Raw genomic sequence first — 111,288 nt, forward strand, 5'->3', positions numbered from 1 at the left:
CCGGCCTGTTCGTGCTGTTCCTGTCGGGCATGAGCTGGAAATTGATCGCCGTCGCCGCCGTCGCACTGGCGGCCTTTATCCCGGTGCTGTGGTTCTTCCTGATGCACGGCTATCAGCGCGACCGCGTCATGATGCTGCTCGATCCGGAGAGCGACCCACTCGGCGCCGGCTATCACATCATTCAATCCAAGATCGCCATCGGCTCCGGCGGCCTGTCCGGCAAGGGCTGGCTGCACGGCACCCAGTCGCAGCTGGAGTTTCTGCCGGAGCGCCATACCGACTTTATCTTCGCCGTGTTGGCCGAAGAGCTGGGGCTGATCGGGGTATTGGTGCTGCTGGCGCTCTACCTGCTGGTGATCATTCGCGGGCTGATGATCGCCGCCAAGGCGCAAACCACCTTTGGCCGCGTGATGGTCGGCGGCTTGATGCTGATTTTGTTCGTTTATGTCTTTGTTAACATCGGTATGGTCAGTGGCATTTTGCCGGTAGTTGGCGTACCTTTGCCTCTGGTCAGTTACGGGGGTTCGGCGCTGATAGTATTGATGGCCGGTTTCGGCATCATCATGTCGATCCACACGCATCGGAAAATGCTGTCTAAAAGTTTATAAGAGGTGAGTAATGCGTAAGGAATGGCTTTGGATCGGCGTCGCGGCGGTGTTGCTCTCCGCCTGTACCGCCCCGACCACGGAACAGCAGGCACCACAGCAGCCGTACAACGGCCCGGTGGTGGAGATCGGTGGCGTCGAGCCTCAATATGAACCCTATAACCCTAATAACATGCAGGATTATAAGGTTAATGGCGATACTTACCGCATCGTAAAAGATCCGCAGAACTTCTCGCAGACCGGCCTGGCGGCCTGGTATGGCGAAGAAGCCAACGGCAACACCACGGCGCTGGGCGAGCAGTTCGACCCCAACGGTCTGACTGCGGCGCACCCGACCTTACCGATCCCAAGCTATGTGCGCGTCACTAACCTGGCCAACGGCCGTCAGCTGGTGGTGCGCGTCAACGATCGCGGGCCTTACACCAAGGGCCGTATTATCGATCTGTCGAAAGCCGCCGCCGATCGCCTCAACCTGTCGAACAACACCAAGGTCAAAGTCGATTTCATCAACGTGGCGCCGGACGGCACGCTGAGCGGCCCAGGCACCATCGGTACCATCGTGGCGAAGCAGAGCTATGCCCTGCCGTCGCGCCCGGATCTCGGCGCCAGCGGCATGGGCACCCCCATCCAACAGGACGTGCCGGTCGCCAGCGGCGCGGCGGTACGCCCGATCGATAACAGCACCCTGCGCACCGACGACGACAACGCCCCAGCAACTGGCGGCAACGCCGGTAGCGGCCGCAGCGGTTTCCTCGGCGCGCCAAGCGCATTGCCGGCCGGCGTGCTGGAAGGTTCGGAGCCTGAAGCCGCCGCCGTGGCTGCACCGGTCGCGGCCGGCGCCGCAGCTGCCGGCATGGCTGCCGCTTCCTCCTCCGGCGGTTACGTGGTACAGGTCGGTGCGCTGAGCAGCGCCGAGCGTGCCCAGAGCTGGCAGCAAAGCCTGAGCCAACAGTTTGGCGTCCCGGGCAAAGTGGCGGCCAACGGCAACGTTTATCGCGTCCAGCTCGGCCCGTTCAGCAGCCGTCAGCAGGCGGCCCAGCTGCAGCAACGCCTGGCGAGCGAAGCGCAACAACAGTCTTTCGTTACTGCTGCACCCTGAGCATTAAGCCCGGTGGGCATTCACGGCCGATAAGCGGTTATTTAGCTGAAACATTTTCTTGCAGCTAAAAGGGCACTAACCGCAATTAGTCAGATGAATGGGTAATGCCTGCCGGGATCGCATCTGCTATAGTGTGGCTCGTTTTTTAACTTTACTTTCACGGATGTTGTAGTCCCGATCATGAAACAAGTAACTTCTTTTCGCTTAATCAAAAGCATCGCCCTCGGCACCGTTATCGCAATGAGCGCAGCCTCCGTTGCGCACGCCGATGACGTTAACATCAAAACCATGATCCCAGGTGTCCCGCAGATCGATGCGGAAGCGTACATCCTGATTGATTACAACTCCGGCAAGGTGCTGGCCGAGATGAACGCCGATGCGCGTCGCGATCCGGCCAGCCTGACCAAAATGATGACCAGCTACGTCATCGGCCAGGCGCTGAAAGCGGGTAAAATCGGCCAGGACGATCTGGTGACCGTCGGCCAGGACGCCTGGGCGACCGGCAACCCGGTGTTCAAAGGCTCCTCGCTGATGTTCCTGAAGCCGGGCGATCGCGTGCCGGTCTCCAAACTGACCCGCGGCATCAACCTGCAGTCCGGTAACGACGCCTGCGTGGCGATGGCCGACTACGTCGCCGGCAGCCAGGACGCGTTCGTTAACCTGATGAACACCTACGTCAGCAAGCTGGGCCTGCAGAACACTCACTTCCAGACGGTACACGGCCTGGATGCCCAGGGCCAGTACAGTTCGGCGCGCGACATGGCGCTGATCGGCCAGGCGCTGATCCGCGACGTGCCGGAAGAGTACGCGATTTACAAAGAAAAAGAGTTCACCTTCAACAATATCCGCCAGATGAACCGCAACGGCCTGCTGTGGGATAACAGCCTGAACGTCGACGGCATCAAAACCGGCCATACCGACGCGGCGGGTTACAACCTGGTGGCTTCGGCGACCGAAGGCCAAATGCGCCTGATCTCCGCCGTGATGGGCGGCCGCACCTACAAAGGCCGTGAAGCCGAAAGCAAGAAACTGCTGACCTGGGGCTTCCGCTTCTTCGAAACCGTGGCGCCGCTGAAAGTCGGTAAAGAGTTCGCCTCCGAGCCTGTCTGGTTCGGCGATGCCGACCGCGTTGAGCTCGGCGTGGACAAAGACGTCTACCTGACCATTCCGCGCGGCCGCATGAAAGATCTGAAGGCCAGCTACGTGCTGAACACGCCGGAAATTCACGCGCCGCTGGCGAAAAACCAGGTGGTGGGCAGCATCAACTTCCAGCTGGACGGCAAAACCATCGATCAGCGCCCGCTGGTGGTGATGAACGAAGTGAAAGAAGGCGGTTTCTTCAGCCGCATCGTGGACTACATCAAACTGATGTTCCACCACTGGTTCGGTTAACGGTTGAAACGGGCGAAATTGCCCCCATATACTGAATAACATTAACTCCCGCCCCGGCGGGAGTTATAATTTATAGATTAGCTAGCACTCTGGAGCGCACGCACATGCAAAAAACTAAACTGAACGAACTGCTCGAATTCCCTTGCTCGTTTACCTACAAGGTGATGGGCCTGGCGCAGCCTGAGCTGGTTGACCAGGTAGTTGAAGTGGTGCAGCGCCATGCGCCGGGCGATTACAACCCGCAGGTCAAGCCAAGCAGCAAAGGCAACTACCACTCCGTCTCCATCACCATCAATGCCACTCACATCGAGCAGGTCGAAACCCTGTACGAAGAGTTAGGCAACATTGAAATTGTTCGCATGGTGCTGTAATTCCAGCATAAACCCCTGCTTAACAACCCGGGATGGCGCAGCGTCTTCCCGGGTTGCGCATTTTTGGTCAGCGAAAGGCTGGCCGCAAGCCGGAGCGCCCGGTATAATGGCTTTACAACTTCTGTAACCTGACGATGACTCTTTTGCAACCAGACAAGATCATTTTGCGTCAGCTGGGGTTGCAGCCCTACGCGCCTGTATCCCAAGCCATGCATAACTTCACCGACAGTCGTACCGAGACTACGCCGGACGAGCTGTGGCTGGTACAGCATCACCCGGTGTTCACCCAAGGCCAGGCCGGCAAAGCCGAGCATGTGCTGATGCCCGGTGATATCCCGGTGGTCCAGAGCGATCGCGGCGGCCAGGTGACCTACCACGGCCCGGGTCAGCAGGTGATGTACGTGATGGTCGATCTGAAACGCAACAAGGTCGGCGTGCGTCAATTGGTCACGGCGATAGAAGATACGGTTATCAACACCCTCGCCCACTTTCGCCTCGCATCGCGCGCCCGTCCGGATGCGCCTGGCGTGTATGTGGGGGAGCAGAAAATCTGTTCGTTGGGTTTGCGGATCCGCAAAGGCAGCTCATTCCACGGCCTGGCCCTGAATGTGGCGATGGATCTCAGCCCCTTCCAACGCATCAACCCTTGCGGTTACGCCGGCATGCAGATGACGCAGGTCAGCGCGCTGGCGCCCGGCGTTGGCATTGAAGACATACACCCAATCCTGGTACAGGAATTTGTTCATTTACTCGGCTACCAGACGGTCGAGCTTCGTAACTGGAACCTGCACGATTATGAGTAAACCAATTCAGATGGAACGCGGCGTCAAATACCGCGATGCTGACAAAATGGCGCTGATCCCGGTCAAAACGGTGGTCACCGAACGGCAGGAGCTGTTGCGTAAACCCGAGTGGATGAAGATCAAACTGCCTGCCGACTCAACGCGCATTCAGGGCATCAAAGCCGCGATGCGTAAAAACGGCCTGCACTCCGTCTGTGAGGAAGCCTCGTGCCCTAACCTGTCCGAGTGTTTCAACCACGGTACCGCCACCTTTATGATCCTCGGCGCTATCTGCACCCGTCGCTGCCCGTTCTGCGACGTGGCCCACGGCCGCCCGATCGCGCCAGACGCTAACGAGCCGGAAAAGCTGGCGCAAACCATCGCCGACATGGCGCTGCGTTACGTGGTGATCACCTCGGTTGACCGCGACGACCTGCGCGACGGCGGTGCTCAGCACTTTGCCGACTGCATCTCGGCCATCCGCGCCAAGAGTCCGAACATCAAAATTGAAACGCTGGTGCCGGACTTCCGCGGCCGTATGGATCGCGCTCTGGAGATCCTCACCGCCACGCCGCCGGACGTGTTTAACCACAACCTGGAAAACGTGCCGCGCGTCTACCGCCAGGTGCGCCCGGGCGCCAACTATGAGTGGTCGCTGAAGCTGCTGGAGCGCTTTAAAGAAGCTCACCCGGATATCCCGACCAAATCCGGCCTGATGGTCGGCCTGGGCGAAACCAACGCGGAAATCGTTGAAGTGATGCGCGATCTGCGTCGCCACGGCGTGACCATGCTGACGCTGGGCCAGTACCTGCAGCCGAGCCGTCACCACCTGCCGGTGCAGCGCTACGTCAGCCCGGCCGAGTTTGACGAGATGAAAGAAGAAGCGATGGCGATGGGCTTCACCCACGCCGCCTGCGGCCCGTTCGTGCGTTCGTCTTACCACGCCGATCTGCAGGCCAAAGGGATGGAAGTGAAATAACGCGTAATAGTTTGTTACGCTAAAGACGGCGGAAACGCCAAAAAACGGATGTCCGCAAGGCATCCGTTTTTTATTGTGCGCAGTCAGACGGAATTAAACGTCTTTCTTTTCGACGCTCTGCTGAGCGGACTGGCTCTCGGCGGTGCTGTTGCCGGCGGCCGGCGGCGTGCTGTCGTCGCCCACCGCTTTTTTAAAGCCTTTCAGCGCCGCGCCAAGATCGGCGCCGAGCGTGCGCAGTTTGCTGGTGCCGAACAGTAAAATCACCAACACCGCAATCACCAGAAGTTTGGTAATGCTGATACCTTCCATACTCACCTTCTTATCATAGAGCGCTGTGTGAACAGCGAGAAAAACTGACCTTGCCTGCGAATATTTAGCGACTTTCCTTCGGCTCACACAACCGCAACATGTAACAGAGTGAGATCCGTTGCAGGAATGTCACGTAACCTCGCGGCGTGAATCCCAGACTATTCTTAGTTTATCACCCGCATGATACGCTGCCGTGATACTCATCAGGGAGATGCCGGATGTATATTGCCCCATCCATTTTCGATGCCCGAAAATCCGGCCTCAGCTTCGCCAAACGCACCTATCTGCCCCGCGTCGCCGGTCTGGGGCTCGGGTTTATCTGCGTTTGCGCCGCGCTCTATCCCTTGGCTCCGCCCGCGGCGGTCTGGCTATTGCTGGCCTTTCACGGCTTTCTCTGGCCGCATCTGGCCTATCGCCTGGCCTACCGCGCCAAAGATCCGTTCAAAGCCGAGATCCGCAACCTCTTGATCGACTCCGCCTTCGGCGGCTTCTGGGCAGCGATGATGGCATTCAATGCCCTGCCGGCGATCGTCATCCTGTCGATGATGAGCATGAACAACATCGCTTCGGCCGGCAAAGCGCTGTTTGTCAAAGGATTGGCGATTCAATTGGCCACGGCGATGCTCACCGGCACGCTGCTCGGCTTCCCGTTTCATCCATACAGCACGCCGCTGCAAGTCTATCTGTGCCTGCCGATGACCTACCTTTATCCGACGTTGCTGGGGCTGGTGACCTACCGCACCGCCAAACGGCTGGCGGAAAAAAAACAGGAGCTGCAACGCATCAGCACCCGCGATGGGCTGACCGGCTTATATAACCGTCGCCACTGGGAACATCTTCTGCATCGCCAGTTCGACAGCTGTCGTCGCTACCAGGACAACGCCACGCTGATCCTGATGGACATCGACCGCTTCAAAACCATCAACGACACCTTCGGCCATGCGCTGGGGGATGAAGCCCTGGCGGTATTGGCGGAAGAGCTGCTGATCGGTTTGCGCAACGTGGATATCGTCGGGCGCTACGGCGGCGACGAGTTTGGCGCGGTGCTGCCGAACACTAACGCCGAACAGGCGGAAATCGTCCTGCACCGCATCCAGCAGCGGCTGGACGCGGTCAGTTTCAAGGAGGCGCCGCAGCTGCGGCTGCAGATCAGCGCAGGCATCGCTAACTACCACCCCGCGCTGAGCGGCTATCTTGACTGGCTGAAAGCGGCCGACGGTGCGCTCTATCGGGCGAAGCATAATGGCCGCAACCGGCTGGAAACGGCAGTGCCGCCAGGAGAGTAACTTACTGACTTAATAACTTGGCAAAATACTTCGGCGCTTCGACAAAGCCTTCGCGCCGGTAAAACGCATGCGCCCGCTCGCGGCGACTGTGGCAATGGACCTCTAACCGATCGCAGCCGCGACGGTGCGCCAGCGCCTCGCCCTCTGCCAGCAACCGCCGGCCTACGCCCGCGCCGCGCGCTCGGTCATCGACGCAAAAATAGCTGATGCGGCCAATGTCGCCGGCCAACGCCAGCTGCGGCAGGAAATGCAGCGACAACACGCCCAACACCTGCTCCCCGTCCGTCGCCACCAGCAGCGCCTCATCCGGATGCGCCAACAGTTGCTGCATGCGCTGCGTCAGAAACGCCTCGGTGCCGGGATAATCCAACGCCGTCATTAATTCGGCGATAGCATGGCGATCGCTCAGGCGCGCCGTTCTGATTTGCATAGGGTGACCTCGCAGAGTGTCGATACTACAAAATAGATGGCGTTAGGTGTAACATCCACCGGGTACGGCAAAAAAGGCCGTGCGGCACGCTGGAGATGACATTCCTCCCTAACCGCCTTCACAGGCTGATGATGTCTACGTAACCTCTCGGAGAGAGGCGCGTAGCGTTACGCCTGTCCCTTTCCGAGTCCCGTGAATTTCTCTGATTGAAAGGTAGTTGCCCCATGTTGAGTTCTTTACTGGCCGTATTTATCGGCGGCGGCGTCGGCAGCGTTTTGCGCTGGGCGGTAAGCATGAAAATGAATCCGCTGAATGCCCACATTCCGCTCGGTACGCTGATGGTCAATCTGATCGGTGGTTTTATCATCGGTCTGGCGATGGCGATTTTCACCCGCATGACGCATCTGGATCCCACCTGGAAATTACTGATTACCACCGGATTCTGCGGCGGCCTGACTACCTTCTCCACCTTTTCGCTGGAGGTGGTATACCTGATGCAAGATGGCCGCTTCGGCTGGGCGCTGGCCAACATGCTGCTCAACCTGGCCGGCTCGCTGGCGATGACGCTGCTGGCCTTTATGCTGGTGATGTGGCTCAACGGGCGCTAAGCCCTTAATGTTTCCTTAATCTTGCATGCGCATAATCTCATCCAGTACTCCTGACTGGATGAGAAACCGCTATGTTTAGCCTGCCGAAAACCGCCGCCGAAGCGATTGCCATTGCGCTGTGCGTCCTGATCGTCGCCGCCTTTATCAAATCCTACCTGTTCGCTTAAGCGCCCTTACCCGCAGCACGCGTTCATCTTGCGTCTTTCCGGCCGTTTACACTACAATTGAGAATGAACGTTCACACCCAAAAATGTGAACCCGGCTCACGCGTAGCAAAGGATCGGGCAGATGCTCTCCCCCAACGACAGTAAACAGGCCAAGGTGCAGGCGCGCCGCGATCAGATCGTCGAAGCGGCGAAAATCAGTTTCCGCCGCCACGGCTTCCACGCCGCCAGCATGGCGGAGATCGCCCAAGGCTCGCAGCTCAGCGTCGGTCAAATCTATCGTTATTTCGCCAATAAAGACGCGATTATCGAAGAGATCGTCAACCGCATCATCACTAACAAGATGCAGCGGCTGGAAAACCTTGGCGATCACATCAACCTGATCGCCGGTACGTTGGCGGCGCGCACGCTGTTTCAGCAGCCGGGCGAGAGCGAAACCGATCACATGCTGATGCTGGAAGTGACCGCCGAGGCCACGCGCAACCCGGTGGTGGCCAAACTGCTCAGCGATGCGGAAGCGCGGCTGTTTCGCCACGTGTGCCACAATCTGCAGCGGCTGTATCCCCATTTCAGCGCGGAAGAGATCGCCGCGCGGGTGGAATTTATCGCCGTCATGAGCGAAGGCACCGGTTACCGTATCCTTACCACGCAAAAAGCCGATGCGTCCCTGCTGCGCGATCTGTATCAGCAGGCCATTTCTCACCTGTTCAGGAAACTCTAATCTCCCATGACCAAACACTTAACCAGACAGCGTCTGGTGTACGCCGTCGTGCTTGGCCTGCTGGCCGCGCTGGGGCCGCTGTGCACCGATCTCTACCTGCCCGCCCTGCCGGAAATGGCGGGTGAGCTGAATACCTCCACCGCCGCCGCGCAGCTCAGCCTGACCACCGGGCTGCTCGGTCTGGGCGTCGGCCAGCTGATTTTCGGCCCTTACAGCGACAAATTGGGCCGTATGCGCCCGCTGCTGCTGTCGCTGATCCTGCTGCTGGGCGCTTCGCTGTGGTGTGCGCTGGCGCCCACCATCGACCAACTGCTGATCGCCCGCCTGCTGCAAGGCATCGCCGGTGCCGGCGGCGCGGTGATTTCCCGCGCCATTGCTCGCGATCTGTACGCCGGCCATGAGCTGACCCGTTTCTTCGCCTTGCTGATGCTGGTTAACGGCCTGGCGCCGATCGTCGCACCGGTGCTGGGCGGCGTGATGCTGCAGGTAATGAATTGGCGCGGTATCTTCGGCGTGCTGGCGGCCATCGCCGTGCTGCTGTTCAGCCTGTCGGCGCTGAAGCTGCGCGAATCCCTGCCGGTCGAGCGCCGCAGCCAGGGCGGTATCCTGGCGATGCTGATGTCGCTCGGCGGGTTGCTGACCCAGCGCTATTTCATGGGCCTGTGCCTGACACAGGGCTTCGTGATGGCCGGCATGTTCGCCTATATCGGCGCCTCGCCTTTCGTCTTGCAGCAGATCTACGGCCTCAGCCCGCAGATGTTCAGCCTATGCTTCGCCATTAACGGCGTCGGCTTGATCATTGCGGCACAGCTGGCCAGCCGTCTCAGTTCGCGTTGGGGGGAACGCCGGGTATTGAGGGGCGGGTTAACGCTGGCGGCCGTCGCGTCGCTGTTGCTGCTGTTGGCCGCCGCGCTGCATGCGCCGCTGGTCGTGTTGCTGGTGCCGCTGTTCTTCTCGGTAGCGGTGATCGGCATCGTCGGCCCGACCGCCTCTTCGCTGGCGATGCAAAGCCAGGGAGACAAAGCGGGCAGCGCCTCGGCCTTGATCGGCGTGTGCATGTTCGCCCTCGGCGCCTGCGCCGTGCCGCTCACCGGGCTGGGCGGCACCTCGGGCCTGTCGATGGCGCTGACCATCGTCGGCTGTTACGCCATCGCCATCCTGCTGTTCGGCCTGTTGGCCCGCCGCAACGACGCATAACGCGCCCAATAAAAAACCCGCTCAATGAGCGGGTTTTAAGAAATTCAGCTACGCAGCTTAGATAGCAGTAACGTTAGCGGCAGATGGGCCCTTGGCACCGTTCGTGATTTCAAATTCTACACGCTGGCCTTCAGCAAGCGTTTTGAAACCGTTGCTAACGATGGCAGAGAAGTGGACGAAAACGTCCTTGCTACCATCTTCCGGAGTAATGAAACCGAAGCCTTTGGATTCATTAAACCACTTAACGCTACCTTTAATCTTAGACATCAAACTTACCTTTAACGTGAATGAAAGACACAAAACCTGTGTCGATTACAGTACAGCAAGCAGGCAGGATTTTGTCCACCACCGCGATCACAGAAATCCGATAAAGAGTGAAAAAATCCGTGTTGTCCGGTGTAAATGGATTGCACCGGTTGCGATACGTTACCGTTCCAGGCCAAACCTCTCCCTGCGCCGGCGAACAACGAGCGAACGCCCAAACTCGCCCGCTTCCCCCTGTGTTGACGCCCCCATGCAGACGCAATCGCTATGAAATATAACCAGATGGTCTTTTTGCTTCGGCGGTCCCTGCACTAGGGTTAGGGTTTATTTCCCACTGTGAGCCAAGCCTATGACCAGCCAATTGGCAGACAAAATCATCGCCTATCGGCGTGAGCTGCACCAAAACCCGGAACTTTCCAATCACGAATTCGCCACCACCGCCCGGCTGACCCGCTGGCTGGAAGAGGCAGGCATCCGTCTGCTGCCGCTGGCGCTGAAAACCGGCGTCGTGGCGGAGATCGGCAGCGGCAAGGGGCCGATTATCGCGCTGCGCGGCGACATTGATGCCCTGCCGATCGACGAAATCGCCGACGTGCCCTTCAGCTCGCAAAACAGCGGCGTAATGCACGCCTGCGGCCACGACTTTCACACCTCGGTGATGCTCGGCGCCGCGCACCTGCTCAAAGCGCGTGAGGCCGAGCTGCCCGGCACGGTGCGCATCTTCTTCCAGCCGGCGGAAGAGACCTTCAACGGCGCCCGGCACCTGATCGACGCCGGCGCGCTGGATAACGTTGCGGCGGTATTTGGCCTGCATAACGCGCCGGAGCTGCCCACCGGCACCTTCGCCACCCGCGCCGGGTCGTTCTACGCCAACGTCGATCGTTTCCAGATCCTCATCACCGGCAAAGGCGCCCACGCCGCCAAACCGGAACAGGGCGTCGATACCATCGTCACCGCCAGCCAGATCGTCGGCGCGCTGCAGACGCTGCCCAGCCGCAGCTTCAGCTCGCTGGAATCGCTGGTGGTGAGCGTGACGCGCATCGAAGGCGGCAATACCTGGAACGTGCTGCCGCAAACCGTGGAGCTGGAAGGCACGGTGCGCACCCACAGCGACGCGGTGCGCCGCCAGGTGCCTGATAAAATTCGCCAGGTGATCGACGGCGTTGCCGCCGCGCTCGGCGCGCAGGCCGAACTCCACTGGCAGCCGGGGCCGCCGGCGGTGATCAACGACGCCCATTGGGCGGCGTTCAGCAAAACCGTCGCCGCCGAGGCCGGCTACCGGGTCGAAGAGGCGGAGCTGCAAATGGGGGGTGAAGATTTCGCGCTGTATCTGCATCACGTGCCGGGCGTCTTCGTCAGTATCGGCTCCGCCAGCGAGTTCGGCCTGCATCATCCGCGTTTCAATCCCGATGAACGCGCCCTGTTCCCCGCGGCACAATATTTTACGCTGCTGGCGGAACGCACGCTGCAACAGCTCACTACCGCGCCAGAAAAAGCCCTCAGCAACGCCTGAATAACGTGAAATAGTATTTCCCCGACGCCGCAGATACCGCGCCGGGGATTATTATTTTCGCTCGCCGTGATATTTGCAGTTTTCAACATTTGAATATGCTGTTTTGTTGTTTTACATCCCGTTGCCGCTCATCAATAGTGGACACATCAGACACCGCGCGCCTTTGCGGCGCATGACAGGATAATCACGATGAGCGACAACGCGAATAATCAACGGCAATTACGGCTGGGCGCCATTCTGCACGGCGCATCGGGAAATATGTCCGCCTGGCGCCACCCGGATGCCACCGCCGACGCCAGCATCAACCTCGAATTTAATATCGCCTCGGCGAAAAAAGCCGAACAGGGGAAATTCGATTTCGTGTTTGTCGCCGATGGGTTATATATCAACGAAAAATCCATTCCGCATTTTCTTAATCGTTTCGAACCGCTCACCCTGCTGGCCGCGCTCGCCGCCGCCACCGATAAAATCGGCCTGGTAGGCACCCTTTCCACCTCTTACAGCGATCCGTTCACCGTCGCCCGCCAGTTCGCCAGCCTCGACCACCTGAGCAACGGCCGCGCCGGCTGGAACGTGGTGACGTCGCCGCTGGAAGGCTCGGCCAAAAACTTCTCGCGCGCCGAACACCCGGAACACAGCCTGCGTTACCGTATCGCCGGCGAATTTCTCGACGTCGCCAAAGGGCTGTGGGATTCCTGGGAAGACGATGCCTTTGTGCGCAACAAGGCTAGCGGCGAATTCTTCCGCACCGGCAAGCTACACACCCTCAATCACCAGGGAGAGTTCTTCTCGGTGCAGGGGCCGCTGAACATTGGCCGCACGCCGCAGGGGCGCCCGATCCTGTTCCAGGCCGGCGCCTCCGAAGACGGCAAACGGCTGGCGGCTCAACACGCCGATGCGATCTTCACCCATCACGACACGCTGGAACAAGCGCAGGATTTTTATCAGGACGTGAAGCGGCAGCTGGTGGAACAGGGGCGCGAGCCGGACGACCTGCGCATCTTCCAGGGCGTCAGCGTGATCGTCGGCGACGACGACGCGGACGTCGAGCGCCAGTACCAGGAGACCGCCCGCCTGGTCAGCATTGAGAACGCCCTCAACTATCTTGGCCGCTACTTCGAGCATTACGACTTTTCCCGCCATCCGCTGGACGCCCCCTTCCCGGACATCGGCGATCTGGGGCAAAACAGCTTCCGCAGCACTACCGACGCCATCAAGCTCAGCGCCCGCGAACGTAACCTCACGCTGCGCCAGGTGGCGCTGGAAGCCGCCTCGCCGCGCCCGGTGTTCAGCGGCACGCCGGAAGCGGTGGCGGACGGTCTGCAACGCTGGTTCGACGGTGAAGCCGCCGACGGTTTCATCATCAGCGGCGGTACGCCCAGCGCCTTCGGCCACTTCGTCGATCGGGTGGTACCCATCCTGCAACAGCGTGGCCTGTTCCGTCAGGCGTACCATGGCGATACGCTGCGCGAGCACCTGGGCCTGAAGCGCCCGTTGAACAGATTCACCCAATAATAAGATCGTTTTCAGGGATATCCGCTATGCAGAAAACCGTTACCGCCGCCCTCGTGGCGGCCTTGCTGAGCCTGACCGGTGCCGCGCAGGCGGGCACCGGCATCGATTTACAGGCCAATGAAACCCCGATCCACGCGCCGAAAAACCCGCAGGCGATCGCCAAACTGCCGGCCGATTTCCACTTCGTGAAGCCGGGCCAATTCACCGTTGCAATCGCCGCGCTCAACACGCCGCCGCTGGCGCTGTTCGCCGCCGATAACCGGCGGCTGATCGGCAGCGAAGTGGATATCGCGCAGCTGGTGGCCGACAGCCTGGGGCTTGAATTAAACGTGGTGCAAACCTCGTGGGAAGACTGGCCGCTGGGGGTGGTTTCCGGCAAATATGACGCAGCCATCACCAACGTCACCGTCACCAAAGAGCGCAAAACCCGCTTCGACTTTGCCACCTACCGCATCGATTCGCTCGGCTTTTACGTCAAAACCGGCGGCAAGATCGCGACGATCAAACAGCCTGCCGATATCGCCGGATTAAAGATCATCGTTGGCTCCGGCACCAATCAGGAAGCAATTTTGCTGGCGTGGGACAAACAGAACCGGCAGCAGGGGCTCAAACCCTTCCAGCCGATCTACGTGACCGACGATGCGGCCGCCACGCTGGCGATCCAGTCCGGCCGCGCCGACGCCTACTTCGGGCCGAACGTGCTGGGCGCCTATAAAGCGGCGCTGAACGGCCGCACCCGGCTGGCGGGCACGGTGGAAGGCGGTTGGCCCAAGGCGGCACACATCGCCGTCACCACCCGTAAAGGCAACGGCCTGGTGCAGGCGGTGAACGAAGCGCTGAACGGCACGATCCGCGGCGGGCAGTACGATCGGGTGCTCAACCGCTGGGGCGAGAGCGTCGAACGCCTTGCGCAGTCGGAAATCAACCCGCCCGGCCTGGGCGATTAGGAGCGCGCGATGACGCAAGACACTTTCATTCAGACGCTGCCGACCGACCCGCTGATCGCCCCGGTGATCGAGGGGCTGTTCGGCGAATATCGCCAGCGTTACGGCGACTATTTTGGTGACCAGGAACCGGAAGCGCTGGATCTGTACGCGCCGCCGCAAGGGGCCTTCATCGTGCTGCTGCGCGCCGGTGCGCCGATCGCCATGGGCGCCTTCAAACGCTATGACGCACAGACCGCCGAGCTGAAGCGCATCTGGACGCGAGGCGATCTGCGCCGCCAGGGCCTGGCGCAGCGAGTGTTGCAGCAGTTGGAAACGCTGGCGCTGGCGCAGGGATATCGCCGGCTCTATCTGACCACCGGCTTTCGCCAGCCCGAAGCGGTGGGCCTGTATCTGAACAACGGGTATCAGCCGCAGTTCGATCCCACCGTCGACAGCGAGGTTTACAGCCGGCCGCCCTACGATGGCCGCCTGCCGTTCCGCAAAAGCCTGATTGCAGAGGACGCGTGTTGTTGCGCGTCGGAAAGGAAAATCGCCTAAGACCCCTTTATCTGTATCGGGAGACATGACATGTCCAAACAAGAAGTCTTGAAAGTGGTGCCCGCCCGCTATCCGCTGCGGCTGATCGGCGCGCTGTTTTCGCTGTTTATTCTGGCCGCCATCGTGCAATCGGTGGCGGGTAACGCGCGCTGGGAATGGGGCGTGTTCGCCGAGTGGTTCTTCGCGCCGGCGGTACTGGCGGGGCTGGGGCAAACCCTGCTGCTGACGCTGCTCGGTACGCTGTTCAGCATCCTGTTCGGCACCCTGTTGGCGCTGGCGCGCCTGTCGCGCTCCTACCTGCTGGCGTCGCTGGCCTGGGGCTATATCTGGCTGTTTCGCTCTCTGCCGCTGATCCTGGTGCTGATCATTCTGTACAACTTCTCCTATCTGTATGACGCCATCTCGCTGGGCATTCCCTTCACCTCCGTGGTGTTCGCCAGCTTTCCCACCATCGACATTCTCGGCCAGTTCGCCGTGGCGGTGCTGGGCCTGACGCTGGTGCAGTCCGCCTACACCGCCGAGATCATCCGCGGCGGCATCCTGGGCGTGGATTACGGCCAGCACGAGGCGGCGGCGGCGCTAGGCCTGCCGGGCTATCGTCGCACCTTCCGTATCATTCTGCCGCAGGCACTGCGCTCCATTATTCCGACCGGCTTCAACGAGATCATCAGCCTGGCGAAAGGCACCTCTATCGTTTACGTGCTGGCGCTGCCGGAGCTGTTTTACACCATTCAGGTTATCTATAACCGCACCCAGCAGGTGATACCGCTGCTGATGGTCGCCACCGTCTGGTACCTGTTCATCACCACCGCGCTGTCGGTGATCCAATACTATATCGAGCGCTATTTCGCCCGGGGCGCGGTGCGCGAATTGCCGCCGACGCCCTGGCAGAAACTGGCCGGCTGGCTAAAACGTTAGGAGACCCACATGTCTGAAGCCATTGATTATTACGCCTTGCCCGAGCAGCCGGTACGCAATCTCACCCCGGTGCCGGCACGCGGCCTGATCGAAATCAGCAACGTCAGCAAGTTCTTCGGCAAACACAAGGCGCTGGACGACGTCAGCCTGACGCTGCAGCCGGGCACCGTGACCGTGATCCTCGGCCCTTCCGGCTCCGGCAAATCGACGCTGCTGCGGGCGATCAACCACCTGGAGCGCGTCGACGAGGGCTTTATCCGCATCGACGGCGACTACGTCGGCTACCGCCGCAAGGGCAACCGGCTGTACGAGCTGAAGGAAAAGGCCATCCTCCGGCAGCGCATCAACGTCGGCTATGTGTTCCAAAATTTCAACCTGTTCCCGCACCTGACGGTGCTGGAAAACATCATCGAAGCGCCGGTGGTGCACAAAATTCACTCCCGCGAGCGGGCGAAGGCGGTCGCCTATGAGCTGCTGGATACCGTCGGGCTGCGCCACAAGGCGGATGCCTACCCGCGCCACCTCTCCGGCGGCCAACAACAACGCATCGCCATCGCGCGCGCGCTGGCGCTGAACCCGAAGGTGATCCTGTTCGATGAACCGACCTCCGCGCTCGATCCCGAGCTGGTCGGCGAAGTGCTGGACGTGATTAAAGGGTTGGCGGATCTGGGTGTCACGCTGGTGGTGGTCACGCATGAAATCGGCTTTGCGCGCGAAGCGGCGGATCGGGTGGTGTTTATGGTCGACGGGCAGATCGTCGAACAGGGCGACGCCAGGCAGGTGCTGTCCCAACCGCAGCATCCGCGCACCGTTAACTTCCTCAACAAAGTGCTGTGATCGTCGGGGCGCCGCGGCGCCCCGCACCTGAGCCGCTTATAGGCCGGCGAAACGCCGCTTCTCGGCGGCGAAATCCAGCGGGCGGATCCCCTGCTGGTTTTTATCCTCGTCGGTCAGCAACGCCGGCGGAATAAACCAGGTCACCTCGAACAGCAGCCCGTCCGGATCGTGACCATAAATGCTTTTGTGCACGCCATGATCCTCTTCCAGCCCGAGAATACCGCGTTCGGCCAACTGGTGACGAATGCGCTCCAGCTCTTCCAGACTGTCCACTTCCCAGGCCAGATGGTACAGCCCGGCCGGTGGCTCATGCTCCGCCGGCGGCTCGTTGTTGGCGCGAAACACCCCGGCGCGCTGCTGGCCCAGATTCTTGCTGAACAGCGCCAAATCGTGATCGTTTTCCGAATCGGCGGCCTGGGTAAATACCGCGCGATCGGGGCTGTCGGACGGCTTCAGCTTGAAGCCCAAGACCTGATGATAAAAGTCGGCGCTCTGCCGCACATCGCTGACATACAGCACGGCGTGATTGAGACGTTTGATGCCCATCGATATTCCTTTTTCGCATTGAATGAAGTCAGCATGAACATAGCATGTGGCCAGGAAGCCGCTAAATGCCGTTATCGCATGACTAAATGCCGCCCGCGCAATCTGTCGCTGCAAGGCATTCCGCGCTATCATAAGCGCTGTATTGAACCCTTTTGTGAGAATAGCGATGAACGGCAAGATAACGACTTTTTTTGAAGACAAAGGCTTCGGCTTTATTACCGACGAGAACGGAGAAAATCGTTATTTTCACGTGATTAAAGTGCAGAACCCGGAGCTGATTAAGAAAAACGCGGCGGTCACCTTCGAGCCAACCAACAACACCAAAGGCCCGTCGGCTTATGCGGTAAAAGTGTTGGCGCCCAGCAAATACATCATCATCGCCAATGAAAGAATCAAGATCACCAGCATCAAGTCTTTTAATACCTTCACCAAGGAAGTGCCGGTCAAAGCCGACGTGGATAAAGAGAACACCGTGCTGTCGGTCGGCCTGCTGATGAACCGCATTCGCCCACAGTCCGAAGATCAGGCGCAGACCATGCAAACGCTGCGCATGCTGACCATTACCACCTTCCAGAACACCACCCATACCTTCTCCGAGCACGAGATCGATATGGATGAAACCATCAAGGCGCTGAAAAGCCTGTAAGTATCTGCGTACGGAAAATAACCAACGAAATTTGTCGTTGCCTGTGTTAGCGTGAGTTTTCACCTTACACAGGCCATTGATATGTCCGATTCCAGCAGCGTCAAAGGTTTTATCAACCGCTCCACCCAAATCGTCTGCCCTAAATGCGGCTATGTTACCCGGCAAAAATGCGCAGCAATGCTGCAAGATGTGATACTGATTTGCCCTAATTGCGAAACCCGCTTCGAGCCCAGGCAAGGCTGAAAACGGTTAACGGAACAGGATATGCTCGACGCTGTTGCCGTTGATCACGTTGAACGACTCCACCCGATTACGCCCCTGCGATTTGGCGCGATACAGCGCGATATCCGCCATATTCATCAGCTGTTCCAACGATTTCACCTCATTCATCGCCAGGCTGGCGACGCCGACGCTGATGGTGATTTTCAACGTCTGCTTGCCTTCCGCCTGCAGCTCCGTCTGCTCCACCAGCCGGCGCAAATGTTCCCCCAGCGCCACGCCCTGCGCCGCCAGCGCGCGCGGCAGCATGATAGCAAACTCTTCCCCTCCCAAGCGGCCGAACAGCTGATCGTGACGCAGCTCGCGCCGCACGATGTGCGCGAACGACGCCAAAACCTGATCGCCGGCGCTGTGGCCGTGCGTATCGTTGATCTGCTTGAAATGATCGATGTCGATCAGCAGCAGCGACACCGCCTCTTTGGAACGGTGTTTATGCTCCAGCAACTCGCCCGCTTTGCGGGTCATCGCGCTGCGCGCCAGCACCCCGGTCAGAAAATCGTGGTTGGCACTGTGCTCCAAACGCCGCATCAGCTTGCGGTTGGCGGCGATGGAGCTGGCGAGGATCAGCGGCCCCATCACCAGCATGGCGATGCCCAATCGGGCGGACATCAGGGTATCGAGGAAGGCGTTGTGGTTGTTCGGCGTTTCATAAAGCACCAGGTTGGCAGAAATGCTGCTGATCTCGGTCATGCCGGTCAACAACGTCAGCAACGTCACGGGGAACAGCGGGTAGCGTACCGCGCACCACAGCAGCGCCGGGATCGGGAAGGCGATGGCGCCCGGCCCGCCGATATAGACGCTAAACGCCAGCGACAGCAGCAACGCCAGCAACGGCAGGCAGCCTTTCAGGCGCCAACGTACCTGCATGCGCAGCAGTTGCTTCAGCCGCGGCGCCGCCATCAGCACCGGCAACAGCAGCAAGGTCGTCGAGAATTGCTCACTGAACCAAGCCAGCCAGGCGATCACCACCGTGTTGTTATAGAGGCTATCATTACGCAGCACCGACAGCGTCGACGCCACCGCCGCGCCGGCCAAACTGGCGCTGAACATATAGAGTATCGCCTGGGGCTTGCCCATGCGCCGTTGAGATTGTGGCAGCATCAGCATGATGCCGTAACCGACGGCGATCAGCGACATGTTGCAGGCGTTCAGCCACAGCGCCAGAGACCAGCCTTCGCCGGTGCTGAGATCGGCGGCGACCATGCCCAGATAGGTGGTAAGCCAGCCGAGCGGCGTGCCGTAAACGGGTTTGCGCAGCAGCAGACCGAGCAGAATCGCATTCACCGGCCAAAATAAGGAAAGCGAGCCAATCGGCCGGCTAAGAATACCCACCAGGGAAAGTAAAAAGGCCAGCATGAAAAGATTGATCAGCTGAACCGTTAGCGGCAGGCCATGCCTGGCGTTTATTCTGGCGTTCATCGCCTTGCCCATATTTTGCTAATAACCAGAATAATAATGTGCATACTCTCTCGCCCGGCCAGTGAGGGATAGTCAACCCGGATTTCAACCAAAAAAGCCAGACAAATCAATAATAAAAAACGTTAACATTTAATTAACAGACTTTTCTTAGCCCCGTTCGGCTGCGGCGGGCACACCCGCGTAGCGTCAGCAAATAATGGCTACTCTGCTGTCAGCATAGCGCATAGCGTAATAGGTCGCCGACGGCGTCAATTACATTAATAAGCTTGTGGTTATTGGTCGTTGAATGATGTTTGAATAACTGCGCGATTATTTTCCTGCAACTGGGCCGCCCGTGCAATAACAACCCAAAAAAAGCCCGCATGAAGCGGGCTTGCTTGAACAACAGCAAATCGACAGTTACAACACGGCCATGCCTTGCATGCCCGTGTTGCCACGCAGTATAGCGGTGAAAGCTTAAGCGGACCTTAGCAACAAAAAACCCGGCCTAGGAACCGGGAATATTTGTACGAAATGCAGTGTTAGCCCAAGCAGGCTAATAACATTTCGCAGCCTACACGCCAATTGTGCAGAGAAAATGAACGCGGCATCCGTTCAACCGCACCGCCACCCCATCTACACGGTAAGGCCTTACGCCAGTTTGGCGGCAAAGCCCGCTACGCGCTGGCCATAGAGCTTGGCGGTCGCCAGATCGCCCGACAGCATCTCATCCACGCCGGCATCCGCCGGGGTCTGCACCAGCAGCCCCACCGAACCGCCCAGGTTATTGACGTCGGTACGCTGCGCCGATTTGGTGTTGGCCGGCAGCAGCCCCAGACTGACCCACAGGCCGCCATGTTGCGAAGCCAGCGTCTGCAGCGCGATCAACGTGACCTGCTTGTCGCCGTTCAGGCTGGCGCTGTTGGTAAAGCCGCCGAACACTTTGTCCTGCCACTTGCGGCCGAACCAGGCTTTGGAGCTCGCGTCGGCGAATTTCTTGAACTGCCAGGATGGGCCGCCCATATAGGTCGGCGAGCCAAAGATGATGGCGTCCGCCTCATCCAACGTCTGCCAGGCTTCGTCGCTGATGTCACCGTTCTGATCGATGGCGATCAGTTCCGCCCCCGCACCTTCCGCCACGACTTTCGCCAAACGCTCGGTATGGCCGTAGCCGGAATGAAACACCACTACTGTCTTCGCCATAGAAATTCTCCACTCATTGCACAAAGGCACCGACGGCGCCCCCTCTCGCGTTCAATCTAATCAAGCGCGCAGCGGCTGAATACCGAATAAAACTGACGGTGTTATTCAAAAAAATCGCGTTACGCACCGCCGGGTATGCGCAGATAAAAAAAATCCCGCACAAGGCGGGATAAACTTAACAGGGATGGGGTAATACACTACAGGGAATGGATAACACACAACATCATCGGGTAGAGCTACAGTACCAATCCCAATGTATAGAACTGTCATCCCCGCGTAAGTTTGCTCGGCCAGATGTAACGCCGAATGGGAAATATGACATTTTGCTCAACGCACCACGAACAGGCGCGATTCGAAACCGCCGCTTTTGAAGGTGCCGGTATTGACCCATCCCGGCGGCGAACGGCCGAAGTCCTGATTGAAATCGCCGCCGCTGACCAGCCAGACCCGGCGATGGCCTTTCGCTAACGCGCTGAGATTATCGACGTAAGTCTGCGCCGCCCGATCGTGGAAAAAGGTGCCGAAACCATAGGCATTGGGCTTGCCCGAAATGCCGTTGGGCCTGGCCGGGGTATACAACAGGGCGCGATAGCCCTGCTTGTTGTAATACACATAGCTCAGATAGTTGAACATGTTGCTGACCACCACTGCATCGTTAGGCTGATAGAGACTGTTGATGTAGTGCACCATCACTTTGAACTCATCTTTCTCGACCGGGTAATCGTTACGCACGCCGCAGCCGAACAGCAAACTGAAGAACAGCAGCAAAGAAATCCCGCGCACCCGGCTTTTCGTGCCGGCGATCAGCACGCCCAACACCAGCGGAATGCCCAGCGCGGCCGAATAGAGGTAGCGATCGACAAACAGCGGCGAGCGCCAGGAAATGGCGAATACCAACGTCACCGGGATCAGAATGCCGCCGAGCAGCAGCAGCGAGAATGTTCTCGGCGTCTCCCGCCGCCACAGTAGCAATGAACATAAGGCGATAAACATCGCCGGCAGCAGCCAGAGAATGACCGTCGGATAATTGCTGCCATCATGCCCAGTGAGAAAACGCCAATACATCGCCGGCAGATCGCCCCAGGAAACCTGAGGGATCCAACCGACGTCGCCGCCGACCCGCAGCTCGGCGATATGCGCCAGCAGATTGAACAGCACCAGCAGCCAGGGAATGTAGGCCACCCCGATCGCCACATTGGCCAGCCACCACGCCGGCTGTTTGATGTAACGTACGCCTTCGCGGCGGCACGACAGCGCCAGCAGCACCAGCCAGTGAGCGATCAGCGTAAAAATCGTGAAGTAGTGGGTATAAAAGCTCAGCGTCATCAATAACGCATACAGCGCCAGGTAACGGTGGTTATCCGGCGTTTTCAGCCACTTCGCCAACGTCATGGCGGCGGCGATCGCCAGCATCCCCATCAACGCGTACATGCGCGCCTCCTGGCTGTAACGCACCGCCATCGGCATGATTGCCATCAGCCACCCCGCTATCAGCGCCGCCCGCTCATTGGTCAACCAACGGGTAAAACGCATCGCCAGCGCCACCGTCATTACGCCGAACACCAGGCTCAGCGAGCGGGCCGCCATGATGCCGTCGCCAAACAGCGCCATCCAGCCATGCAGCAACAGGTAATAAAGCGGCGGGTGAACATCGAAAGAAGCGTGGTACAGCAAAGCGCCCACGTCATAGCGGCTGGTCAGTACGCTGGAGGCTTCATCGCACCAAAAATACCGATCTGATAAGGAAATAAATCGCACGATCGCCGAAAACGCCACGATCGCCAACGCGTAATGTTTGTAACCGATGCCCTTTAAGCCGTTGTTGCTCAAAGAAACATTCGATACCTGCTGCAGTGACATAACGGCATTCCGCCCAAGAGAACCACACCGTGTGGAGACGCAGCGTCATCATTGCCGACGGCGGGTAAATGGCGGGTAAATCAGTGCGAAAAAGTCGGTGCAATCACCGCGGCGCCGCACGGCCCTCAGCGGATTTCAACGCTGATATCCGGGTAGGCTTTCTCCCCGTCGCTGAGGTAATGCCCCAACGCCCGGTAAGCCATGACGTACAGCACGGCGGCGGCGCACAGGCACAGCAAGGTCACGAGCAGGAATCTGGATTTGCGCACGATAGGCTCCATGGGGAAATTTTCGCCTATTGTAGCGCGGCAAAATAAACGAAAGTTCAATTGCCGGCGGGTCAAGCGCCTCGCACTCACTCGGCGAGGCGGCTTCATCTCATTTCTTCAACATGTAGATAAACGAATCGACGGTTTCGCCGCCGGCGGTGGAGACGCTGACCGCCACCCGTTCATACCCCTCACCTTCGAACGCATCGAGAGTCGGCCAGTGGTTGACGAGATTAGCTGAACGGAACAGAAAACCGTTCACCCGATTGCCGCTGTTATCCAACACGATGCCTGGGTAGCCCATCTCGGCGCCCCAGCCTTCGTTAAGCAGCGATCCGCCGACGCTGCCTTCTTCCCAGCTGCCGCCGATGGCTTCCATAATGTGCGCGTTGGGTCTGCCCGGCCCCAGGGTGCCGTAAACGAATAAGCTTTGCATGTTGCTCTCTGCCACTGACTAAAAGTTAGCGAACGAACATAGCATGGCGCTCAATGGCGAGCCAACGAGAGTATGGATTACGCAGTCGAATTTTTGAGGGAACAAGTCGGGGGGAAGAAAATCAAGGAAGTAATGGCACGCCCTATAGGATTCGAACCTATGACCTACGGCTTAGAAGGCCGTTGCTCTATCCAACTGAGCTAAGGGCGCATTGAGATGCGGCAACCTGTGGTTGCGGGTTGCGATTATACGGTCAGAGGTTAGCGAGTCAATGCCTTTTCATGACGTTACGGCGGCGACGGCGCTTTATGGCGTTTTTTCCGCCAGCGCCCGCGCTATGTTACGGTGCGCCAGGCCGACCGCGGTATCGCCTGGTGTGCGCTCAGCCTCTTGCCGCCCACCGCCCCGCCGCAGACAAAGGCGCGTAGACTGTACCACTGCGGCAATATCCCCCCAATCGGCATGCTCAACCACCTGCATATTGCAGGTCGCTTCCCCCCTTTCCCCCAATGCGGAGTCAGGGCGTGCGCTGTTTAAGGATGCCTGGCTCCACGGCGCCCAAGCCAGCAATAGCGCGCAACCTACCCATGCGCTGCCGTTCATGCGCACAGCTTCCGCCACAGGGCGTTCAGGCGTGCCCGCCACGACGGCGCTGCCTCATGCTGGCCGAGCTGATGCAGCGCGATAAGCTGCGCACTGTCCGCCGGATGCAGCGAAGAATCGAACACCGTCTCTCCCACATGTTTAGGCTGCGCCGGTTGCTCGTCAGGCTGATGATGCAACGGGTAAAGCCGGGTTATCGCTCTCATGATCCTGCCCTCTTTCGCCCTGTGAACGACCTCAGCGTATGCAAATGCAGGTAAAAATGGCGTAGAGGATCCTGAGGCCGGCATAAAAAAAGCGTAAATCGGCATTGGCAACGGCCGCGAGGGTGATTCTGCGCCTGACAGCGCGCTCAGCTTCTGCCAGAATAGCGGCATCCCCGCTTTTCTTAATTGATGGATTTCCACACTGATGTCAGCAAAGATTATTGATGGTAAAACGATTGCGCAGCAGGTTAGAAACGAAGTGGCTGAGCAAGTGAAACAACGTCTGGCGGCCGGCAAACGCGCCCCAGGGCTGGCGGTTGTGTTGGTCGGCGAGAACCCGGCTTCGCAAATTTACGTCGCCAGCAAGCGCCGCGCCTGCGATGAAGTCGGCTTCCTTTCCCGCTCCTACGATCTGCCCGCTGCCACCAGTGAAGCCGAGCTGCTGGCGTTGATCGACCAGCTGAACGCCGATGAGGAAATCGACGGTATTCTGGTGCAGCTGCCGCTGCCGGCCGGCATCGATAACGTCAAGGTGCTGGAACGCATCCACCCGGACAAAGACGTCGACGGCTTCCACCCGTACAACGTCGGCCGCCTGTGCCAGCGCGCGCCTAAGCTGCGCCCGTGCACGCCGCGCGGCATCGTCACCCTGCTGGAGCGTTATAACATCGATACCTACGGCCTGAACGCCGTGGTGGTCGGCGCGTCCAACATCGTCGGCCGCCCGATGAGCATGGAGCTGCTGCTGGCCGGCTGCACCACCACCGTCACCCACCGCTTCACCAAAAATCTGCGTCATCACGTCGAGAACGCCGATCTGCTGGTGGTGGCGGTCGGCAAGCCGGGCTTCATTCCGGGCGACTGGATCAAACCGGGCGCCATCGTGGTGGACGTCGGCATCAACCGTCTGGAAAGCGGTAAAGTGGTCGGCGACGTCGATTTCGACGCCGCCAGCGAGCGCGCCGCCTACATAACCCCAGTACCGGGTGGCGTCGGCCCGATGACCGTTGCTACACTGATCCAAAATACCTTGCAGGCCTGCGAGGAATATCACGACGTTCAACCTAAATAAGTAAGGCAGTATGGAAATTTTCAATCTGGACAATCATCCCCACGTCGAACTGTGCGATCTGCTGAAGTTCCAGGGCTGGTGTGAAAGCGGCGGCGGCGCCAAAGAAGTCATCGCCGAAGGGCGGGTGAAAGTCGACGGCAAGGTCGAAACCCGCAAACGCTGCAAGATCGTCGCCGATCAGGTCGTGGAGTTCAACGGCGGCAAGGTCATGGTTAAACCCTAACCCGCAGCCATAGAAAAAGGCGCTGAATTCAGCGCCTTTTTTGTTTTTCCCTGCGGCCGGATTACTTACGGCGCCAGGTGGTGCCCTGCGGGCCGTCTTCCAGCACGATGTTCATCTCGTTCAACCGATCGCGAGCGGCATCCGCCAGCGCCCAATCCTTCGCGGCGCGCGCTTCGTTACGCTGTTTGATCAGCGCTTCAATCTCCGCCACTTCGCCGTCGTCAACCTGAGCGCCCCCTTGCAGGAACTGCTCCGGCTCCTGCTGCAGCAGGCCGAGCACGTTCGCCAGCTTGCGCAGTTCCGCCGCCATGCCGTTGGCCGCCGCCATGTCTTCACCCTTGAGGCGGTTAACTTCGCGCGCCAGATCGAACAGCGCCGAGTAGGCTTCCGGGGTGTTGAAGTCGTCGTCCATCGCTTCGCGGAAGCGGGCTTCGAACGCTTCGCCGCCGGCCGGTGCGGCGTCGGCATCGGTGCCGCGCAGCGCGGTATAGAGGCGCTCCAGCGCGGTGCGCGCCTGTTTGAGGTTCTCTTCGCTGTAGTTCAGCTGGCTGCGATAGTGGCCGGACATCAGGAAGTAACGCACCGTCTCCGCATCGTAATGGCCGAGCACGTCGCGGATGGTGAAGAAGTTATCCAGCGATTTGGACATCTTCTCTCTGTCGATCATCACCATGCCGGAGTGCATCCAGTAATTGACGTACGGCCCGTCGTGGGCGCAGCTCGACTGTGCGATCTCGTTCTCGTGGTGCGGGAACATCAGATCGGAACCGCCGCCGTGAATGTCAAAGTGGGTGCCCAGCTGCTTGCAGTTCATGGCGGAGCATTCGATGTGCCAGCCTGGACGGCCCGGCCCCCACGGCGACTGCCAGCTCGGCTCGCCCGGCTTGGACATCTTCCACAGCACGAAATCCATCGGGTTGCGCTTCACGTCGTCGATTTCCACGCGCGCGCCGGCCTGCAGCTGATCCAGATCCTGGCGCGACAGCAGCCCGTATTGCGGATCGCTGTCGATGGAGAACATCACGTCGCCGTTGCTGGCCACATAGGCGTGATCGCGATCGATCAGGCGCTGGGTGATCTCGATGATCTCGGCGATATGCTGGGTCGCGCGCGGCTCTTGATCCGGGCGGTCGATCAGCAGCGCGTCGAAGTCGGCGTGCATTTCCGCCAGCATGCGTTCGGTCAGCTGGTCGCAGGTCTCATGATTTTCCGCCGCGCGGCGGATGATTTTGTCGTCCACGTCGGTGACGTTGCGCACGTAGTTCAGCGAATAGCCGAGGTAGCGCAGGTAACGCGCCACCACGTCGAAAGCGACAAAGGTACGACCGTGGCCGATGTGACACAGGTCATAGATGGTTACCCCGCACACGTACATGCCCACTTTCCCGGCATGAATGGGTTTGAATTCCTCTTTTTGACGACTCAGGGTATTAAAAATCTTTAGCATCGGGAGATTCCGTGGTGTGCGTGATAACAAAAAAGATAACCGGGCTTCAGGTTTCCGCCCGGTAGCGTATTGAAACCTGAAGCCTGATCTATTGCAAGGTTAAGGCCATGCTTTGCTGGCTTCACGCGAAGAAAACGCGCAAAATTCGGCGGTCAGCGCAATTGTTATAATATAACATAAACACAATTACCACAGACAGTGCGCGGTTGAGCCGCTGCTGACTCGCTAGGGCGGATATGTTATAAGGGCGGTCTGAATGTTCACTCGCTTTACGTGACGTCTCACTTCACCTTGTTAGGATTAAAACTATGGTTACTTTCCACACCAATCACGGCGATATCGTTATCAAGACCTTTGCTGACAAAGCGCCGGTTACCGTTGAAAACTTCCTGAACTACTGCCGCGCCGGTTTCTACGACAACACCATCTTCCACCGTGTGATCAACGGCTTCATGATCCAGGGCGGCGGTTTCGAGCCGGGCATGAACCAGAAAGCGACCAACGCGACTATCAAGAACGAAGCCAACAACGGTCTGAAAAACACCATCGGCACCCTGGCAATGGCACGTACCAACGATCCGCACTCCGCCACCGCACAGTTCTTCATCAACGTGGCTGACAACGACTTCCTGAACTTCCGCGGCGAAAACGCGCAAGGTTGGGGCTACTGCGTGTTTGCAGAAGTGGTTGAAGGCATGGACGTGGTCAACAAGATCAAAGGCGTGAAAACCGGCCGCAGCGGCATGCACCAGGACGTACCGGTAGAAGACGTCGTGATCAACAGCGTGACCGTCAGCGAGTAATCGCGGCTGCATGAGTACGCTGTTCATCGCAGATCTGCACTTGTGCGCACAGGAACCGGCAATCACTGCCGGTTTTCTGCGTTTTTTACGGCGCGAAGCGGTGCACGCCGACGCGCTGTACATCCTCGGCGACCTGTTTGAAGCCTGGATCGGCGACGACGATCCCGAGCCGCTGCATGCGGAGATCGCCGCGGCGCTGAAAGCGCTGCAACAGGCCGGTGTGCCCTGCTATTTCATCCACGGCAACCGCGATTTTCTGCTCGGCAAACGCTTCGCCCGCGCCAGCGGCATGCAGCTGCTGCCGGAAGAAAAAGTGCTGGAGCTGTACGGCCGCAGGATCCTGATCCTGCACGGCGACACCCTGTGCACTGACGATCAAGCCTATCAGCAATTCCGCCGTAAAGTGCACAACCCGCTGATTCAAAAACTGTTCCTCGCGATGCCGCTGCGCTGGCGACTGAAGATCGCCGCCAAGATGCGCGCCCGCAGCCAGCAATCCAACCAGTACAAGTCGGACGCCATCATGGACGTCAACCCGCAGGCGGTCGAGCAAACCATGCTGCGCCACGACGTGCACTGGATGATCCACGGCCATACCCATCGCCCGGCGGTGCACCGGCTGGCATTGAGCAACGGCGAAGCCCATCGCGCGGTGCTGGGTGCCTGGCACGTCGAAGGATCGATGATCAAAGTCAGCGCCGACGCCGTCGAGCTGATCTCATTCCCATTCTGAATTCCGCACTGGCGCGCGAGTAAAAATTCGCGCTTTCGCCGGTGAAAACCGGCGACGCAACCGTTTTCCTCGCCGTGCGCTCATGGTATGCTCTACGCCCTCATTCGGCCCTCAGCCGACGCCAGAAAAATCACAGGAGCCTTACACCCATGGGAGCCAACGCCGCTTCAGCCGCCACTACCGGGGCTAAAATCGCAATTGTAATGGGATCGAAAAGTGACTGGGCCACCATGCAGTTCGCCGCCGAAGTCCTGACCCAGCTCGATGTCCCCTTCCATGTCGAAGTCGTTTCCGCTCACCGCACGCCGGACAAGCTGTTCAGCTTCGCCGAGCAGGCTGCCGCCAACGGCTTTGACGTGATCATCGCCGGCGCCGGCGGTGCGGCGCACCTGCCGGGCATGCTGGCGGCGAAAACCCTGGTGCCGGTGCTGGGTGTGCCGGTGCAAAGCGCCGCGCTGAGCGGCGTAGACAGCCTGTACTCCATCGTACAGATGCCGCGCGGCATTCCGGTGGGCACGCTGGCGATCGGCAAAGCCGGCGCCGCCAACGCCGGGCTGCTGGCGATGCAGATCCTGGCGCTGCACGACGCCGCGCTGGCGCAGCGTTTGGCGGACTGGCGTCAGGCGCAGACCGAAGACGTCTTGAACCACCCCGATCCGCGGGAGGACGCATGAAGCCGGTTTGCGTACTGGGCAACGGTCAACTGGGGCGCATGCTGCGCCAGGCCGGCGAACCGCTGGGCATCGCCGTCTACCCTGTCGGCATCGATGCCGAACCTGAAGCGGTGCCGTATCAGAACAGCGTCATTACCGCCGAGATCGAACGCTGGCCAGAAACCGCGCTGACGCGCGAGCTGGCGACCCACAGCGCCTTCGTCAACCGTGACATCTTCCCGCGTCTGGCGGATCGCCTGACGCAAAAACAGCTGCTCGACCAGCTCGGCCTGGCGACCGCGCCGTGGCAGCTGCTGGCGAGCGCCGCCGAATGGCCGCAGGTGTTCGCTGCGCTGGGCGAGCTGGCGATCGTCAAACGCCGGGTCGGCGGCTATGACGGCCGCGGCCAATGGCGCTTGCGCCCGGGCCAGGAAGCCGAACTGCCGGCCGACGCCTATGGCGAGTGCATCGTCGAGCAAGGCATCAATTTCTCCGGCGAAGTGTCGCTGGTGGGCGCGCGCGGCCACGACGGCCGTTCGGTATTCTACCCGCTGACCCACAACCTGCATGAAGACGGCATCCTGCGCACCAGCGTGGCGCTGCCGCAGCCCAACCCGGCACTGCAGCAACAGGCCGAGCAGATGCTGGCGGCGATCCTGAACGAGCTGAACTACGTCGGCGTGATGGCGATGGAGTGCTTTATCGTCGGCGATCGGCTGCTGATCAACGAACTGGCGCCGCGCGTGCACAACAGCGGCCACTGGACGCAAAACGGTGCGTCCATCAGCCAGTTCGAATTGCACCTGCGCGCGATTCTCGGCCTGCCGCTGCCGCAGCCGGTGGTGAGCACGCCGTCGGTGATGGTCAACCTGATCGGCACCGCCGTCAACGAACAGTGGCTGTCGCTGCCGCTGGTGCATCTGCACTGGTATGAGAAAGAGGTGCGCCCGGGCCGCAAGGTCGGCCACCTCAATCTGAACGACCCGAGCGCCGCCGATCTGCGCCAGGCGCTGCAGGCGCTGGCACCGCTGCTGCCGGGTGAATACCAAAGCGGGCTGGCCTGGGCACAGCAGAAGCTGGCTTAACGGTTTATACCGCCGAAAAGAAGAAGGTTCAGCCCAGGCTGAACCTTTTTTTTGCCGCAAAGATCAACGCGAGCCGATGTTACGCAACGGTTTGCCGGCCATCAGATTGCGTTCAATATGTTCCAGAGAAATATTTTTCGTTTCCGGGATCAGCGCCAGCGTGATGAAAACAAACAGCACGTTAAGCCCCGCATAGACCCAAAAGGTGTGAGCGCTACCCAACGAATTCAGCATGGTCAGGAATGTCGCCCCCACGATCATATTGGCGATCCAGTTAGTGGCGGTGGAACAGGTGATGCCGAAATCGCGGCCTTTCAATGGCTGGATCTCTGAGCACAGCACCCAAATCAGCGGGCCGGCGCTCATGGCAAAGCCGACGATAAACATCAGCAGCATGACGATGGCGAAATATTGCTCCGCCGCCGAGTTCATGCCGATGTTCATCATGGTTCCCAGCGCCCCCATGCCGACGGCCATCACGATAAACCCAAGGATCAAAGTGGGCTTGCGGCCCCAGCGGTCGACCAACCCAATAGCGATAAAGGTGGCCAGCACGTTGACCAGACCGACGATCACCGTGCCCCACATCTGCTGTTCCGTACTGGCGAAGCCCGCCAGACCGAAAATCTTCGGCGCGTAGTACATGGTGACGTTCATCCCGGTGAACTGCTGCATCACCTGAAGAAGAATGCCAAGGAAAACCGCGCGGCGGAAATTTTTATTGCCTTTGAATAACGCCCAACCGCTTTGCTTCAGTTTGAGGCTTTCACGAATTTCATTCAGTTCATACTGCGCCTGGGCACTGCTGTCGCGCAGCTTCTCCAACACCTGACGCGCCTGCTCATGACGATTGCGCGAGGCCAACCACCGCGGACTGTCAGGTAAAAAGAACACGCCGACCAACAACAGCCCGGCCGGGATGGTGATGACGCCCAACATCCAGCGCCAGGCACCGGTATAGCTGAATGCCGTATCAGACAGGTAAGCGGCCAGAATGCCGATGGTGATCATCAATTGATACATCGAGATCATGCTGCCACGGATTTTCTCCGGCGCGATTTCAGAAAGATAAATCGGCGCGGTATAAGAAGCGATCCCCACCGCCAATCCCAGCAGAATACGTGAAACGATCAACACCTCCACGTTGGGGGCGAACGCAGAACACAGCGATCCCGCCACGAAGAGGATAGCGCCGATCATCAAACTGTATTTGCGCCCCAGCCGGAAGTTCATCCAGCCGCTGCCGATGGCGCCGACGGCGGCGCCAAACATCATTGAGCTGACCACCCACTCCTGCTGAGAGCTGGTGATCTGAAAAGTCTCGGTAATAAACGGCAGGGCGCCGGCGATCACGCCGATATCAAGACCGAACAGCAGGCCGGCCAAGGCGGCTAAAAAACAGACGAAAAAAGTCATGCCGACATGAGTCGGGCTTTTCTCCGCCGGTGTCACTTTGACGGTATCGCTCATACAGCCTCCAGGAGAAAACGGTCATCAGTGTGCGACATGATAGGAGGCAATGCGTCGAAGATAAGTGAGTGCGATCACATTAGTGAAAACGGTTACATTCCATTAAAAATGGATATGCTGTTTTTCAAGGTGGATAAAGTCGCTTAATTTATGCATAACCCTATAAATTAATGCATAACCCTATAAATTAATGCATAAAATAGGCGAAACCGACCTGATATCCGTTGCACCGATTATCAAAGGTAGCCGTATTGACACAACATAAATGTAATCGATCTCACTCAAGGTAGGCATGAAGAGGAATAGCACCAGTAACGCGCCCAAGAAAAACGGCAGGCCCGGCCACGCTTGGCGGCAACGGACCTGCGACAGCAAGATCAGCCCTCATAACTGCGGAACAGCGCCCGGCCGCGCAGCAGGCGCACGCCCAGCCAGCCGCCGCACAGCGACAGCAGCAGCGCGCTGGCCAGCGGCAGCGCCCACCACAGCACCGGCGTCGGCGTCCACGGGAAGTCAAACACCCGGCTCTGCAGCAGCCACAGCGCCGCCTCGGCGCCTACCGCCGCCGCGATGCCCGCCACCAGCCCCAGCAGGGCGAACTCGCACCACAGCGTGCGGCGCAGCAGCCGTTTGCCGGCCCCCAGCGTGCGGTACACCACCAGCTCCTGGCGGCGCTGACGCATGCCGACCTGCACCTGTGCCAGCAGCAGTAGGCCGCCGCACAGCACCACCAGAACCACCATCACCTCCAGCGCGCGGCTGACCTGTTGCAGCACGCCGCCGACCTGTTTCAGGATCGCGCCGATGTCCAGCAGGCTGAGCGTTGGGAACTGGCGGTTGAGCTGGGTCAGCATCTGGCCGTCGCCGTCGTAGCGGAAGCTGGTGAGCCAGGTCTGCGGCTGGCCGTCCAGCGCGCCCGGCGGGAAGATAAAGTAAAAGTTCGGCTTCAGGCTTTCCCAATCCACCTGGCGCAGGCTGGTGACTTTGGCGCTGAACGCCTGGGTATCGCCGCTGAAGGTCAGCGTGTCGCCCAGCGTGATCTTCAGCCGCCCGGCGATACCTTCATCCATCGAGACTTCGCCGCTTTTCGGCGGCCAATTGCCCGCCACCAACGGATTGTGATCCGGCAGTTCGGCCAGCCAGGTCAGGTTCAGCTCACGGTTCACCGCCTCGCCGCCCGGATCGTCTTCATGCACCCGTTCGGTCGCCACCTGCTGGTTTATCTCGGTCAGGCGCACCCGGACGATCGGGTAATAGGTTTCCGGTTTGATCTGGTGCTGCTGCAGGAAGGTTTTCACCTGCGGCACCTGCGCCTCGGTCATGTTGAGCAGGAAATAGTTCGGGCTGTCCGGCGGCAGCTGTTGCTGCCAGCGTTCGAGCAGATCGCCGCGCAGCACCAACAGCAGCGCCAGCAGCATGAACGACAGCGAGAACGCCGCCAGCTGGCTGATGGTCACCCACGGCTGATGCAGCAGGCGGTTGACCGCCAGCCGCAACGCCAGGCTCTTGAGCGTGATGCGGCGCAGCAGCAGCAGGCTGCCCCAGCCGATGCCGCCCAGCAGCAGCGCCAGTACCGCCATACCCGCCAGGATCGCCCACAGCAGCGTGCTGGCCCCCATCAGCGTCACCAACAGCGCCACCACGATCGCCACCGTCACCGGCAGGAAGTAGCGCAGCGGCCAGACGTTGGCCACCACATCGCGGCGCAGCACCCGCAGCGGCTGGGTAGCCAGCAGTTGGCGATACGGCCGCAACCCGACCAGCAGCGAAATCAGCACCAGCGCGCCGAGCGCCCACAGCCACGGCCAGGCGCCGGCGGCGGGCAATGCAGCCGGCAACACCGGTTTCAGCAGGCGAATCAGCAGCGCTTCGAACGCCAGCCCGATCGCCCCGCCGCACACCGCCGCCAGCGCCATCACCGCCAGCCACTGGCCGACGATCAATTTACGCAGCGCGCCGCGCCCGGCACCAAGAGTTTTCAGCACCGCAATCAGATCGTAGCGGCTGCGGCAATAGTGGCTCATCGCCACCGCCACGGCAGCGATCGACAACAGCAGCGTCAGCAGAGCCGACAGCAGCAGGAACTGTTGGGAGCGCTGCAGCGACTTGCCGAGCGCGCTGCCGGACTCCTGTAGCCCGAACCAACGCTGATCCGGCGTCAACTGCGGCGTCAACCGCGCTTCGTAACGCTGAATATCCGGCTCGGCGCCGGCGAACATGTAGCGGTAGGTCAGCCGGCTGCCCGGCTGCACCGCGCCGGTCTTATCGACGTCCGCCAGGTTGATCATGATGCGCGGCGCGGTCTGGAACGGATTGAAACCGGCGTCCGGCTCCTGAATGATTTCACCGGCGATGCGCAGCGTGGTGTCGCCCACCTCGAGCGAATCCCCCACTGTCACGTTCAGCAGCGCCAGCAAACGCGGCGCCACCAGCACGCTGCCCGGTTCGGGCTGGATGTTGGCCGGGCGAGTTTCCAGCTTGCCGTACAGCGGATAGGCCAGATCGGTGGCTTTCACGTCCGCCAGCTGCGGCCGATCGCCGGCATAGGTCATGGTGGTGAACGACAGCTGACGACTCACCTTCAGCCCCTGTTGCTGCGCGTCCAGCAGCCAGCCTTCCGGCACCGGATGCGCGCTGCGCAACACCCGATCGCCGGCGATAAAGTCACGGCTCTGCTGGCTGAGCCCTTTGTCCATGCGATCGCTGATGCTGCCCAGCGCCAGCACGCAGGCCACGGAGAGCGTCAACGCCAACCAAACGATCAGCAGCGACGGCGAGCGCCATTCGCGCCAGAACCAGCGCCAGATCATGCTTCCTCCCACAGCTTGCCTTCACGCAGCCGCAGCCGCCGCTGGCAGCGCGCCGCCAGGGTTTCGTCATGGGTCACCAGGATCAGGGTAGTGTCAAAATCGCGGTTGAGGGAAAACAGCAGGTCGGCGATGCGATCGCCGGTCTGACGATCGAGGTTGCCGGTCGGTTCATCGGCGAACAGCACCCGCGGTCGGCCGCTGAAGGCGCGCGCCAGCGCCACGCGCTGCTGCTCGCCGCCGGACAGCTGCGCCGGCAGGTGATCGAGCCGTTTCCCCAGCCCCAACTGATCGAGCAGTTGCACCGCCTGCTCGCGGCTCTGTCTGTCGCTCTCGCCGCGCAACAGCGCCGGCAGCTGCACGTTCTCCAGCGCGTCCAGCGTCGGCACCAGCATGAACGACTGAAACACGAAGCCGACATTCCTGGCGCGCAGCGCGGCGCGCCCCTCTTCGTCCAGCGCGGTCAGCGACTCGCCGAGCAAGCGCACCTCGCCTTCGCTGCCGTCATCCAGCCCGGCCAAAATGCCCAGCAAGGTCGATTTCCCCGATCCGGATTCGCCGATCAGAGCGATCGTCTGCGCGGGTTTGACAAGCAGCTCGACTCCGGTAAGGATGGTGAGCTGATGCTCACCCTGACCAACGTGTTTACTAAGATGATGAACTTCAAGAACGTTTTCCGCTGGCATCTTCCCTTCCTTTTGCTGTTGGGATTATTCAGTTTACGCGCTGCCGCCGCCGATACCTTGTTGATTTTGGGCGACAGTTTAAGCGCCGGCTACCGCCTGCCGATCGAGCGGGCGTGGCCGACGCTGTTGGCCGAACAGTGGCAGAAAAAATCGGGCGCGCCGCAGCTGGTCAACGCCAGCATCAGCGGCGACACCGCCGCACAGGGGCTGGCGCGTCTGCCCGCGCTGCTGAAACACCATCAGCCGCGCTGGGTGCTGATCGAGCTGGGCGCCAACGACGGCCTGCGCGGCTTCCCGGCGCAGGACGTACAGCGCGATCTCGGCCAAATCATCACGTTGGTGCAGCAAGCCGGCGCGCAGCCGCTGCTGATGCAGATCCGCATCCCGCCGAACTACGGCCGCCGCTATACTGAAGCGTTCGGCGCCGTCTACCCGGCGCTGGCCAAACAGTTCAACATTCCGCTGCTGCCGTTCTATATGGAACAGGTGGTGGTGAAGCCGGAATGGATGCAGGATGACGGATTGCACCCCAATGGGGATGCCCAGCCGTTTATCGCCACCTGGATGGCGGAGCGCCTGGAGCCTCTAGTAAAACATGAGTCTCACTAAATTAGGGTCGTACACTAGGTAAAGTTATGCAAAAAGCGGTATTGATAACCGGCTGTTCCAGCGGGATTGGCTTGATTGCGGCGCAGGATCTGCGCAACCGCGGCTACCGGGTGCTGGCTGCCTGCCGCAAACCGCAGGACGTGGAAAACATGCGCCAGCTCGGGCTGGAAGGCATCGAGCTGGATCTGGACGACAGCGCCAGCGTCGAGCGCGCCGCCGCCGAGGTGATCGCGCTGACCGACGGCCGCCTGTACGGCCTGTTCAATAACGGCGGTTTCGGCGTTTACGGCCCGCTCAGCCGCATTTCGCGCAGCCAGCTGGAGCGGCAGTTCGCCACCAACCTGTTCGGCACCCACCAACTGACCCAACTGTTGTTGCCCGCGATGTTGCCGCACGGCGAAGGGCGCATTATTCAGACCAGTTCGGTGATGGGCCTGGTTTCCAGCGCCGGGCGCGGCGCCTACGCCGCCAGCAAGTTCGCGCTGGAAGCCTGGTCGGACGCGCTGCGCATGGAGCTGCACGGCAGCGGCATTCAGGTCAGCCTGATCGAACCGGGGCCGATCTCCACCCACTTTAGCCAGAACGTCAACCAGGCGCAGAGCGACAAGCCAGTGCACAATCCCGGCATCGCCAAGCGTCTGACGCTGCCGCCGGAGGCCATTCTGCCCAAATTGCGCCACGCGCTGGAAAGCCCGCGCGCCAAATTGCGCTACCCGGTGACCCTGCTGGCGCACGCCATGAGCGTGCTGCGCCGCATTTTGCCGGGCCGCTGTCTGGATTGGCTGCTGCGCAGCAACGCTTAATTCGCCCGCCGGGGTTGAAGAATGGCGGCGCGCCCCCATCTACACCCCATGGCTCCGCACGATCAGAGAGAAAAAAGATGCTAGCTCAAGCTGTTGTTGATATTAACGAAACTAACCTGCACCAGACGCTGGAACAGTCGATGTCCATTCCGGTGCTGTTCTACTTCTGGTCCGAGCGCAGCCAACACTGCCTGCAGCTCACGCCGGTGCTGGACAAGCTGGCGGCGGAATACGCCGGTCAGTTCATTCTGGCCAAGGTGGACTGCGACGCCGAACAGATGATCGCCTCCCAATTCGGGCTGCGTTCGATTCCGACGGTCTACCTGTTTAAAGACGGTCAGCCGGTCGATGGCTTCCAGGGCCCGCAGCCGGAAGAAGCGATCCGCGACTTGCTGCAGCGTTTCCTGCCGAAGGAAGAAGATCTGAAACTGGCGCAGGCGCAAGAATTGCTGGCCGCCGGCAACGCCGCCGAAGCGCTGCCGCTGCTGAAAGACGCCTGGCAGAGCAGCCAGCAGCGCAGCGACATCGGTCTGACGTTGGCCGAAACCCAGATCGCCCTCAGCCGCAGCGAAGATGCCGAAGCTGTGCTGGCGACCATCCCGCTGCAGGATCGCGATACCCGCTATCAGGGCCTGGTGGCGCAGATTGAACTGTTGAAGCAGGCGGCGGACACGCCGGAAATCCAGCAGCTGCAACAACAGGTGCAGCAGCAGCCGGACAACGTCGAACTGGCGGTGCAGCTGGCGCTGCAGCTGCATCAGGTCGGGCGTAACGAAGAAGCGCTGGAACTGCTGATGGGGCATCTGAAGAAAGATCTGGCCGCCGCCAACGGCAGCGCGCGCAAAACCCTGATGGACATTCTGGCCGCGCTCGGCACCGGCGACGCGCTGGCCGCTAAATATCGCCGCCAGCTGTACTCCCTGCTGTACTGATATCCGTCATACTTGAAGCTGCATCCAGGCGGCAAATGTGAAAAGCCCTGGGAGCTTAGATAACTAAGTGACCAGGGCTCGAACGTGCAGCCAGCTTGAAATATGACGGGGATTAGCGATAGACCCGCACCCCGCCCTCCACGCCCGCCGGGCTGAACAACACCTGCCACAGCTGAATGTTGCGCGAACGGAACGCGCCGGCGCAGGCGTTCAGGTAATAGGTGAACATGCGTTCGAAGCGCTCGGAATAACCGCCCATCAGATCCGGCCACGCCCGTTTGAAATTCTCCAGCCAGGCCATCAGCGTGCGATCGTAATCGGCGCCAAAGTTGTGCCAATCCTCCATCACGAAACGCCCTTCGCTGGCCTCGGCGATATGCCGCACCGAAGGCAGGCAGCCGTTGGGGAAGATGTATTTGTCTATCCAGGCGTCGACGTTGAGATCGGTTTGATTGGAACCGATAGTGTGCAACAGGAACAGACCGTCGGGCTTCAGGTTGCGCGCCGCGACGCTGAAGTAGGTCTCGTAGTTTTTCGGCCCGACGTGCTCGAACATGCCGACCGACACGATGCGATCAAACTGACGATCCAGATCGCGGTAATCCTGCAGCAAGATCTCGACGTCCAGCCCGGCGCAGCGTGCCTGCGCCAGCTTCTGCTGCTCGGCCGAAATGGTCACGCCGTGCACCGAGACGCCGTAGTTTTGCGCCGCAAACTGCGCCAATCCGCCCCAGCCGCAACCGATATCCAGCAGCGTCATGCCCGGTTTCAACTGCAGTTTTTCGCAGATCATCCTGAGCTTGGCCTGCTGCGCCTGCTCCAGCGTCTGCGCCTCTTTCCAGTAGCCGCAGGAGTATTGCATATAAGGATCGAGCATCGCCCGGAACAGGTCGTTGCCGATGTCGTAGTGCTCTTTGCCCACCTGCCAGGCACGCTTGCGCGATTGGCGATTGAACAGCCGGGCATAGGCGATGCGCGCGATGTCGCTCAGGCTTTTCGGCAACCGTTCATCGACGCCGGCCTGCAGAATGCGGGTGAACAGCATGTCCAGCCGTTCGCACTCCCACCAGCCGTCCATATAGCTTTCGCCGAAGCCGAGCGAGCCTTCCTGCAAAATGCGTTTGAACAGCGCCGGGTTATGCACCCGGATATCCCAGGCGCGCGGGCCGTTGATGGCGACGCCGGCTTCCGCCAACATCTCCTCCACAATGCGATACCAACGATCCTTCTTCTGGGCGAGTTCATCAACACTGAGCGAATCCATAACAATCCTTGGCCGAAATGTCATTTCAAAAAGCATAGTCGCAAATAAAAATGACAACTTTTTGACGGTAAATACAGGGGGTGTTTTTACTCTAGCCAAGGCGAGCAACAGCATGAAATGAATAAAAATTATTGAAATCATGCCATTTAGGCATACTTATTTTTCAGCTGTGCCACACTTGTCGTGACAACACTCTGTTCCAGACGCGGGATCCACCGCTCGCGGGTTGCGTCAGCGCCCTGGATTAAGTCGCGGTATCAGTAGGCATTTTTCCGGCGCTGACGTAATATCTGTTTACATATGTCTGACAGGAGGTTTGCATGCTTACTTTTATTCCCATCGTGATCGTCGTCGCGCTGATTGTGGTGTTCGCCGGCGTCAAAATTGTGCCGCAGGGGTTCCAATGGACGGTAGAACGCTTCGGCCGCTACACCAAAACGCTGATGCCGGGACTGAACCTGGTGGTGCCGTTCATGGACCGCATCGGCCGCAAAATCAACATGATGGAGCAGGTGCTGGATATCCCTTCCCAAGAGGTGATTTCCCGCGATAACGCCAACGTCGCCATCGACGCGGTGTGCTTCATCCAGGTGGTCGATCCGGCGCGCGCCGCCTACGAGGTCAGCAACCTCGAACAGGCGATCGTCAACCTGACCATGACCAACTTCCGCACCGTGCTCGGCTCAATGGAGCTCGACGAAATGCTGTCGCAGCGCGACAGCATCAACAGCCGCCTGCTGCACATCGTCGATGAAGCGACCAACCCTTGGGGGGTGAAAATCACCCGTATCGAGATCCGCGACGTGCGGCCGCCGGCGGAACTGATCGCCTCGATGAACGCCCAGATGAAGGCCGAGCGCACCAAGCGCGCCGACATTCTGGAGGCAGAGGGGGTGCGTCAGGCGGCCATTCTGCGCGCCGAAGGGGAGAAACAATCGCAGATCCTGAAGGCCGAGGGCGAACGCCAGTCGGCGTTCCTGCAGGCGGAAGCGCGTGAACGCGCCGCCGAGGCCGAGGCGCGCGCCACCCAGCTGGTATCCGACGCCATCGCCAGCGGCAACATTCAGGCGGTGAACTACTTCGTGGCGCAGAAATACACCGACGCGCTGCAAAAGATCGGTTCCTCCAACAACAGCAAAGTGGTGATGATGCCGCTGGACGCCAGCAGCCTGCTCGGCTCGATCGGCGGCATTACCGAACTGCTGAAAGAAAGCAAAGGCAAATAATCATGCTCGAACTGATCGCGGCGAATCCGCTGTGGTTCTGGCTCTCTCTCGGGGGCGTGTTGCTGGCGGCGGAAATGCTCGGCGCCGGCGGCTACCTGCTGTGGAGCGGTGTGGCGGCGCTGTTGGTCGGCGCCCTGATCTGGCTACTGCCGCCGCTTTCCTGGGCATGGCAAGGCATGATCTTCGCCGTCCTGACCGTCGTCGTCGCTTACCTGTGGTGGTACTGGCTGCGTCGGCGCCCGGCAGCCGCATCCGGCGGGTCGCCGGTGCTCAACCAGCGCAACCGCCAGCTGATCGGCACCCGCGCCACGCTGACGGAGCCGATGCACAACGGTATGGGGCGCATTAATATCGGCGACAGCAGCTGGCGCGCGCAGGCGGCGGAAGATCTGCCCGCCGGCACCGAGGTGGAAGTGGTGGCGGTGGAAGGGGTCACGCTGGTGATCCGCGCCATCAGCCGTTAATTCGAACGACAACACCCCGCCAGGTTATTGATGATGGGGCACTCCGCCCCCTCATCGCCCGGGCATTGTTCCGCCAGCGTCAGCAGGCGCTGGCGCATGTTCCCCAGCTCGCTGATGTGCTTTTCGATCTCCGCCACCTTCTGCAGCGTGCGCGCCTTCACGTCGGCGCTGTGGCGGGCCGGATCGTTGAACAACGCCACCAGTTCGCGGCACTCGTCCAGGTTGAAGCCCACCTGCCGCGCCTGACGCAGCAGCGTCAGCTCTTCGACATGCTTGGCGGAATAGTGGCGGTAACCGTTGTCGCTGCGGATCGGGGCGGTAATCAGCGCTTTCTCTTCGTAAAAACGAATCGTCTTGCTGGTTAACCCGGTTTTTTTCGCGACGTCGCTAATATTCATTTTCCCTCCTTGACCTTACCCTTGCTGGAAGGTTTAAGCTCCATTCTTAGTGAAAACAGGTCAGGCGGTCAACCTTTAAACACCGCCTCTACGCAAGGAGTTCAATCATGTCACACACCACTATGCTGGCATTGCAGGGGCTGTCCTGCATGAACTGCGCGCAGCGGGTGAAAAAAGCCCTGGAAAGCCGCAGCGATGTCGAACAGGCGGAGGTTAACGTTCATTACGCCAAAGTGACCGGCGAAGCGCCGGACAGCGCATTGATCGACAGCGTGATCGCCGCCGGCTATCAGGCCGAAGTCGCGCCGCGCGCCGACACCGAACTGCAGCTGAGCGGTCTGAGCTGCATGCACTGCGTCGGCAGCACCCGCAAGGCGCTGGAAGCGGTGCCGGGGGTGTTCGCCGCCGAGGTCGAGATCGACAGCGCGAAAGTGTACGGCGATGCCGATCCGCAGGCGCTGATCGCCGCGGTGGAACATGCCGGTTATCACGCCAGCGTGGCGGGTGCCGTCGTCCCAAAAACTGAGCCGTTGACTGACGCAACACCTTCGTTGCCGGACGTTCAGCCAGCGGCGCAGCCTCCCCTTCCGGCAACCGACAACGCGGACGACAGCGTACAGCTGCTGCTCAGCGGCATGACCTGCGCCAGCTGTGTCAATAAAGTGCAGCATGCGCTGCAAAGCGTCCCCGGCGTTGAACACGCGCGCGTCAACCTGGCGGAGCGCAGTGCGCTGGTCACCGGCGCCGCCGATGCGCAGGCACTGGTAGCGGCGGTGGAAAAAGCCGGCTACGGTGCCGAGATGATTCAGGACGAGACCGAACGTCGCGAACGCCAACAGCAGACCGCACGCGCCAACATGAAGCGCTTTAGCTGGCAGGCGGCGCTGGGGCTGGCGTTGGGTATCCCGCTGATGGCCTGGGGGCTGTTCGGCGGCAGCATGACGCTGACGCCGGAAACCCAGCGCCCCTGGCTGCTGGTCGGCGTCATCACCCTGGCGGTGATGGTGTTTGCCGGCGGGCACTTCTACCGCAACGCCTGGCGCGCGCTGATGAACGGCAGCGCCACCATGGATACCCTGGTGGCACTCGGCACCGGCGCCGCCTGGCTTTACTCGATCGCCGTCAACATTTGGCCCGATTTCTTCCCGATGGAAGCGCGCCACCTCTATTACGAGGCCAGCGCGATGATCATCGGTTTGATCAACCTCGGCCATGCGCTGGAGCAGCGCGCTCGTCAGCGTTCTTCACAGGCGCTGGAGCGGTTACTGGATCTGACACCGCCCACCGCGCGGCTGGTGACCGACGACGACGAACGCGATATCCCGCTGGCGGAGGTGCAGCTCGGCATGACGCTGCGGCTGACCACCGGCGATCGCGTGCCGGTCGACGGTGAAATCGTGCAGGGCGAAGTCTGGCTCGATGAAGCGATGCTGACCGGCGAAGCGGTGCCACAGCAGAAAGGCCCCGGCGATACGGTGCATGCCGGGACGGTGGTCGACGACGGCAGCGTGCTGTTCCGCGCCGCCGCCATCGGTAGCCAAACCACGCTGGCGCGCATCATCAAACTGGTGCGTCAGGCGCAGAGCAGTAAACCGGCGATTGGCCAGTTGGCTGACCGCGTCTCGGCGGTGTTCGTGCCGGCGGTGGTGGCGATCGCCCTGTTCAGCGCAGCGATGTGGTACTTCTTCGGCCCGCAGCCGCAGCTGGTCTATACGCTGGTGATCGCCACTACGGTGCTGATCATTGCCTGCCCGTGCGCATTGGGCCTGGCAACGCCGATGTCGATCATCTCCGGCGTCGGCCGCGCGGCGGAGTTCGGCGTGCTGGTTCGCGACGCCGACGCCCTGCAACAGGCCAGCCAGTTGGACACCCTGGTGTTCGACAAAACCGGCACCCTGACCGAAGGGAAACCGCAGGTGGTGGAGATCCTGACCTTCAATCAGGTCAGCGAGCAGCAGGCGATCGGCTGGGCCGCCGCGCTGGAACAAGGCTCCAACCACCCGCTGGCGCGCGCCATCATGGAACGCGCCGCCGGGCAAACGCTGCCGCAGGTGGCGCAGTTCCGCACCCTGCGCGGCGCCGGGGTCAGCGGGGAGATCGACGGCGCGCAGTTGCTGCTGGGTAACGCCGCGCTGCTGGAACAGCATCAGGTCGCGACCGCCGAACTGGATGCGCCGATGCGCGCCCAGGCCGAACGCGGCGTGACGCCGGTGCTGCTGGCCGTTGACGGTAAACCGGCCGCGCTGTTCGCCATTCGCGATCCGCTGCGCGAGGACAGCATCGCGGCGCTGCAGCGCCTGCACCAGCAGGGATATCAGCTGGTGATGCTGACCGGCGACAACCCGGTGACCGCCAACGCCATCGCCAAAGAAGCCGGTATCGATCGGGTGATTGCCGGCGTGCTGCCGGACGGCAAAGCAGCGGCGATCAAACAGCTGCAGGCGCAGGGCCAACGCGTGGCGATGGTCGGCGACGGCATCAACGACGCCCCGGCGCTGGCGCAGGCCGACGTGGGCATCGCGATGGGCGGCGGCAGCGACATCGCCATCGAGACCGCTGCCATCACCCTGATGCGCCACAGCCTGAATGGCGTAGCGGATGCAGTGGAGCTGTCGAAGGCCACGCTGCGCAACATGAAGCAGAACCTGTTCGGCGCCTTTATCTATAATACGCTGGGCATTCCAATCGCCGCCGGCGTGCTCTACCCGCTGACCGGCACACTGCTCAGCCCGGTGGTGGCGGGTGCCGCAATGGCGCTGTCGTCGATTACCGTAGTCAGCAACGCCAACCGGCTGCTGCGTTTTAAACCCAGGAAGTAAGCTCCGGGGCGCCGTCAAGGCGCCCCGCTGTTTTCCGGGCTTCCCTGCGCGGCAGATAGCGTTTAGCATGAATGACGATTTTCCCTCGCCTTGCACGCGAAAACGCGCACCCGTTATTCAGGAGCCACGCCGTATGGGTCAACTGTTACGCCGCCTCGCCGCCTTTCTCGGCCTGATCTCGCCCAAAAGTTACGCTTATCCGGCGCTGGACATCACCCTGCCGGGCGAACGTCGGCTGCATCTGGTGGGCAGCATCCATATGGGCACCGTCGATATGTCGCCGCTGCCGCCCCGGCTGGCCGCCCGGCTGCAACAGGCCGACGCGCTGATCGTCGAAGCCGATATCACCGGCGCCGCCTCCCCTTTCGACCACGCCGAACAGCAGCCGGAGCTGGAACAGCGCCTGTCCGCCGAAGAGTATCAACAGCTGCTGGCGCTGTGCCACGAACTGGGCGCCGATCCGCACGCCTTCGCCACCCTGCCCGGCTGGCAGGTGGCGCTGATGATGCAGGCGCGGCAGGCTCAGCGTCTGGGGCTGCGCGCAGAGTACGGCGTAGATTATCAGCTGCTGCAGGCCGCCCGGGCGCAGGACAAACCGGTGATCGAACTTGAAGGGGCGCAGCAGCAGTTGGCAATGCTGGAACAGCTGCCGGAAGGCGGCATCGCACTGCTGCGCGATACGCTGGAACACTGGCATACCAACGCGCGGCTGCTGCAAACCATGGTGAGCTGGTGGCTGGACGCCAAACCGCGCGGCACGCTGGACACGCTGCCGGCCACCTTCAGCGCTGGGCTGTACGACGTGCTGATGCATCAGCGCAATCGCGACTGGCGGCGTCAGCTGGAGGCGCTGCCGGCCGGGGACTATGTGGTGGCGGTTGGCGCATTGCACCTGTATGGCGAGGATAACCTGCCGGCGATGCTGCAGCCACAGGGGTAAAAAAGTGGCCAATATCACTATTGGCCAGTCAAAGAGGAATTTCTTGTATTCTAGTTATACGCATAGCAACCGTGTTAACGGTTACAGTAAACAGGGTAGCAACCCGGTGAATATCTTGGCAACCCGCTTTATGTAACAGCCGCTCAGGTTGCCGTGCAGGTTGGATTTTTGTATTTTTAAGACTGGTTATCACCCCTTCCCCGCTGGGGACATTTTGGACAACACATCATGACGCCCGCAGTCGTTCTGCTTGAAAAACAAAAGGTCGCCTTCACCCTCCATCCTTATCACCACGACAGCGACGAAACTAATTTCGGCGACGAGGCGGTGAGAAAGCTGGGGCTGGATGCCGATCGGGTTTACAAAACCTTGCTGGTGGCGCTGAACGGCGACGCCAAACACCTGGCGGTGGCGGTCACGCCGGTCGCCACCCAGCTGGATCTGAAAAAGGTTGCCCGCGCCCTCGGCGCCAAAAAGGCCGAGATGGCCGATCCGCAGCTGGCGCAGCGCGTCACCGGGTATCTGGTGGGCGGCATCAGCCCGCTGGGGCAAAAAAAACGGCTGCCGACGGTGATCGACAGCCCGGCACAAGCGTTCGCCACCATCTACGTCTCCGGCGGTAAACGCGGGCTGGACATCGAGTTGGCCGCCGCCGATCTGTGCCGCCTGCTGGCCGGCAGCTTCGCCGACATCGCCAAACGCGACTGACGCCGCGTACTCAGCGGCACACCACCGTGGCATCACAGGCTGCCAGCGTTTCCACCAGGCGGTCCTCCAGCGCCTTCACCTCCGCGCCGGGCACCAGATAGTTGTTGCTGATAATGGCGAACGCCAGCGGCCGTCCGGTCGCCGAATCGACATAGCCGCTGAGCGACGAGACCCCGGTCATGGAGCCGCTCTTGGCGTGGGCGCGGCCCGCCGCCGCGCTTTTTACCATACGGTGCTGCAGCGTGCCGCCCACCAGCAACCCCGGCTGGCCCGCGACGGGCAAAGCGCGATACCAGTCGGCGAACCACGGCTGTTTTCTGGCCGCCAACAGCAGCGTCGTCAGCTGTTGCGGCGTGATCTGGTTCATGCGCGACAGCCCTGAACCGTCCACCTGACGGTACGCGCCGGCCGCGATGCCCTGGCTTTGCACAAACTGGCCGATCGCCTGCAGGCCGGCGGCCCAATCCCCCTTACCCTGCGTTTTGCGGCCCATCGCTTTGGTCAGTACCTCACCGTAACCGTTATTGGACACTTTCAGGAAGGTGACGATCAGGCGGGAGAGCGGCGGCGAGTTTTTTTGCGCCAGCAGCTGTGCGCCGGCTGGCGTCACACCCTCTTCAGCATTACCGCGCAGGGTAATGCCGTGCGCGCGCAGGGCATTTTGCAGTAAGGCACCAACCACGCGGGTGGGTTGATCGACAGTGATCAATCGCGAACGAGCCTCCGCCTGCGCGGCAATGGTGCCGCTGACCACAACCCGGTTACTGCCCGGTTGGCGCTCGAACGCCAGTGCGGTGTCGCCGCCGGTGCTGGTACGGTTGACCAGCGTCACCGCGTCATTGGCGGGATAGAAGCTCACCCGCCCCGGCGCACCGGCGCGGGCGCCCGGTTGCACATCCACCCGCACCACGTTGATATCGCCGCCGGGGGTAAAGGCGTAGTTTAGCGCCGAGATCGGTGCAGCGAAGGCAAAGGGTTCATCGTCCCAGCTCCAGCCGGCGCCGAATGGCGTTTGATCGAACGCGCTGGCGTCCAGGATCAGCCGCCCATGAATCTGGCGAACGCCGCGCTGCGCCAGCGTGGCGGCGAAGGTGTCGAGATCGTCAGGATGCAACGTCGGATCGCCGCTGCCCTGCAGATAGAGATCCCCCTGCAAGGTGTTGCCGCGCTGTTCACCGGTGGTCAGCAGCCGGGTTTCAAACCGGTAATCCGCCCCCAGCACGCCGAACGCCGCCAGAGAAGTGAACATCTTCATGTTGGAAGCCGGCGCCAAACGCTGCTCCGCGTGCGCCTGATACAGCACGGTGCCGCTCTCGGCATCGCGCACCATCACGCCGCTCGACGCCCCAACCAGCGCCTTGTCCTGGCCGAGGGCCGCCAGCGCCTGGCTAAGCGTTTGCTCATGACCTTGGCCGGATGACGAACACCCCGCCAGCGCCAGGATGGCGGGCAGCAGCCAGCCTGCGGTTTTCAACATGTCATCTTCCTGTTTGCGTTATCAAAACCAAATTGTCGCTCAGGCTATCATTGGAAGGCAGCGGTGGCGAGAATGTCCGCCCCGTTTATCATTCAGCTACGCGCAGGCAACGCCAAACGACGCTCGTTGTGCGCCACCCGCCACGCCAACAGCAGCACGCAGAGGCTGCAGAGCGACAGCACGGCACCCAAGTGCAGCGACAGCCCCGCCAGCACCAGGCCACCGCCGAGCATCAGGTAATACATCAGGCCAAGGATGGCGCCGGCGGTGCCCATGCAGTCTTTATAATGGCGCAGCGCGCGCGCCAGAATATTGGGAATGGCGATGCCGTACGCCATCACCACCAGCATCATCGGCAGAACAAACCACAAGGTCCCTTCCAGCAGCAATACCAGCAGGCCGCCGGTCAGCGACAGCGCGCAGGCCAGCATCAACAGTGCGGGGAACAGCCAGCGTTTGCCGATCAAAAACTTGTTGATCGCCGCGCCGATACCCACTCCGACCGCCAATACCAAACCGGTATAACCGAACCACTGCGCCGGCAATCCCAACGCTGAGAAGTGGAATGGCGCCAGTTGGTAATAGCTGAACATGCAAATATTGAACAACGCCACCAACAGCGCACTGAGCCAAATATCCCCGTCCTTGATCATCCGCCCCAGCGTGCCGAAAAATGAACTCTTCACCACCTGTTGCGGACGCGTCTCCGGCAGTTGCCAACCGGCATAGCCCAACAACAGCGCCGCCAACAGCGCCAAACCGCCGAACACCCCCTGATAGCCCCAATAGTAAGTCAGCACTGCGCCGCTCAACACGCCAACCGCCGGACTGATCGCCATGGCGATCCCCATCACCGAGAACACCCGCGCCAACTCATAACCGTCGAAGCGATCGCGAATCGCCGTTTGCGTCCCGACCGAACCGACCGCCGCACCAAAGGCGGCCAGCACCCGCGCCGCCAGCAGCATGCTGAAGCTGCCGCTGAACAGCGCAACGAGAGAAGCCAGCAGATAGAGCGTCAGCCCGGCCAAAATGGTGGGACGGCGTCCGATGACGTCGCACATCCGCCCCCATACCACCACGCCGAGCGCAAAAGCGAAAAAGTAACAAGAGAGCGTTTGCGCCGCCATCTCCGCACTGACCCGGAAACCGTGCGCAATGTGCGTCAATGCCGGGCTGTAGATGGTCTCCACCACCTGGGGAAACATCATCATCGACGTCGCCAACGTCAGCGTCAGTTTACGTTGCATAACAGATCCTGTAGCCAAGAATAGGCTGCACAAGGTAGCATCAGCTCCCCGGTGCCGATTACAATATAAAAGACAATAAATTTACAAAATCGGACATACTATGGCGTGGCTTCAGGCGCAGGACAGTTTTAATCCGGATACGCTCGACAACGGGGTACTCGGGATCGCCGCCGAACTGGCGCAGCACGACTCGGGCACGCATTGGCATGACAGGGGGCAGTTGCTGTTCTGTCAGCAAGGCAGCATGCGCATCACGCTCAACCAAAGCATCTGTATGCTGCCGCCGGGCAGAGTCGCCTGGATCCCGCCGCAGGTGGCTCACCGCGTTCAGGTCAACGGCGTCGTCGGTTACCGTTCGCTTTATCTCGACGCCGATCGCTATGCCTGTCTGCCTGCGCAGCTTGCCGTACTGACAGCCTCGCCGCTGCTGCGCGAGGTGTTGGAACGCATCGCGTTCGCCGCTTTCGACACCGACTGGCAGCACGGGCCTCACGCCAATATTCTGGCGGTCTGCCTCGACGAGATCGCCGCCGCACCGCGCGAACTGACGTTGCTGCAGCTGCCCAGCGACCGGCGCCTGCGCCATCTGGCCAATCTGGACATGCTTCCGCCGCTGCACGAGCTATCGCGCTATAGCGGCGCTTCCGAGAAAACCATCAGCCGGATTTTCCGCCGTGAAACCGGTCTCAGTTATCAACAGTGGCGTCAGCAATGGCGCCTGATCAAAGCGATAGAGATGTTGGCCGCAGGGCTGAGCCAATCCGAGGTCGCCGGCCAGCTGGCGTTTTCCAGCGACAGCGCCTTCGCCACTTTTTTCAAGAATATGATGGGTTGCCCAGCGAGGGCGTATATGGAGAGACGAAAGTAAGACGCCGTCTAAAACGGCAACGCCGACAGAAGGCGTTGATGGAGAGGAGGCTCGCGAAGGCGGGCACGGCGCCCCCGCGACAAGCGAGAACGCCGTTCCGCTACACCTCTATCGATAGACGATCTCGCCCTTTGGCTCGTAGGCCGCCGCATCCAGCGGCGAGTGTTTCTCGATGTACTGCTTCAGCACTTCGGCATCGATAAAGCCGGTGTTGACGTAGCTCGGCAGCCCGTCCAGCTTCGGATAGCCGTCGCCGCCCAGCGCATTGAAGTTCAGTGTCGCCATGCGGTAGGTTTTATCCGCCTGCAGCGGCTGGCCGTTGATCTTCACCTCGCTGACGCCCTTGCCGTCCGCCACTAGGCTGACGTTGGCGAACTGGGCGTAGGCGCCGGAGTCCGGCTTCATGTTGGCCACCACCGCCAGATACTGTTCAACCTCACGGCCTTTCATATCGACATGCACCAACGTGTTGCCAAACGGCTGCACCTTGAGCACGTTCTTGTAGGTGATATCGCCGCTTTCAATCGAATCGCGCACCCCGCCGCCGCTCATCACGGCGAAGTCGGCGTCGGCGCGCTCCCTCTGCGCCGCCAGCATCACCCGAGCCAGGTTGGTCTGCACGAAGCGCACCTTGCTGCGATCGCCTTCAAGCTTGCCGTTGACGCTGCCGATCTTCACGCCCAGCTGCGCCTTGCCCTTATCCTGGAACGGCGTCAGCAGCTTCATCATGGTCGGATCTTCCGCAATCTGCTGGGTGTAGTACACCCGCTCGCTGGTGCCGTCCGCCTTCTCCACCTTCTTCTTCAGGTTTACCGGGATCAGCTGATAATGCACCAGCTTCAGCTCGCCGTTGCGGAATTCGAAGTCGGCGCGACCCACGTATTTCCCCCACTCATGCGCTTGCACGATCCAGGTGCCGTTCTGGCGATCCGGCGAGCACGGTGTGCCCGGCACATAATCCACCTGTTTGCGGTTGTCGCCGGCCATACACACCGGATCCTGTGAGTGGCCGCCGACGATCATGTCGAGATATCCGGCCGGCAGGCTGCGCGCCATCTCCACGTCGCCCGGCGCATTCGAGCCGTGTTCGCCGTTATCGTAGTGCCCCATGTGGGTGGCGGCGATAATCACGTCCGGCTTCTCGTCCTTGCGCAGTTGCTCCACCACCTGCTTCGCTTCCTGCGCCGGCACGCGGAACTCCATGTCGGTGAAGTACTCCGGGTTGCCAATCTTAGCAGTGTCGTCGGTCGTCAGGCCGATAACGGCAATCTTGATGCCCTGCTTGTCGAACAAGGCGTAAGGCTTGAACAGGCGTTGGCCGGTGCTTTTCTGATAGATATTGGCGGACAGCAGCGGGAAAGTTGCCCATTTCTCCTGCTGGCGCAGTACGCTCAGCGGGTTGTCGAATTCGTGGTTGCCGATCGCCATCGCGTCATAGCCCACCAGGTTCATGCCGCGGAAGTCCGGCTCGGCGTCCTGCAAATCCGATTCCGGCACGCCGGTGTTGATATCGCCGCCGGACAGCAACAGCAGGCTGCCGCCCTGCGCCGCCACTTCCTGACGAATGCCGTCCACCAGCGTTTTCTGCGCGCCCAGACCGTATTCGCCGTGATCGTTCTGCCAGAAGTGACCGTGATGATCGTTGGTATGCAGAATGGTGATGGCGTAGGTCTTATCCTTTTCCCAGGCACTGGCGGCCCCCGACAGCAACGTCAGGGAAACGGCCAGCGCGCATGCGGTGGTTTTCAGCGAAAAACGCATGGCGGATCTCCGTGTATTCAATAGCTTTTATGATGAGGGCGGAATTGTAGCGCGAATTAATGACAGCTGATTTCAAATTTTTGCGATGTGAGTCTGATTATTTCAGATATGGTAAAAATTGGGCGCCCTGCCTAAGATGTCATCTCTGTGCTCAACAACTTCTCAGGCTAATAATAATATGACCGACAGTAGCCAAAGCGCGATGCCGCCCGCCAAGGGCAGTGCGGTGAAGGGAACTGCCTTCTCCATCCTTGGCGCCATCAGCGTGTCTCACCTGCTCAACGATATGATCCAGTCGCTGATCCTGGCGATCTACCCGATCCTGCAAGCCGATTTCCACCTCAGTTTCGTGCAGATCGGCATGATCACCCTGACCTATCAGCTAACCGCCTCGCTGCTGCAGCCGCTGATCGGGTATTACACCGATAAACACCCGCAGCCTTACTCGTTGCCGATCGGCATGGGCTTTACCCTGTCCGGCCTGCTGCTGCTGTCGGTGGCGAGCACCTTCCCGCTGGTGCTGCTGGCGGCGGCGCTGGTGGGCACCGGCTCATCGGTCTTCCACCCGGAATCCTCGCGCGTGGCGCGCATGGCCTCCGGCGGACGACACGGCCTGGCGCAGTCGCTGTTCCAGGTCGGCGGCAACTTCGGCAGCTCGCTCGGCCCGCTGCTGGCCGCGCTGATCATCGCGCCTTACGGCAAAGGCAACGTCGCCTGGTTCACGCTGGCGGCACTGCTGGCGATCGTGGTATTGCTGCAGGTCAGCAAGTGGTATCAACATCAGCACCGGGCAACTAAAGGGCAGCCGAAAAGCCCGTCGATGCTGAAACCGCTGCCAAAACGTACCGTTGCCTACTCGCTGGGCATTCTTCTGGTGCTAATTTTCTCCAAATACTTCTACTTGGCCAGCATTAGCAGCTATTACACCTTTTATCTGATACATAAGTTCGGCGTTTCAGTGCAGAATGCGCAAATTCATCTGTTCGCCTTCCTGTTCGCAGTAGCGGCTGGCACCATTATCGGAGGGCCTCTTGGCGATAAGATAGGCCGTAAATACGTTATTTGGGGCTCTATTCTCGGCGCTGCGCCATTTACCCTTGTTTTACCCTATGCATCACTCTATTGGACCGGCATTTTAACGGTGATCATTGGAGTTATTCTCGCCTCGGCGTTCTCCGCCATTCTGGTCTACGCTCAGGAGCTTATCCCCGGTAAAGTCGGCATGGTTTCCGGCTTATTCTTCGGTTTTGCTTTCGGTATGGGCGGGTTAGGCGCGGCAGTTCTTGGTTATGTCGCCGATTTAACCAGTATCGAACTGGTCTACCAAATCTGTGCTTTCCTACCGCTGATCGGCATTATTACCGCGCTACTGCCCAATATGGAGCATAAACCGCAATAACCCCGCGAACCGCCCGGATGAAATTATTTATTCATCCGGGTTATCCTACGGATAAATCAATGTTATTTGGCTTATCTGACACAAAACTCCCTTATTGCCCCGCCTTAAGTGAAATCCTCTGCTTTTTTACAAAAAAGGCCAAATTAGCCAAGCAAGCCGCGAACAAATGCAATAAACTAAATGTATCTTTTCGTAACTTTGTTGCGTTTCTCCCGTGCCGCGATGCATAGCCAGAAGGAGTATGGATGCATAATTCAACACCGCTCATTACCACCATCGTCGGAGGGTTAGTACTCGCCTTCCTCCTCGGCATGCTGGCGAACCGCCTGCGCATCTCCCCTCTGGTGGGGTATCTGGCCGCAGGGGTACTCGCCGGCCCGTTCACCCCCGGTTTCGTTGCTGATACCTCACTGGCGCCGGAACTGGCGGAAATCGGCGTTATCCTGTTGATGTTCGGTGTTGGCCTGCACTTCTCTTTGAAAGACCTCCTCGCAGTAAAATCTATCGCCATACCCGGCGCCGTGGCGCAGATAGCCGTCGCTACCCTGCTCGGCATGGGGCTGTCCAAGCTGCTCGGCTGGGATCTGATCTCCGGGCTGGTGTTCGGCCTCTGTCTCTCCACCGCCAGCACCGTGGTGCTGCTGCGCGCGCTGGAGGAACGGCAGCTGATCGACAGCCAGCGCGGGCAAATCGCCATCGGCTGGCTGATCGTCGAAGATTTGGCGATGGTGCTGACGCTGGTGTTACTGCCGGCCTTCGGCAACATGCTGGGCAACAACAACGCCAGCAGCGGCCAACTGCTGATGGAGCTGGCGCTGACCATCGGCAAGGTCATCGCCTTCATCGCGCTGATGATCGTGGTCGGCCGCCGTCTGGTACCGTGGATCCTGTCGAAAACCGCCAGCACCGGCTCGCGCGAACTGTTCACCCTGGCGGTATTGGCGCTGGCGCTCGGCATCGCCTACGGCGCGGTGAAACTGTTCGACGTCTCCTTCGCCCTGGGCGCCTTCTTCGCCGGCATGGTGCTGAACGAGTCCGAACTGAGCCACCGCGCGGCGCACGATACCCTGCCGCTGCGCGACGCGTTCGCGGTGCTGTTCTTCGTCTCGGTCGGCATGCTGTTCGATCCGATGATCGTGATTAACGAACCGCTGGCGGTGCTGGCGACGCTGGCGATCATCGTGTTCGGCAAATCCGCCGCTGCGTTCCTGCTGGTGAAAATGTTCGGCCACTCCAAGCGCACCGCGCTGACCATCTCCGCCAGCCTGGCACAGATCGGCGAGTTCGCCTTTATTCTGGCGGGCCTTGGCATCACGCTCGGCATGATGTCGGAACACGGTCGCAATCTGGTGCTGGCAGGCGCTATCCTGTCGATCATGCTCAACCCGCTGTTGTTCACCCTGCTGGAGCGCTATCTGGCCAAGACCGAAACCATCGAAGAGCAAATCCTCGAAGAGGCGGTGGAAGAAGAGAAGCAGATCCCGGTAGAGATGTGCAACCATGCGCTGGTGGTCGGCTACGGCCGCGTCGGCAGCCTGCTGGGCGGCAAACTGGCCGAGGCGGGCATTCCGCTGGTGGTGATCGAAAACTCCCGCCCGCGGGTGGAAGCGCTGCGCGAGCAAGGCATCAAGACGGTGTTGGGCAACGCCGCCAATCCGGAAGTGATGGATCTGGCGCGGCTCGACTGCGCACGCTGGCTGCTGCTGACTATCCCCAACGGCTATGAGGCCGGCGAGATCGTCGCCTCGGCGCGCGCCAAGCGCCAGAACATCGAGATCATCGCCCGCGCCCACTACGACGACGAGGTGGCCTACATCACCGATCGCGGCGCCAATCAGGTAGTGATGGGCGAACGGGAGATCGCCAACAGCATGCTGAACATCCTGCAGCTGGACACCCTGAGCGAAGAAGAAAAAATGGGCGGCTGCCCGATCTGAAGCGCCCCGCGCGCACAAAAAAAGGTCCGGCATGCCGGACCTTTTCTTTTTCAGCGGGTTAACGCTCCCAGTAAGACTCTTCCAGGCTGTCTTCGCGCTCCGGCAGGCCGCGAGTGAGGCGCGGCGAATGCTGGTTCAACACCTGGTAGCTGACGCGGTTGGCGTATTTGCACACCTGCGCCAATGAGGAGTATGTCAGGTAACTGCGCACGTGCTTGCTGGAATTCGGCACGTTATGGCGGTGATAGCCGTTGGCGGCGATATCGTGCAGCAACGCCGACAGTGCGCCGTCGCCGGCGCCGTTGGTGTTCATGATCCTCTCGGGGCCGCCCATATAAGGCGCGATGTGCGAATAAACGCGCAGCGGATTTTCACAATGCTCGCGGCGCATGGCGCGGCTGAATTCGTAGCGGTTGAACTCGGCGATATGCCCCGGCAGCAGCGGGTGCTGGGTCTGGCGCTTGTTGGCTTCTTCGGTGTAACCCGCCATATACAGGCCGTTCGGCCCGGCGGTGCACAGCACCAGATCCACCCACTCCAGCGCCATGTCCGAGGCGGTCAGCGGATCGCTCAGCCCGGTCAGCTCCAGCGCTTCGTCTTCATTCATCGCCAGAATGGTCACGTTTTCCTTCAGGAAGTCGCGCCACCACTGCGGGTTGTCGGCGATCACGTACTTGGTGCCCAGCGTCAACACCACCGGCACGTCGTGTTTTTTGGCATATTCGATCGCCTGCAGGGTGGCGGCCTTCATCGGCTCCCCCTCCTTACAGCGCACCAGATAAGAGCTCAGCACCAGCGCCGACGCGCCGGCGATCACCTCTTCAGGAATGCTTTCCGGGCGCAGCTGGTTCATTTGGCCAGGGTTGATGGCGAAGGTGCGCTCGCCGCTTTCCCCGATCAGCGTGAAGCAGCGGCCGATGGCGCCGTCTACGCCCTGCAGATAGTTGAGATCGGTACGGCTGGAGGTATTGCACAGGTAACGGTAGGCGTAGCTGCCGATTTTCACGTTGCTGCACATCACGCCGAGCAGCACCGAGCGATCGTCCGCCAGCACCGAATAGTTGTGCATGGTGTTACCGATGGTGCCGCCGGCGAACTGATGGGTAACCAGGTTGTTTTCGTTCAGTTCCTGATACAGCGCCTCGGCGACGTCGTCTTCGATCACCAGAGAGTGGCCCAGGCTCAGGCCGTAGCGCTGGACAAAAGCGTCGTCCACTTTCGCCTCGATATCCACCAGCGTCTGATCGATGCCGACGATATACGAGGTGCTGATTTCACTTTCGGGCTGAGCCTGCTGCAGAAGCGGATCGCGGGCGCTCACCGGGAAATAGTGTTTGGACTTGCGTTTACCAGGAAATTTCATGTGATTGGCGGTGGTGACGGTTTAACAAGCGGAGAATGTTAACACATCCCCGCCCGATCACGATGCATCTAATAGACAGATTATGGATGATTACAGGCGCTGCGCCACCAGCTGCTGCATCATATCGATATGCGCCGGCTCGTCGTTCAACGCCGAGATATATTCAAACTTCTCGCCGCCGGCCTTGAGGAAGATCTCGCGGTTCTGTTCTTTGATCTCTTCCAGCGTTTCCAGGCAGTCCGCCGAGAAACCGGGGCAAATCAGCTGAATGTGCTTCACGCCCTGCGCCGGCAGCCCCTTCAGGGTCTCATCGGTGTATGGCGTCAGCCACGGCTCGCGGCCAAAGCGCGATTGGTACGTCATCATCACGCGCTCCGGCGCCAGCGGCAGCGTGGCGCTCAGCGCACGCAGCGTATCCTCGCAGCGCTGCGGGTAGTCGTCGCCCAGGCGCGCATAGCGTTTGGGGATGCCGTGGAACGACAGCACCAGCCGATCCGGCTGGCCGTGCTCGGCGAACGAGCGCTCCACGCTTTGCTGCAGCGCGGCGATATAGGCCGGGTGTTCGGCGTAATCGCGGATGAAGGCCACCGACGGCAAGCGGCGATAGCCTTTCAGCACTCGCGCTACGCCATCCCATACCGCCGCGCTGGTGGAACAGGAGTATTGCGGGTAGAGCGGCAGCACCACCAGGTTGGTCACACCTTGCGCCAGCAGCTTGTCGATGGCTTCCGCCAAACTTGGCGAGCCGTAGCTCATTCCCAGCTCCACCGGCGTATTCGGCATGCGCGCCGCCAGCGCCCGCTGTTGGCGGCGGCTGTATACCAGCAGCGGCGAGCCTTCTTCCATCCACACCGACTGATAGAGCTTCGCCACGCGCGGCGAGCGGATCGGCAGGATCGCGCCGTTGAGGATCGGCCACCAGATCAGCGGCGCCGTGTCGACCACGCGATCGTCACTGAGGAATTCCTTCAGATAGCGTTTGACCGCCGACGAGGTCGGCGCATCTGGTGTGCCCAGGTTCACCAGCAATACGCCGTGTTTCTCTTGCTTCATCTCAGTTCCCCTCATTTCCTTTCCGGCCGGCATTCCGTTCTGGGTCGGGATGTCAGCAGCCATTAATGCCGGCTATTGTAACGGAAAAGTCCTGCGTCGGAACCGATAACAGCAACAGGCTATCCCTGTGGGCTTCCCCCTTGCGCCAGTTGCCATACCGCCGCCACGTTGCGCGCCGTCACCTGCAGATTGCGATCGGCGTCCGCCAGCGCGTCTTCCAGCGTCACGATGCGATCGAGCACCGAAAACGCCGCATCGATGCCGTGTTGATGCACCACCGAATAATCCGGCGTCAGGCTGCCGGCGATGGCGATCACCGGCACGCCGTGACGCTTGGCCACTCGCGCCACGCCGATCGGCGTTTTGCCGTGGATCGACTGGCTGTCCAGCCGCCCTTCGCCGGTGATCACCAAGTCGGCATCGCGCACCGCTTCATCCAGGCGCAGGGTTTCGGTGACAATCTCGATGCCCGGCCGCAAGCGCGCTTCGAGCATGCCAAGCAGCGCCGCCCCCATGCCGCCCGCCGCGCCCGCCCCTGGCTGGGTCAGCACGGCGCGGCCGGTTTCCCGCTCCAGCAGTTCGCCATAGTGATGCAGCGCCGCATCGAGCTGGGCCACCATCTCCGGCGTCGCCCCCTTCTGCGGCCCGAACACCGCCGACGCGCCCTTTTCGCCGCACAGCGGGTTATCCACGTCGCAGGCGGCGGTTACGCTCACCCGTTGCCAACGCGCGTCCAGCCCGGCGAGATCGAGATGCGCCAGCTGCGCCAGTGCCGCACCGCCCACCGGCAGCGGCCGGCGATCCTTATCCAGCAATTTAACGCCCAGCGCCTGCATCATCCCAGCGCCGCCGTCGTTGGTGGCGCTGCCGCCGATGCCGAGAATGATCGCCTTCACGCCGCGCTCCAGCGCCGCCAGCATCAGCTCACCGGTGCCGTAACTGGTGGTGATGCGCGGATCGCGCCGGTTGGGCGGCGCCAAATGCAGCCCGGAAGCGGCGGCCATTTCAATCACCGCGGTTTCGCCGTCGCCCAGCAGGCCATAAAATCCCAACACCGGCTCCCCCAGCGGCCCGGTGACCGTCACCTGGACGATTTCGCCGCCGGTGGCCGCCACCATCGACTCCACTGTGCCTTCGCCGCCGTCCGCCATCGGCAGCTTCACGTAGTGCGCCTGCGGGTAAATTTGGCGGAATCCCCGCTCGATGGCGTCAGCGACGCCGAGCGCGCTCAGGCTCTCTTTGAAAGAATCCGGGGCAATAACCACTTTTTTCAGCGTTTTCATCACTGTTCCTTATCCCGCCAGGTTAAATACGCCAAACATCAGCGCCGAGATTGCCGCAATGGTGAACCCCACCAGCGTTTCATACGGCAGCAGCTTCAGCCGCTCGTGCACCGCCATATTGACGCTGCCGCCGGTGGCGTGGAAGAAGCTGCCGTGCGGCAGGTGATCCAGCACCGTGGCGCCCGCATGGATCATCGCCGCACCGGCCAATCCGCTCACCCCCAGCTCGAGCAGCGTGGAGCTGAACACCCCGGAAGCCACGGCGGTGCCGGCGGTGGTCGAGGCGGTCGCCATCGACATCAGCGCGCCGGACAGCGGCGCCAGCAGCCAGGCCGGTAGCCCGGTGTGCGTCAAACCGTTAATCAAGACATCCTTCAGCGCCGAGTTGGCGATAATGCCCGCCAGCGTGCCGGTGCCGAGCAGCATAATCGCCACCGGCGCCATGCGCGACAGGCCGGAAACCATAAACTGATTGCACTGGCGGATGCGCCCCATCAGCAGCGCGCCCGCCAACCCGCCAGCAGGCAGCGCGATCAGCGGATCGACGGCGATACCGGCGATCGGCCGCAGCGACAGCAGCAGGATCGCCACCAGCGGCGCGCTGATCGCCGCAGCGAAGCCCGGCCGCGCCCCTTCGGCATGCTGAGTCAGCTCTTCAGCCATCACCCTGCCGCCTTTATCGCTCAGGCGGCGCGCCAGCAGATAGGCCACCACCAGGCCGCACAGCCCCGGCACGATGCCGGCCATCATCACCGAAGTGAGCGGCACGTGGAAGTTGTCCGCCGCCGCGATGGTGTTCGGGTTGGGAGACATCACGTTGCCGGCCTTGCCGCCGCCGATCATCGCCAGCAGGATCGCCGCGCGCGAAATGCCGGCCCTCTGGGCGATCGACAGCGCGATCGGCGCGACGGTGATCACCGCCACATCGATAAACACCCCCACCGCCGTCAGGATCAGTGTAGCCACCGCCAGCGCCAGCAGCGCGCGGGTTTCGCCCACTTTGCGCACGATGGTTTCGGCGATGGTGTGCGCCGCGCCGGATTCGATCAGCACCCCGGCCAATACCCCCGCCGCCAGAATGCGCATCACGGCGTTGGTGATGCCCTGCGCCCCGCCGATCATCAGCGTTACGGTCTGCACCAGATCGGCGCCGCCGCACAGCCCGCCCGCCAGCGCGCCGGCAATCATGCCGTAAGCCGGCGGCACCTTGCGTAGGATCAGAACGATGGCGACGGCTAACGCCACCAGCGCTCCCAGAGTGGATACGGTTGTCATTGTTGTTTTCTCCGTGGTTGATGTGCAGGCCAACATATCCCGCGCGCCCGGCGTTGACCTGAGGGGAAACAACAAAAAATTGCCGAAGGAACGGCGCGAAATTTGTGGGTTGGCACAACTCAGTCGTGCATCAGCATGCCGATATACAACCGCAGAGCGTCGGTTAATTGATTGATTTTCATGCCAGTTATGGCTTCGATGCGCTGCAGGCGGTAGCGCAGGGTATTGACGTGAATATGCAGCTGCGCGGCGGCCTGCGTCTGATCACAATTCTGCGAAAAATAGTGGCGCAGCGTGGCGCGCAGCACGCCTTTTTCATCCTGTTCGCCCAGCGTCCGCCAGGGGCGCCCCAGCTCTTGCGCTCGCCAGTCCTCCCCGAGATCGCACAGCAGCGACGGCAGCGGATAGTCGTGGTAGAACAGCGTGGCGTGACGCAGTTTCAGGCGCTGCGCCATTGCCTGGGTGGCACGCGCCGTCAGGCTGGAACGGTAGGCGCTTTGCGGATCGTCATAAAAACCGCCGACGATCAGCCGCACCCGAAAGCGGTGTTTTAGCTGGTTTTGCAAACGCTGCGCCTGCTGGCGCTCCAGCTTCAAACTCCATTCGCCCTGAGCCATGCAGGCCGGGCGCAACAGGGTCATTTCATTGAAGCCGGTAATGGCGATCAACGCGTCGCGCTGGGTGGCCTCCAGCTCCGCCAACAGCTCACGCAGCAGGTGCGGCTGCGCCTCTTGCAGCTCGACGATCCAGACGATGCGCGCCTGGCGCAGATCCAATCCCAGATACGCCGCCATCGCTTCCAGCGACGCGGTGTTCGGCTGCGGCTGCAGCAGCTGGTTCGCCAGCTCTTCCCGGTAGCGTTTTTCCCACTGGTGCTGATCCAGCAGCGCCGCCTGCTCCACCATCATCTCCGCCGCCATCTTCACCAGTTCAGCGTAGGCGCGCACCTCGGCCGGCTCGCCGGAGATGCCGATCACCCCCACCCGCTGATTGCGAAAGCTGAACGGCAGGTTGATGCCGGGCCGCACGCCCTTCAGGTGTTCGGCGGTGGCGCGGTCGATTTCCACCACCCGGTTCTCCGCCAGCGCCAGCACCGCGCCTTCATGACGCTGGAACAGGCGCTGCGGGTTGCCGGAGGCGATGATCACGCCGTTGCTGTCCATCACGTTGACGGAATGGCTGATGATGCCCATCGCCCGCTGGACGATCTGGCGCGCGGTGGCTTCCGCCAGAAGATTGGTTTGTCTGAGCATGCCCGGCTCCCTGCTGAGGGTGAAAACGCAGGCTTGTTATACGCCATTTGGCGCGGGCGATTAACGGGCACGGCCGCAACAAGCTGCCGCGATCACAATTTGGCGGGAAAACGGCAAAAAAAACGCCGGACCACAGGCCCGGCGTCATGCACAGCCAGTTTGCTATCAACCGAGGATAGTCGCCAGCTCTGCGCTCACTTCGGCCACCTTGCGGGTGCCGTCGATTTTGCGGTATTGGGTGTTGCCCGCTGCCGCTTCTTTGCTGTAGTAAGAGATCAGCGGCGCGGTCATCTGATGGTATTCCACCAGGCGCTTGCGCACGGTCTCTTCCTGATCGTCCTTGCGCGTGGTCAGCTCTTCGCCGGTCACGTCGTCTTTGCCTTCCACCTGCGGCGGGTTGAACTTCACGTGGTAGACGCGGCCGGACGGCGCGTGTACGCGGCGGCCAACGATGCGGTCAACGATCAGCTCGTCCGGCACGTCGAACTCCAGCACGAAGTCCACGTTGATGCCGGCTTCTTTCATCGCGTCAGCCTGCGGAATGGTGCGTGGGAAGCCGTCCAGCAGGAAGCCCTTGCGGCAATCTTCCTGCGTGATGCGCTCTTTGACCAGCGCGATCACCAACTCATCGGTCACCAGCTTGCCGGCGTCCATGATCTCTTTCGCCTGCTTGCCCAGTTCACTGCCGGCCTTCACGGCTGCGCGCAACATGTCACCGGTGGAGATTTGCGGAATGCCGTATTTCTCCATGATGAATTGAGCCTGAGTACCTTTACCAGCGCCCGGAGCGCCCAGCAGAATGATACGCATTGCGTAAATCCCCTTGCTATGTAGTTTTTATAAAATTGCGAAAACGCTCAACGATACCATTTCAGGGGGGGCAGGCTCAAGGCGCGCGAAGGAAATCGATTGCGGAATGTGCAAAAAAACGGACGAACAAAAGGCAAGAAAAAGCGGGGAAAAACCGGAAATACGCCCCTAACGGTGTCGTTAAGGGCGCATATCTTCAGCTTTTAAGCGGACAGCAACTTATTCATGCGACGGATGAACAAGTTCGGATCCTCCAGCGTGCCGCGTTCTGCCAGCAGCGCCTGATCCAATAACAGGTCGATCCATTCGGCGAAATGTTCGTTATCGCCCACGTCGGATGCTCGTTTGACCAGCGCATGCTCGGGATTAAGCTCGAAAATGTACTTCACTTCCGGCGCCTGCTGACCGGCGGCGGCGAACAGCTTGGCCATCTGGGTGCTCATTTCGTCGGCGTCGGTCACCACGATCGCCGGCGTATCGGTCAGGCGGTGCGTCAGGCGTACATCCTTCACACGCTCGCCCAGCAGGGTTTTCACACGTTCGATGAACGGTTCCAACTGCTTCTCGGCCGCCTTCTGCTCTTCGGTTTCATCCGCCAGTTTATCCAGCGTTTCATCCGCTTTGCTGACCGACTGGAACGGCTTGCCGTCGAACTCGGTCAGGTAGCTCATCATCCACTCGTCGATGCGATCGGACAACAGCAACACTTCGATGCCTTTCTTGCGGAACAGCTCCAGATGCGGGCTGCTCTTGGCGGCGGCGTAGCTGTCGGCGGTGATGTAGTAAATCTTTTCCTGCCCTTCCGCCATGCGGCCGACGTACTCTTCCAGCGACACGGTCTGCGCCGAGCTGTCGCCGTGGGTGGTCGCGAAGCGCAGCAGTTTGGCGATCGCTTCCTGGTTGCCGTTGTCTTCCGCCGGGCCTTCTTTCAGCACCAGACCGAACTGCTGCCAGAATTTCTGGTAGCCTTCGGCGTCGTCTTTGGCCAGCTTATCCAGCATCTGCAGCACACGCTTGGTCAGCGCACCGCGCAGGTTCTGCGTCACACGGCTGTCTTGCAGGATCTCGCGCGACACGTTCAGCGGCAGATCGTTGGAATCGATCAGGCCGCGCACGAAGCGCAGGTAGTTCGGCATGAACTGCTCGGCGTCGTCCATGATGAACACGCGCTGCACGTACAGCTTCAGGCCGTGTTTGTGATCGCGGTTCCACATGTCCCACGGCGCCTGCGCCGGGATATACAGCAGGCTGGTGTACTCCTGCTTGCCTTCCACCCGGTTATGGCTCCAGCTCAGCGGATCGGTGAAGTCATGGGCGATGTGCTTGTAGAACTCTTTGTACTCTTCGTCGGTGACGTCAGCCTTGCTGCGGGTCCACAGGGCCTGCGCCTTGTTGATCTTCTCCCAGGTGACGGTGCCGTCTTCTTCGTTCTTGCTTTCGATCTCTACCGGCAGGGCGATGTGATCGGAATATTTGCCGATCACCGAGCGCAAGCGCCAGGCGTCGAGGTACTCATCTTCGCCTTCGCGCAGATGCAGGGTGATTTCGGTGCCGCGGGTCTCTTTGGTGATGTCGGCGATGGTGTAGTCGCCTTCACCGGCGGACTCCCAGAACACGCCTTCGTCATCGGCGGCGCCGGCAGCGCGGGTGCGCACGGTCACTTTGTCCGCCACGATGAACGCCGAGTAGAAACCGACACCGAACTGGCCGATCAGCTGGCTGTCTTTCGCCTGATCTGAACCGATGGATTCCAGGAACGCTTTGGTGCCCGATTTGGCGATGGTGCCGAGGTTTTCGATCACTTCTTCGCGGCGCATGCCGATACCGTTGTCGGCGATGGTCAGGGTGCGCTGCTCTTTATCGAAGGACAAGCGCACGCGCAGCTCGCCGTCGCCGGCATACAGCTCTGGCGCGGACAGGGCGCGGAAGCGCAGCTTGTCGGCGGCGTCAGAGGCGTTGGAAATCAGCTCGCGCAGGAAAATTTCTTTGTTGGAGTACAGCGAATGGATCATCAAATGAAGCAGCTGTTTTACTTCAGACTGGAACCCGCGGGTTTCTTGACCTTTCATACTCATTGATTACCTCAAAAGACAATGGCTACCAAAATCGAACAATGAGTATCAGATGAGGGTCAGGGTCTTGTTTTTCAAGCGGACGGCGGGAAATTTTTGGCAAAAAAACGACGGGGCCGAGTGGCCCCGTCCGGGAAAACATCAGAACTTGATGGCGTGACGCCCGGCCAGCGAATGCGACAGCGTGGTGCCATCGACCATCTCCAGCTCGCCGCCCACCGGTACGCCGTGGGCGATGCGGCTGGCGAGCACGCCATACTGGCCGCACATCTCGGCGATGTAGTTGGCAGTCGCTTCCCCTTCCACCGTCGGGTTGGTGGCGAGGATCACTTCGGTGATGCTTTCCTTTTCCAGCCGTTGCTCCAGGCGATCGAGACCGATATCCCCCGGCCCGATGCCATCTAGCGGCGACAGATGGCCCATCAGCACAAAGTAGCGCCCGGCGAACTGGCCGGTCTGCTCGATGGCGTGAATATCCGCCGGGCTTTCCACCACACAAATCTGGCCGTTTTGCTGACGGCGCGGATTGGCGCAGATGGTGCAGATGTCCTGCTCGGTGAAGGTGCGGCAGTCGGCGCAGTGGCCGATTTCCGACATCGCGCGCGTCAACGCCTGCGCCAGGCGCATGCCGCCGCTGCGATCGCGCTGCAGCAATTGAAACGCCATGCGCTGCGCCGATTTCGGGCCGACGCCCGGCAGGCAGCGCAGCGCCTCCATCAGGGATTCAAGGAGCGGGCTGGTTTGCATCAGAACGGCATCTTGAAGCCAGGCGGCAACTGCATGCCGCTGGAAACGGAGGCCATTTTCTCTTTCTGAGTCTCTTCGATGCGGCGCGCGGCGTCGTTAAACGCGGCGGCGATCAGATCTTCCAGCATGTCTTTGTCATCTTCCATCAGGCTAGGATCGATCTCCACGCGGCGGCAGTTGTGTGCGCCGTTGATGGTGACTTTCACCAGGCCTGCGCCAGACTCGCCGGTCACTTCCAATTTGGCGACTTCTTCCTGCATCTGCTGCATTTTTTCTTGCATTTGCTGGGCTTGCTTCATCAGGTTGCCCAGACCGCCTTTACCAAACATAGTCGTCTCTCGTCGCTAGGGCCGCGCACCTCGCGCGGCGTTTAAAGGGGGCGGATACTCTCTTCATCCAGATCCGCGTCGAAGAACCGGCACAGCGTCTGGATATGGGTATCCGCAACGATGGACTGGCGCGCCTGCGCCAGCTTTTCTTCATAGATGGCTTGTCGCCACTCCAGCGGGGTGCGCTCCGCCGGATTATCGTCCTCCACCACGGTCAGCTCAACCGGGCTGCCGTACAGCTCGCCGAGCGCTTCGGCCAGCGTCTTCTGCGCCGAAGGCGAATTCAGATGGCGCTGCGAAGACCGCAGATGGAGGTTAATCTTGCCCGCTTCCGGCTGCTGCTTGAAGGCGTTCAACGCCAGCTGCTGCACCAGTTTCGGGATCTTGAGCTTATCGATTTCCGCCGCCCAGGCGTCGCGCTCCAGCGATTCCACCACCAGCTTGGCGGCCAGCTCCGGCGTTTTCTCGTGCTCCAACGCCGTGCGCAGCGCTTTCGGCGTCGCCAACGGTTCCGGCGCCGCTTCCGGCTCGGTCTGCGCGCGCCAGCGATAGGCTTCCGGCTTCGCCGGTTTTTCCGGCACCTTCTTCTCCGCCAGGCGCTGCTGGCTACGCTCGGTCACGGAAGCCAAACGCCCCAGCGCCGAGTTTGCCGGCCGCGCTATTCCTGGCGCCGCCGGCTCATTCTTTTTTGGTGTGGATGCTCCCTGCTGCCGTTGCAGCTGGGACCGCGCTTTCAACAGCTGGGCGGTGGCATCCGGTAAAGGGGTCGATGATTGTCGCTGCGGCGCGGCCGGCTGCCCTAGCGGGGGCGGCACGTCCTGAAACTGCGGCGGCTGTGGCGATGTGGCCTGCTGCGGTTGCGCCATCGGCGCCGGCGCGGTCTGCACCAACGCCACCGGCTCCGGGATCACCGCTTTCGGGTGAAACGCCAGCGCACGCAGTAGAGTCATCTCAACCCCCATGCGACGATCCGGCGCATAGGCCAGCTCTTTGCGGCCCACCAACAGCGTTTGGTAATAGAGTTGCACATCGGCCGGCGGCAGAGTGCGCGCCAGCTCACGCAGCCGTTGTTCCACGGCGGCGTAGTGGTTGTCGAGCATCGAAGGCAGCAGTTGCACCATCGCAATGCGGTGCAGCAACGCCAGCGTCTCCACCAGCAGGTTTTCCCAGTCCACGCCGCGCGAAGCGGCCTGCGCGACCTGCGCCATCACCTTTTCGCCGTCGGCGCTGACCAGCGCTTCGAGGATCGCCAGCGGCTGCTCGTCATCGAGCGTGCCGAGCATCTGGCTGACGGTGGCGGCGGTCACCTGCCCCTGCCCCATGGCGATCGCCTGATCGGTCAGGCTCAGCGCATCGCGCATGCTGCCGTCGGCGGCGCGCGCCAGCAGTTGCAGCGCGCGGGCGTCGCTGGTGATCTGCTCCGCCGTCAGCACCGTTTCCAGCTGCTGACGGATCTGATCGACGTCCAGCGCTTTAAGGTGAAACTGCAGGCAGCGGGAAAGAATGGTCACCGGCAATTTTTGCGGATCGGTGGTGGCCAACAGGAATTTCACGTGCGATGGCGGCTCTTCCAGCGTCTTCAGCAACGCGTTGAAGCTGTGGCGCGAGAGCATGTGCACTTCATCGATCAGGTAGACCTTGAAGCGGCCGCGCGCCGGCGCGTACTGAACGTTGTCCAGCAGATCGCGGGTATCTTCCACCTTGGTTCGGGAAGCGGCGTCGATCTCGATCAGATCGACGAAACGCCCCTGTTCGATCTCACGGCAGTTGTCGCATTGGCCGCACGGCGTGGCGGTGATGCCGGTTTCACAGTTCAGGCCTTTAGCCAGCAGGCGCGCGATGGTGGTTTTCCCCACGCCGCGGGTGCCCGAGAACAGATAGGCGTGATGGATCCGCCCCAGCGAGAGGCCGTTGGCCAGCGCGGTCAGGACATGTTCCTGGCCGACCACGTCTGCGAACGTTTGAGGGCGCCACTTACGGGCGAGAACCTGATAGCTCATTAATACCGGAGAAGTCGAGTAATCTGGAGGGTCATGCTAACACAGCCCCGCGGCGATCCGCGAGGCCGTTGTGCCCAAGGGGCGATGCCGCATCAATGGCCGGCGAAGTCCACCAGGCAGTAGCAGTCGATACCCAGCTTGTTCAGACGCGCTTCCCCGCCCAGATCCGGCAGGTTGATGATGAACGCGGCGTCTTTCACTTCACCGCCCAGACGGCGGATCAGTTTGGTGGTTGCTTCGATGGTGCCGCCGGTCGCCAGCAGATCGTCCACCACCAGCACTTTGTCACCCGCGGTGATGGCGTCGGTGTGGATCTCCAGCTTGTCGGTGCCGTACTCCAGCTCATAGCTTTCGCTGAGCGTGGCACGCGGCAGTTTGCCCGGTTTGCGCACCGGCACGAAACCGACGCCCAGCGCCAGCGCGACGGGCGCGCCGAACAGGAAACCACGCGCTTCGGTACCCACCACCTTGGTCACGCCCGCTTCGCGATAGCGCTCAACCAGCAGCTCGATGCTGGCGGCGTAGGCCAACGGGTTTTCCAGCAGGCTGGTCACGTCGCGGAACAGGATGCCCGGCTTCGGATAATCCGGGATGGTTTTGATACTGTCTTTAATAAACTGAAGCTGCTGCGCAGTAGCGGTCATAATTGTTGCCTGATAAAGCTGCCTGAAAACCGGCGCGCCGCTCACCCGCCGCCTCTGGGTGAAACACACCGGAGAAGGAATAGCAGGCGATCCGCGCACGAAAACGCCCAAATCTATGCAAACTGGCGGACAAATGCAACCAGCGGCGCACAATCAGCGCTGTTTTTGTTGCGACAGGTCAATAACCGGCAGGCGCAGCATAAAGGTCAGCAAAATAGCCAACATCAGCAGCAACAGACCGCGCACCCACCAGATTTTCACCAGCCACAGCGAACAGGCGAAGGTCAGCACGATCACTAGCACCGCCTTCCACTTCGCTCCCGGCGGCAGCGCGCGATGCTGCTGCCAGTGGCGCAGATAAGGGCCAAACCAGGAACGGTACAGCAGCCAGTGATGAAAGCGCGGCGAAGAGCGGGCGAAGCACCAGGCAGCCAACAGCAGGAACGGCGTGGTCGGCAACAGCGGCAGCACCACGCCCAACGTCGCCAGCACCACCGCCAGCCAGCCCAAAATGATCAATAACCCTCGCTTCATGCGGCTCTTCGCTCCTCAATCGGTTGCGGCTTACTGTAGCATCGGCGCCGCGCCGGCGGAATATGCATGCGGCGCTTGTTTCAGGGCGGCATCGCGGGCAAGCTTACGCCTGTTGAAATCAAGAGGGAGCTTATGTGAGCACTCAGCGTCTATTACAGGTGTTGGCGCAGCAGATCGCGGCGCTGGCGGCCGAAGTCACTCCGCGCGGCGACGCCCCGATCCCGCAGGCGCGCTTCGACGCCGCCCTGTTCGCCAACCGCGGCACGCGGCTGCGCGACTACCTGGCCGAGGTGGAGAAAAACTTCGCCCAGCTGCAAAACGCCGCTAACGACAGCCGCGCCAGCCAGGTGGCCTTTCTGGCCGAAAAACTGGTTGCCCAAATCTCTGCCCTGCAGCGCGAGCTGGCAACCCAGGCGCTACGGCGCAAGAATCAGCCGAAGGAAGCCCCCGAGGCCGATCTGTACCACAAGCTGGCCGAGCACCAGGATTACGAACGCCGGCTGATCGCCATGATTCAGGATCGGGAAAGCCTGCTGGGGCGCCAGACCACACTGGCGGCGCAGCAAAAGCTGCAGCACGAGCTGGCGGCGCTGGAGGGGAGACTGATGCGCTGCCGTCAGGCGCTGGCGCGCATCGAGCGCAATATCGAGCGCAAAGAAAACGGTTTTTGAAGATTTATCACAATATTTTAATGATTATTCCCGGTTGCGCGCCGGGTTCACTATACTCTGCCGAGACACGAGTTTTTCATCCCATTAATTAATAAGCGCAGGTGCTATGTCTCTGGAAAATGCCTCACCCGAACTGCAGCTGGCGGTAGACTTGATTTACCTGCTGGAATGCAACGAGATCGATCCGGCTACCGCGTTGGCAGCACTGGATATCGTCAAACGGGATTATCAGGAAAAGCTGCAGCGCGCCGGCGTCACCTCTCCCTATTTGCCTGCCGGACAGTAATCAGGGACAGCCCGCTGTCCCTTCCATCTTTCAACGCACATCAGCCCGCCGTCTGGCCGCCTTCATCCGGCGAGAGCGTTCTTTTCACTTCCTGCACTTCATTGCCCTGCTGGTTATGCAGATACACCTCCAGCTGATTGAAGGCGATGTCGATGCCGTTTTCCCGGCACAAGCGGTCGATTGAGCGGTTCAGTTCGTCCACCGTGTAGCTGCGATCGCGCAGTTCCCGTACATAGAGCCGCAGTTCGTGATCCAGCGTGCTGGCCCCGAAGTTGAGGAAGAACACCTGCGGTTCGGGATCGGTCATCACCCGCGGGTTGTCGTGCGCCGCCTGCAGCAACACCTTTTTCACCTTGTCGAGATCGGAACCGTAGGCCACGCCCACCTTGATCAGCACGCGGGTGATGGTGTCGGACAGTGACCAGTTGATCAGCCGCTCGGTGACGAACGCCTTGTTCGGAATGATCACCTCTTTACGGTCGAAGTCGGTAATGGTGGTGGCACGAATGCGGATCTTGCTGACCGAACCGGAGAAGGTGCCGATGGTGATGGTATCGCCGATGCGGATCGGGCGTTCGAACAGAATGATCAGGCCGGAGACGAAGTTGGCGAAGATCTCCTGCAGGCCAAAGCCAAGCCCGACCGTCAGACCGGCGGCCAGCCATTGCAGTTTGTCCCAGGATACGCCCAGCGATCCCAGCGCAACCACGGCGCCCACGGCGGTGATCAGGTAAGTGAGCACGGTGGTGATGGCATAAGACGCCCCCTGCCGCAGCTGCAGCCGCGACAGCACCACCACCTCCAGCAGGCCGGGCAAGTTGCGGGTGAGCACATAAGCGACGATCACCGCGGCGATCGCCACCATCATGTTACCCAGCGTCACCGCCTGCGACACGCTGCTGCCCGCCACGGTGCTGGTGTAATGCCACAGCGTGATGCTGTCCAGGTAAGCGATGACCGTCACCAGATCCGACCAAATGGCGTAGAAGGCGCTGGCGAAGATGGCGAACAGCACCAGGGTGGTCAGGCGCAGCGACTGCTGGTTGATCTGATCGAGCGCTAGCGGCGGCTCTTCCACCACCGCTTCGCCGCCTTCGGCCCCCTCTTTCACCACGTTTTGCCGCCGCGCCAGCGCGCGCCGGTAGGCCAAACGCCGCGCCGCCACGCTCAGGCCGCGCAGGGCAGTCAGATACACGATATTCCACAGGAAGAACAGATACAGGCTGTCTATCCAGCGGCTGGCCAGCCGCAGCGTGGTATAGAAGTAACCGGCGAACATCAGCCCCAGCAGGATCAGCGGTGTGGCGGCAAGCGCAGTGACCATCACCAGCCGCACGGCGTGCGACCCCTTTTCACGCCAGCTGTCGCGGCACAGCGGGAACACCAGCACCGCAAGCAGCGCCAGCGTCAACATCACCACGATCTGGCCGATGACGTCTTCCACCAGACGCAGCGGCGCTTTCTCGCCCAATACCGACCAGAAGATCAGCGGCTGCAGCGCCAGCCCCAGCCGCAGCGTCTGGCGGCGGTAATGCGCGCACAGGTTAGCGCCGAAGTTGAAATGCCGCTCGGCGATGCCGCCCGGTTTCAGCATGCGATAGCTGAAGCCGAACACCAGCCACGACAACGCCAGCTGCTGCGACAACGCCCAAATAAAGTCGCTGATACCCAAATCCGCGCGATACATCCAGAAACCGACGCCGAGCAGCAGCGCGGCGCCAGGCAACACCTTCAGCAAGGTCAGCGCGATGGCCTTCGGCGTGTGCAGCTGGCCGTCGCGCTTCAGTTGCCCCACGTCGTTGGCCAGCTTTTGCAAATGACTGTCGATCAACCGGTAGCGCCAGCGCAATACCCCGATCGCCAACAGCAACGGGATCAGGAACACCAGCGCATTCAAGCCGCCCTGCAATAGCTTGCCACCGTCGAATTTGATATCGAGCCCGGCGAGCTGATCGCGCACCGCCTCCGGCATTGCCTTCAGCCACGCCAGATCGACCGGCTTGTTGCTGTTGACCCAGAAAATCTGCTGGGTCAGCGTATCCTGCAGCGAGCCGTAGACGCTGGTGAGCTGCTGTTGGTTGATCTGCAGGTTGATCGACAGCGACAGCTGGTTGCTGAGCTGCTTGTTCAACTGATCCAGCAGTTCGCGGCGCATGTCGACGATCTCGTTCAGTGCGTCGATCACTTCCGGGCCGGCCTTTTCCTTGCTTTCGGCCACCAGCTGGTTGATGTAATCCTCACCCTTGAACAGATCGTCGCGTTGCTGATTGATATCGAACTGCTCCAGCCGCAGATCGGCGATGCGCGTGTCTATATCAGCCAGCAGCGTGCCCTGCGGCAGGCTCTGCTGCTGCTGATACAGAATGCGTGACAGCACCAGGCTGCCCTTCAGCACCTGGATCTGCTCTTTCAGGTTACGTTCCGCCTGCAGACCGCGATCGAGCCAGTTTTTGACCCGAATATTCTGCTGGAACAGGGTGTTGCTCTCTTCAGTGGCGGCAATCAGCTGTTGGCTCAACTGTCGGTTGACGTCCAGCTGCTTGCTGACCAGCTGATCGTGCTGGATATCGGTGGCGTCTTCCGGGTTCTGCGCCTCTTTGGCGGTTTTTTCAGACAGCGTCAGGCGCTTGCTGTTGACGAGCTCCTGCAGCAGCTGCACCGACCGATCCAGCGCATCGATATGCGCCGTGGTGTAATCACGCTGTTTTTGCAGCAGATCTTGTAGCGTGGTGTTGGCTTCCAGGCTCTTGCGCTGCAGCTCCAACTGCGCGTTGAGCAGCGCCTGTTCGGTGGCCAGCATGACCTGCTGGCTATTGCGCAGCGAATCTTGCCCCGGCGTCTGGCCGCTGAGCTGGCTGCGGATCTCCTGCAGGCGCTGCGAAGCGGCGTACATGGTGCTCTGCACCCGTTCAGGCTGGGTTTGCAGCGACACCAGTTGGCTGTTGTAGGTCGAGAGGCTCTCCTGCGCGCTTTGCAGCTCGTCGAGCGTTTGATACAGCCGGCTTTCCAGCTGGCGCAGCGACAGCGGCAACAGCGCGGCGCGCGCGGCCGCGTTGTCCGTCGGCTGCTTCAGCGCATCCAGTTCGGCGGTGACCTGATTGAGCTTCGCCGGCGCCTGCTGCACCTGCTGTTTAAGCTGTGCGACGTCTTGCCGGTTGCGCTCGATGGCATCCAGCAGTTCCAGCGTGCGGGTCAAATCCTGCTGGGAGAGCTTTTCGACCGGCGTCAGGGCTTTTTGTTTGTTCAGCGTTTCCAGCTGGCTTTGCACTTCGCTGCGCTGCGGCAGATCGCCGTTCAGCGCCGCCTGTGCCGGCAAGCAACACGCAAAAATCAGGAAAAGGAGTGTCACGGCGGCGATGCGCCGCCGGCATGCGCCGACAAACGTGAGCGGCGTCAGAGAAGGCAGAGTCAACCAGCGATGCATGATTTGGCTTCGGATCGGTAAAGAAGCCTGAAGATTATCACGACCGCCGGCGGGCAACGAACAACAAAAACGTTGCCGGTGATGTCTCGTTGTCGCGAAATCAGAAAGTCAGCACTTTCTCCGCCGCCAGCGTCCACTGCGCCAGCTCGACCAAGGTGCCGATCGCCACGCCGTCCGCCAGCGGCAAGCGGCTGACGCCGCGCGCGTCGGCGCAGGTCTTGCACAGCTTGACCGGCACCTGCTGCGCGGTGAGGATCTCCAGCATCTGCTGCAGATGGTACCCTTCGTGCGGCTGCTGTCCGGCCAGCCCGGCCACCACCGCGTCGGACATCAGAAACAGCCGCAGGTCGAGGCTGCTCTGCTGCTCTTTCATGGCGATGGCCAACCGCAGCGCATTGAACAAGGATTCATGGCCATAGGCGGCGCCATTGGCAATAAGAACAACTGATGACATGAAATCTCTCCTTATAAAGGAAGGCGGTCGGCGTCAGGCGTCACCGCGTCGGGTTTGAGGCGCAAGGTGGGGCAAAACTGCAGCATCTCCAAAAACGCGTCCACCAGCGCTTCGGCTTCGGCCCGCAGATCGAAACTTTCCGGCATAAACAGCCAGTTTTCCATCAGGCCGGTGATATAACCGCGCAGGATGATCGCCGCACGGCGGGTATGTAAATCGGCGGGCAATTGCCCGTGGTGAATGCAGTTATACAGCACCGCTTCGATGCGTTCATAGCCGGCGAGGTACAGCACCTTGCGCGAATCCAGCAGCGGCATCATTTCACCGACAAACTCGCATTTGTGGAATATAATTTCCATCAACGCCCGCCTACGGCCGTCTTCAACCGTAGACGTCAGAATGTAAATCAGAATTTCTCGGATAACCCGCAGTGGATTATCGGGAAACTTTGCCTGATACTCTGTTTCGAGCTGGTCAATTTTCGGCTCGGTAGATTCCCAAACTTCATTAAACAGGTCTACCTTATTCTTGAAGTGCCAGTAGATGGCTCCACGCGTAACCCCGGCAGCGGTGGCAATATCTGTCAGTGACGTTGCAGCAACGCCACGTTCAGAGAACTCTCTCACCGCAGCATCAAGGATTTGCTGTCGGGTTTCTTGCGCCTGCTGTTTGGTTTTTCGTGCCATGGCATTGTTATTTAGGGGGAGTGTGATTTACATACATTCGCGAATGTATGTACCATAGCACGCACATATAATTAACGCAGCAATGGGTTTTAAAGCTTGTGATCCATTGATCATTTTGAAATCGGACACTTGAGGTTTTTCTATGAACAAAAACAGAGGGTTAACGCCTCTGGCGGCCGTTCTGATGCTTTCAGGCAGCTTAGTGCTAACAGGATGTAACGATAAAGAAACCCAACAGCAAGGCGCCCAACAACAGGCGCCTGAAGTGGGCGTAGTCACCTTGAAGGCTGAGCCTCTCAACATTACTACCGATCTTCCTGGCCGCACCGCTGCGTATCGTATCGCCGAAGTTCGCCCTCAGGTCAGCGGCATCATCCTGAAGCGCAACTTCGTTGAAGGCAGCGATATCAAGGCCGGGACGTCTCTGTACCAAATCGATCCCGCAACCTATCAAGCCAGCTACGACAGCGCGAAAGGCGATTTGGCCAAAGCACAGGCCAGCGCTTCCATCGCACGCGTGACGGTAAACCGCTACAAGCCATTGCTGGGCACGAGCTACATCAGTAAACAGGACTACGACAACGCCGTCTCCACGCTGCAGCAGGCGGACGCCGCCGTCGTGGCCGCCAAGGCCGCCGTGGAAACCGCGCGCATCAACCTGGCGTACACCAAGGTGACCTCTCCGATCTCCGGCCGCATCGGCAAGTCCGCCGTGACCGAAGGCGCTCTGGTCAGCAACGGCCAGGCAACCGCACTGTCTACCGTGCAGCAGCTGGATCCGATGTATGTCGACGTCACCCAGTCAAGCACTGATTTCCTGCGCCTGAAGCAAGAGCTGGCCAGCGGCGCGCTGAAGCAGGAAAACGGCAAGGCAAAAGTGAAACTGATGCTGGAAAACGGCACCGAATACGCGCAGGAAGGCACGCTGGAGTTCTCTGACGTCACCGTCGATGAAACCACTGGCTCCATCACCATTCGCGCCCTGTTCCCTAACCCGAACGATACGCTGTTGCCGGGCATGTTCGTACGCGCCCGTCTGGACGAAGGCGTGCGCAGCGATGCGCTGCTGGTGCCTCAGCAAGGCGTTACCCGCAACCCGCGCGGCGACGCGACGGCGTTGGTGGTAGGGGCAGACGACAAAGTTGAGCTGCGCACGCTGAAGGCCGACCAGGCAATCGGCGACAAATGGCTGGTTACCGATGGCCTGAAATCCGGCGATCGCGTGATCGTCTCCGGCCTGATGAAAGTGCATCCGGGCGCGCAGGTAAAAGTGCAGGAAGTTGACACTCAGGCGCAAAAACAGCCGCAGTCTGAAGCGCAGAAGTCATAAAAAGGAGCCTGTAATACATGGCTAAGTTCTTTATAGATCGCCCGATTTTCGCCTGGGTAATCGCCATCATCGTCATGTTGGCGGGGGTGCTTGCAATAATGAAACTGCCAATCGCGCAGTATCCCACTATTGCACCGCCGGCGGTGAGTATTTCCGCCAACTACCCGGGCGCAGATGCCAAAACGGTGCAGGATACCGTCACGCAGATTATCGAACAGAACATGAACGGTATCGATAACCTGATGTACATGTCCTCCACCAGTGATTCCTCTGGTAGCGTCACCATTACCCTGACGTTTGATTCCGGCACCGATCCTGACATCGCGCAGGTTCAGGTTCAGAACAAACTGTCGTTGGCCACCCCGTTGCTGCCGCAAGAAGTTCAGCAACAGGGCCTGAAAGTAGAAAAATCCAGCAGCAGCTTCCTGATGGTGGCCGGCTTCGTTTCCGACGATCCGAACATGACTCAGGACGATATTGCGGACTACGTGGCGTCCAACATCAAGGACCCGATCAGCCGTTCGTCCGGCGTGGGTGAAGTGCAGCTGTTCGGTGCCCAGTACGCGATGCGTATTTGGCTGGATCCGAACAAGCTGAACAACTTCCAGCTGACGACCACGGACGTGACCTCCGCCATCACCGAGCAGAACAACCAGATCGCCGCAGGCCAGCTGGGCGGCCTGCCGCCGGTGCCGGGGCAGCAGTTGAACGCCTCGATCATCGCGCAGACCCGTCTGACTTCGCCGGAAGAGTTCGGCAAGATCCTGCTGAAAGTGAATACCGACGGTTCTCAGGTACGCCTGCGCGACGTCGCTCATATCGAGCGCGGCGCGGAAAGCTATGCCGTTACCGCTCGCTACAACGGCAAGCCTGCCGCCGGCCTGGGTATCAAACTGGCGACCGGCGCCAACGCCTTGAACACTGCCAAAGGTGTGAAAGACGAGCTGGCCAAGATGGCGCCCTTCTTCCCGCAAGGGATGAAAGTGGTTTATCCGTACGACACCACCCCGTTCGTTAAAATCTCCATCAACGAAGTGGTGAAAACGCTGATCGAAGCCATCATCCTGGTCTTCCTGGTGATGTATCTGTTCCTGCAGAACTTCCGCGCGACGCTGATCCCAACCATCGCGGTGCCGGTAGTACTGCTGGGGACCTTTGCGATCCTCGCCGCGTTCGGCTTCTCGATAAACACCCTGACGATGTTCGGCATGGTGTTGGCGATCGGCCTGCTGGTGGATGACGCCATCGTGGTGGTGGAAAACGTCGAGCGCGTCATGTCCGAAGAGGGGCTGCCGCCGAAAGAAGCTACCCGTAAATCGATGGGCCAGATCCAGGGCGCGCTGGTGGGTATCGCCATGGTGCTGTCGGCGGTATTCGTGCCGATGGCGTTCTTCGGCGGTTCAACCGGCGCCATCTATCGCCAGTTCTCGATCACCATCGTGTCCGCGATGGCGCTGTCGGTGCTGGTGGCCTTGATCCTGACGCCGGCGCTGTGCGCCACCCTACTCAAACCGATCCCGAAAGGCGATCACGGGGTTAAAACAGGCTTCTTCGGCTGGTTTAACCGCATGTTCGAGAAGAGCACGCATCACTATACCGACAGCGTGGGCAACATCCTGCGCAGCACCGGCCGCTATCTGATCATCTACCTGTTGATCGTGGTTGGCATGGGCCTGCTGTTCCTGCGCCTGCCTTCCTCGTTCCTGCCGGACGAAGATCAGGGCATCCTGTTGACCATGGTGCAGTTGCCTGCCGGTGCCACCGAGTCCCGTACCAACAAAGTGCTGGAAGAAGTCTCCGACTACTTCCTGAACAAGGAAAAGGACAACGTGGTTTCGGTGTTTACCGTCGCGGGCTTCGGCTTCAACGGTAACGGCCAGAACAACGGCCTGGCATTCGTCAGCCTGAAAGACTGGGGTGAGCGTCCAGGGGCCGGGAACAAGGTCGAGGCGATCGCGGGCCGTGCCATGGGTGCCTTCTCGCAGATTAAAGAAGGCCTGGTGTTCCCGTTCAACCTGCCGGCGATCATCGAACTCGGTACCGCAACCGGCTTCGACTTCGAGTTGATTGACCAGGGTGGCCTGGGGCACGAAAAACTGACCGAAGCGCGTAACCAGCTGTTGGGCATGGTTGCTCAGCATCCGGACGTGCTGGTGGGTGTGCGCCCGAACGGCCTGGAAGATACGCCGCAGTTCAAACTGATCGTCGATCAGGAGAAAGCCAAGGCGCTGGGCGTCAGCATCACTACCATCAACAGCACGCTGAGCACCGCCCTGGGTGGTTCGTACGTCAACGACTTCATCGACCGCGGTCGTGTGAAGAAGGTGTATGTACAGGCCGACGCGCCGTTCCGTATGCTGCCGGAAGACATCAACAAGTGGTACGTGCGCGGTACCAGCGGCCAGATGGTGCCATTCTCCGCCTTCTCTTCGGCGAAGTGGGAATACGGCTCACCGCGTCTGGAACGCTATAACGGCCTGCCGTCGATGGAAATTCTGGGCCAGGCCGCACCGGGCAAGAGTACCGGTGAAGCGATGAACCTGATGGAACAGCTGGCATCCAAACTGCCAAGTGGCATCGGTTACGACTGGACCGGTATGTCCTATCAGGAACGTCTGTCGGGCAACCAGGCGCCGGCGCTGTACGCCATCTCGATTCTGGTGGTGTTCCTGTGTCTGGCAGCGCTGTATGAAAGCTGGTCCGTGCCGTTCTCGGTCATGCTGGTATTGCCGCTGGGGGTTATCGGTGCGTTGCTGGCCGCGACGATGCGCGGCATGAACAACGACGTGTACTTCCAGGTGGGGCTGCTGACCACCATCGGTCTATCGGCGAAGAACGCCATCCTGATCGTTGAGTTCGCCAAGGATCTGATGGAGAAAGAAGGCAAAGGTCTGATCGAAGCGACGTTGGAAGCGGTGCGTATGCGTTTGCGTCCAATCCTCATGACGTCCCTGGCCTTCATCCTCGGGGTTCTGCCGCTGGTTATCAGCAGCGGCGCAGGCTCCGGCGCACAGAACGCGGTAGGTACCGGCGTAATGGGCGGGATGATCACTGCCACCGTCTTGGCGATCTTCTTCGTGCCGGTGTTCTTCGTGGTGGTTCGCCGCCGCTTCAGCAAGAAGAACGAGGACCTGGAACACAGCCATCCGGTAGAGCACCACTGATCGCTCAGTGATGTGAGCTCCACCCGATAACCGAAAAGGCCGCGCATGCGGCCTTTTTCTTTTGCTTCAGTTGCTTAATGCAAACCGTTCTCATTAATTCACTTTTGTGTGCAATTTGCGCTTGATCGCGATGCCAGGTCGGCGCATAATTATTGTTATAGTATAACATTACACGAGAGGGCCATTATGAAACCCGGCATCCACCCCGATTACCGCACCGTGGTGTTCCACGACGTCAGCGCCAATGCCTACTTCAAAGTGGGATCGACCATCAAAACCGATCGCACCATCGAACTGGACGGCGAAAGCTGGCCGTATGTCACCCTTGACGTCTCTTCTGCTTCGCATCCGTATTACACCGGCAAGCAGAAAGACTATTCCAAAGAAGGCAGCACGGCGCGCTTCCAGCAGCGCTTTGGCCGCTTTATCGGCAATAAGTAACAAGGAAATCCCATGCAGGTATTGAGTTCATTGCGTTCGGCGAAAAACCGCCACCCGGATTGCAAAGTCGTGCGTCGTCGTGGCCGCATCTATGTGATCTGTAAAAGCAATCCGCGATTCAAAGCGGTACAGGGACGTAAGAAAAAGCGTTAACTCCAAAGTGTCATCTGTCGCAAAGCCCCGTTGCTGCTCAACGGGGCTTTTTTTTTACGGCGAGAAAGTACCTGCAAGCCGTCCCCCGCCGGCAGGCGGGGGCGGAGATTACTTCATGCTGCTCAGCAGCGCGTCGACATTGTGCTTGAACGCCTGCTCATAGGTGGCCGCCGGGCCGCCCGCGCGGGAGAGCGCTTCAGGGTACAGCTCGCCGCCCGCCTTGGCGCCGGTGGCGGCGGCGATCTGTTTCACCAACCGCGGATCGGTCTGATTTTCGATAAAGTAAGCGTTGACCTTTTCCTGTTTGATTTGCTTGATCAGATTGGCCACGTCGCTGGCGCTGGCTTCGGCCTCGGTGGAAAACCCGACCGGGGCAAGGAAGGTGACGCCGTACTCTTGCCCAAAGTAGCCAAACGCATCATGGCTGGTCAGCACCTTACGTTTCTGTGGCGGCACTGCGGCGAACTGGGTTTTGGCCCACTGGTCCAGTTTTTGCAACTGCTGAATGTATTCGGCTCCGCGCTGGCGAAAATAGTTGGCATCCTCGGGATCGGCGGCAATCAGGGCGTTCATCACGTTAGTGGCGTACTGTACGCCGTTTTTCATGCTGTTCCAGGCGTGAGGATCGGTAATCGGTTTGCCGTCCTCTTCCATCTGGCGGGTACTGATCCCCTGTGAAGCGGTGATCACCTGCCCTTTATAACCCGAAGCGCTGACCAAGCGATCGATCCACCCTTCCAGCCCCAGACCGCTGACGAACACCACATCAGCCTGAGCCAGCTTCTTGCCGTCCTGCGGCGAAGGCTCGAAGCTGTGCGGATCGCCATCCGGCCCCACCAGCGTGCTGACCTTGACGTGATCGCCGCCCACCTCTTTGACGATATCACCCAGAATGGAAAAGCTGGCGACGGCGTCGACGGTCTTCGCCATCGCCCATGGGCTGGCCAGCAGAGCAGCAACCGCCAGCGATATAGGTAAACGTTTCATACTTTCTCCTTGCAAATGGCACTTCTCAACGGCGCGCGAAGGCGCAAATGCCTCCGCGCGTTCCAAACAGGATCGAGACGAAAAAGATGACGCTGGCGCTGAGCACGATCGCCGGGCCGGCAGGCAACGACGCGTAATAGGACCACACCAGCCCAATCACGCTGGACAGCGCGCCGATGCCCATCGCCGTCGCCAGCGTCTGCGGCAGATTGCGCGCCCAGAAGCGCGCGCTGGCGGCGGGCAGCATCATCAGCCCCACCGACATCAGGGTGCCGAGGATCTGGAATCCTGCCACCAGATTGACCACAACCAGCGCCAGAAATAGGCCGTGGATCAGTGCCAACCGGCGCGGGGCGTTGACGCGCAGAAAAGTCACGTCGAAGGATTCGATCACTAACGCGCGGTACAGCGCCGCCAATGCCAGCAGCGAAACCGAGGCGATCGCACCGACCATCAGCATGGCCTGCGCATCCACCGCCAAAATCGAACCGAACAGCACGTGCAGCAGATCCACGCTGGAACCGCGCAGCGAGACCAGCGTGACCCCCAGCGCCAGTGACCCCAGATAGAACCCGGCGAAGCTGGCATCTTCTTTTAACGGCGTGCGGCGGCTCACCAGGCCGGACAGCATCGCCACCGCCAACCCGGCGATAAAACCGCCCACCCCCATCGCCACCAGCGACATGCCGGAGATCAGATAACCGATCGCCGCGCCCGGCAACACCGCGTGGGACAATGCGTCCCCGACCAGGCTCATGCGGCGCAGCAGCAGAAACACACCCAGCGGGGCGGCGCTGAGCGACAACGCCAGACAGGCCATGAGCGCGCGGCGCATAAAACCGAAAGAGAGGAAAGGATCGATAAGCCCATGCAACAACATCATGGCGCCACCGCCCGCAGATCCGGCTGCCGTTCGGCGGCGTGATACCTCGGCACCTGTTCCAGCACCCGCTTGGCCGCGCCCCAGTGGCAAGCCTGCGGCGTCAGCAACAGTACCTGTGAAAAATGCTCGGCGACCATCGACATATCGTGCAGCACGGCGATCACCGTTTTCCCCTGCCGGTGCAGTTGCGCAATCACCTGCAGCAAAATTTGCGTGGTGGCGCTGTCGATACCGGTGAAAGGTTCATCCAGCAAAATCAGCGGCGCCTGTTGGACCAGCAGGCGCGCAAACAACACCCTCTGCAGCTGGCCGCCGGACAGTTCACCCACCGGAGTGTGCGCCAGCGCGCTCATGCCAACGCTCGCCAACGCCTCGTTGACCTGGCTCGCCGCACGCTTGCTCATGCCGCCGAACATGCCACTTTGCGGCCAACAGCCCATCGCCACCAGATCGCTTACCGCAATCGGGAATTGCCGATCCAGCTCCGCCTGTTGCGGTAGATAAGCTCTGCGCGGCGGCTTTCCGCCGATAAAACTCAGGCTGCCGCCCAGCGGCGGCAACAATCCGGCGAAGGTTTTCAGCAGCGTCGACTTACCTGCCCCGTTGACGCCCACCACCGCGGTGAGCGATCCGGCGGTAAACTGCCCGCTCAGCGGCGGGAAAAGCGGCGTGGCGCCATAGCCTATCGCCAGCTGACGCAAGGTAATCATGGCAGCGACACCGCCCAGAAGATGCCGAGCCACAGCAGGGCCAGCAGCATAACGGCACCTGCGCAACGCGCGGCAGCAGAGGTGGTGAACAACGAATTCAGTGACGGCGTGGCGTCATGTTGCGAAGTGGGAGTCAATGTCGTAGCCAAAAATGATGGGTTTATAGTTATAATATAACATCACATACACTGTCGCATCTCAAGCTATGGCGCGACAATAATGCAACGGAACGTAACAATCTCTCGCGCAGCGGCACTTTCCCCCCAAGCCTCCTTATCAAATCCAGGGATATTCCCATTCGGTTGAAATGTTGGCGTAAGGTAAAGAACAGCGGTAAATCGAAAAATTTACCGACGAGGGAGGAAAAGGAGTAAGATAAGCAGATAACATTGCTGTTGGCCGAGATTAATGCTTGTTACCCTTGCCTGTAACCTGGATGTCAACGCACTTTCTGTTAACAAATTAAAGAAAGTGATTAATGACAATATAGCGGAGTTAGTGCCGGCGCTGACCAGCGGACTCAGTTTTTATTCTGAAAGCGCACGCTATGCCGAAGATTCATTAGAAATACTTGATATAGTGCAACAGGGTGGTAGCGATTATTCAATGAGTTATCGTTATAAGTGGGGCATTTTTAATGCCTGCCTGGATATCAACAGCGAAGACACTCTCAGCGATAGCGTCCGGTTCCGTGTGACAGAACGGGGTTTAATCTTCGACATCATTGATAACTCACGTCCATCTACAGCGGATGAATTGTAAGTTTACGTAATAACTACAGGCCAAACGCGAAAAAATGATTTATATTCACTTTACGGGAAGTTTATTTAAAGACCGTTAAGCTGCCTCCGTCCATGATGTAAATCAGCTTACTCACATAGTGTTATCACACCGCAATTAAGACTTACGGAGGGGATGATATGGATGAGTATTCGCCTAAGCGACACGACATTGCTCAGCTCAAATTCTTGTGCGAAAATTTGTATGATGAAGGTATCGCTACCCTGGGAGACAGTCATCATGGGTGGGTCAACGATCCGACGTCCTCCGTCAACCTGCAGCTTAATGAGTTGATCGAACATATCGCTTCGTTTGTGATGAGCTATAAAATTAAATACATGGACGAATCTGACCTGTCGGAGTTAGTCGAAGAATATCTCGATGATACCTATACGCTGTTCAGCAGTTACGGTATCAATGATTCCGACCTGCGCCGCTGGCAAAAAACCAAGGCGAGATTATTCAGAATGTTCTCAGGAGAGGACATCTGTACGACAATGAAAACTTAAGGGATAATTATTCCCGAGCTATTTTTACGGTTATTAAACTAAAGGCCACCATGACTAAAACCGACTATCTGATGCGTTTACGTAAATGCACCACGATTGATACTCTCGAACGTGTTATTGAGAAAAATAAGTACGAGCTTTCCGATGATGAACTGGAGCTGTTTTACTCAGCGGCCGATCACCGTCTGGCAGAGCTCACCATGAACAAACTGTATGACAAAATCCCCACCTCCGTTTGGAAATATGTCAGATAATCAGACCCCCAACGCGTTGAGCCGATGCTTTTATCGGCTTCAATGTTCAAGCTGAATACGTACTTTTCCTATTGACAGTAAAACTTCATTTGCACTCCCCCTTTCAATAATAATATTGCCTGGAAACCATTTTCTTTTTAAATCGAGACAGGTTACGCCATCGCCCCCTCATTATGCTTGCATCCAGAACCGCTAATTCATTATCCAAAAGAATTGAGGGCGGGAAGAAAAGAAATGCCTTGTCACTCTGCCTGATGACAGAAAGGGATAATCGATGAGTAGAAGAGAAACGGCAAAAGTGCGGATTGGCGAAGGCCAAATGGGTGGGGACCCTGCCAGCTACATCCCGGCACACACGTCACCTGCTGCGGCTGCTTCCTTCCGGACCTGACCGAGTTCACAAGTTAGTGTTGCGGGAGAACCAACAGGGCCCCCATTGACGGCTTCTGTACTCCGAAGCGGTGGGCATTATCGGCGATGCCCCGCCAAATAGCAAGCCAACCGGGGCTAACCGCTGTTTTCTTACCCACCTGCACTGTGGCACACTCTTCGCCTGGGTTTTGACTCGCGCAGGAACAGCAATATGCAACCAGAAGACGCCTCTTTCAGCCAGCGGGTATTCCACATCGTGGCCGCCATTCCTTACGGCAAAGTCACCACCTACGGCGAAGTCGCCCGGCTGGCCGGTTCACCGCGCGCCGCGCGCCAGGTTGGCGGCGTGCTGCGGCGTTTGCCGGAAGGCAGCGCGCTGCCCTGGCACCGGGTGATCAACCGGCACGGACAGATCTCGCAGCAGGGGGAGGATTTTCAACGGCAACAGCAGGCACTGCTGGCGGAAGGGATTATTTTCGGCCCGCACAGCACGGTCGATTTCGAGCGCTACGGCTGGCGCTGGTAAAACAAAACAGCCTTTGGCCGAAGCGCAAAGGCTGTTGATTTCATCTTGCTGTACCGCAGGAAATTTACTGCATGGCGGTTGGCGCAGCCTGAATCGGCACACCCTGAACCGGAACCAGCAGCAGATCGGCGCGGGTACCGTTGCGGTTAACCACTTCCTGGATAGTGTCGGTAATAAACATCAGTCGCCCGTTGACCGTCACCGCCGCGCTCAGAATGATACGCGCATTCGGTTGGATGTCGGACGGATTGTACGGTAGCGTAAAGTTGAATGGCGCCTGTTGCCCTTCAGTACGTATCGCGCGCTGTGCAATCACTTTGGACGGTGCATCCGCCAGCGAGGCGTCAGAGAGGGTGACCGTCAGTACGGCGTCCGGCGGCAGCGCAATACGCTGACGTATATTAACCGAACCTGTCACCGCCGGGCCTTGAATCTGCGTTTGCGCAGCCGCCGGATTACCGGCCGCCTGTGTAGGCACATCAGCACTCTTTTGCGCGCATCCTGCCAGCGTGATCGTCAGTGCCGCGGCACCGCCTACGATTTGCCAGAGTTTCATGGATCGGTCTCCTTTTTTATTATCAACATGTTGGTGGCTTTCACCACCGCACTTATTAAACCTAGCACAAAACACTGATAAATCCACTTTACCCCGCCTATTAATCACTTAAACAGCCCAAGGTGCCCACGATTAAGAGCATTCTCATCGGCCCTGTAATGCAAAATGTTGACGCCACGCCGTGATATTCCGCACACTGCGCAAAATGATTATTAGAAAGGTAACAATTTTATGAGCCAGGCATTGCAAAACCTCCTTGATCTGCTGGATCTGGAGAAAATCGAAGAAGGACTGTTCCGCGGCCAAAGCGAAGATCTGGGGCTGCGCCAGGTGTTCGGTGGACAGGTTGTCGGCCAAGCGCTCTACGCCGCCAAGCAGACGGTGCCGGACGAGCGCAGCGTGCACTCGTTCCACAGCTACTTCCTGCGCCCGGGCGACAGCAGCAAACCCATCGTTTACGACGTAGAAACCCTGCGCGACGGCAACAGCTTCAGCGCCCGTCGCGTCAGCGCTATTCAGCACGGCAAACCTATTTTCTATATGACCGCCTCTTTCCAAAGCCCGGAAACCGGTTTCGAGCACCAGAACCTGATGCCGGACGTGCCGCCTCCAGAAGGGCTGCTGTCCGAGTCAGAGATCGCCCAGAAGCTGGCGCATATGCTGCCGGAAAAAGTGCGCGAAAAATTTATCGGCCAGAAGCCGATCGAAATGCGCCCGGTGAAATTCCACAATCCGTTGAAAGGCAGCGTGGAAGAACCGCATCGCTACGTGTGGTTCCGTGCCAACGGCAGCATGCCGGACGATCAGCGCATCCACCAATATCTGCTGGGCTACGCGTCGGACTTTAACTTCCTGCCGACGGCGCTGCAGCCACACGGCGTCGGCTTCCTCGAGCCGGGCATGCAGGTGGCCACCATTGACCACTCAATGTGGTTCCACCGTCCGTTCCGTATGGATGACTGGTTGCTGTACGCGGTGGAGAGCTCCTCCGCCTCCGGCGCACGGGGCTTTGTGCGCGGCCAGATCTACACTCGCGACGGTGTACTGGTCGCCACCACCGTGCAGGAAGGGGTGATTCGCCAGCGCGACGCCTAATCCGCAATATAAAGTAAGGGGCGATGTTTCCATCGCCCCTTTTTGCTTCATCATTATTTTAGTCTTTCGCGCACTGCCCTGCTTCGAGTCTTATTGGTTGTAGGCGCTCTCGCCGTGGCTGTTGACATCCAGCCCTTCGCGCTCCTGCTCTTCCGGCACTCTCAGCCCCACCATCGCGCCCGCAATCTTGAAGGCGATAAAGGCGGCGATGCTTGACCACACCAGCGTAATCACGACGCTCAGCAGCTGGATCCACACCTGATGCCCCATCGTCACCCCTTCGGCATAGCCGGTGCCGCCGAGGGAAGAAGCGGTGAACACGCCGGTCAGCAGACAGCCGACGATGCCGCACACCCCGTGCACGCCGAACACGTCGCAGGTGTCGTCCACTTTCAGCCATTTCTTCAACGTCACGACGCCCCACAGGCCGGCGACACCGCCCACCAGGCCGATGATCAACGCGCCGCCCACGCCGACGGTGCCCGCCGCCGGCGTCACCGCAACCAGCCCGGCGATCATGCCGGAGCAGGCGCCCAGCAGCGAAGGCTTGCCGCGCAGCACCCACTCTGCGAAGGTCCAGGAGAGAATGGCGCCCGCGGTAGCCACCACCGTGTTGAGGAATGCCAGGGCCGCGATGCCGTTGGCCGCGCTGGCGGAACCGGCGTTGAAACCGAACCAGCCGATATACAGGATGGACGCCCCGGTAAACACCATCGGCAGGTTGTGCGGTTTGAACGCCTCTTTACCGAAGCCGGCGCGTTTGCCGAGCAGATAGGCGCCGATCAGCCCCGCGCTGGCGGCGTTGATGTGTACCACGGTGCCGCCGGCGAAGTCCAGCGCGCCGTCGGTGGCCAGATAGCCACCGCCCCACACCATGTGCGCGATCGGCAGGTAAGACAGGGTGAACCACAGGATCGCGAAGATCAGCACCGCCGAGAAGCGAATGCGTTCGGCGAAGCCCCCCACCACCAGCGCCACAGTAATGCAGGCGAAGGAGGCCTGGAAAGCGACGTGGATCATCTGGCTGATGCTGCCAGTGACGCTGTCGATGCCGATGCCTTTCAGCATCGCCGTCTCGAATCCGCCGAACACCGCATTGCCTTCGCTGAACGCCAGGCTGTAGCCATACAGCACCCACAGCACGCAGACCAGCGCGAAGGTGACGGTGACCTGCGTCAGCATCGACAGCACGTTTTTGCCGCGCAGCAGGCCGCCGTAAAACAGCGCGATGCCCGGCAGCGTCATGAACAGCACCAACGCGGTGCAGATCATCATAAAGGCGTTGTCGGCCTTATCGGCGACCGCCGGGGCGGCCAGGGCCAAAGAAGGAACCAGGGTTACCGAACTCAGGCCCAACATGGATAACAGTCTTTTCATTATCAATCCATCCCCATTGCTTAACTGAGTTCGTGGTTACAGTGCCGATTCGTCGGTTTCGCCGGTGCGAATGCGGATCACGCGTTGCAATTCGGCAACGAAAATTTTGCCGTCGCCGATTTTGCCGGTATAGGCGGCTTTGCTAATCACATCAACCACTTCATCCAACTGATCGTCGGCGATAGCGATATCGATTTTGACCTTGGGCAGGAAGTTGACGTTATATTCGGCGCCGCGATACAGCTCGGCATGCCCCTTCTGGCGGCCAAAGCCCTTCACTTCGGTTACGGTCAACCCCTGAATGCCCACGGAGGACAGAGCCTCGCGCACATCCTCCAGCTTGAACGGTTTGATTACCACGGTCACCAGCTTCATATTGCCCCTCCACGAATTAAGCCCAAACTCACCCCTGGTACGCGTCATATGTAGCAAGGGCTGTGCCAAATTTAATTTTGCATGACGATTCAGCGGATTAGCGCACACGCGGGCGCCGCCGCGACGCAGCGCAGCGCCGATACCTTGAATGGGTTAAATAATGCGCACTAATTTGGTGCGCATCGCGTCGAAAAAGTGCAGAAAGGGGGCGTAGCTTGGGCGAGTTGCCTGCTTGTGGTGCGTTGGGAAAAATAAGGGCCGCGAATGCGGCCCGTGGGATCAGACGAGTTGGCTCTCCTCGCGCACCGCTTCCGCCAACTGCTCGCCCGCCAGCTGCAGTTGATACATCTGGTAGTAGCGCCCCTGCTGCGCCAGCAGCTGTTGATGGTTGCCCTGCTCCACCGCGTGGCCACGATGCAGCACCAGAATGGAATCGGCATCGACGATGGTTGAGAGGCGGTGGGCGATCACCACCAGCGTGGTGTGCTCGCGGATCGCACGCAGCGCCCGCTGGATAGCCTGCTCGGTGCCCGAATCGATGTTGGCGGTCGCCTCGTCGAGAATCAGGATCTGCGGCGCCTGCACCAAGACCCGCGCCATCGCCAGCAGCTGTTTCTGCCCGACCGACAGGTTATTGCCCTGCTCCCCCAGGCGGGTGTGGATACCCTGCGGGAAGCCGCGCACCAGACTCGCCAGCTGCACCGTTTCCAGCGCCCGCCAAACGGCGTCTTCCTCGATGTTACGCCCCAACGTGACGTTGGCCAGTACCGAATCGGCGATCACCACCGGATCCTGCTGCACCATCGCTACGCCCTGACGCAGCGTGCGGTGCGACAGGCTGGATATCGGGCGTCCATCGAGACGCACTTCCCCCTCGCTGACCGGGTAATAGCCCATCAGCAAGTTGGCCAAGGTGCTCTTGCCGCTGCCGGTATGCCCGACCAGCGCCACGAAGCCGCGTGAGGGCACCGCCAGCGAAATATGCTGCAGCACCTTTTTGTCCGCACGGTAAGCGAAGCTCAGATCGGTGATGTCGATGCGGCCACCGGCCAGAGGACGATCGTCGGCACCGTAACTCTGCTGGCTGCGATCCATCAGCTCGAAAATGCGTTCGCCGGCCACCACCGCCTGCTGCAGGATCGACTGCTGTGACGTCAGCTCGATCAGCGGTTCATTCAGGCGCCCCAGGTAGTTGATGAAGGCGTAGAGGACGCCGACGCCAATCACGCCCTCGCCGCTGAAGCCGAACAGCATCAACAGGCCGCACAGCACCAGCGCTGAAAACAGGCTGAGCAGCGGCCGCAGCAGAAAACCGTCGAGCCGCAGGGTCTGCATACGCGCAAGATAATGCGACTGGCTGGCGGCGCTCATGCGCTCGCCGAAGCGCACCTGCTGGCGGAACTGCTGAATCACGCCCATGCCGTTGATCACTTCGTTGAAACCGTCGTTGATGTCCGCCAGATAACTGCGCACCCGGCGCACAATCGGCGTGCTGTAGTATTGATAGATGCCCATCACCACGAACACCGCCGGGAAGATGCAGATAGCCACCAGCGCCATGCGCCAGTCGAGGCTGAACATCGCCACCAGCATGGCGCCGATCAGCGCGGCGCTTTTCAGCACCGTGGAGACCACCATCACGTACAGATCCTTGATCACTTCGGTGTCGTTGGTAACGCGCGAGATCAATTGCCCGACCGGTTGTGTGTCAAAGGCGCTGAGCGGTTGGCGCAGCGCGGCGTCCATCACGTCGGTACGCAACCGCTGCACCACGCCCACCGCCGCCTGGTTGAACAACAGCGCCTGGAAGTAGTGCAGCGCCGCCGCCAGCAGCTCCAGCAGAATGTAGGCCGCCGCCAGCCCGCCGACAATCATCAGCGGCAGTTGCCCTTTGGCGACGTAATTATCGATAAAATAGCTGACCAGGATCGGCCCGGCGACTTCCGCCGCCGCCGCTATCCACAGCATCAGCACCGCCAGCCCCAGCGGTTTGCGGTACGGCGAGCCGTAGGCCAGCAGCCGCTTCAGCGTCGGCCACAGCTTTTGCACTTTATTCATCGGCCAACGCCTCCTCGCCGTTTTCCGGCGCTTCGTCCAGCGCCGCTTCCAGCTGCTGATAACGGTACATATCGCGATACCAGCCCGGCTGCGCCGCCAGCGCCGCCGGATCGCCGCGCTGCGCTACACCGCCGTGCTGCATCACCAGGATCTCGCTGGCTTCGGTCAATGCCGACAGCCGGTGCGCGCTGATGATCACCGTGCGATCTTGCCCCCAGCTGCGCAGGTTGTGCAGGATTTGGTGTTCGGTACGGCCGTCCACCGCCGACAGCGCGTCGTCGAGGATCAAGATCTCTGCATCCAGCAGCAGCGCACGCGCAATGGAGATGCGCTGTTTCTGCCCGCCCGACAACATCACGCCGCGTTCGCCCACCTCGGTGTCATAGCCTTGCGGCAGCCGCAGAATGTCCTCATGGACGCTGGCCAGCCGCGCTGCCTGTTCGATCTGCGCCTGCGTCGCGCCCGGATGGCCCAGCGCGATGTTGTTCGCCACGGTATCGGAGAACAGGAACGGCGTTTGGCTCACCACCGACAGTCGCGAACGCCAGTCGTCAAGTTTGACCTGCGGCAACGGCAGGCCGTGATAGCGGATCTGCCCTTGGTCGACGTCGAACTGACGCTGGATCAGCGACAACAGCGTCGATTTACCGGCCCCGGTCGGCCCGCACAGCCCCAGCATTTGCCCTGGTTTCAGCGTCACCGCCACATCGTGCAGCGCCGGATGTGGGTTTTCCGGGTAGTGGAACGCGCGGATATCTACGTCCAGCACGCCGCGCCCGGCCGGCAGCGCCTGTGGGCCATCCTGCACCGCCGGCGCCTCATCAAGCAGGCTGCGGATGCGGCTGTAGGCCGCGCTGCCGCGTTCGACGATGTTGAACATCCAGGCCAGTGCCAGCATCGGCCAGATCATCAGGCCGAGATACATCACAAAGCTGGTCAGTTGCCCGAGCGTCAGCGAACCGTTCACCACCATCCAGCTGCCGCCGCCAATGGCCAGCAGGTTAGACGCACCGATGGCGATATAAATGGTCGGATCGAAGCGCGCATCCACCCGCGCCACGTGCATGTTCTTGGCCCCGGTCTGCGCCGCCACCTCGGCGAAGCGGTTGGATTGGTGATCTTCCAGCCCGAAGGCCTTGATCATGCGGATGCTGGTCATGCTTTCCTGCGCCTGATCGTTCAGGCTGGAAAACGCCGCCTGTGCCGATTTAAAGCGCTGGTGCAGCTGATCGCCGTAATATTTGATGGCGATCGCCATCAACGGCATCGGGATCAACGCCAGCACTGTCAGTTGCCAGCTGATTTGGGTGCTCATCACCACCAACACCACCAACCCCATCACCAGCGAATCCACCAGCGTCAGCACGCCTTCACCGGCGGCGAATACCACGCGATCCACGTCGTTGGTGGCGCGCGCCATCAGATCGCCAGTGCGGTGACGCAGGTAAAACGCGGGGTTTTGCCGGCTGAGCTGACGGTAAAAGTTTTCGCGCAGCTCGACCGCGAGCTGGTAGGACGCGCCGAACAGCAACACCCGCCACACATAGCGCAGCAGGTAAACGACGATCGCGGTACCGATCATCAACCCGAGCCAGGCCATCAGCACGCCGGTGGACATCTGTTTTTCGGTGACGCCGTCCACGATGATGCCGACCAGCTTAGGCGGCAGCAGTTGCAGGATGGCGATGACGATCAGCAGCACCACCGCCCCGAGGTAGCGGCGCCACTCCCGGCGGAAGTACCAGCCGATTTGAGCAAATAATCTCACGCAGTTTGATTCCAGGGTTTTATGGGATTTGTCTCTTTTTCTGCTTCAGCAGAGCAGGATACCACCGTTGAGCCGCCCGTCCGGTGAACTTTTCACTCCGGCACCGGCAGCGCGGTGGTGTATTTGATTTTTTCCATGGCAAAGCTCGAGGTGACGTCGATGAGGCCCGGTACGCCGTTCACCAGACGCTTATAAAAGCCGTCGTAGCTTTTCATGTCCGCCACTTCGACCTGCATCAGGTAGTCGTACTCTCCCGCCATGCGGTAAAACGCCAGCACCTCGGGCATCTGGCTGGTCAGCTGCACAAAAGCCTGATACCACTCGCTGCTGTGCTGCTGGGTTTTGATCAGCACGAACGCCGTCAGCCCCAGGCCGAGCTTTTCATTATCCAGCAAGGCCACCCGACCGCGGATATAGCCCTCGTCTTCCAGACGCTTCAGGCGTTTCCAGCACGGCGTCGAGGTCAAATTGACCGCATCCGCCAGCGCCTGCAGCGACTGGGTGCAATCTTGCTGCAGCATGCACAGCAGCTTACGGTCTGTTTTATCTAACATAGCGGCCACCAGGAGAAAAATTTTCTCTCATTAGGCGATTAAACAGGAAAAATGGCAATCCTTTTTTCCCGCCGACAGGCTATGCTACGCCATAAATCAGCCCCCTATTCTGAGGCCAAATCATGACAAACTCTTGGGTAAAATATGCTATCGGTGAAATAGAAGCGGATTTTCAACGCTCCGCCGATACGCACCTGATTCGCCTGAACCTGCCGGCGTTTCCTGGCATCTGCCTGTACCTGAAAGATGAGAGCACCCACCCGACCGGCAGCCTGAAACACCGCCTGGCGCGCTCGCTGTTCCTTTACGGCCTGTGCAACGGCTGGATCACCGAGAACACCACCATCATCGAGGCCTCTTCCGGCAGCACCGCGGTGTCCGAAGCCTACTTCGCTCGCCTGATCGGCCTGCCGTTCATCGCGGTGATGCCGTCCTGCACCGCGCGCCGCAAGGTGGAACAGATCGCCTTTTACGGCGGCCGCTGTCACTTCGTCGATCACGCCGCCCAGATCTACGCCGCCTCCGAACTGCTGGCGAAAGAGCTGAACGGCCACTATATGGATCAGTTCACCTACGCCGAGCGCGCCACCGACTGGCGCGGCAACAACAACATCGCCGACAGCATCTTCCGCCAGATGGCGCGCGAACCCTTCCCGGTGCCGAAACACATCGTAATGAGCGCCGGCACCGGCGGCACCTCCGCCACGCTGGGGCGCTACATCCGCTATCAGGGGCACGACACCCGGTTGACGGTGGTCGATCCGGAAAACTCGGTGTTCTATGACTGCTTCCACCACGGCGATCGCACCCTGATCGGCAGCTGCGGCAGCCGTATCGAAGGCATCGGCCGCCCACGCGCCGAGCCGTCGTTCATCCCGTCGGTGGTCGACAACATGCTGCGCGTGCCGGATGCTGCCAGCGTCGCTACTATTCACTGGCTGGAAGGCGTGCTGGGCCGCAAGGTTGGCGCCTCTACCGGCACCAACGTTTGGGGTGCGCTGCAGTTGGCGAAGCAGATGCGGGAAAACGGCGAGCAAGGATCGATCGTCACCCTGCTGTGCGACAGCGGCGAGCGTTACCTGGATACCTATTACAACCCGGAATGGGTCAGCAACAACATCGGCGATCTGCAGCCGTATCTGGCGCAGCTGGCGGATTTGTAACGCCAGGCGTTAGGTAAAAAAAAAGCCGGGTAGTCATACCCGGCCGGCTGTAAGGAGAACCTCATTCTTCGGGGGAATAGGTGAGGCAAGGTGAACGCAGCCAATGTTGTAAATAGTGGGCCACCGCCTGTTGCTGGCAATGGCCGATAACCGGTAGCTGCGGCAGCAGGGATTTCAGCTGCGGCAGGGCGTTGCCCATCACCACGCCGTGCCCCACCGCCCCCAGCATCTCTTTGTCGTTCATTGCGTCGCCGAACGCCATGCAGTCGGCCATCTTCAGCCCCAGATGGCGGCTCAGCCGGTCCAGCGCCGTACCCTTGTTGCAACCGAGCGGCAACACCTCCAGGCAGTCGTAGGCGGAAAAGCACAGATCGGCCTCACCACCCAGCTGTGCCCGCAGCTGCACCTGCAAGGCCAGCAATTCCTCATGCGGCGCGACAAAACACACCTTGCTGTTGCCGAACGCCGGCAGACGGCGCACGTCGGCCAACTGAAAACGAAAGCCGCTCAGGTGATGCGCCCGCAGCATCTCTTCCGGCACGGGGAATTCGGTCAGCCAACCTTCGTCGCGGAACACATGCATGCTGGCGCAGGTGCGCCAATGATGATGCAGCACCTCTTCGGCGACCGCCGCCGGCAGATCGGTGGCATGCAGCTGTTGGCCGCGGTTGTCATACACCCGCGTGCCATTGCCGGTGATCAGGTAGCCCTGCAGCCCCAGCTGCGCCATGATCGGTTGCGCATCGAGGTAGTGCCGTCCGGTGGCGAACGTCACCACCATCTCCCGTTCCACCAGCTGGTTCAGCACCGCCAGCGTTTCCGGGCCAACCCGGTGATCCGGCATCAACAGCGTGCCGTCCATATCGAAAGCTGCCAGGCGATACATAGAGACCTCTGAATGTGAACGCGATTACAATCACTGCAGTATGGGATGGCATTTGCGGAAGTAATAGTGAACAATTTGAGAAAACTGTTCCGGATTTCTACTCATGCGCCTGGTTCACCGTCTCAGCCAATATCAACGCCTGTACCATCAACTCGGCAGCGCGCCGGTCGCCGTGACCATCGGCGAACTGGCGGCGATGTTCTACTGCAGCGAGCGGCACGCCCGCACGCTGGTGCAACAGCTGCAGGATCAAGGCTGGTTGAGCTGGCATTCGCAGCCCGGCCGTGGCAAACGCGCTCGCCTGCACTGCCTGAAAACCCCGGATGAACTGCGCGCGCAGCTACTGCAACAGCTACTGCAACAGGGCAACCATCAGGGGGCGCTGGAGATGGCGCAACTCGATCCGCAGCACCTGCAGGATCTGCTCAGCCCGCACCTCGGCGGGCAATGGCAGGCCGGCAGCCCGACGCTGCGCATTCCCTATTACCGCACGCTGGAAGCGCTCGACCCGCTCACGCTGACCGGCCGCGCCGAACAACATCTGGTGTCGACCCTGCACGCCGGGCTGACGCGCCTGGTGACCGGTAACCCGGAACCGCAGCCCGATCTGGCGCACCACTGGCAGATTGACGATCGCGGCCTGCGCTGGCGCTTCTTTCTGCGCAGCCAGCTGCGCTGGCACAACGGTGAACCGCTGACCGGCCACCAGCTGCTGCAAACGCTGGAAAAACTGCAGCGCCACCCGCGTAGCCAACCCAGCTTGGCCAACGTCGCGAACATCAGCCTGCCGCATCCGCTGTGCATTCAGTTTGATCTGCAGTTGCCGGACTATTGGCTGGCCCACCGGCTGGCGGAGCTGCCTTGTCTGATGACCCATCCGGAGCTGCCGGCCATCGGCGCCGGCCCGTTCAAACTGACGTTGAATGAACCGCAGCTGGTGCGGCTAGAACAGCACGCCGGTTACCATCTGCAGCATCCGTATCTGGACACCATCGAATACTGGATCACCCCCGATCTGCCCACCGCCGGCGCCGACGCCAGCTGCCAGCATCCGGTGCGCATCACCATCGGTCAGCAAGACGATTTGGCGCAGGCCCGGCCGGTACAGCGCAGCATGAGCCTGGGCTGGTGTTATTTGGCGCTGAACCTGCGCCACGGCGTGCTGAGCGAAGCCCAGGGGCAAAAGCTGCTGATGCTGATCCAGCAGTCAGGCCTGCTGAACCATCTGCCGATCCCCAACAGCGTGATCACCCCCAGCCATGAAATGCTGCCCGGCTGGCGCATTCCCAGCCAACAGATTGAAGAAGATGTCCCCCTGCCTGCCCGGCTGACGCTGCTGTATCGGCCGCCGGTCGAGCTGGAAACAGTGACGGTCGCGCTGCAACAGCTGTTGGCGCAGCACGGCTGCGAGCTGGAGGTGCGCTACTACGCCGGCAAGCGCTGGCAAAGCGAGGAACAGATCGCCCAGGCCGACCTGCTGTTGGCGGACAACCTGATCGGCGAAGCGCCTGAGGCGACGCTGGAGAGCTGGCTGCGGCAGGATACGCTGTGGCGCGGCATCCTGACGGAAAGCCGCTGGCAACAGCAACAGGAGACGCTGCAGCAGATCCAGCAGCTGCAGGCGCAGCAACCGCGCTTCGAGCGGCTGCAGGCCTATTACCAACGGCTGATGGCCGCCGCCATCATCACGCCGCTGTTCCACTACCAGTATCAGATCAGCGCGCCGCCGCGCATGCATGGCGTGACGCTGACCGCGCACGGCTGGTTCGATTTTTGCCAGGCGTGGCTGCCGCCGCCGGTGGACGACGCACCGACCTGAGCCGAACCGCCCTGCGCCTGGCGGCCCTTTCTGCTACTATTGTCGCCGCAACGCAATTTTTATCCTGCCGCCCGAATGTGTATCGGGAATGGCCAAAGTCCAAAAAGGTGATTTTATGAAGCGCGCGGTTGTCGTTTTCAGCGGTGGACAAGACTCCACGACCTGCTTGATCCAGGCATTGCAACAGTATGACGAAGTTCACTGCGTCACGTTCGATTATGGCCAGCGCCATCGCGCCGAGATTGAAGTGGCTCAAGAGCTGTCGGTGGCCCTCGGCGCCAAAGCGCACAAGGTGCTGGACGTAACGCTGCTCAATGAGCTGGCCGTCAGCAGCCTGACGCGCGACAATATTCCGGTTCCCGCCTACGATCCCAATCAGAAAAATGCGTTGCCGAGCACCTTCGTGCCGGGCCGCAATATCCTGTTCCTGACGCTGGCGGCGATCTACGCCTACCAGGTGGAAGCGGAAGCGGTGATCACGGGCGTGTGTGAAACCGACTTCTCCGGCTACCCGGATTGCCGCGACGAGTTCGTTAAAGCACTGAACAAAGCGGTGACGCTGGGCATCGCCCGCGATATCCGCTTCGAAACGCCGCTGATGTGGCTGAACAAGGCCGAGACCTGGGCGCTGGCGGATTATTACCACCAGTTGGATCGCGTGCGGCAGGATACGCTGACCTGCTACAACGGCATCAAGGGTGACGGCTGTGGTGAATGCGCTGCCTGCAACCTGCGCGCCAATGGCCTGATGCAATACCGGGCCAACCAGGCGGAAGTGATGGCGGCGTTGAAACAGAAGGCCGCTCTGGCCTGAGGCAGTGACGGCGGCAACCTCTGCCGCCCGTGAGTTTACTGCGGGTTTTCCTTCAGCGTGAGCGCCTCCAGGTGCTCGCGCAATTCGCCTTCAATCGGCAGCGCCCGCTGCGTTTTCAGATCGACGCACACGAAAGTCAGCAGCGCGTCGGCCACCGGCGTCCCCGCCGGATCCTGCGTCACCTTTTGGCTCAGCACCCCGCTCTTGCCGTTGAGCTGCACCATCTGGCTGTCGATACGCAGCTTATCCCCCAATACTGCCGGGCTGCGGTAATTGATATTGATGTTCACCACGATGAAAGCGATGTTGTTTTCCGTCATCCAGCGGAACCCGGCCTCGTTTTCCAGCCACTCCCAGCGCGCCTCTTCCAGAAACTCCAGATAGCGGGCGTTGTTAACGTGCTGGTAAACATCAAGGTGATAACCGCGAACTTTGATAAAGGTTTGCATAGGGAACGATCGCTCCTGCCTGGTGATTACAGAAAAAGGGAGCCGCAGAGGCTCCCTCGCCCGTTTGGTCAACGCGCCAAACTGGTAAGACCTGTAAAATGTAGCAGAGGAGTCACGGCCTCAGCGGCATTTTGCCACGCAGCCGCGACCGGGATCACATTTTCAGCCGAGTGCGGTTCTTCTCGAACAGCGCCGGCCCGATGCCCGGCACCTCCTGCAACTGCTCAACCTGGGTGAACGGCCCGTTCTGTTCGCGGTAGCGCACGATGCCTTCCGCCTTCTTCAGACCGACACCGCTCAGAGCCGCTGCGAGCTGTTCGGCGGTGGCCTGATTGATGCTGACCGCCGCCTCTTCGGTTGCCTTGGTCATCACCGATTGCCCGCCATTGCCCGCCGGTGTTGAGAGCATCGGCGCCGGCGCATCGGCTTTATCTACCGCGGCGGCTGGCCCCGCGAGGCATAACAACAGCGCGGTCAGCGCCGCTTTGACGTGATGACGGTAACCTGATAACGCTTTTTTCTCTGTATGTTGCATGCTGTATCCTCCTTGTGTGTGACAGCACGGCTACCTTGCCGCGGCGGCGGATATTCAGCAATCGGCGGATATCAGATGTGGAAAAGGCCGCGAAAGCGGCCTTTGTTTGTTGCACTGCGTTGCAGAAAAATGCGGCGATTACTGCGGCTGTTGCTCAGCGGCGCCCATTTTGATTTTGGCTTCTTTACGCAGGCTCGCCAGCAGCGAATCGAAGGAAACGCCGGTCGCGCCCTCTTCCATCTTGCCGACGAAGGTTTTCATTTCGTCTTCCGGCAGCGTGCCTGGCTTCACCGCATCGAGTGCGATCAGCACCACGTTGTCCTGGCGATCCTGCGACATGCCGTACACCGGTTTGCCATCCTGCGGGTGCGGCAGCGCGAACACGCTCTCCACCAGCTGGCTGTCTTCCGGCGCGCGCGCCATCTTCTGCACGGCGCCAAAGCTCAGGCCGGCGGCTTTCATCGCCTCGTCGCCCTTGCCCTGCTTCAGCTCAACCAGCAGCTTCTCACCCTGCAGCTTCGCTGCCTGCAGCGCCTTGTTGCGCTTCACCAGATCTGCCACGCGGTCTTTGACCTGGTCGAACGGCTCGATGCCTTCCGGCTTGTGGCCACTCACGCGCACCACGAAGGCGCGGTCGCCGTCTACGGTGATAACGTCAGAGTTGCTGCCCGGCGCGCCGTTCTCGCCGATCAGCGAGCCGTCGAAGATCGCCTGCACGACCGGCTTGAAGTTCAGCGCGGCGGGAATGTTGTCGCGGGTGAACCAGTCGCTTTGCGCCGCTTTCACGCCGGCCGCTTCTTCAGCCGAGGCCAGTGATTCGTTGTCGCTGGTCGCCGCTTCGCTCACCTTCTGCTGCAGCGCGTAATACGCGTCTACCGCTTTCTCCTGCTGCACCTGCTTGGCGATAGCGTCATGCACTTCGCTCAGCGGTTTCAGTTTCTCAGGTTCGATGTCGTTCAAACGCACGATCAGGAAACCGACAGAGGATTTCACCACGCCGGACAGCTGCCCTTTCTCGGTCAGGTTAGCCTGTTTCAGCTCGTCGGCGGTGGTTTCCGGCTCCAGCCAACCCAGCTCACCGCCGGTACGGCGTGAGATGATGTCGGTGGATTTCTCTTTCGCCAGGGTGGCGAAATCGGCACCCTTCTTCAGCTCGTCCAGCGCCGCGTTGGCTTCCGCCTCGGTTTTCAGCTGGATCACGCTGTAGTTTTTACGCTCCGGCTGGCCATAGCTGCTCTTGTGCTGGTCATAGTAAGCGCTGATGTCCTCTTCGCTCACTTTCACCTTGTCCTGCATGGACGCGGCGTCCAGCGGGATATAGCTCACCTTCACCTGCTCCGGAGCGATGAAGCTGTTTTTATTCTGATCGTAATACGCCTTCAGTTCGTCGTCGCCGGCGCTCTGTTTCGCCTGCAGCGCTTTCAAATCGATGGTCGCCAGGCGCACGTCGCGCTCCTGCAGCACCAACGCCGCCATGGCTTGCGATTCGGACGGCAGCACAAAGCCGGAATCGCCGAAGGCCTGGATCACCTGCTGATTGACCAATTGCTGACGCATCGACTGCGCGAAATTGTCGGCGGTGTAGCCCATGCGGCCGATCAGGTCGAGGTATTTGGCGTTATCAAACTGGCCGTTGGTCTGGAAGTAAGGCGCCTTACGGATGGCGTCCTTGATCTGATCGTCGCTGACCGTCAGGCCCAGTTTCTTGGCGTACTGGTCGAGCAGCATGTTGTCGATCAACTGGGACAACACCTGACGGCGCATCTGCTGCATGTAGCCTTCGTTGCCGGCCAGCGCGGAGAACTGGTCACCCAGTTGCTGCTGCATGCGGCTACGCTCGCTTTGGAAAGCCTGTTCCAGCTGAGCGCGTTCGATCGTCTGACCATTTACTTTCGCAGCATAATCGCCGGAGCCGCCGATCAGGTAGTTACCCACCCCGGTCAGAACGAATGACAGGATGATCAGGGCCAGGATGATTTTGAGCACGACGTGATTGGCAGCCGCGCGTAAATTGTCCATCATAGTGTGACAACACTCCGCTGTGATGTGGATTAACAACCCTTGTGCAGGCGCGTTCCCTGCGACAAAAATAAAAAAAGCGCATCAGTCCGATGCGCCTTGTATCTTACCTTACCAGCACCGCTGCGTCAGGTGATTGTTTATTACAAAACCCTGTTACGCTAAACGGTTAGACGCTAAATCAGTTTACAGCGTCTTTCAGCGCTTTCCCTGCACGGAAGGCCGGTACTTTGGCTGCCGCGATTTTGATCTCTTTACCGGTCTGCGGGTTGCGGCCGGTACGAGCCGAACGTTCACGCACGGTGAAGGAACCGAAACCTACCAGAGCCACGTCATCCCCTGCTTTCAGAGAGTCGGTAACGGAAGCGATTACTGCGTCTAAAGCACGTCCCGCTGCCGCTTTGGAAATATCAGCACCTGCGGCAATCTTGTCGATCAGTTGTGACTTATTCACTCTATCATCCCCTCTAGAATTCTATCGTCGCACCGAAAAATCCCTACGGTTGCGACAGCGCAGCTGTTATATCAATCCCATCGAACCTTGGCAAGCCACCGACTGGGTGGCAAAACGCGGGCCGACAGAGATCTAACTTAGCGGTACAAAAAAATACTGGCAAGTCCGAAATGGCTTGCCAGTATAAGTTTTATCAATGGTTTTTGCGATTCGTCACTATTTTGCCGCTACCGGCAGTGCGCCGAAGGCCGGGTTTTGCAACGCAATGTTCAAAACTTCATCGATTCGCTGCACCGGATGAATCTCCAGATCGGCGATAACATTGTCCGGGATCTCCTCCAGATCGCGCTTGTTCTCGTAAGGGATCAGCACGGTTTTGATGCCGCCGCGATGCGCCGCCAACAGCTTCTCTTTCAGGCCGCCGATCGGCAACACCTGGCCGCGCAGCGTGATCTCGCCGGTCATGGCCACATCGGCGCGTACCGGGTTACCGGTCAGGCAGGAGACCAGCGCGGTGCACATCGCGATACCGGCGCTCGGGCCGTCTTTCGGCGTCGCCCCTTCCGGCACGTGCACGTGGATGTCGCGTTTCTCGTAGAAATCGGCGTTGATGCCCAATTTCTCCGCGCGCGCACGCACCACGGTCAGCGCCGCCTGAATCGATTCCTGCATCACCTCACCCAGGGAACCGGTGTAGGTCAGCTTGCCTTTGCCCGGCACGCAGGCGGTTTCGATGGTCAGCAGATCGCCGCCCACTTCCGTCCACGCCAGCCCGGTGACTTCGCCCACGCGGTTTTCGGTATCCGCACGGCCGTAATCGACGCGCTGCACGCCCAGGTAATCCTTCAGGTTGTCGCCGTTGATCTCGATATGCTTGAGCTTCTTGTCCATCAGCAACGTTTTCACCGCTTTACGGCACAGCTTAGAGATTTCACGCTCCAGGCTACGCACCCCGGCTTCGCGGGTGTAGAAGCGAATGATGCCGATGATGGCGCTGTCGTCGACCGTCAGTTCGCCTTTTTTCAGCGCGTTGCGCTCAAGCTGCTTCGGCAGCAGGTGCTGCTTGGCGATGTTGAGCTTCTCGTCCTCGGTGTAACCCGACAGGCGGATCACTTCCATACGGTCCAGCAGCGGCGCAGGAATGTTCATCGAGTTCGAGGTGGCAACGAACATCACGTCGGACAGATCGTAATCGACTTCCAGGTAGTGGTCGTTGAACGCCACGTTCTGTTCCGGATCCAGCACCTCCAGCAGAGCGGAAGCCGGATCGCCGCGCATGTCGGAAGACATCTTGTCGATCTCATCCAGCAGGAACAGCGGGTTCTTCACCCCAACCTTAGCCATCTTCTGGATCAGTTTGCCTGGCATCGAACCGATGTAGGTACGACGGTGACCGCGGATTTCCGCTTCGTCACGCACGCCGCCCAGCGCCATGCGCACGTACTGGCGACCGGTCGCTTTGGCGATCGACTGCCCCAGTGAGGTTTTACCCACGCCCGGTGGCCCCACCAGACACAGGATCGGCCCCTTGATTTTGCTGACGCGGCTCTGAACCGCGAGGTACTCGAGGATGCGATCCTTGACGCGCTCAAGGCCGTAGTGATCGGTATCGAGCACTTCCTGCGCCTTGTTCAGGTCTTTTTTCACCTTGCTGCGCGCATTCCACGGCACCTGCAGCATCCAGTCGATGTAGCCGCGCACCACGGTCGCTTCCGCCGACATCGGCGACATCATCTTCAGCTTTTGCAGTTCCGCTTCGGTTTTCTCGCGCGCCTCTTTCGGCATTTTCGCCGCATCGATCTTGCGCTTCAGCGCTTCGTGCTCGTCCGGCGCATCGTCCATTTCGCCCAGTTCTTTCTGAATCGCCTTCATCTGCTCATTCAGATAGTACTCGCGCTGGCTCTTCTCCATCTGCTTCTTGACGCGGTTGCGGATACGTTTCTCAACCTGCAGCAGGTCGATCTCCGATTCCATCATCGCCATCAGGTATTCCAGACGCTCGGTGATGTCGGACATCTCGAGCACCGACTGCTTGTCGCTGAGTTTCAGCGGCATGTGAGCGGCGATGGTGTCCGCCAGGCGCGCGGCGTCGTCGATGCTGTTCAGTGAGGTCAGCACCTCCGGCGGGATTTTTTTGTTCAGCTTGATATAGCCTTCAAACTGATTGATCGCGGTGCGCACCAGCACTTCCTGCTCGCGCTCGTCGATCGATGGCGACTCCAGGTATTCCGCCTGCGCGGCGAAATGCTCACCGCTGTCGGACAGCGTAGTGATGCGCGCGCGCTGCAGCCCCTCGACCAGCACTTTTACCGTGCCGTCCGGCAGCTTCAGCATCTGCAGGATCGACGCTACGGTGCCAACCGAGAACAAGTCGTTAATGCCAGGTTCATCCGTTGAGGCCTCTTTCTGTGCCACCAGCATGATCTTCTTATCGTGATCCATTGCGGCTTCGAGGCACCGAATCGATTTTTCCCGGCCAACAAATAACGGGATCACCATGTGCGGATAAACCACCACGTCGCGCAATGGCAGGACGGGGATTTCAATGCGTTCGGAACGCTCAGGGTTCATAGAGCTCTCTCTTAGTTTAATTTCCGCCAGGTTGAGGGGGAATCTCATGAGACGCAAGCATCTAACGTTTCATAAAATCTGGTTAATGAGTATATGGGGATGAATCTCTTACATTCAACGGCAAGAATGCAGGAAAAAGAAATGGGGGATGAAATCCCCCATTTTGCTGATAACGCTCTGGTTTGACTGGCTAATTATTCGCCAGATGCCTGGGCTTCCGGCTTGCCGTAAATCAGCAGCGGCTTGGATTGGCCGGCGATCACCGACTCGTCGATCACCACTTTGTCTACGCTGTCCATCGACGGCAGATCGTACATGGTGTCGAGCAGCGCACCTTCCACGATGGAACGCAGGCCGCGGGCGCCGGTTTTGCGCGCCATGGCTTTCTTGGCGATGGCGTTCAGCGCTTCGTCACGGAACTCCAGCTCCACGCCTTCCAGGTTGAACAGCGCCTGGTACTGCTTGGTCAGGGCGTTCTTCGGCTCTTTCAGGATCTGAATCAGCGCGTCTTCGCTCAGTTCGCTCAGGGTCGCCACGACTGGCAAACGGCCGATGAACTCAGGGATCAGCCCGAATTTGATCAGGTCTTCCGGTTCGGCCTGCAGCAGCAGTTCGCCTTCGGTCGCCTTCTCGGACTCGCCCTTGACGGTCGCGCCGAAGCCGATGCCGGAGCCGGTGTTGACGCGCTGACCGATCACCTTATCCAGGCCGGCAAATGCGCCGCCGCAGATAAACAGGATCTTGGAGGTATCGACCTGCAGGAACTCCTGCTGCGGATGCTTGCGCCCGCCCTGCGGCGGAACCGCGGCGATGGTGCCTTCAATCAGCTTCAGCAGCGCCTGCTGCACGCCTTCACCCGAGACGTCACGCGTGATCGACGGGTTGTCGGACTTGCGGGAAATCTTATCGATTTCATCGATATAAACGATGCCGCGCTGCGCTTTTTGCACGTCATAGTCACATTTTTGCAACAGCTTCTGGATAATATTTTCCACGTCCTCGCCCACGTAACCGGCTTCGGTCAGCGTGGTGGCGTCGGCCATGGTGAACGGCACGTCCAGGAAACGCGCCAGCGTTTCCGCCAGCAGGGTTTTACCGCTGCCGGTCGGGCCGATCAGCAAGATGTTGCTCTTGCCCAACTCGATACCGTTGCTGGTATCGCCGTTGCGCAGGCGTTTGTAGTGGTTGTACACCGCAACCGCCAGCACTTTCTTCGCCTGCTCCTGGCCGATGACGTAGTCATCCAGGTGGTGGCGAATTTCGTGCGGCGTCGGCAGCGCACTGCGCTCACGATGCGGGGCAACTTCTTTAATCTCTTCGCGAATAATGTCGTTACACAGATCGACACATTCATCGCAGATATACACTGACGGCCCGGCAATCAGCTTACGCACTTCATGCTGGCTTTTGCCGCAAAAAGAGCAGTACAGCAGCTTTCCTGAACCGTCTTTGCGCTTATCTGTCATCAGTCAAACCTCTTCTTTAGTCTTGTCCCGCAGGAAAATCACGGCGGCAGTGCGCCCAAACTCATATCGGGAACGCCGAGGGGCTACAACAGAGCGAGCCCCTGCCCACTCTGATTACTATAGTCCATCGGCGCCGCGTGGTTCTAGCTGCGGTGTGTCAGAATGCCGTCAACCAGGCCGTATTCCACGGCTTCTTCCGCGGTCATAAAGCGATCGCGCTCGGTGTCGCGTTCGATCTGCTCCAGCGGCTGGCCAGTATGCTCGGCCATCAGTTCGTTCATGCGCGCTTTCACCTTGAGGATTTCACGCGCGTGGATTTCGATGTCCGTCGCCTGGCCCTGGTAGCCGCCCAGCGGCTGGTGAATCATCACGCGCGAGTTCGGCAGGCAGAAACGCTTGCCTTTGGCGCCGGCGGTCAGCAGGAAGGAGCCCATCGAGCACGCCTGGCCCATACAGATAGTGCTGACGTCCGGTTTGATGAACTTCATGGTGTCGTAAATCGACATGCCCGCGGTAATTACCCCACCCGGCGAGTTGATGTAGAGGTAAATGTCTTTTTCCGGGCTTTCCGCTTCGAGGAACAGCATTTGCGCCACGATCAGGTTGGCCATGTGATCTTCCACCTGGCCGGTCAGGAAAATGATGCGCTCTTTCAGCAGGCGGGAATAGATGTCGTAAGAACGCTCCCCGCGTGAAGTCTGCTCTACCACCATCGGCACCAGCGCCATGTTCGGTGCAAATTGATCTCGTTCGCCACTGTATGACATTACCGTCTCCTAATAGAAATTGCCTTGGCGGCCAGGGTGTCACCCTAATACGCCGATTCTACTTGAGAACGGCCATGATGACTATGCTCAAGCATTCGACCCGCGCCACACGTACCCGACGGTTATTTCATCCCGCGCACTTTGGCAAACAGCCCCAGAATTATTCTTTACAGATTGGGGGAGCCCGGCGCGATTTCAAGCCCAGAGGCCGATTTTCTCCTCGCGCCGAAAACGATGCCGTTAATCTGACCGTTATCATGCCAGCCAGTTCCCCAGGCAACAGGGTAAATATAGTGCATATTGCCCCGTTTAACCTGAGATTAATCAGCAACGTGGCAAAAAGAAAAGCCCGCAACCTGAGGTTGCGGGCTTTTTCATCGGGCGCCGGTTCGCCAGGCGAAACCGGGGGCGCCGTTCATTGCGCCCGGCACGCCGGCATTACGCCTGTTGAGTCTGGTTCATCAGCTCGCTGAAGGTAGTGGCTTTTTCTGTCACTTTCGCTTTTGCCAGCAGGGCTTCAACCGCTTGCTCTTCCAGAGCCACGTTGCGCATGTTGTTCATCAGCTCTTTGTTTTTGCTGTAGAACTCGATGACTTCGCTTGGATCTTCGTAGGCAGAAGCCATTTCTTCGATCAGCGTCTTCACGCGGTCTTCGTCAGCTTTCAGATCGTTGGTGCTGATCACTTCGCCCAGCAGCAGGCCAACCACTACGCGGCGTTTCGCTTGCTCTTCAAACAGCTCGCGTGGCAGTTCCAGCGCTTGCTTCTCGTTGCCGCCGAAACGCTGTGCAGCCTGACGACGCAGTACGTCGATTTCGCCGTCGATCAGGGCAGCAGGCACGTCAATTTCGTTCGCGCTCACCAGGCCATCGATCGCCTGAGACTTGATGCGGTTACGCACGGCGCCTTTCAGCTCGCGCTCCATGTTCTTGCGAACTTCGGTGCGCAGGCCGGCAACGGAACCGTCCGCCACGCCGAAACGTTTGATGAACTCTTCGGTCAGTTCCGGCAGTTCGCGCTCTTCAACTTTCTTCAGCACGATAGCGAATTTGGCCGCTTTGCCCTTCAGGTTTTCCGCGTGGTAATCTTCCGGGAAGTTCACGTCGATGGAGAACTCTTCGCCCGCTTTGTGACCGACCAGACCTTCTTCGAAGCCTGGGATCATGCGGCCCTGGCCCATTGCCAGCACGAAGTCAGACGCTTTGCCGCCTTCGAACTCTTCACCGTCGATAGAACCGGTGAAGTCAACGGTCACGCGATCTTCAGCTTCCGCTGCGCGATCGGTTTCTTTCCAGGTCGCCTGCTGCTTGCGCAGGGTGTCCAGCATCGCGTCGACGTCTTCGTCGTTCACTTCGACCACAGGTTTTTCAACTTCGATGTTTTCCAGGCCTTTCAGCTCAACTTCTGGATACACTTCGAATTCAACGGCGAAAGTGAAGTCTTCACCTTCTTTGTACTCGCCCGGCACGTAGTTTGGTGCGCCGGCCGGATTAATCTTTTCTTTGATGATCGCATCAACGAAGCTGCGCTGCATCGCTTCGCCCAGCACGTCCTGACGAACAGAAGCGCCGTAACGCTGTTCCACGATGTTCATCGGCACTTTGCCTTTGCGGAAGCCGTCGATACGCACACTTTTCGCTGCGTTGATCAGCTCTTTCTTCACCGCCTGCTTGATAGTATCAGCCGGTACAGTAATAGAGAGACGGCGCCCAAGGCCTTGAGTGGTTTCTACTGAAACTTGCATCTTGTTACCTCAAAAAAATCACAGTGCTCGGTCAACTCCGTTCCAAGAACCAGGACGGCTACAGATAAGAACCGAGTTCCCTGATGACAGAAGCGTCCCGAAACCATTCCGGAAAAATAAGACGCGACATTATAGCGGCGCATGCGTGGCGAGTCGAGGAAAGCTAGGCGGCGCAGGCGCGCTAAAACTCACACTTTTGCCGATTCGATCGCCAAAAGGCCGCCAAAACAGACCGAACGTTGGCCACATTGCGCGTCGGCCGTGTCGTCGTCAAAAACAGAAACGGCCCGCAGGCCGTTTCAAAATTCGTCAGTAGTAATACCCTAATTCAAGGGCAAAGTTCCACTGATACCTGAAAATTTCCCCCTCAGGCCAGCGTCCCAGCGCCGCGGCACGGCGGCGAGGCCGGCACGGTATCCTGCAACCCTTCCCACTCCTTGAGCGTATAGGTGTGCAGCGCCAGCGCGTGTACGCCATCGGCCAACTCTTCCGACAATACCCCGTAGATGGAGCGGTGACGCGTCAAAAAACGTTCGCCGACGAAGCGATCGCTGACCAATACCACTTTGAAATGGCTTTCTGAACCCGCCGGAACGTTATGACGATAGCTTTCATCAACGACTTCCAGATACGCGGGCTCAAACGCCGCCCTTAACTTTGCTTCTATTTGCTCGCGAATCATAGGATCTCCTTACAACACCGGCAGAGGACCGTGCCCATCTAGTTCAATATTAGCCGGTTTTCCCCCGTTTAGACCATCGCAGGGACAAATTTCTCTTTTCTGCGGTCAAATGATGAGCGCTATCCCCGTCGCTTGGGGGATTATCCGATTGAGCGGGACAAAAAAGCGTGTTTTTATCAACGGCAGGTAAAAATTTGTCACTCTGGCGCCTTCCGCGCTTCCACCGCACGGCGGCGATGCTATGATGTCGGCAATTTGTTGTCGGCTATCCCACTCTGATTATTGCTAAATCCATCGAGAATGAGACAGAAAACATGTTAAAGAAACTTTGTCTTCCTTTGCTGGCCGCCCTGCTGCTGGCCGGCTGCGCAACCAGCAGCAACACCCTGAACGTCACGCCGAAAATCGTTCTGCCGCAGCAGGATCCTACCCTGCAGGGCATCACCGTCAGCATCAACGGTGCGGATCAGCGTACCGACCAGGCGCTGGCCAAGGTAAACCGCGACGGCCAGCTGGTCACGCTGACGCCATCGCGCGATCTGCGTTTCCTGCTGCAGGAAGTGCTGGAGAAACAGATGGGCGCACGCGGCTACATGATCGGCGCCGACGGCCCGGTGGCGCTGCAGATCGTCGTCAATAACCTGTACGCGGACGTCTCCGAAGGCAACCTGCGCTACAACATCACCACCAAAGCCGACATCTCGATCATCGCCCAGGCGAAGAACGGCAACAAGCAGGTGAAGAATTACCGCTCGACCTATAACGTGCAGGGCGCCTTCACGGCGACCAACGAGAAGATCACCGACGCCGTCAACTCCGTGCTGGGCGACGTGATCGCCGACATGGCACAGGACACCAGCGTCAACGATTTCATCAAGCAAAACGCGCGCTAATCACCGCACCTTGCGCCGCCCGGCGGATCGGGCGGCGCAGACAGGGAACTCATGTCGAAACACTATCTGAACATCTTCACCCAGCGTAACTCCGCCATTCTGCTGCTGCTGGGCTTCGCGTCGGGTCTGCCGCTGGCATTGACCTCCGGCACGCTGCAAGCCTGGATGACCGTTGAAAACATCGATCTGAAGACCATCGGCATTTTCTCGCTGGTGGGCCAGGCCTACGTCTTCAAATTCCTCTGGTCGCCGTTCATGGACCGCTATACCCCGCCGTTCCTTGGACGGCGCCGCGGTTGGTTGCTGATCAGCCAGCTGCTGCTGGTGGTCGCGATCGTGGCGATGGGCTTCATGCAGCCCGCGCAGCACCTGTGGTGGTTGGCGGCGTTGGCGGTGCTGGTGGCGTTCTGCTCCGCCTCGCAAGATATCGTGTTCGACGCTTATAAAACCGACCTGCTGAAAGCCGAAGAGCGCGGCACGGGTGCGGCGATATCGGTGCTGGGATACCGGCTGGCGATGCTGGTTTCCGGCGGCCTGGCGCTGTGGCTGGCGGATCGCTATTTCGGCTGGCAAGCCACCTACTGGCTGATGGCCGGGTTGATGCTGATCGGCGTGGCGGCCACGCTGCTGGCGCCGGAGCCGGACGAAAGCATCCCGGCGCCGCGCACTATGGAACAGGCGGTCGTCGCGCCGCTGCGCGATTTCTTCGGCCGCAACAACGCCTGGCTGATCCTGCTGCTGATCGTGATGTACAAAATGGGCGACGCCTTCGCCGGCAGCCTGAGCACCACGTTCCTGATCCGCGGCGTGGGGTTCGACGCCGGTGAAGTCGGGCTGGTGAACAAAACCCTCGGCCTGTTCGCTACCATCGTCGGCGCCCTGTTCGGCGGTGTGCTGATGCAGCGTCTCAGCCTGTTCCGTGCGCTCATGCTGTTCGGCGTCCTGCAGGCAGTCTCCAACCTCGGGTATTGGATCCTGGCGGTGACCGACAAGAGTCTGCTCACCATGGGCAGCGCCATCTTCCTCGAAAACCTGTGTGGCGGTATGGGCACCGCGGCCTTCGTGGCACTGCTGATGACGCTGTGCAACCGCTCGTTCTCCGCCACTCAGTTCGCGCTGCTGTCGGCGTTGTCCGCCGTAGGACGCGTCTATGTCGGCCCGATCGCCGGCTGGTTCGTCGAAGCCCATGGTTGGCCGCTGTTCTATCTGTTCTCGATCGCCGCCGCCCTGCCAGGCTTGCTGTTGCTCGGCATCTGCCGCCAGACGCTGGAACACACCCAGCAGCATGGTGACTTTATGCCGCGCACCGAGTTTTCAGAATCTTACCGTTGGGCGCTGCGCTTGCTGACGCTAGGCTGTTCGTTGCTGGGTCTGTGGTTGCTGTTGCTGATCGCCAATGCGCTGGACTGGGCACAGGCACCGCTGTTGGCCGATCGGCTGCTGCAGGTCGGCGCCGCGCTGAGCCTGCTCGGCGTCGCAATGGGCAGCACGCTGGATTACCTGGCGTTGCGCCGCACCCGTTTGGCATAACCTGACCGGCCGGCGATTTCGCCGGCCGAAAAAAAAGCGATCCGAGGGTATATTTATTTCGCTAAAAAAAGATAATCGGCGCGGAAATTATTTTTTTATCCGACTGCGGCGCTCGGAAATAAAATTAAATTCACCTTTAAGACACAATTATTTTACATTAAATAAACCTTTTCTGCGTATTTCCCCGCCGCGCATTTCTTCGCCAAATTCATCATACCTTTAGTTTTCCTTAACATACAGGCTGCTCGTCACGATTCAGCGTGCCAACGCGTTGTTGTCATTAGTAAATTGTCACGCAGGGTTACATCTGTGACCCCCTTAACAGAAAGTGTCAACAAGCCGCTGACACTCCCTTAAGCATGTTTACAGTACTGCAACCTTCCCGTAAAATGCCCGCACACATGAAACGACAATTGAGCCTTTGTTATTGAGGTCGTTAGATGAGACTTAAGAAATACAATAAAAGTATTGGGATGCTGTCATTAATCGCAGCCACTGTATTGCTCAGTGGTTGCGATATGGTTTTGATGAATCCCAAAGGAGCAATTGGTGTTGAGCAACGGACACTGATTATCACTGCAATCGCGTTGATGTTGATCGTGGTGGTGCCAGTTATCTTCATGGCGTTCGCCTTTGCCTGGAAGTATCGCGCTTCCAACAAAGACGCCAAGTACAGTCCGAACTGGGCCCACTCCAACAAGATCGAAGCGGTCGTCTGGACCATTCCTATCATTATCATCGCCATCCTTGGCACCATTACCTGGAAGACTACCCACGAACTCGACCCGTTCAAGCCGATTGTCACCGACAAGAAGCCGATGACGATCGAAGTGGTGTCGCTCGACTGGAAATGGCTGTTCATCTACCCGGAACAAGGCATTGCGACGGTTAATGAGCTGGCTTTCCCGAAAGATGTTCCAGTCGAATTCAAGATCACCTCTAACTCGGTAATGAACTCGTTCTTTATCCCGCAGTTGGGTGGACAGATTTATGCGATGGCCGGCATGCAGACCAAACTGCACCTGATCGGCAACGAAGCCGGTGCCTACAAGGGCATCTCCAGCAGCTATAGCGGCGCAGGCTTCTCCGGTATGAAATTCACCGCGATCGTTACCCCGACCGAAGGCGACTTCGATCAGTGGGTGGCCAAGGTGAAGGCATCGTCTAAAAACCTGAACACCACCGACGACTTTAACAAACTGGCAGAGCCGAGTGAAAACAACCCGGTTGAGTACTTTGCCGCTGTCAAACCGAATTTGTTCAAAGAAACAATTGCCAAATTCATGGGCGACATGGATATGCACAAGGGCGCTGGCGCGCACGAAGGCATGGACATGAGCCAAGGTATGGACATGGGTGAACATGCTGCTCACGCCGGAGCCGAGGAATAACTGATGTTGGGAAAATTAACACTTGATGCGGTTCCGTACCACGAACCGATCATCATGGTCACCGTAGCCGCAATTATTGTCGGGGGCCTGGCAGTGCTGGCGCTGCTGACCTATTTCGGCAAATGGAAGTGGCTGTGGAGCGAATGGCTGACTTCGGTCGACCATAAAAAAATTGGTATCATGTACATCGTCGTGGCGATGGTCATGCTGCTGCGCGGCTTCGCCGACGCCATCATGATGCGTAGCCAGCAGGCGTTGGCGTCCGCCGGCGAAGCCGGGTTCCTGCCGCCGCACCACTACGACCAGATCTTCACCGCGCACGGCGTTATCATGATCTTCTTCATGGCGATGCCTTTCGTGGTCGGCCTGATGAACGTCGTGGTGCCGCTGCAAATCGGTGCGCGCGACGTTGCCTTCCCGTTCCTGAACTCCCTGAGCTTCTGGTTCTTCGTGGTGGGCGTTGTGCTGATCAACATCTCCCTGGGGGTCGGTGAGTTCGCTCAGACCGGTTGGCTGGCGTATCCGCCGCTGTCGGGTAAAGAGTACAGTCCTGGCGTCGGGGTCGATTACTGGATCTGGAGTCTGCAGATTTCCGGTCTGGGTACCCTGCTGACCGGCGTGAACTTCTTCGCCACCATTCTGAAGATGCGCGCCCCTGGCATGCCTCTGATGAAGATGCCGGTGTTCACCTGGGCGGCACTGTGTACTAACGTCCTGATCATCGTTTCTTTCCCAATTCTGACCGTCACCATCGCGCTGCTGACCCTGGATCGCTATCTGGGCACCCATTTCTTCACCAATGATATGGGCGGCAACATGATGATGTACATCAACCTGATTTGGGCCTGGGGTCACCCAGAGGTGTATATCCTGGTTCTGCCGGTGTTCGGCGTGTTCTCCGAAGTAACCGCAACCTTCTCCAGAAAACGCCTGTTCGGCTATACCTCACTGGTATGGGCAACCATCGCGATTACCGTTCTGTCGTTCATCGTCTGGCTGCACCACTTCTTCACCATGGGGTCCGGCGCGAACGTTAACGCCTTCTTCGGTATCGCCACCATGATCATTTCCATCCCGACCGGGGTGAAAATCTTCAACTGGCTGTTCACCATGTATCAGGGCCGTATCAAGCTCAACTCCGCGATGCTGTGGACCGTTGGCTTCATCATCACCTTCTCCGTGGGTGGTATGACCGGCGTTCTGCTGGCGGTACCGGGCGCGAACTTCGTGCTGCACAACAGCCTGTTCCTGATCGCTCACTTCCACAACGTCATCATCGGCGGCGTGGTGTTCGGTTGCTTCGCGGGCCTGACCTACTGGTTCCCGAAATCCTTCGGCTTCACGCTGAACGAAAAATGGGGCATCCGCGCGTTCTGGTTCTGGATCATCGGCTTCTTCACCGCCTTCATGCCGCTGTACGCATTGGGCTTTATGGGCATGACCCGTCGTATCAGCCAGAACATCAACCCTGAGTTCCACCCTCTGCTGCTGGTTGCAGCCGGCGGTGCGGCGCTGATCGCCTGCGGCATCCTGTGCCAGCTGACCCAGATCTTCGTCAGTATCCGTGACCGCGAAC

107 protein-coding genes, 1 tRNA gene, 1 other RNA gene, 1 riboswitch and 1 other annotated feature (2 of these 111 only partly in view) are annotated in these 111,288 nt (G+C 59.9%); of the genes, 53 read left to right on the forward strand and 56 right to left on the reverse strand.

Annotated features, from left to right (window positions below; translation table 11 throughout):
* The 6 genes from mrdB to lipA form a co-directional block, all read left to right on the forward strand.
* Window positions 1–608, forward strand: partial view of a peptidoglycan glycosyltransferase MrdB gene (mrdB, locus tag ACJ8HA_RS12010; protein WP_004940006.1) — the 3' portion only. The gene continues 505 nt to the left of window position 1, outside the view; only the last 608 of its 1,113 coding nucleotides appear in the window; the start codon falls outside the window, past its left edge; the stop codon is at window positions 606–608.
* Window positions 609–618: 10 nt separating this feature from the next.
* Window positions 619–1,704, forward strand: coding sequence for an endolytic peptidoglycan transglycosylase RlpA (gene rlpA, locus ACJ8HA_RS12015; protein WP_025301837.1), 1,086 nt, complete (start codon window positions 619–621; stop codon window positions 1,702–1,704).
* Window positions 1,705–1,884: 180 nt separating this feature from the next.
* Window positions 1,885–3,096, forward strand: a complete 1,212-nt coding sequence (gene dacA, locus ACJ8HA_RS12020) for a D-alanyl-D-alanine carboxypeptidase DacA (RefSeq protein WP_004940010.1) — start codon at window positions 1,885–1,887, stop codon at window positions 3,094–3,096.
* Window positions 3,097–3,200: 104 nt separating this feature from the next.
* The gene (gene ybeD / locus ACJ8HA_RS12025) at window positions 3,201–3,467 is read left to right on the forward strand and encodes a DUF493 family protein YbeD (RefSeq protein ID WP_004940012.1); all 267 of its coding nucleotides are present in this window, start codon (window positions 3,201–3,203) and stop codon (window positions 3,465–3,467) included.
* 134 nt (window positions 3,468–3,601) lie between these two features.
* Window positions 3,602–4,270, forward strand: coding sequence for a lipoyl(octanoyl) transferase LipB (gene lipB / locus ACJ8HA_RS12030; protein ID WP_015376934.1), 669 nt, complete (start codon window positions 3,602–3,604; stop codon window positions 4,268–4,270).
* On the forward strand, window positions 4,263–5,228 hold the full coding sequence (lipA, locus tag ACJ8HA_RS12035) for a lipoyl synthase (RefSeq protein ID WP_025301835.1): 966 nt from the start codon (window positions 4,263–4,265) through the stop codon (window positions 5,226–5,228). The genes lipB and lipA overlap by 8 nt, the downstream gene beginning before the upstream one ends.
* Window positions 5,229–5,321: 93 nt before the next feature.
* On the opposite strand, the gene tatA is transcribed toward lipA, so the two are convergent.
* Window positions 5,322–5,537, reverse strand: coding sequence for a Sec-independent protein translocase subunit TatA (gene tatA, locus ACJ8HA_RS12040; protein WP_025301834.1), 216 nt, complete (start codon window positions 5,535–5,537; stop codon window positions 5,322–5,324).
* Between the two features lie 218 nt (window positions 5,538–5,755).
* On the opposite strand from tatA, the gene ACJ8HA_RS12045 reads away from it, so the two are divergent.
* Window positions 5,756–6,823 carry a diguanylate cyclase gene (locus ACJ8HA_RS12045; RefSeq protein WP_127146252.1) on the forward strand — a complete coding sequence of 356 codons (1,068 nt, stop codon included), beginning with the start codon at window positions 5,756–5,758 and terminating at the stop codon, window positions 6,821–6,823.
* A gap of 1 nt (window position 6,824) precedes the next feature.
* Here ACJ8HA_RS12045 and ACJ8HA_RS12050 read toward each other — a convergent pair whose 3' ends face one another.
* Complete coding sequence (locus ACJ8HA_RS12050; RefSeq protein WP_025301832.1) at window positions 6,825–7,253, reverse strand: GNAT family N-acetyltransferase; 429 nt, start codon at window positions 7,251–7,253, stop codon at window positions 6,825–6,827.
* Window positions 7,254–7,335: 82 nt separating this feature from the next.
* Window positions 7,336–7,398, forward strand: a riboswitch (Fluoride riboswitch).
* 79 nt (window positions 7,399–7,477) lie between these two features.
* On the opposite strand from ACJ8HA_RS12050, the gene crcB reads away from it, so the two are divergent.
* The 3 genes from crcB to ACJ8HA_RS12065 all read left to right on the forward strand — a co-directional run bounded on the left by crcB (window position 7,478) and on the right by ACJ8HA_RS12065 (window position 9,943).
* Window positions 7,478–7,861 (forward strand): fluoride efflux transporter CrcB, encoded by a 384-nt coding sequence (gene crcB / locus ACJ8HA_RS12055; RefSeq protein WP_016928782.1) that lies wholly within the window; start codon window positions 7,478–7,480, stop codon window positions 7,859–7,861.
* A gap of 288 nt (window positions 7,862–8,149) precedes the next feature.
* Entirely contained in the window at window positions 8,150–8,746 is a 597-nt protein-coding gene (locus ACJ8HA_RS12060; RefSeq protein WP_025301831.1) for a TetR/AcrR family transcriptional regulator, read from the forward strand.
* A gap of 6 nt (window positions 8,747–8,752) precedes the next feature.
* Window positions 8,753–9,943, forward strand: a complete 1,191-nt coding sequence (locus tag ACJ8HA_RS12065; protein WP_197812855.1) for a multidrug effflux MFS transporter — start codon at window positions 8,753–8,755, stop codon at window positions 9,941–9,943.
* 57 nt (window positions 9,944–10,000) lie between these two features.
* Here the strand turns inward: ACJ8HA_RS12065 and cspE are convergent, their stop codons facing one another.
* A complete protein-coding gene (gene cspE / locus ACJ8HA_RS12070; RefSeq protein ID WP_004940030.1) occupies window positions 10,001–10,210 on the reverse strand; it encodes a transcription antiterminator/RNA stability regulator CspE in 210 nt (69 codons plus the stop codon).
* Window positions 10,211–10,556: 346 nt separating this feature from the next.
* On the opposite strand from cspE, the gene ACJ8HA_RS12075 reads away from it, so the two are divergent.
* The 6 genes from ACJ8HA_RS12075 (at window position 10,557) to ACJ8HA_RS12100 (ending at window position 16,474) form a co-directional block, all read left to right on the forward strand.
* Window positions 10,557–11,720 carry a M20 peptidase aminoacylase family protein gene (locus ACJ8HA_RS12075; protein ID WP_197812857.1) on the forward strand — a complete coding sequence of 388 codons (1,164 nt, stop codon included), beginning with the start codon at window positions 10,557–10,559 and terminating at the stop codon, window positions 11,718–11,720.
* Between the two features lie 189 nt (window positions 11,721–11,909).
* Window positions 11,910–13,235 carry an LLM class flavin-dependent oxidoreductase gene (locus ACJ8HA_RS12080; protein WP_164063576.1) on the forward strand — a complete coding sequence of 442 codons (1,326 nt, stop codon included), beginning with the start codon at window positions 11,910–11,912 and terminating at the stop codon, window positions 13,233–13,235.
* Between the two features lie 26 nt (window positions 13,236–13,261).
* A complete protein-coding gene (locus ACJ8HA_RS12085; protein WP_141997449.1) occupies window positions 13,262–14,182 on the forward strand; it encodes an ABC transporter substrate-binding protein in 921 nt (306 codons plus the stop codon).
* A 9-nt stretch (window positions 14,183–14,191) separates the two neighbouring features.
* Window positions 14,192–14,719: a GNAT family N-acetyltransferase gene (locus tag ACJ8HA_RS12090; RefSeq protein ID WP_043135734.1), complete on the forward strand. Its 528-nt coding sequence runs from the start codon at window positions 14,192–14,194 to the stop codon at window positions 14,717–14,719.
* A gap of 30 nt (window positions 14,720–14,749) precedes the next feature.
* Entirely contained in the window at window positions 14,750–15,637 is an 888-nt protein-coding gene (locus tag ACJ8HA_RS12095; RefSeq protein WP_019454099.1) for an amino acid ABC transporter permease, read from the forward strand.
* Window positions 15,638–15,646: 9 nt separating this feature from the next.
* Window positions 15,647–16,474: an amino acid ABC transporter ATP-binding protein gene (locus ACJ8HA_RS12100; protein WP_025301825.1), complete on the forward strand. Its 828-nt coding sequence runs from the start codon at window positions 15,647–15,649 to the stop codon at window positions 16,472–16,474.
* 36 nt (window positions 16,475–16,510) lie between these two features.
* On the opposite strand, the gene ACJ8HA_RS12105 is transcribed toward ACJ8HA_RS12100, so the two are convergent.
* Window positions 16,511–17,020: a VOC family protein gene (locus ACJ8HA_RS12105; protein ID WP_043135732.1), complete on the reverse strand. Its 510-nt coding sequence runs from the start codon at window positions 17,018–17,020 to the stop codon at window positions 16,511–16,513.
* A gap of 166 nt (window positions 17,021–17,186) precedes the next feature.
* Here ACJ8HA_RS12105 and ACJ8HA_RS12110 point away from each other — a divergent pair, with 166 nt between their 5' ends.
* The gene (locus ACJ8HA_RS12110; RefSeq protein WP_025301823.1) at window positions 17,187–17,666 is read left to right on the forward strand and encodes a cold-shock protein; all 480 of its coding nucleotides are present in this window, start codon (window positions 17,187–17,189) and stop codon (window positions 17,664–17,666) included.
* 81 nt (window positions 17,667–17,747) lie between these two features.
* Entirely contained in the window at window positions 17,748–17,909 is a 162-nt protein-coding gene (locus ACJ8HA_RS12115) for a YnfU family zinc-binding protein (protein WP_015376921.1), read from the forward strand.
* A 6-nt stretch (window positions 17,910–17,915) separates the two neighbouring features.
* On the opposite strand, the gene ACJ8HA_RS12120 is transcribed toward ACJ8HA_RS12115, so the two are convergent.
* The 8 genes from ACJ8HA_RS12120 to ACJ8HA_RS12155 form a co-directional block, all read right to left on the reverse strand.
* Complete coding sequence (locus ACJ8HA_RS12120; protein WP_233494380.1) at window positions 17,916–19,364, reverse strand: GGDEF domain-containing protein; 1,449 nt, start codon at window positions 19,362–19,364, stop codon at window positions 17,916–17,918.
* A 630-nt stretch (window positions 19,365–19,994) separates the two neighbouring features.
* Window positions 19,995–20,546, reverse strand: a complete 552-nt coding sequence (locus ACJ8HA_RS12125) for a flavodoxin family protein (RefSeq protein ID WP_004940045.1) — start codon at window positions 20,544–20,546, stop codon at window positions 19,995–19,997.
* A gap of 327 nt (window positions 20,547–20,873) precedes the next feature.
* Window positions 20,874–22,406, reverse strand: coding sequence for a glycosyltransferase family 39 protein (locus ACJ8HA_RS12130; RefSeq protein ID WP_442515352.1), 1,533 nt, complete (start codon window positions 22,404–22,406; stop codon window positions 20,874–20,876).
* 125 nt (window positions 22,407–22,531) lie between these two features.
* Complete coding sequence (locus tag ACJ8HA_RS12135) at window positions 22,532–22,675, reverse strand: hypothetical protein (RefSeq protein ID WP_016928795.1); 144 nt, start codon at window positions 22,673–22,675, stop codon at window positions 22,532–22,534.
* Between the two features lie 109 nt (window positions 22,676–22,784).
* Window positions 22,785–23,111 carry a gamma-glutamylcyclotransferase family protein gene (locus ACJ8HA_RS12140; protein WP_049206185.1) on the reverse strand — a complete coding sequence of 109 codons (327 nt, stop codon included), beginning with the start codon at window positions 23,109–23,111 and terminating at the stop codon, window positions 22,785–22,787.
* A 133-nt stretch (window positions 23,112–23,244) separates the two neighbouring features.
* Window positions 23,245–23,321 (reverse strand) — tRNA-Arg (locus ACJ8HA_RS12145).
* A gap of 96 nt (window positions 23,322–23,417) precedes the next feature.
* On the reverse strand, window positions 23,418–23,714 hold the full coding sequence (locus ACJ8HA_RS12150; RefSeq protein WP_049209323.1) for a hypothetical protein: 297 nt from the start codon (window positions 23,712–23,714) through the stop codon (window positions 23,418–23,420).
* Window positions 23,711–23,920 carry a hypothetical protein gene (locus ACJ8HA_RS12155; RefSeq protein ID WP_185742323.1) on the reverse strand — a complete coding sequence of 70 codons (210 nt, stop codon included), beginning with the start codon at window positions 23,918–23,920 and terminating at the stop codon, window positions 23,711–23,713. Before ACJ8HA_RS12155 ends, ACJ8HA_RS12150 begins: the two co-directional genes overlap by 4 nt.
* 205 nt (window positions 23,921–24,125) lie before the next feature.
* On the opposite strand from ACJ8HA_RS12155, the gene folD reads away from it, so the two are divergent.
* Entirely contained in the window at window positions 24,126–24,992 is an 867-nt protein-coding gene (gene folD, locus ACJ8HA_RS12160; protein WP_004940177.1) for a bifunctional methylenetetrahydrofolate dehydrogenase/methenyltetrahydrofolate cyclohydrolase FolD, read from the forward strand.
* Between the two features lie 10 nt (window positions 24,993–25,002).
* The gene (gene ybcJ, locus ACJ8HA_RS12165) at window positions 25,003–25,215 is read left to right on the forward strand and encodes a ribosome-associated protein YbcJ (RefSeq protein WP_025301818.1); all 213 of its coding nucleotides are present in this window, start codon (window positions 25,003–25,005) and stop codon (window positions 25,213–25,215) included.
* A 61-nt stretch (window positions 25,216–25,276) separates the two neighbouring features.
* On the opposite strand, the gene cysS is transcribed toward ybcJ, so the two are convergent.
* Window positions 25,277–26,662 carry a cysteine--tRNA ligase gene (gene cysS / locus ACJ8HA_RS12170; RefSeq protein WP_025301817.1) on the reverse strand — a complete coding sequence of 462 codons (1,386 nt, stop codon included), beginning with the start codon at window positions 26,660–26,662 and terminating at the stop codon, window positions 25,277–25,279.
* Between the two features lie 308 nt (window positions 26,663–26,970).
* Between cysS and ppiB the strand changes: the two genes are divergently transcribed.
* From ppiB to purK, 4 genes are all read left to right on the forward strand, one after another.
* Window positions 26,971–27,465, forward strand: coding sequence for a peptidylprolyl isomerase B (gene ppiB, locus ACJ8HA_RS12175; RefSeq protein ID WP_025301816.1), 495 nt, complete (start codon window positions 26,971–26,973; stop codon window positions 27,463–27,465).
* Window positions 27,466–27,475: 10 nt separating this feature from the next.
* Window positions 27,476–28,198, forward strand: coding sequence for a UDP-2,3-diacylglucosamine diphosphatase (locus ACJ8HA_RS12180; protein ID WP_060432577.1), 723 nt, complete (start codon window positions 27,476–27,478; stop codon window positions 28,196–28,198).
* Between the two features lie 149 nt (window positions 28,199–28,347).
* Window positions 28,348–28,872, forward strand: a complete 525-nt coding sequence (gene purE, locus ACJ8HA_RS12185; protein WP_025301815.1) for a 5-(carboxyamino)imidazole ribonucleotide mutase — start codon at window positions 28,348–28,350, stop codon at window positions 28,870–28,872.
* Window positions 28,869–29,936: a 5-(carboxyamino)imidazole ribonucleotide synthase gene (gene purK / locus ACJ8HA_RS12190; RefSeq protein ID WP_004940189.1), complete on the forward strand. Its 1,068-nt coding sequence runs from the start codon at window positions 28,869–28,871 to the stop codon at window positions 29,934–29,936. Before purE ends, purK begins: the two co-directional genes overlap by 4 nt.
* 63 nt (window positions 29,937–29,999) lie before the next feature.
* On the opposite strand, the gene ACJ8HA_RS12195 is transcribed toward purK, so the two are convergent.
* From ACJ8HA_RS12195 to ybbA, 3 genes are all read right to left on the reverse strand, one after another.
* Entirely contained in the window at window positions 30,000–31,406 is a 1,407-nt protein-coding gene (locus ACJ8HA_RS12195; protein WP_043135713.1) for a sugar porter family MFS transporter, read from the reverse strand.
* 377 nt (window positions 31,407–31,783) lie between these two features.
* Complete coding sequence (ybbP, locus tag ACJ8HA_RS12200; RefSeq protein ID WP_442515353.1) at window positions 31,784–34,216, reverse strand: putative ABC transporter permease subunit YbbP; 2,433 nt, start codon at window positions 34,214–34,216, stop codon at window positions 31,784–31,786.
* Window positions 34,213–34,899: a putative ABC transporter ATP-binding protein YbbA gene (gene ybbA / locus ACJ8HA_RS12205; RefSeq protein ID WP_164063568.1), complete on the reverse strand. Its 687-nt coding sequence runs from the start codon at window positions 34,897–34,899 to the stop codon at window positions 34,213–34,215. The genes ybbP and ybbA overlap by 4 nt, the downstream gene beginning before the upstream one ends.
* Between ybbA and tesA the strand changes: the two genes are divergently transcribed.
* The 3 genes from tesA (at window position 34,870) to ACJ8HA_RS12220 (ending at window position 37,243) form a co-directional block, all read left to right on the forward strand.
* Window positions 34,870–35,508 carry a multifunctional acyl-CoA thioesterase I/protease I/lysophospholipase L1 gene (tesA, locus tag ACJ8HA_RS12210; RefSeq protein WP_161781779.1) on the forward strand — a complete coding sequence of 213 codons (639 nt, stop codon included), beginning with the start codon at window positions 34,870–34,872 and terminating at the stop codon, window positions 35,506–35,508. The two genes, ybbA and tesA, sit on opposite strands and share 30 nt — an antisense overlap.
* A gap of 26 nt (window positions 35,509–35,534) precedes the next feature.
* Window positions 35,535–36,311, forward strand: coding sequence for an SDR family oxidoreductase (locus ACJ8HA_RS12215; RefSeq protein ID WP_004940195.1), 777 nt, complete (start codon window positions 35,535–35,537; stop codon window positions 36,309–36,311).
* Window positions 36,312–36,388: 77 nt separating this feature from the next.
* Complete coding sequence (locus tag ACJ8HA_RS12220) at window positions 36,389–37,243, forward strand: co-chaperone YbbN (RefSeq protein ID WP_025301810.1); 855 nt, start codon at window positions 36,389–36,391, stop codon at window positions 37,241–37,243.
* A gap of 112 nt (window positions 37,244–37,355) precedes the next feature.
* Here the strand turns inward: ACJ8HA_RS12220 and cfa are convergent, their stop codons facing one another.
* Complete coding sequence (gene cfa / locus ACJ8HA_RS12225) at window positions 37,356–38,507, reverse strand: cyclopropane fatty acyl phospholipid synthase (protein WP_025301809.1); 1,152 nt, start codon at window positions 38,505–38,507, stop codon at window positions 37,356–37,358.
* Between the two features lie 320 nt (window positions 38,508–38,827).
* Between cfa and ACJ8HA_RS12230 the strand changes: the two genes are divergently transcribed.
* A complete protein-coding gene (locus tag ACJ8HA_RS12230; RefSeq protein WP_004940203.1) occupies window positions 38,828–39,733 on the forward strand; it encodes an SPFH domain-containing protein in 906 nt (301 codons plus the stop codon).
* Between the two features lie 2 nt (window positions 39,734–39,735).
* Window positions 39,736–40,197 (forward strand): NfeD family protein, encoded by a 462-nt coding sequence (locus ACJ8HA_RS12235; RefSeq protein WP_025301808.1) that lies wholly within the window; start codon window positions 39,736–39,738, stop codon window positions 40,195–40,197.
* Here the strand turns inward: ACJ8HA_RS12235 and cueR are convergent.
* The gene (cueR, locus tag ACJ8HA_RS12240; protein WP_025301807.1) at window positions 40,194–40,595 is read right to left on the reverse strand and encodes a Cu(I)-responsive transcriptional regulator; all 402 of its coding nucleotides are present in this window, start codon (window positions 40,593–40,595) and stop codon (window positions 40,194–40,196) included. The genes ACJ8HA_RS12235 and cueR overlap by 4 nt on opposite strands.
* Window positions 40,596–40,702: 107 nt before the next feature.
* On the opposite strand from cueR, the gene copA reads away from it, so the two are divergent.
* From copA to ybaK, 3 genes are all read left to right on the forward strand, one after another.
* Window positions 40,703–43,414, forward strand: coding sequence for a copper-exporting P-type ATPase CopA (gene copA, locus ACJ8HA_RS12245; RefSeq protein WP_127146257.1), 2,712 nt, complete (start codon window positions 40,703–40,705; stop codon window positions 43,412–43,414).
* A 133-nt stretch (window positions 43,415–43,547) separates the two neighbouring features.
* Window positions 43,548–44,354 carry a TraB/GumN family protein gene (locus tag ACJ8HA_RS12250; RefSeq protein WP_025301805.1) on the forward strand — a complete coding sequence of 269 codons (807 nt, stop codon included), beginning with the start codon at window positions 43,548–43,550 and terminating at the stop codon, window positions 44,352–44,354.
* Window positions 44,355–44,582: 228 nt separating this feature from the next.
* The gene (gene ybaK, locus ACJ8HA_RS12255; protein ID WP_004940240.1) at window positions 44,583–45,062 is read left to right on the forward strand and encodes a Cys-tRNA(Pro)/Cys-tRNA(Cys) deacylase YbaK; all 480 of its coding nucleotides are present in this window, start codon (window positions 44,583–44,585) and stop codon (window positions 45,060–45,062) included.
* A gap of 10 nt (window positions 45,063–45,072) precedes the next feature.
* Here the strand turns inward: ybaK and dacB are convergent, their stop codons facing one another.
* Together dacB and ACJ8HA_RS12265 are read right to left on the reverse strand one after the other, a co-directional pair.
* The gene (gene dacB, locus ACJ8HA_RS12260; protein ID WP_060447634.1) at window positions 45,073–46,539 is read right to left on the reverse strand and encodes a D-alanyl-D-alanine carboxypeptidase/D-alanyl-D-alanine endopeptidase; all 1,467 of its coding nucleotides are present in this window, start codon (window positions 46,537–46,539) and stop codon (window positions 45,073–45,075) included.
* A 92-nt stretch (window positions 46,540–46,631) separates the two neighbouring features.
* Entirely contained in the window at window positions 46,632–47,789 is a 1,158-nt protein-coding gene (locus ACJ8HA_RS12265; protein ID WP_193402540.1) for a multidrug effflux MFS transporter, read from the reverse strand.
* A 100-nt stretch (window positions 47,790–47,889) separates the two neighbouring features.
* Here ACJ8HA_RS12265 and ACJ8HA_RS12270 point away from each other — a divergent pair, with 100 nt between their 5' ends.
* Window positions 47,890–48,657, forward strand: coding sequence for an AraC family transcriptional regulator (locus ACJ8HA_RS12270; protein ID WP_043135689.1), 768 nt, complete (start codon window positions 47,890–47,892; stop codon window positions 48,655–48,657).
* Between the two features lie 108 nt (window positions 48,658–48,765).
* Here the strand turns inward: ACJ8HA_RS12270 and ushA are convergent, their stop codons facing one another.
* Window positions 48,766–50,418, reverse strand: coding sequence for a bifunctional UDP-sugar hydrolase/5'-nucleotidase UshA (gene ushA, locus ACJ8HA_RS12275; RefSeq protein WP_025301800.1), 1,653 nt, complete (start codon window positions 50,416–50,418; stop codon window positions 48,766–48,768).
* Between the two features lie 178 nt (window positions 50,419–50,596).
* Between ushA and ACJ8HA_RS12280 the strand changes: the two genes are divergently transcribed.
* Window positions 50,597–51,817: an MFS transporter gene (locus ACJ8HA_RS12280; protein ID WP_049206191.1), complete on the forward strand. Its 1,221-nt coding sequence runs from the start codon at window positions 50,597–50,599 to the stop codon at window positions 51,815–51,817.
* A gap of 245 nt (window positions 51,818–52,062) precedes the next feature.
* The gene (gene ybaL, locus ACJ8HA_RS12285; RefSeq protein ID WP_442515354.1) at window positions 52,063–53,754 is read left to right on the forward strand and encodes a YbaL family putative K(+) efflux transporter; all 1,692 of its coding nucleotides are present in this window, start codon (window positions 52,063–52,065) and stop codon (window positions 53,752–53,754) included.
* A 58-nt stretch (window positions 53,755–53,812) separates the two neighbouring features.
* Here ybaL and ACJ8HA_RS12290 read toward each other — a convergent pair whose 3' ends face one another.
* The 12 genes from ACJ8HA_RS12290 to ACJ8HA_RS12345 all read right to left on the reverse strand — a co-directional run bounded on the left by ACJ8HA_RS12290 (window position 53,813) and on the right by ACJ8HA_RS12345 (window position 67,117).
* Window positions 53,813–55,117: an inosine/guanosine kinase gene (locus ACJ8HA_RS12290; RefSeq protein WP_025301797.1), complete on the reverse strand. Its 1,305-nt coding sequence runs from the start codon at window positions 55,115–55,117 to the stop codon at window positions 53,813–53,815.
* A gap of 90 nt (window positions 55,118–55,207) precedes the next feature.
* Window positions 55,208–56,170, reverse strand: coding sequence for a ferrochelatase (gene hemH / locus ACJ8HA_RS12295; protein ID WP_004940253.1), 963 nt, complete (start codon window positions 56,168–56,170; stop codon window positions 55,208–55,210).
* A 119-nt stretch (window positions 56,171–56,289) separates the two neighbouring features.
* On the reverse strand, window positions 56,290–57,453 hold the full coding sequence (locus tag ACJ8HA_RS12300; RefSeq protein WP_025301796.1) for a glycerate kinase: 1,164 nt from the start codon (window positions 57,451–57,453) through the stop codon (window positions 56,290–56,292).
* 9 nt (window positions 57,454–57,462) lie between these two features.
* Entirely contained in the window at window positions 57,463–58,728 is a 1,266-nt protein-coding gene (locus ACJ8HA_RS12305) for a GntP family permease (protein ID WP_025301795.1), read from the reverse strand.
* Window positions 58,729–58,847: 119 nt separating this feature from the next.
* A complete protein-coding gene (locus tag ACJ8HA_RS12310) occupies window positions 58,848–59,981 on the reverse strand; it encodes a sugar diacid recognition domain-containing protein (RefSeq protein WP_025301794.1) in 1,134 nt (377 codons plus the stop codon).
* 165 nt (window positions 59,982–60,146) lie between these two features.
* On the reverse strand, window positions 60,147–60,791 hold the full coding sequence (gene adk / locus ACJ8HA_RS12315; RefSeq protein ID WP_025301793.1) for an adenylate kinase: 645 nt from the start codon (window positions 60,789–60,791) through the stop codon (window positions 60,147–60,149).
* Between the two features lie 203 nt (window positions 60,792–60,994).
* Window positions 60,995–62,860: a molecular chaperone HtpG gene (htpG, locus tag ACJ8HA_RS12320; protein WP_038628970.1), complete on the reverse strand. Its 1,866-nt coding sequence runs from the start codon at window positions 62,858–62,860 to the stop codon at window positions 60,995–60,997.
* A 144-nt stretch (window positions 62,861–63,004) separates the two neighbouring features.
* Complete coding sequence (gene recR / locus ACJ8HA_RS12325) at window positions 63,005–63,610, reverse strand: recombination mediator RecR (protein WP_025301791.1); 606 nt, start codon at window positions 63,608–63,610, stop codon at window positions 63,005–63,007.
* Window positions 63,610–63,939 (reverse strand): YbaB/EbfC family nucleoid-associated protein, encoded by a 330-nt coding sequence (locus tag ACJ8HA_RS12330; protein ID WP_025301790.1) that lies wholly within the window; start codon window positions 63,937–63,939, stop codon window positions 63,610–63,612. The genes recR and ACJ8HA_RS12330 overlap by 1 nt, the downstream gene beginning before the upstream one ends.
* A 41-nt stretch (window positions 63,940–63,980) precedes the next feature.
* Window positions 63,981–65,939, reverse strand: a complete 1,959-nt coding sequence (gene dnaX / locus ACJ8HA_RS12335; protein ID WP_127146258.1) for a DNA polymerase III subunit gamma/tau — start codon at window positions 65,937–65,939, stop codon at window positions 63,981–63,983.
* Window positions 64,584–64,648: a sequence feature (DnaX frameshifting element), on the reverse strand. (Overlaps the previous gene by 65 nt.)
* Before the next feature lie 92 nt (window positions 65,940–66,031).
* Window positions 66,032–66,583: an adenine phosphoribosyltransferase gene (gene apt / locus ACJ8HA_RS12340; RefSeq protein ID WP_019454166.1), complete on the reverse strand. Its 552-nt coding sequence runs from the start codon at window positions 66,581–66,583 to the stop codon at window positions 66,032–66,034.
* A 153-nt stretch (window positions 66,584–66,736) separates the two neighbouring features.
* Window positions 66,737–67,117, reverse strand: coding sequence for a DUF454 family protein (locus ACJ8HA_RS12345; RefSeq protein WP_043135674.1), 381 nt, complete (start codon window positions 67,115–67,117; stop codon window positions 66,737–66,739).
* Between the two features lie 134 nt (window positions 67,118–67,251).
* Here ACJ8HA_RS12345 and priC point away from each other — a divergent pair, with 134 nt between their 5' ends.
* Together priC and rsmS are read left to right on the forward strand one after the other, a co-directional pair.
* A complete protein-coding gene (gene priC, locus ACJ8HA_RS12350) occupies window positions 67,252–67,788 on the forward strand; it encodes a primosomal replication protein PriC (protein ID WP_025301787.1) in 537 nt (178 codons plus the stop codon).
* A gap of 106 nt (window positions 67,789–67,894) precedes the next feature.
* Window positions 67,895–68,074 carry a pleiotropic regulatory protein RsmS gene (gene rsmS / locus ACJ8HA_RS12355; RefSeq protein ID WP_016928837.1) on the forward strand — a complete coding sequence of 60 codons (180 nt, stop codon included), beginning with the start codon at window positions 67,895–67,897 and terminating at the stop codon, window positions 68,072–68,074.
* A 40-nt stretch (window positions 68,075–68,114) separates the two neighbouring features.
* On the opposite strand, the gene mscK is transcribed toward rsmS, so the two are convergent.
* The 3 genes from mscK to acrR form a co-directional block, all read right to left on the reverse strand.
* The gene (gene mscK / locus ACJ8HA_RS12360; protein WP_442515355.1) at window positions 68,115–71,498 is read right to left on the reverse strand and encodes a mechanosensitive channel MscK; all 3,384 of its coding nucleotides are present in this window, start codon (window positions 71,496–71,498) and stop codon (window positions 68,115–68,117) included.
* Between the two features lie 100 nt (window positions 71,499–71,598).
* A complete protein-coding gene (locus tag ACJ8HA_RS12365) occupies window positions 71,599–71,952 on the reverse strand; it encodes a DsrE/DsrF/TusD sulfur relay family protein (RefSeq protein WP_004940282.1) in 354 nt (117 codons plus the stop codon).
* Between the two features lie 11 nt (window positions 71,953–71,963).
* Entirely contained in the window at window positions 71,964–72,638 is a 675-nt protein-coding gene (gene acrR, locus ACJ8HA_RS12370) for a multidrug efflux transporter transcriptional repressor AcrR (RefSeq protein WP_025301785.1), read from the reverse strand.
* A gap of 142 nt (window positions 72,639–72,780) precedes the next feature.
* Here acrR and sdeX point away from each other — a divergent pair, with 142 nt between their 5' ends.
* The 4 genes from sdeX to ykgO all read left to right on the forward strand — a co-directional run bounded on the left by sdeX (window position 72,781) and on the right by ykgO (window position 77,726).
* Window positions 72,781–73,968, forward strand: coding sequence for a multidrug efflux RND transporter periplasmic adaptor subunit SdeX (sdeX, locus tag ACJ8HA_RS12375; protein ID WP_025301784.1), 1,188 nt, complete (start codon window positions 72,781–72,783; stop codon window positions 73,966–73,968).
* Window positions 73,969–73,985: 17 nt separating this feature from the next.
* Window positions 73,986–77,132, forward strand: a complete 3,147-nt coding sequence (gene sdeY, locus ACJ8HA_RS12380; RefSeq protein WP_025301783.1) for a multidrug efflux RND transporter permease subunit SdeY — start codon at window positions 73,986–73,988, stop codon at window positions 77,130–77,132.
* Between the two features lie 186 nt (window positions 77,133–77,318).
* Complete coding sequence (locus ACJ8HA_RS12385; protein ID WP_004940303.1) at window positions 77,319–77,573, forward strand: type B 50S ribosomal protein L31; 255 nt, start codon at window positions 77,319–77,321, stop codon at window positions 77,571–77,573.
* A 12-nt stretch (window positions 77,574–77,585) separates the two neighbouring features.
* Window positions 77,586–77,726, forward strand: coding sequence for a type B 50S ribosomal protein L36 (gene ykgO / locus ACJ8HA_RS12390; RefSeq protein ID WP_004940304.1), 141 nt, complete (start codon window positions 77,586–77,588; stop codon window positions 77,724–77,726).
* Between the two features lie 108 nt (window positions 77,727–77,834).
* On the opposite strand, the gene ACJ8HA_RS12395 is transcribed toward ykgO, so the two are convergent.
* From ACJ8HA_RS12395 to ACJ8HA_RS12405, 3 genes are read right to left on the reverse strand one after another with little or no spacing between them, the layout of a single operon-like run.
* Window positions 77,835–78,713: a metal ABC transporter substrate-binding protein gene (locus tag ACJ8HA_RS12395; RefSeq protein WP_025301782.1), complete on the reverse strand. Its 879-nt coding sequence runs from the start codon at window positions 78,711–78,713 to the stop codon at window positions 77,835–77,837.
* A gap of 25 nt (window positions 78,714–78,738) precedes the next feature.
* Entirely contained in the window at window positions 78,739–79,596 is an 858-nt protein-coding gene (locus tag ACJ8HA_RS12400; RefSeq protein WP_043135664.1) for a metal ABC transporter permease, read from the reverse strand.
* On the reverse strand, window positions 79,593–80,306 hold the full coding sequence (locus tag ACJ8HA_RS12405; protein WP_060447642.1) for a metal ABC transporter ATP-binding protein: 714 nt from the start codon (window positions 80,304–80,306) through the stop codon (window positions 79,593–79,595). The genes ACJ8HA_RS12400 and ACJ8HA_RS12405 overlap by 4 nt, the downstream gene beginning before the upstream one ends.
* 408 nt (window positions 80,307–80,714) lie before the next feature.
* Between ACJ8HA_RS12405 and ACJ8HA_RS12410 the strand changes: the two genes are divergently transcribed.
* The 3 genes from ACJ8HA_RS12410 (at window position 80,715) to ACJ8HA_RS12420 (ending at window position 81,849) form a co-directional block, all read left to right on the forward strand.
* Window positions 80,715–81,068 (forward strand): hypothetical protein, encoded by a 354-nt coding sequence (locus ACJ8HA_RS12410; protein ID WP_025301779.1) that lies wholly within the window; start codon window positions 80,715–80,717, stop codon window positions 81,066–81,068.
* Between the two features lie 158 nt (window positions 81,069–81,226).
* A complete protein-coding gene (gene tomB, locus ACJ8HA_RS12415) occupies window positions 81,227–81,595 on the forward strand; it encodes an Hha toxicity modulator TomB (RefSeq protein ID WP_004940312.1) in 369 nt (122 codons plus the stop codon).
* Between the two features lie 50 nt (window positions 81,596–81,645).
* Window positions 81,646–81,849 carry an HHA domain-containing protein gene (locus ACJ8HA_RS12420; protein ID WP_004940313.1) on the forward strand — a complete coding sequence of 68 codons (204 nt, stop codon included), beginning with the start codon at window positions 81,646–81,648 and terminating at the stop codon, window positions 81,847–81,849.
* Between the two features lie 330 nt (window positions 81,850–82,179).
* Here ACJ8HA_RS12420 and ffs read toward each other — a convergent pair.
* Window positions 82,180–82,276, reverse strand: an RNA gene (gene ffs / locus ACJ8HA_RS12425) — signal recognition particle sRNA small type.
* Window positions 82,277–82,432: 156 nt separating this feature from the next.
* Between ffs and ACJ8HA_RS12430 the strand changes: the two genes are divergently transcribed.
* Window positions 82,433–82,747 carry an MGMT family protein gene (locus ACJ8HA_RS12430; RefSeq protein ID WP_342093690.1) on the forward strand — a complete coding sequence of 105 codons (315 nt, stop codon included), beginning with the start codon at window positions 82,433–82,435 and terminating at the stop codon, window positions 82,745–82,747.
* Window positions 82,748–82,811: 64 nt separating this feature from the next.
* On the opposite strand, the gene ACJ8HA_RS12435 is transcribed toward ACJ8HA_RS12430, so the two are convergent.
* Window positions 82,812–83,303 carry a YbaY family lipoprotein gene (locus ACJ8HA_RS12435; protein ID WP_025301777.1) on the reverse strand — a complete coding sequence of 164 codons (492 nt, stop codon included), beginning with the start codon at window positions 83,301–83,303 and terminating at the stop codon, window positions 82,812–82,814.
* A gap of 231 nt (window positions 83,304–83,534) precedes the next feature.
* Here ACJ8HA_RS12435 and tesB point away from each other — a divergent pair, with 231 nt between their 5' ends.
* Entirely contained in the window at window positions 83,535–84,398 is an 864-nt protein-coding gene (gene tesB, locus ACJ8HA_RS12440) for an acyl-CoA thioesterase II (RefSeq protein ID WP_016928847.1), read from the forward strand.
* 90 nt (window positions 84,399–84,488) lie between these two features.
* On the opposite strand, the gene amtB is transcribed toward tesB, so the two are convergent.
* The 5 genes from amtB to ACJ8HA_RS12465 all read right to left on the reverse strand — a co-directional run bounded on the left by amtB (window position 84,489) and on the right by ACJ8HA_RS12465 (window position 90,530).
* Window positions 84,489–85,775 carry an ammonium transporter AmtB gene (gene amtB / locus ACJ8HA_RS12445; protein ID WP_144334749.1) on the reverse strand — a complete coding sequence of 429 codons (1,287 nt, stop codon included), beginning with the start codon at window positions 85,773–85,775 and terminating at the stop codon, window positions 84,489–84,491.
* 36 nt (window positions 85,776–85,811) lie between these two features.
* Window positions 85,812–86,150 (reverse strand): P-II family nitrogen regulator, encoded by a 339-nt coding sequence (gene glnK / locus ACJ8HA_RS12450; RefSeq protein ID WP_004940327.1) that lies wholly within the window; start codon window positions 86,148–86,150, stop codon window positions 85,812–85,814.
* Window positions 86,151–86,429: 279 nt separating this feature from the next.
* Window positions 86,430–88,208, reverse strand: a complete 1,779-nt coding sequence (smdB, locus tag ACJ8HA_RS12455; RefSeq protein ID WP_151429016.1) for a multidrug efflux ABC transporter permease/ATP-binding subunit SmdB — start codon at window positions 88,206–88,208, stop codon at window positions 86,430–86,432.
* On the reverse strand, window positions 88,201–89,976 hold the full coding sequence (smdA, locus tag ACJ8HA_RS12460) for a multidrug efflux ABC transporter permease/ATP-binding subunit SmdA (protein WP_060432557.1): 1,776 nt from the start codon (window positions 89,974–89,976) through the stop codon (window positions 88,201–88,203). Before smdA ends, smdB begins: the two co-directional genes overlap by 8 nt.
* Before the next feature lie 92 nt (window positions 89,977–90,068).
* The gene (locus ACJ8HA_RS12465) at window positions 90,069–90,530 is read right to left on the reverse strand and encodes an Lrp/AsnC family transcriptional regulator (RefSeq protein ID WP_004940330.1); all 462 of its coding nucleotides are present in this window, start codon (window positions 90,528–90,530) and stop codon (window positions 90,069–90,071) included.
* Window positions 90,531–90,652: 122 nt separating this feature from the next.
* Between ACJ8HA_RS12465 and ACJ8HA_RS12470 the strand changes: the two genes are divergently transcribed.
* Window positions 90,653–91,693, forward strand: coding sequence for a PLP-dependent cysteine synthase family protein (locus ACJ8HA_RS12470; protein ID WP_043135655.1), 1,041 nt, complete (start codon window positions 90,653–90,655; stop codon window positions 91,691–91,693).
* Between the two features lie 61 nt (window positions 91,694–91,754).
* Here ACJ8HA_RS12470 and cof read toward each other — a convergent pair whose 3' ends face one another.
* On the reverse strand, window positions 91,755–92,579 hold the full coding sequence (gene cof / locus ACJ8HA_RS12475) for an HMP-PP phosphatase (RefSeq protein WP_049295141.1): 825 nt from the start codon (window positions 92,577–92,579) through the stop codon (window positions 91,755–91,757).
* 103 nt (window positions 92,580–92,682) lie between these two features.
* Here cof and ACJ8HA_RS12480 point away from each other — a divergent pair, with 103 nt between their 5' ends.
* Both ACJ8HA_RS12480 and queC read left to right on the forward strand, forming a co-directional pair.
* Window positions 92,683–94,398, forward strand: a complete 1,716-nt coding sequence (locus tag ACJ8HA_RS12480; protein ID WP_043135653.1) for an SgrR family transcriptional regulator — start codon at window positions 92,683–92,685, stop codon at window positions 94,396–94,398.
* Window positions 94,399–94,513: 115 nt separating this feature from the next.
* Entirely contained in the window at window positions 94,514–95,212 is a 699-nt protein-coding gene (gene queC / locus ACJ8HA_RS12485; protein WP_025301770.1) for a 7-cyano-7-deazaguanine synthase QueC, read from the forward strand.
* A gap of 35 nt (window positions 95,213–95,247) precedes the next feature.
* Here the strand turns inward: queC and ACJ8HA_RS12490 are convergent, their stop codons facing one another.
* From ACJ8HA_RS12490 to bolA, 9 genes are all read right to left on the reverse strand, one after another.
* Entirely contained in the window at window positions 95,248–95,661 is a 414-nt protein-coding gene (locus ACJ8HA_RS12490) for an acyl-CoA thioesterase (protein WP_025301769.1), read from the reverse strand.
* Between the two features lie 154 nt (window positions 95,662–95,815).
* A complete protein-coding gene (locus ACJ8HA_RS12495) occupies window positions 95,816–96,196 on the reverse strand; it encodes a ComEA family DNA-binding protein (RefSeq protein ID WP_043135650.1) in 381 nt (126 codons plus the stop codon).
* Window positions 96,197–96,334: 138 nt separating this feature from the next.
* Window positions 96,335–98,218 carry a peptidylprolyl isomerase gene (gene ppiD / locus ACJ8HA_RS12500; RefSeq protein ID WP_049209308.1) on the reverse strand — a complete coding sequence of 628 codons (1,884 nt, stop codon included), beginning with the start codon at window positions 98,216–98,218 and terminating at the stop codon, window positions 96,335–96,337.
* A 178-nt stretch (window positions 98,219–98,396) separates the two neighbouring features.
* Window positions 98,397–98,669 (reverse strand): nucleoid-associated protein HU-beta, encoded by a 273-nt coding sequence (gene hupB, locus ACJ8HA_RS12505; RefSeq protein ID WP_004940351.1) that lies wholly within the window; start codon window positions 98,667–98,669, stop codon window positions 98,397–98,399.
* Window positions 98,670–98,885: 216 nt separating this feature from the next.
* Window positions 98,886–101,240: an endopeptidase La gene (gene lon / locus ACJ8HA_RS12510; protein ID WP_025301766.1), complete on the reverse strand. Its 2,355-nt coding sequence runs from the start codon at window positions 101,238–101,240 to the stop codon at window positions 98,886–98,888.
* A 194-nt stretch (window positions 101,241–101,434) separates the two neighbouring features.
* Entirely contained in the window at window positions 101,435–102,706 is a 1,272-nt protein-coding gene (gene clpX / locus ACJ8HA_RS12515) for an ATP-dependent protease ATP-binding subunit ClpX (protein ID WP_004940354.1), read from the reverse strand.
* A gap of 143 nt (window positions 102,707–102,849) precedes the next feature.
* A complete protein-coding gene (gene clpP / locus ACJ8HA_RS12520) occupies window positions 102,850–103,473 on the reverse strand; it encodes an ATP-dependent Clp endopeptidase proteolytic subunit ClpP (RefSeq protein ID WP_004940356.1) in 624 nt (207 codons plus the stop codon).
* A 438-nt stretch (window positions 103,474–103,911) separates the two neighbouring features.
* A complete protein-coding gene (gene tig / locus ACJ8HA_RS12525; RefSeq protein WP_004940358.1) occupies window positions 103,912–105,216 on the reverse strand; it encodes a trigger factor in 1,305 nt (434 codons plus the stop codon).
* A 367-nt stretch (window positions 105,217–105,583) separates the two neighbouring features.
* Window positions 105,584–105,898 (reverse strand): transcriptional regulator BolA, encoded by a 315-nt coding sequence (bolA, locus tag ACJ8HA_RS12530; protein WP_004940361.1) that lies wholly within the window; start codon window positions 105,896–105,898, stop codon window positions 105,584–105,586.
* Between the two features lie 314 nt (window positions 105,899–106,212).
* On the opposite strand from bolA, the gene ACJ8HA_RS12535 reads away from it, so the two are divergent.
* The 4 genes from ACJ8HA_RS12535 to cyoB form a co-directional block, all read left to right on the forward strand.
* Entirely contained in the window at window positions 106,213–106,791 is a 579-nt protein-coding gene (locus ACJ8HA_RS12535) for a lipoprotein (RefSeq protein ID WP_033634001.1), read from the forward strand.
* Window positions 106,792–106,842: 51 nt separating this feature from the next.
* Entirely contained in the window at window positions 106,843–108,321 is a 1,479-nt protein-coding gene (gene ampG / locus ACJ8HA_RS12540; protein ID WP_025301764.1) for a muropeptide MFS transporter AmpG, read from the forward strand.
* Window positions 108,322–108,761: 440 nt separating this feature from the next.
* Window positions 108,762–109,712 (forward strand): cytochrome o ubiquinol oxidase subunit II, encoded by a 951-nt coding sequence (gene cyoA, locus ACJ8HA_RS12545; protein ID WP_025301763.1) that lies wholly within the window; start codon window positions 108,762–108,764, stop codon window positions 109,710–109,712.
* Between the two features lie 3 nt (window positions 109,713–109,715).
* Window positions 109,716–111,288 carry the 5' portion of a cytochrome o ubiquinol oxidase subunit I gene (gene cyoB / locus ACJ8HA_RS12550; RefSeq protein WP_025301762.1) on the forward strand. Its footprint extends 419 nt past the window's final position, so only the first 1,573 of its 1,992 coding nucleotides appear in the window; the start codon lies at window positions 109,716–109,718; its stop codon lies beyond the right edge, outside the window.

Source organism: Serratia sp. CY33802, assembly GCF_052169095.1.
Taxonomy (GTDB): Bacteria; Pseudomonadota; Gammaproteobacteria; order Enterobacterales; family Enterobacteriaceae; genus Serratia; species Serratia bockelmannii.

What these genes read in the sequence shown, in the direction of transcription:
- ACJ8HA_RS12140 (WP_049206185.1), bottom strand. Translation starts at nt 23,111, where the DNA reads ATGCAAAGCTTATTCGTTTACGGCACCCTGGGGCCGGGCAGACCCAAC.
- cyoA (WP_025301763.1), top strand. Translation starts at nt 108,762, where the DNA reads ATGAGACTTAAGAAATACAATAAAAGTATTGGGATGCTGTCATTAATC.
- folD (WP_004940177.1), top strand. Translation starts at nt 24,126, where the DNA reads ATGTCAGCAAAGATTATTGATGGTAAAACGATTGCGCAGCAGGTTAGA.
- sdeX (WP_025301784.1), top strand. Translation starts at nt 72,781, where the DNA reads ATGAACAAAAACAGAGGGTTAACGCCTCTGGCGGCCGTTCTGATGCTT.
- ACJ8HA_RS12075 (WP_197812857.1), top strand. Translation starts at nt 10,557, where the DNA reads ATGACCAGCCAATTGGCAGACAAAATCATCGCCTATCGGCGTGAGCTG.
- ACJ8HA_RS12535 (WP_033634001.1), top strand. Translation starts at nt 106,213, where the DNA reads ATGTTAAAGAAACTTTGTCTTCCTTTGCTGGCCGCCCTGCTGCTGGCC.
- ykgO (WP_004940304.1), top strand. Translation starts at nt 77,586, where the DNA reads ATGCAGGTATTGAGTTCATTGCGTTCGGCGAAAAACCGCCACCCGGAT.
- ampG (WP_025301764.1), top strand. Translation starts at nt 106,843, where the DNA reads ATGTCGAAACACTATCTGAACATCTTCACCCAGCGTAACTCCGCCATT.
- ACJ8HA_RS12310 (WP_025301794.1), bottom strand. Translation starts at nt 59,981, where the DNA reads ATGCTCAGACAAACCAATCTTCTGGCGGAAGCCACCGCGCGCCAGATC.
- ppiD (WP_049209308.1), bottom strand. Translation starts at nt 98,218, where the DNA reads ATGATGGACAATTTACGCGCGGCTGCCAATCACGTCGTGCTCAAAATC.
- ACJ8HA_RS12050 (WP_025301832.1), bottom strand. Translation starts at nt 7,253, where the DNA reads ATGCAAATCAGAACGGCGCGCCTGAGCGATCGCCATGCTATCGCCGAA.
- dacB (WP_060447634.1), bottom strand. Translation starts at nt 46,539, where the DNA reads ATGTTGAAAACCGCAGGCTGGCTGCTGCCCGCCATCCTGGCGCTGGCG.
- ACJ8HA_RS12090 (WP_043135734.1), top strand. Translation starts at nt 14,192, where the DNA reads ATGACGCAAGACACTTTCATTCAGACGCTGCCGACCGACCCGCTGATC.
- ybbP (WP_442515353.1), bottom strand. Translation starts at nt 34,216, where the DNA reads ATGATCTGGCGCTGGTTCTGGCGCGAATGGCGCTCGCCGTCGCTGCTG.
- purK (WP_004940189.1), top strand. Translation starts at nt 28,869, where the DNA reads ATGAAGCCGGTTTGCGTACTGGGCAACGGTCAACTGGGGCGCATGCTG.
- ACJ8HA_RS12405 (WP_060447642.1), bottom strand. Translation starts at nt 80,306, where the DNA reads ATGATTACCTTGCGTCAGCTGGCGATAGGCTATGGCGCCACGCCGCTT.
- ACJ8HA_RS12195 (WP_043135713.1), bottom strand. Translation starts at nt 31,406, where the DNA reads ATGAGCGATACCGTCAAAGTGACACCGGCGGAGAAAAGCCCGACTCAT.
- ACJ8HA_RS12045 (WP_127146252.1), top strand. Translation starts at nt 5,756, where the DNA reads ATGTATATTGCCCCATCCATTTTCGATGCCCGAAAATCCGGCCTCAGC.
- ACJ8HA_RS12400 (WP_043135664.1), bottom strand. Translation starts at nt 79,596, where the DNA reads ATGATGTTGTTGCATGGGCTTATCGATCCTTTCCTCTCTTTCGGTTTT.
- acrR (WP_025301785.1), bottom strand. Translation starts at nt 72,638, where the DNA reads ATGGCACGAAAAACCAAACAGCAGGCGCAAGAAACCCGACAGCAAATC.
- ACJ8HA_RS12345 (WP_043135674.1), bottom strand. Translation starts at nt 67,117, where the DNA reads ATGAAGCGAGGGTTATTGATCATTTTGGGCTGGCTGGCGGTGGTGCTG.
- dnaX (WP_127146258.1), bottom strand. Translation starts at nt 65,939, where the DNA reads ATGAGCTATCAGGTTCTCGCCCGTAAGTGGCGCCCTCAAACGTTCGCA.
- ybaK (WP_004940240.1), top strand. Translation starts at nt 44,583, where the DNA reads ATGACGCCCGCAGTCGTTCTGCTTGAAAAACAAAAGGTCGCCTTCACC.
- crcB (WP_016928782.1), top strand. Translation starts at nt 7,478, where the DNA reads ATGTTGAGTTCTTTACTGGCCGTATTTATCGGCGGCGGCGTCGGCAGC.
- ACJ8HA_RS12305 (WP_025301795.1), bottom strand. Translation starts at nt 58,728, where the DNA reads ATGACAACCGTATCCACTCTGGGAGCGCTGGTGGCGTTAGCCGTCGCC.
- ACJ8HA_RS12215 (WP_004940195.1), top strand. Translation starts at nt 35,535, where the DNA reads ATGCAAAAAGCGGTATTGATAACCGGCTGTTCCAGCGGGATTGGCTTG.
- cof (WP_049295141.1), bottom strand. Translation starts at nt 92,579, where the DNA reads ATGTATCGCCTGGCAGCTTTCGATATGGACGGCACGCTGTTGATGCCG.
- ACJ8HA_RS12265 (WP_193402540.1), bottom strand. Translation starts at nt 47,789, where the DNA reads ATGCAACGTAAACTGACGCTGACGTTGGCGACGTCGATGATGATGTTT.
- ACJ8HA_RS12250 (WP_025301805.1), top strand. Translation starts at nt 43,548, where the DNA reads ATGGGTCAACTGTTACGCCGCCTCGCCGCCTTTCTCGGCCTGATCTCG.
- ushA (WP_025301800.1), bottom strand. Translation starts at nt 50,418, where the DNA reads ATGCGTTTTTCGCTGAAAACCACCGCATGCGCGCTGGCCGTTTCCCTG.
- ACJ8HA_RS12280 (WP_049206191.1), top strand. Translation starts at nt 50,597, where the DNA reads ATGACCGACAGTAGCCAAAGCGCGATGCCGCCCGCCAAGGGCAGTGCG.
- dacA (WP_004940010.1), top strand. Translation starts at nt 1,885, where the DNA reads ATGAAACAAGTAACTTCTTTTCGCTTAATCAAAAGCATCGCCCTCGGC.
- tatA (WP_025301834.1), bottom strand. Translation starts at nt 5,537, where the DNA reads ATGGAAGGTATCAGCATTACCAAACTTCTGGTGATTGCGGTGTTGGTG.
- rlpA (WP_025301837.1), top strand. Translation starts at nt 619, where the DNA reads ATGCGTAAGGAATGGCTTTGGATCGGCGTCGCGGCGGTGTTGCTCTCC.
- ACJ8HA_RS12080 (WP_164063576.1), top strand. Translation starts at nt 11,910, where the DNA reads ATGAGCGACAACGCGAATAATCAACGGCAATTACGGCTGGGCGCCATT.
- lipB (WP_015376934.1), top strand. Translation starts at nt 3,602, where the DNA reads ATGACTCTTTTGCAACCAGACAAGATCATTTTGCGTCAGCTGGGGTTG.
- ACJ8HA_RS12110 (WP_025301823.1), top strand. Translation starts at nt 17,187, where the DNA reads ATGAACGGCAAGATAACGACTTTTTTTGAAGACAAAGGCTTCGGCTTT.
- cspE (WP_004940030.1), bottom strand. Translation starts at nt 10,210, where the DNA reads ATGTCTAAGATTAAAGGTAGCGTTAAGTGGTTTAATGAATCCAAAGGC.
- ACJ8HA_RS12065 (WP_197812855.1), top strand. Translation starts at nt 8,753, where the DNA reads ATGACCAAACACTTAACCAGACAGCGTCTGGTGTACGCCGTCGTGCTT.
- ACJ8HA_RS12480 (WP_043135653.1), top strand. Translation starts at nt 92,683, where the DNA reads ATGCGCCTGGTTCACCGTCTCAGCCAATATCAACGCCTGTACCATCAA.
- recR (WP_025301791.1), bottom strand. Translation starts at nt 63,610, where the DNA reads ATGCAAACCAGCCCGCTCCTTGAATCCCTGATGGAGGCGCTGCGCTGC.
- ACJ8HA_RS12395 (WP_025301782.1), bottom strand. Translation starts at nt 78,713, where the DNA reads ATGAAACGTTTACCTATATCGCTGGCGGTTGCTGCTCTGCTGGCCAGC.
- ACJ8HA_RS12495 (WP_043135650.1), bottom strand. Translation starts at nt 96,196, where the DNA reads ATGCAACATACAGAGAAAAAAGCGTTATCAGGTTACCGTCATCACGTC.
- ybaL (WP_442515354.1), top strand. Translation starts at nt 52,063, where the DNA reads ATGCATAATTCAACACCGCTCATTACCACCATCGTCGGAGGGTTAGTA.
- ACJ8HA_RS12115 (WP_015376921.1), top strand. Translation starts at nt 17,748, where the DNA reads ATGTCCGATTCCAGCAGCGTCAAAGGTTTTATCAACCGCTCCACCCAA.
- apt (WP_019454166.1), bottom strand. Translation starts at nt 66,583, where the DNA reads ATGACCGCTACTGCGCAGCAGCTTCAGTTTATTAAAGACAGTATCAAA.
- bolA (WP_004940361.1), bottom strand. Translation starts at nt 105,898, where the DNA reads ATGATTCGCGAGCAAATAGAAGCAAAGTTAAGGGCGGCGTTTGAGCCC.
- ACJ8HA_RS12235 (WP_025301808.1), top strand. Translation starts at nt 39,736, where the DNA reads ATGCTCGAACTGATCGCGGCGAATCCGCTGTGGTTCTGGCTCTCTCTC.
- ybeD (WP_004940012.1), top strand. Translation starts at nt 3,201, where the DNA reads ATGCAAAAAACTAAACTGAACGAACTGCTCGAATTCCCTTGCTCGTTT.
- ACJ8HA_RS12085 (WP_141997449.1), top strand. Translation starts at nt 13,262, where the DNA reads ATGCAGAAAACCGTTACCGCCGCCCTCGTGGCGGCCTTGCTGAGCCTG.
- tesB (WP_016928847.1), top strand. Translation starts at nt 83,535, where the DNA reads ATGAGCCAGGCATTGCAAAACCTCCTTGATCTGCTGGATCTGGAGAAA.
- rsmS (WP_016928837.1), top strand. Translation starts at nt 67,895, where the DNA reads ATGTCTCTGGAAAATGCCTCACCCGAACTGCAGCTGGCGGTAGACTTG.
- ACJ8HA_RS12430 (WP_342093690.1), top strand. Translation starts at nt 82,433, where the DNA reads ATGCAACCAGAAGACGCCTCTTTCAGCCAGCGGGTATTCCACATCGTG.
- ACJ8HA_RS12420 (WP_004940313.1), top strand. Translation starts at nt 81,646, where the DNA reads ATGACTAAAACCGACTATCTGATGCGTTTACGTAAATGCACCACGATT.
- smdB (WP_151429016.1), bottom strand. Translation starts at nt 88,208, where the DNA reads ATGAATAAAGTGCAAAAGCTGTGGCCGACGCTGAAGCGGCTGCTGGCC.
- ybbA (WP_164063568.1), bottom strand. Translation starts at nt 34,899, where the DNA reads ATGCCAGCGGAAAACGTTCTTGAAGTTCATCATCTTAGTAAACACGTT.
- tomB (WP_004940312.1), top strand. Translation starts at nt 81,227, where the DNA reads ATGGATGAGTATTCGCCTAAGCGACACGACATTGCTCAGCTCAAATTC.
- ACJ8HA_RS12155 (WP_185742323.1), bottom strand. Translation starts at nt 23,920, where the DNA reads ATGAGAGCGATAACCCGGCTTTACCCGTTGCATCATCAGCCTGACGAG.
- htpG (WP_038628970.1), bottom strand. Translation starts at nt 62,860, where the DNA reads ATGAAAGGTCAAGAAACCCGCGGGTTCCAGTCTGAAGTAAAACAGCTG.
- ACJ8HA_RS12120 (WP_233494380.1), bottom strand. Translation starts at nt 19,364, where the DNA reads ATGAACGCCAGAATAAACGCCAGGCATGGCCTGCCGCTAACGGTTCAG.
- ACJ8HA_RS12230 (WP_004940203.1), top strand. Translation starts at nt 38,828, where the DNA reads ATGCTTACTTTTATTCCCATCGTGATCGTCGTCGCGCTGATTGTGGTG.
- ACJ8HA_RS12220 (WP_025301810.1), top strand. Translation starts at nt 36,389, where the DNA reads ATGCTAGCTCAAGCTGTTGTTGATATTAACGAAACTAACCTGCACCAG.
- ACJ8HA_RS12290 (WP_025301797.1), bottom strand. Translation starts at nt 55,117, where the DNA reads ATGAAATTTCCTGGTAAACGCAAGTCCAAACACTATTTCCCGGTGAGC.
- ACJ8HA_RS12385 (WP_004940303.1), top strand. Translation starts at nt 77,319, where the DNA reads ATGAAACCCGGCATCCACCCCGATTACCGCACCGTGGTGTTCCACGAC.
- hemH (WP_004940253.1), bottom strand. Translation starts at nt 56,170, where the DNA reads ATGAAGCAAGAGAAACACGGCGTATTGCTGGTGAACCTGGGCACACCA.
- ACJ8HA_RS12060 (WP_025301831.1), top strand. Translation starts at nt 8,150, where the DNA reads ATGCTCTCCCCCAACGACAGTAAACAGGCCAAGGTGCAGGCGCGCCGC.
- ACJ8HA_RS12490 (WP_025301769.1), bottom strand. Translation starts at nt 95,661, where the DNA reads ATGCAAACCTTTATCAAAGTTCGCGGTTATCACCTTGATGTTTACCAG.
- sdeY (WP_025301783.1), top strand. Translation starts at nt 73,986, where the DNA reads ATGGCTAAGTTCTTTATAGATCGCCCGATTTTCGCCTGGGTAATCGCC.
- ACJ8HA_RS12100 (WP_025301825.1), top strand. Translation starts at nt 15,647, where the DNA reads ATGTCTGAAGCCATTGATTATTACGCCTTGCCCGAGCAGCCGGTACGC.
- ACJ8HA_RS12270 (WP_043135689.1), top strand. Translation starts at nt 47,890, where the DNA reads ATGGCGTGGCTTCAGGCGCAGGACAGTTTTAATCCGGATACGCTCGAC.
- ACJ8HA_RS12300 (WP_025301796.1), bottom strand. Translation starts at nt 57,453, where the DNA reads ATGAAAACGCTGAAAAAAGTGGTTATTGCCCCGGATTCTTTCAAAGAG.
- ybcJ (WP_025301818.1), top strand. Translation starts at nt 25,003, where the DNA reads ATGGAAATTTTCAATCTGGACAATCATCCCCACGTCGAACTGTGCGAT.
- queC (WP_025301770.1), top strand. Translation starts at nt 94,514, where the DNA reads ATGAAGCGCGCGGTTGTCGTTTTCAGCGGTGGACAAGACTCCACGACC.
- tig (WP_004940358.1), bottom strand. Translation starts at nt 105,216, where the DNA reads ATGCAAGTTTCAGTAGAAACCACTCAAGGCCTTGGGCGCCGTCTCTCT.
- clpX (WP_004940354.1), bottom strand. Translation starts at nt 102,706, where the DNA reads ATGACAGATAAGCGCAAAGACGGTTCAGGAAAGCTGCTGTACTGCTCT.
- ACJ8HA_RS12150 (WP_049209323.1), bottom strand. Translation starts at nt 23,714, where the DNA reads ATGAACGGCAGCGCATGGGTAGGTTGCGCGCTATTGCTGGCTTGGGCG.
- tesA (WP_161781779.1), top strand. Translation starts at nt 34,870, where the DNA reads ATGAACTTCAAGAACGTTTTCCGCTGGCATCTTCCCTTCCTTTTGCTG.
- ACJ8HA_RS12435 (WP_025301777.1), bottom strand. Translation starts at nt 83,303, where the DNA reads ATGAAACTCTGGCAAATCGTAGGCGGTGCCGCGGCACTGACGATCACG.
- amtB (WP_144334749.1), bottom strand. Translation starts at nt 85,775, where the DNA reads ATGAAAAGACTGTTATCCATGTTGGGCCTGAGTTCGGTAACCCTGGTT.
- ACJ8HA_RS12180 (WP_060432577.1), top strand. Translation starts at nt 27,476, where the DNA reads ATGAGTACGCTGTTCATCGCAGATCTGCACTTGTGCGCACAGGAACCG.
- purE (WP_025301815.1), top strand. Translation starts at nt 28,348, where the DNA reads ATGGGAGCCAACGCCGCTTCAGCCGCCACTACCGGGGCTAAAATCGCA.
- adk (WP_025301793.1), bottom strand. Translation starts at nt 60,791, where the DNA reads ATGCGTATCATTCTGCTGGGCGCTCCGGGCGCTGGTAAAGGTACTCAG.
- ACJ8HA_RS12125 (WP_004940045.1), bottom strand. Translation starts at nt 20,546, where the DNA reads ATGGCGAAGACAGTAGTGGTGTTTCATTCCGGCTACGGCCATACCGAG.
- ACJ8HA_RS12410 (WP_025301779.1), top strand. Translation starts at nt 80,715, where the DNA reads ATGCTTGTTACCCTTGCCTGTAACCTGGATGTCAACGCACTTTCTGTT.
- ACJ8HA_RS12330 (WP_025301790.1), bottom strand. Translation starts at nt 63,939, where the DNA reads ATGTTTGGTAAAGGCGGTCTGGGCAACCTGATGAAGCAAGCCCAGCAA.
- mscK (WP_442515355.1), bottom strand. Translation starts at nt 71,498, where the DNA reads ATGCATCGCTGGTTGACTCTGCCTTCTCTGACGCCGCTCACGTTTGTC.
- ACJ8HA_RS12470 (WP_043135655.1), top strand. Translation starts at nt 90,653, where the DNA reads ATGACAAACTCTTGGGTAAAATATGCTATCGGTGAAATAGAAGCGGAT.
- copA (WP_127146257.1), top strand. Translation starts at nt 40,703, where the DNA reads ATGTCACACACCACTATGCTGGCATTGCAGGGGCTGTCCTGCATGAAC.
- ACJ8HA_RS12365 (WP_004940282.1), bottom strand. Translation starts at nt 71,952, where the DNA reads ATGTCATCAGTTGTTCTTATTGCCAATGGCGCCGCCTATGGCCATGAA.
- cfa (WP_025301809.1), bottom strand. Translation starts at nt 38,507, where the DNA reads ATGGATTCGCTCAGTGTTGATGAACTCGCCCAGAAGAAGGATCGTTGG.
- ACJ8HA_RS12465 (WP_004940330.1), bottom strand. Translation starts at nt 90,530, where the DNA reads ATGTTAGATAAAACAGACCGTAAGCTGCTGTGCATGCTGCAGCAAGAT.
- ACJ8HA_RS12130 (WP_442515352.1), bottom strand. Translation starts at nt 22,406, where the DNA reads ATGTCACTGCAGCAGGTATCGAATGTTTCTTTGAGCAACAACGGCTTA.
- lipA (WP_025301835.1), top strand. Translation starts at nt 4,263, where the DNA reads ATGAGTAAACCAATTCAGATGGAACGCGGCGTCAAATACCGCGATGCT.
- clpP (WP_004940356.1), bottom strand. Translation starts at nt 103,473, where the DNA reads ATGTCATACAGTGGCGAACGAGATCAATTTGCACCGAACATGGCGCTG.
- cueR (WP_025301807.1), bottom strand. Translation starts at nt 40,595, where the DNA reads ATGAATATTAGCGACGTCGCGAAAAAAACCGGGTTAACCAGCAAGACG.
- ppiB (WP_025301816.1), top strand. Translation starts at nt 26,971, where the DNA reads ATGGTTACTTTCCACACCAATCACGGCGATATCGTTATCAAGACCTTT.
- glnK (WP_004940327.1), bottom strand. Translation starts at nt 86,150, where the DNA reads ATGAAGCTGGTGACCGTGGTAATCAAACCGTTCAAGCTGGAGGATGTG.
- ACJ8HA_RS12105 (WP_043135732.1), bottom strand. Translation starts at nt 17,020, where the DNA reads ATGGGCATCAAACGTCTCAATCACGCCGTGCTGTATGTCAGCGATGTG.
- ACJ8HA_RS12095 (WP_019454099.1), top strand. Translation starts at nt 14,750, where the DNA reads ATGTCCAAACAAGAAGTCTTGAAAGTGGTGCCCGCCCGCTATCCGCTG.
- cysS (WP_025301817.1), bottom strand. Translation starts at nt 26,662, where the DNA reads ATGCTAAAGATTTTTAATACCCTGAGTCGTCAAAAAGAGGAATTCAAA.
- lon (WP_025301766.1), bottom strand. Translation starts at nt 101,240, where the DNA reads ATGAACCCTGAGCGTTCCGAACGCATTGAAATCCCCGTCCTGCCATTG.